The organism is Stenotrophomonas sp. CFBP 13724, from assembly GCF_014841975.1.
Classification (GTDB): Bacteria; Pseudomonadota; Gammaproteobacteria; order Xanthomonadales; family Xanthomonadaceae; genus Stenotrophomonas; species Stenotrophomonas lacuserhaii.
Map to the genome: position 1 here is coordinate 2348063 of NZ_JACYUW010000001.1, position 114723 is coordinate 2462785.

At 66.8% G+C, this 114723-nt stretch carries 100 protein-coding genes and 1 tRNA gene (2 of these 101 only partly in view); 44 read left to right on the forward strand and 57 right to left on the reverse strand.

The annotated features are described in order from the left end of the window. From IFT63_RS10365 to IFT63_RS10390, 6 genes are all read right to left on the reverse strand, one after another. Nucleotides 1-541: the start of an ATP-dependent DNA helicase gene (locus tag IFT63_RS10365; RefSeq protein ID WP_192084021.1), read on the reverse strand. The gene continues 1496 nt to the left of window position 1, outside the view; 541 of the gene's 2037 nt are visible here — the first part of the coding sequence; its start codon is at nucleotides 539-541; its stop codon lies beyond the left edge, outside the window. A 518-nt stretch (nucleotides 542-1059) separates the two neighbouring features. Continuing rightward, complete coding sequence (locus IFT63_RS10370; RefSeq protein WP_042615217.1) at nucleotides 1060-1587, reverse strand: hypothetical protein; 528 nt, start codon at nucleotides 1585-1587, stop codon at nucleotides 1060-1062. 4 nt (nucleotides 1588-1591) lie between these two features. After that, entirely contained in the window at nucleotides 1592-4018 is a 2427-nt protein-coding gene (gene mrcB, locus IFT63_RS10375) for a penicillin-binding protein 1B (protein WP_042615216.1), read from the reverse strand. A 112-nt stretch (nucleotides 4019-4130) separates the two neighbouring features. After that, nucleotides 4131-5102 (reverse strand): glycosyltransferase family 2 protein, encoded by a 972-nt coding sequence (locus IFT63_RS10380; protein ID WP_192084022.1) that lies wholly within the window; start codon nucleotides 5100-5102, stop codon nucleotides 4131-4133. A 71-nt stretch (nucleotides 5103-5173) separates the two neighbouring features. Further along, complete coding sequence (locus IFT63_RS10385; protein ID WP_042615214.1) at nucleotides 5174-6736, reverse strand: membrane protein; 1563 nt, start codon at nucleotides 6734-6736, stop codon at nucleotides 5174-5176. Between the two features lie 30 nt (nucleotides 6737-6766). Beyond that, nucleotides 6767-8923: a RelA/SpoT family protein gene (locus IFT63_RS10390; RefSeq protein ID WP_192084023.1), complete on the reverse strand. Its 2157-nt coding sequence runs from the start codon at nucleotides 8921-8923 to the stop codon at nucleotides 6767-6769. A 142-nt stretch (nucleotides 8924-9065) separates the two neighbouring features. On the opposite strand from IFT63_RS10390, the gene IFT63_RS10395 reads away from it, so the two are divergent. Next, nucleotides 9066-9578: a hypothetical protein gene (locus IFT63_RS10395; protein WP_042615213.1), complete on the forward strand. Its 513-nt coding sequence runs from the start codon at nucleotides 9066-9068 to the stop codon at nucleotides 9576-9578. Nucleotides 9579-9631: 53 nt separating this feature from the next. Here the strand turns inward: IFT63_RS10395 and IFT63_RS10400 are convergent, their stop codons facing one another. Then, nucleotides 9632-10528, reverse strand: a complete 897-nt coding sequence (locus IFT63_RS10400; RefSeq protein WP_192084024.1) for a serine protease — start codon at nucleotides 10526-10528, stop codon at nucleotides 9632-9634. 137 nt (nucleotides 10529-10665) lie between these two features. Beyond that, on the reverse strand, nucleotides 10666-14757 hold the full coding sequence (gene hrpA / locus IFT63_RS10405; protein WP_192084025.1) for an ATP-dependent RNA helicase HrpA: 4092 nt from the start codon (nucleotides 14755-14757) through the stop codon (nucleotides 10666-10668). A gap of 89 nt (nucleotides 14758-14846) precedes the next feature. Between hrpA and IFT63_RS10410 the strand changes: the two genes are divergently transcribed. The 6 genes from IFT63_RS10410 to IFT63_RS10435 all read left to right on the forward strand — a co-directional run bounded on the left by IFT63_RS10410 (nucleotide 14847) and on the right by IFT63_RS10435 (nucleotide 21630). Then, nucleotides 14847-15422 (forward strand): Dps family protein, encoded by a 576-nt coding sequence (locus tag IFT63_RS10410; protein WP_192084026.1) that lies wholly within the window; start codon nucleotides 14847-14849, stop codon nucleotides 15420-15422. A gap of 484 nt (nucleotides 15423-15906) precedes the next feature. Beyond that, nucleotides 15907-17715 (forward strand): DNA helicase RecQ, encoded by a 1809-nt coding sequence (recQ, locus tag IFT63_RS10415; RefSeq protein ID WP_191771820.1) that lies wholly within the window; start codon nucleotides 15907-15909, stop codon nucleotides 17713-17715. 85 nt (nucleotides 17716-17800) lie between these two features. After that, nucleotides 17801-18184, forward strand: coding sequence for a CopL family metal-binding regulatory protein (locus IFT63_RS10420; RefSeq protein ID WP_042615483.1), 384 nt, complete (start codon nucleotides 17801-17803; stop codon nucleotides 18182-18184). 90 nt (nucleotides 18185-18274) lie between these two features. Beyond that, the gene (locus tag IFT63_RS10425) at nucleotides 18275-20089 is read left to right on the forward strand and encodes a copper resistance system multicopper oxidase (RefSeq protein ID WP_192084027.1); all 1815 of its coding nucleotides are present in this window, start codon (nucleotides 18275-18277) and stop codon (nucleotides 20087-20089) included. Next, the gene (locus IFT63_RS10430; protein WP_192084028.1) at nucleotides 20086-21057 is read left to right on the forward strand and encodes a copper resistance protein B; all 972 of its coding nucleotides are present in this window, start codon (nucleotides 20086-20088) and stop codon (nucleotides 21055-21057) included. The genes IFT63_RS10425 and IFT63_RS10430 overlap by 4 nt, the downstream gene beginning before the upstream one ends. A 57-nt stretch (nucleotides 21058-21114) precedes the next feature. Next, complete coding sequence (locus IFT63_RS10435; RefSeq protein WP_042613810.1) at nucleotides 21115-21630, forward strand: GNAT family N-acetyltransferase; 516 nt, start codon at nucleotides 21115-21117, stop codon at nucleotides 21628-21630. A gap of 5 nt (nucleotides 21631-21635) precedes the next feature. Here the strand turns inward: IFT63_RS10435 and IFT63_RS10440 are convergent, their stop codons facing one another. Then, complete coding sequence (locus IFT63_RS10440; RefSeq protein ID WP_042613811.1) at nucleotides 21636-21983, reverse strand: zf-TFIIB domain-containing protein; 348 nt, start codon at nucleotides 21981-21983, stop codon at nucleotides 21636-21638. Nucleotides 21984-22137: 154 nt separating this feature from the next. Here IFT63_RS10440 and IFT63_RS10445 point away from each other — a divergent pair, with 154 nt between their 5' ends. The 3 genes from IFT63_RS10445 (at nucleotide 22138) to yghX (ending at nucleotide 24408) form a co-directional block, all read left to right on the forward strand. Continuing rightward, nucleotides 22138-22911 carry a CPBP family glutamic-type intramembrane protease gene (locus tag IFT63_RS10445; RefSeq protein WP_249404366.1) on the forward strand — a complete coding sequence of 258 codons (774 nt, stop codon included), beginning with the start codon at nucleotides 22138-22140 and terminating at the stop codon, nucleotides 22909-22911. 118 nt (nucleotides 22912-23029) lie between these two features. Next, nucleotides 23030-23449 (forward strand): response regulator, encoded by a 420-nt coding sequence (locus IFT63_RS10450; RefSeq protein WP_192084030.1) that lies wholly within the window; start codon nucleotides 23030-23032, stop codon nucleotides 23447-23449. A 71-nt stretch (nucleotides 23450-23520) separates the two neighbouring features. Further along, nucleotides 23521-24408, forward strand: coding sequence for a YghX family hydrolase (gene yghX, locus IFT63_RS10455; RefSeq protein WP_192084031.1), 888 nt, complete (start codon nucleotides 23521-23523; stop codon nucleotides 24406-24408). Between the two features lie 43 nt (nucleotides 24409-24451). Here the strand turns inward: yghX and IFT63_RS10460 are convergent, their stop codons facing one another. Further along, nucleotides 24452-24751, reverse strand: a complete 300-nt coding sequence (locus IFT63_RS10460; protein ID WP_042613814.1) for a hypothetical protein — start codon at nucleotides 24749-24751, stop codon at nucleotides 24452-24454. A 127-nt stretch (nucleotides 24752-24878) separates the two neighbouring features. Here IFT63_RS10460 and IFT63_RS10465 point away from each other — a divergent pair, with 127 nt between their 5' ends. Next, nucleotides 24879-25277 (forward strand): hypothetical protein, encoded by a 399-nt coding sequence (locus IFT63_RS10465; protein ID WP_192084032.1) that lies wholly within the window; start codon nucleotides 24879-24881, stop codon nucleotides 25275-25277. Between the two features lie 48 nt (nucleotides 25278-25325). On the opposite strand, the gene IFT63_RS10470 is transcribed toward IFT63_RS10465, so the two are convergent. From IFT63_RS10470 to aspS, 18 genes are all read right to left on the reverse strand, one after another. After that, a tRNA-Lys gene (locus IFT63_RS10470) sits at nucleotides 25326-25401 on the reverse strand. Nucleotides 25402-25477: 76 nt separating this feature from the next. Then, entirely contained in the window at nucleotides 25478-26143 is a 666-nt protein-coding gene (gene queC, locus IFT63_RS10475) for a 7-cyano-7-deazaguanine synthase QueC (RefSeq protein WP_042613816.1), read from the reverse strand. 75 nt (nucleotides 26144-26218) lie between these two features. Then, nucleotides 26219-26917, reverse strand: a complete 699-nt coding sequence (gene queE, locus IFT63_RS10480; protein WP_192084033.1) for a 7-carboxy-7-deazaguanine synthase QueE — start codon at nucleotides 26915-26917, stop codon at nucleotides 26219-26221. A 76-nt stretch (nucleotides 26918-26993) separates the two neighbouring features. Next, nucleotides 26994-27812 carry a tol-pal system protein YbgF gene (gene ybgF / locus IFT63_RS10485; RefSeq protein ID WP_042613818.1) on the reverse strand — a complete coding sequence of 273 codons (819 nt, stop codon included), beginning with the start codon at nucleotides 27810-27812 and terminating at the stop codon, nucleotides 26994-26996. Nucleotides 27813-27815: 3 nt separating this feature from the next. After that, entirely contained in the window at nucleotides 27816-28331 is a 516-nt protein-coding gene (gene pal, locus IFT63_RS10490) for a peptidoglycan-associated lipoprotein Pal (RefSeq protein ID WP_042613819.1), read from the reverse strand. Between the two features lie 64 nt (nucleotides 28332-28395). Beyond that, nucleotides 28396-29715 (reverse strand): Tol-Pal system beta propeller repeat protein TolB, encoded by a 1320-nt coding sequence (gene tolB, locus IFT63_RS10495; RefSeq protein WP_042613820.1) that lies wholly within the window; start codon nucleotides 29713-29715, stop codon nucleotides 28396-28398. Between the two features lie 207 nt (nucleotides 29716-29922). After that, nucleotides 29923-30993, reverse strand: coding sequence for a cell envelope integrity protein TolA (tolA, locus tag IFT63_RS10500; protein ID WP_042613821.1), 1071 nt, complete (start codon nucleotides 30991-30993; stop codon nucleotides 29923-29925). Continuing rightward, nucleotides 30983-31408, reverse strand: coding sequence for a protein TolR (gene tolR / locus IFT63_RS10505; RefSeq protein ID WP_192084034.1), 426 nt, complete (start codon nucleotides 31406-31408; stop codon nucleotides 30983-30985). The genes tolA and tolR overlap by 11 nt, the downstream gene beginning before the upstream one ends. A 20-nt stretch (nucleotides 31409-31428) precedes the next feature. Continuing rightward, nucleotides 31429-32205, reverse strand: a complete 777-nt coding sequence (gene tolQ / locus IFT63_RS10510; protein ID WP_042613823.1) for a protein TolQ — start codon at nucleotides 32203-32205, stop codon at nucleotides 31429-31431. Further along, complete coding sequence (gene ybgC, locus IFT63_RS10515) at nucleotides 32202-32660, reverse strand: tol-pal system-associated acyl-CoA thioesterase (protein WP_192084035.1); 459 nt, start codon at nucleotides 32658-32660, stop codon at nucleotides 32202-32204. The genes tolQ and ybgC overlap by 4 nt, the downstream gene beginning before the upstream one ends. Then, nucleotides 32653-33693 (reverse strand): Holliday junction branch migration DNA helicase RuvB, encoded by a 1041-nt coding sequence (gene ruvB / locus IFT63_RS10520; protein ID WP_042613825.1) that lies wholly within the window; start codon nucleotides 33691-33693, stop codon nucleotides 32653-32655. The genes ybgC and ruvB overlap by 8 nt, the downstream gene beginning before the upstream one ends. Nucleotides 33694-34293: 600 nt before the next feature. After that, nucleotides 34294-36144, reverse strand: coding sequence for a potassium transporter Kup (locus tag IFT63_RS10525; protein ID WP_192084206.1), 1851 nt, complete (start codon nucleotides 36142-36144; stop codon nucleotides 34294-34296). 99 nt (nucleotides 36145-36243) lie between these two features. After that, a complete protein-coding gene (gene ruvA / locus IFT63_RS10530; protein WP_042613465.1) occupies nucleotides 36244-36837 on the reverse strand; it encodes a Holliday junction branch migration protein RuvA in 594 nt (197 codons plus the stop codon). Between the two features lie 13 nt (nucleotides 36838-36850). After that, complete coding sequence (ruvC, locus tag IFT63_RS10535; protein ID WP_042613464.1) at nucleotides 36851-37372, reverse strand: crossover junction endodeoxyribonuclease RuvC; 522 nt, start codon at nucleotides 37370-37372, stop codon at nucleotides 36851-36853. Between the two features lie 8 nt (nucleotides 37373-37380). Then, complete coding sequence (locus IFT63_RS10540) at nucleotides 37381-38106, reverse strand: YebC/PmpR family DNA-binding transcriptional regulator (protein ID WP_042613463.1); 726 nt, start codon at nucleotides 38104-38106, stop codon at nucleotides 37381-37383. A gap of 94 nt (nucleotides 38107-38200) precedes the next feature. Next, complete coding sequence (locus IFT63_RS10545; protein ID WP_042613462.1) at nucleotides 38201-38833, reverse strand: alpha/beta fold hydrolase; 633 nt, start codon at nucleotides 38831-38833, stop codon at nucleotides 38201-38203. A 90-nt stretch (nucleotides 38834-38923) separates the two neighbouring features. Further along, nucleotides 38924-39457, reverse strand: coding sequence for a GNAT family N-acetyltransferase (locus IFT63_RS10550; protein WP_042613461.1), 534 nt, complete (start codon nucleotides 39455-39457; stop codon nucleotides 38924-38926). An 82-nt stretch (nucleotides 39458-39539) separates the two neighbouring features. Continuing rightward, on the reverse strand, nucleotides 39540-41291 hold the full coding sequence (aspS, locus tag IFT63_RS10555) for an aspartate--tRNA ligase (protein WP_192084036.1): 1752 nt from the start codon (nucleotides 41289-41291) through the stop codon (nucleotides 39540-39542). Between the two features lie 159 nt (nucleotides 41292-41450). Here aspS and IFT63_RS10560 point away from each other — a divergent pair, with 159 nt between their 5' ends. After that, entirely contained in the window at nucleotides 41451-42194 is a 744-nt protein-coding gene (locus tag IFT63_RS10560; protein WP_042613459.1) for a DUF3011 domain-containing protein, read from the forward strand. Nucleotides 42195-42310: 116 nt separating this feature from the next. Here the strand turns inward: IFT63_RS10560 and IFT63_RS10565 are convergent, their stop codons facing one another. Both IFT63_RS10565 and IFT63_RS10570 read right to left on the reverse strand, forming a co-directional pair. Next, nucleotides 42311-42967, reverse strand: a complete 657-nt coding sequence (locus IFT63_RS10565; protein WP_192084037.1) for a hypothetical protein — start codon at nucleotides 42965-42967, stop codon at nucleotides 42311-42313. A 46-nt stretch (nucleotides 42968-43013) separates the two neighbouring features. Next, entirely contained in the window at nucleotides 43014-43250 is a 237-nt protein-coding gene (locus IFT63_RS10570) for a zinc ribbon domain-containing protein (RefSeq protein WP_042613457.1), read from the reverse strand. 118 nt (nucleotides 43251-43368) lie between these two features. On the opposite strand from IFT63_RS10570, the gene IFT63_RS10575 reads away from it, so the two are divergent. Continuing rightward, nucleotides 43369-44610: an MFS transporter gene (locus IFT63_RS10575; RefSeq protein WP_192084038.1), complete on the forward strand. Its 1242-nt coding sequence runs from the start codon at nucleotides 43369-43371 to the stop codon at nucleotides 44608-44610. Nucleotides 44611-44678: 68 nt separating this feature from the next. Then, nucleotides 44679-46925, forward strand: coding sequence for a glucosylglycerol-phosphate synthase (ggpS, locus tag IFT63_RS10580; protein WP_042613475.1), 2247 nt, complete (start codon nucleotides 44679-44681; stop codon nucleotides 46923-46925). A gap of 38 nt (nucleotides 46926-46963) precedes the next feature. Here ggpS and blaL2 read toward each other — a convergent pair whose 3' ends face one another. Then, nucleotides 46964-47860 (reverse strand): L2 family extended-spectrum class A beta-lactamase, encoded by an 897-nt coding sequence (gene blaL2, locus IFT63_RS10585; RefSeq protein WP_192084039.1) that lies wholly within the window; start codon nucleotides 47858-47860, stop codon nucleotides 46964-46966. A 178-nt stretch (nucleotides 47861-48038) separates the two neighbouring features. On the opposite strand from blaL2, the gene IFT63_RS10590 reads away from it, so the two are divergent. After that, on the forward strand, nucleotides 48039-48902 hold the full coding sequence (locus IFT63_RS10590; RefSeq protein WP_042613454.1) for a LysR family transcriptional regulator: 864 nt from the start codon (nucleotides 48039-48041) through the stop codon (nucleotides 48900-48902). Between the two features lie 86 nt (nucleotides 48903-48988). Here the strand turns inward: IFT63_RS10590 and IFT63_RS10595 are convergent, their stop codons facing one another. Then, complete coding sequence (locus tag IFT63_RS10595; RefSeq protein WP_192084040.1) at nucleotides 48989-50854, reverse strand: ABC-F family ATP-binding cassette domain-containing protein; 1866 nt, start codon at nucleotides 50852-50854, stop codon at nucleotides 48989-48991. A gap of 326 nt (nucleotides 50855-51180) precedes the next feature. Here IFT63_RS10595 and IFT63_RS10600 point away from each other — a divergent pair, with 326 nt between their 5' ends. The 4 genes from IFT63_RS10600 (at nucleotide 51181) to IFT63_RS10615 (ending at nucleotide 60278) form a co-directional block, all read left to right on the forward strand. After that, nucleotides 51181-53562, forward strand: a complete 2382-nt coding sequence (locus IFT63_RS10600) for a TonB-dependent receptor (RefSeq protein ID WP_192084041.1) — start codon at nucleotides 51181-51183, stop codon at nucleotides 53560-53562. A gap of 127 nt (nucleotides 53563-53689) precedes the next feature. Further along, nucleotides 53690-55393, forward strand: coding sequence for a YbaL family putative K(+) efflux transporter (ybaL, locus tag IFT63_RS10605; protein WP_192084042.1), 1704 nt, complete (start codon nucleotides 53690-53692; stop codon nucleotides 55391-55393). 323 nt (nucleotides 55394-55716) lie between these two features. Next, entirely contained in the window at nucleotides 55717-57729 is a 2013-nt protein-coding gene (locus IFT63_RS10610; protein WP_192084043.1) for a M28 family peptidase, read from the forward strand. A gap of 317 nt (nucleotides 57730-58046) precedes the next feature. Continuing rightward, entirely contained in the window at nucleotides 58047-60278 is a 2232-nt protein-coding gene (locus tag IFT63_RS10615) for a M13 family metallopeptidase (RefSeq protein ID WP_192084044.1), read from the forward strand. Nucleotides 60279-60316: 38 nt separating this feature from the next. Here IFT63_RS10615 and clpB read toward each other — a convergent pair whose 3' ends face one another. After that, nucleotides 60317-62902, reverse strand: coding sequence for an ATP-dependent chaperone ClpB (gene clpB / locus IFT63_RS10620; protein WP_192084045.1), 2586 nt, complete (start codon nucleotides 62900-62902; stop codon nucleotides 60317-60319). A gap of 185 nt (nucleotides 62903-63087) precedes the next feature. Between clpB and IFT63_RS10625 the strand changes: the two genes are divergently transcribed. Continuing rightward, entirely contained in the window at nucleotides 63088-63798 is a 711-nt protein-coding gene (locus tag IFT63_RS10625) for a glutathione S-transferase (protein ID WP_042613448.1), read from the forward strand. Between the two features lie 154 nt (nucleotides 63799-63952). Here IFT63_RS10625 and IFT63_RS10630 read toward each other — a convergent pair whose 3' ends face one another. From IFT63_RS10630 to IFT63_RS10645, 4 genes are all read right to left on the reverse strand, one after another. Beyond that, nucleotides 63953-65548: a membrane protein gene (locus IFT63_RS10630; RefSeq protein ID WP_042613447.1), complete on the reverse strand. Its 1596-nt coding sequence runs from the start codon at nucleotides 65546-65548 to the stop codon at nucleotides 63953-63955. Nucleotides 65549-65677: 129 nt separating this feature from the next. Continuing rightward, complete coding sequence (locus IFT63_RS10635; RefSeq protein ID WP_192084046.1) at nucleotides 65678-67396, reverse strand: thiamine pyrophosphate-dependent enzyme; 1719 nt, start codon at nucleotides 67394-67396, stop codon at nucleotides 65678-65680. Between the two features lie 66 nt (nucleotides 67397-67462). Beyond that, nucleotides 67463-68332, reverse strand: a complete 870-nt coding sequence (locus tag IFT63_RS10640) for an SH3 domain-containing protein (protein ID WP_192084047.1) — start codon at nucleotides 68330-68332, stop codon at nucleotides 67463-67465. A gap of 5 nt (nucleotides 68333-68337) precedes the next feature. After that, a complete protein-coding gene (locus IFT63_RS10645) occupies nucleotides 68338-68814 on the reverse strand; it encodes a DUF3574 domain-containing protein (RefSeq protein ID WP_192084048.1) in 477 nt (158 codons plus the stop codon). Between the two features lie 251 nt (nucleotides 68815-69065). Here IFT63_RS10645 and IFT63_RS10650 point away from each other — a divergent pair, with 251 nt between their 5' ends. The 4 genes from IFT63_RS10650 (at nucleotide 69066) to otsA (ending at nucleotide 75559) form a co-directional block, all read left to right on the forward strand. After that, the gene (locus IFT63_RS10650; protein WP_192084049.1) at nucleotides 69066-71495 is read left to right on the forward strand and encodes a TonB-dependent receptor; all 2430 of its coding nucleotides are present in this window, start codon (nucleotides 69066-69068) and stop codon (nucleotides 71493-71495) included. Nucleotides 71496-71621: 126 nt separating this feature from the next. After that, entirely contained in the window at nucleotides 71622-72380 is a 759-nt protein-coding gene (gene otsB, locus IFT63_RS10655) for a trehalose-phosphatase (protein WP_192084050.1), read from the forward strand. Between the two features lie 36 nt (nucleotides 72381-72416). Then, nucleotides 72417-74198, forward strand: a complete 1782-nt coding sequence (locus IFT63_RS10660; protein WP_042613441.1) for a glycoside hydrolase family 15 protein — start codon at nucleotides 72417-72419, stop codon at nucleotides 74196-74198. Beyond that, complete coding sequence (otsA, locus tag IFT63_RS10665) at nucleotides 74195-75559, forward strand: alpha,alpha-trehalose-phosphate synthase (UDP-forming) (RefSeq protein WP_042613440.1); 1365 nt, start codon at nucleotides 74195-74197, stop codon at nucleotides 75557-75559. The genes IFT63_RS10660 and otsA overlap by 4 nt, the downstream gene beginning before the upstream one ends. A 132-nt stretch (nucleotides 75560-75691) precedes the next feature. Here the strand turns inward: otsA and pgeF are convergent, their stop codons facing one another. Next, nucleotides 75692-76459 carry a peptidoglycan editing factor PgeF gene (pgeF, locus tag IFT63_RS10670; protein ID WP_192084051.1) on the reverse strand — a complete coding sequence of 256 codons (768 nt, stop codon included), beginning with the start codon at nucleotides 76457-76459 and terminating at the stop codon, nucleotides 75692-75694. After that, nucleotides 76459-77454, reverse strand: coding sequence for a 23S rRNA pseudouridine(1911/1915/1917) synthase RluD (gene rluD / locus IFT63_RS10675; protein ID WP_042613438.1), 996 nt, complete (start codon nucleotides 77452-77454; stop codon nucleotides 76459-76461). Before rluD ends, pgeF begins: the two co-directional genes overlap by 1 nt. A 114-nt stretch (nucleotides 77455-77568) precedes the next feature. Between rluD and IFT63_RS10680 the strand changes: the two genes are divergently transcribed. Next, the gene (locus IFT63_RS10680) at nucleotides 77569-78453 is read left to right on the forward strand and encodes an outer membrane protein assembly factor BamD (protein ID WP_042613437.1); all 885 of its coding nucleotides are present in this window, start codon (nucleotides 77569-77571) and stop codon (nucleotides 78451-78453) included. Between the two features lie 75 nt (nucleotides 78454-78528). Here IFT63_RS10680 and IFT63_RS10685 read toward each other — a convergent pair whose 3' ends face one another. The 5 genes from IFT63_RS10685 to sucC all read right to left on the reverse strand — a co-directional run bounded on the left by IFT63_RS10685 (nucleotide 78529) and on the right by sucC (nucleotide 84507). Further along, nucleotides 78529-79431 (reverse strand): hypothetical protein, encoded by a 903-nt coding sequence (locus IFT63_RS10685; protein ID WP_192084052.1) that lies wholly within the window; start codon nucleotides 79429-79431, stop codon nucleotides 78529-78531. A gap of 167 nt (nucleotides 79432-79598) precedes the next feature. Next, a complete protein-coding gene (locus IFT63_RS10690; protein WP_192084053.1) occupies nucleotides 79599-80570 on the reverse strand; it encodes a hypothetical protein in 972 nt (323 codons plus the stop codon). An 85-nt stretch (nucleotides 80571-80655) separates the two neighbouring features. Next, a complete protein-coding gene (locus tag IFT63_RS10695) occupies nucleotides 80656-82290 on the reverse strand; it encodes an NAD+ synthase (protein WP_192084054.1) in 1635 nt (544 codons plus the stop codon). 150 nt (nucleotides 82291-82440) lie between these two features. Then, the gene (sucD, locus tag IFT63_RS10700; protein WP_042613433.1) at nucleotides 82441-83316 is read right to left on the reverse strand and encodes a succinate--CoA ligase subunit alpha; all 876 of its coding nucleotides are present in this window, start codon (nucleotides 83314-83316) and stop codon (nucleotides 82441-82443) included. A 21-nt stretch (nucleotides 83317-83337) separates the two neighbouring features. Beyond that, the gene (sucC, locus tag IFT63_RS10705) at nucleotides 83338-84507 is read right to left on the reverse strand and encodes an ADP-forming succinate--CoA ligase subunit beta (RefSeq protein WP_042613432.1); all 1170 of its coding nucleotides are present in this window, start codon (nucleotides 84505-84507) and stop codon (nucleotides 83338-83340) included. 296 nt (nucleotides 84508-84803) lie between these two features. Here sucC and IFT63_RS10710 point away from each other — a divergent pair, with 296 nt between their 5' ends. Further along, nucleotides 84804-86420, forward strand: coding sequence for an ATP-binding protein (locus IFT63_RS10710; protein WP_080335116.1), 1617 nt, complete (start codon nucleotides 84804-84806; stop codon nucleotides 86418-86420). 60 nt (nucleotides 86421-86480) lie between these two features. Then, a complete protein-coding gene (locus tag IFT63_RS10715; RefSeq protein WP_192084055.1) occupies nucleotides 86481-87860 on the forward strand; it encodes a sigma-54 dependent transcriptional regulator in 1380 nt (459 codons plus the stop codon). Between the two features lie 177 nt (nucleotides 87861-88037). Here IFT63_RS10715 and IFT63_RS10720 read toward each other — a convergent pair whose 3' ends face one another. Together IFT63_RS10720 and IFT63_RS10725 are read right to left on the reverse strand one after the other, a co-directional pair. Further along, nucleotides 88038-89183, reverse strand: a complete 1146-nt coding sequence (locus IFT63_RS10720) for a PilT/PilU family type 4a pilus ATPase (protein ID WP_080335115.1) — start codon at nucleotides 89181-89183, stop codon at nucleotides 88038-88040. Nucleotides 89184-89270: 87 nt separating this feature from the next. Continuing rightward, nucleotides 89271-90308 (reverse strand): type IV pilus twitching motility protein PilT, encoded by a 1038-nt coding sequence (locus IFT63_RS10725; RefSeq protein ID WP_042613426.1) that lies wholly within the window; start codon nucleotides 90306-90308, stop codon nucleotides 89271-89273. Nucleotides 90309-90416: 108 nt separating this feature from the next. On the opposite strand from IFT63_RS10725, the gene IFT63_RS10730 reads away from it, so the two are divergent. Beyond that, the gene (locus IFT63_RS10730) at nucleotides 90417-91073 is read left to right on the forward strand and encodes a YggS family pyridoxal phosphate-dependent enzyme (RefSeq protein ID WP_342450491.1); all 657 of its coding nucleotides are present in this window, start codon (nucleotides 90417-90419) and stop codon (nucleotides 91071-91073) included. An 18-nt stretch (nucleotides 91074-91091) separates the two neighbouring features. After that, nucleotides 91092-91913 carry a pyrroline-5-carboxylate reductase gene (proC, locus tag IFT63_RS10735; RefSeq protein ID WP_192084057.1) on the forward strand — a complete coding sequence of 274 codons (822 nt, stop codon included), beginning with the start codon at nucleotides 91092-91094 and terminating at the stop codon, nucleotides 91911-91913. A gap of 467 nt (nucleotides 91914-92380) precedes the next feature. Here the strand turns inward: proC and IFT63_RS10740 are convergent, their stop codons facing one another. Continuing rightward, the gene (locus IFT63_RS10740) at nucleotides 92381-93274 is read right to left on the reverse strand and encodes a LysR family transcriptional regulator (protein ID WP_192084058.1); all 894 of its coding nucleotides are present in this window, start codon (nucleotides 93272-93274) and stop codon (nucleotides 92381-92383) included. A 94-nt stretch (nucleotides 93275-93368) separates the two neighbouring features. Here IFT63_RS10740 and IFT63_RS10745 point away from each other — a divergent pair, with 94 nt between their 5' ends. Beyond that, nucleotides 93369-93971, forward strand: coding sequence for a short chain dehydrogenase (locus tag IFT63_RS10745; protein WP_192084059.1), 603 nt, complete (start codon nucleotides 93369-93371; stop codon nucleotides 93969-93971). A 37-nt stretch (nucleotides 93972-94008) separates the two neighbouring features. Here the strand turns inward: IFT63_RS10745 and soxR are convergent, their stop codons facing one another. Continuing rightward, complete coding sequence (gene soxR / locus IFT63_RS10750; RefSeq protein WP_042613421.1) at nucleotides 94009-94443, reverse strand: redox-sensitive transcriptional activator SoxR; 435 nt, start codon at nucleotides 94441-94443, stop codon at nucleotides 94009-94011. Nucleotides 94444-94509: 66 nt separating this feature from the next. Here soxR and IFT63_RS10755 point away from each other — a divergent pair, with 66 nt between their 5' ends. Beyond that, a complete protein-coding gene (locus IFT63_RS10755) occupies nucleotides 94510-95868 on the forward strand; it encodes an MFS transporter (protein ID WP_192084060.1) in 1359 nt (452 codons plus the stop codon). 122 nt (nucleotides 95869-95990) lie between these two features. Here IFT63_RS10755 and IFT63_RS10760 read toward each other — a convergent pair whose 3' ends face one another. Together IFT63_RS10760 and IFT63_RS10765 are read right to left on the reverse strand one after the other, a co-directional pair. Then, nucleotides 95991-97976, reverse strand: coding sequence for an alpha/beta hydrolase (locus tag IFT63_RS10760; RefSeq protein WP_042613419.1), 1986 nt, complete (start codon nucleotides 97974-97976; stop codon nucleotides 95991-95993). Further along, nucleotides 97973-98950, reverse strand: a complete 978-nt coding sequence (locus IFT63_RS10765; RefSeq protein ID WP_192084061.1) for a DUF4105 domain-containing protein — start codon at nucleotides 98948-98950, stop codon at nucleotides 97973-97975. Before IFT63_RS10765 ends, IFT63_RS10760 begins: the two co-directional genes overlap by 4 nt. A gap of 219 nt (nucleotides 98951-99169) precedes the next feature. On the opposite strand from IFT63_RS10765, the gene IFT63_RS10770 reads away from it, so the two are divergent. Next, the gene (locus IFT63_RS10770; protein ID WP_042613418.1) at nucleotides 99170-99571 is read left to right on the forward strand and encodes a GFA family protein; all 402 of its coding nucleotides are present in this window, start codon (nucleotides 99170-99172) and stop codon (nucleotides 99569-99571) included. Between the two features lie 4 nt (nucleotides 99572-99575). Here IFT63_RS10770 and IFT63_RS10775 read toward each other — a convergent pair whose 3' ends face one another. Next, nucleotides 99576-99755, reverse strand: coding sequence for a hypothetical protein (locus tag IFT63_RS10775; protein WP_192084062.1), 180 nt, complete (start codon nucleotides 99753-99755; stop codon nucleotides 99576-99578). 266 nt (nucleotides 99756-100021) lie between these two features. After that, a complete protein-coding gene (locus IFT63_RS10780; protein ID WP_192084063.1) occupies nucleotides 100022-100792 on the reverse strand; it encodes a class I SAM-dependent methyltransferase in 771 nt (256 codons plus the stop codon). A gap of 190 nt (nucleotides 100793-100982) precedes the next feature. On the opposite strand from IFT63_RS10780, the gene IFT63_RS10785 reads away from it, so the two are divergent. Both IFT63_RS10785 and IFT63_RS10790 read left to right on the forward strand, forming a co-directional pair. After that, on the forward strand, nucleotides 100983-102122 hold the full coding sequence (locus IFT63_RS10785) for a PepSY-associated TM helix domain-containing protein (RefSeq protein WP_192084064.1): 1140 nt from the start codon (nucleotides 100983-100985) through the stop codon (nucleotides 102120-102122). Continuing rightward, entirely contained in the window at nucleotides 102119-102283 is a 165-nt protein-coding gene (locus IFT63_RS10790) for a hypothetical protein (RefSeq protein WP_192084065.1), read from the forward strand. Before IFT63_RS10785 ends, IFT63_RS10790 begins: the two co-directional genes overlap by 4 nt. 130 nt (nucleotides 102284-102413) lie before the next feature. Here IFT63_RS10790 and IFT63_RS10795 read toward each other — a convergent pair whose 3' ends face one another. From IFT63_RS10795 to IFT63_RS10810, 4 genes are all read right to left on the reverse strand, one after another. Continuing rightward, nucleotides 102414-103148, reverse strand: a complete 735-nt coding sequence (locus tag IFT63_RS10795) for a class I SAM-dependent methyltransferase (protein ID WP_192084066.1) — start codon at nucleotides 103146-103148, stop codon at nucleotides 102414-102416. A gap of 88 nt (nucleotides 103149-103236) precedes the next feature. Next, the gene (locus tag IFT63_RS10800; protein ID WP_192084067.1) at nucleotides 103237-103968 is read right to left on the reverse strand and encodes a class I SAM-dependent methyltransferase; all 732 of its coding nucleotides are present in this window, start codon (nucleotides 103966-103968) and stop codon (nucleotides 103237-103239) included. Nucleotides 103969-104071: 103 nt separating this feature from the next. Next, nucleotides 104072-104953, reverse strand: coding sequence for a LysR substrate-binding domain-containing protein (locus IFT63_RS10805; protein ID WP_192084068.1), 882 nt, complete (start codon nucleotides 104951-104953; stop codon nucleotides 104072-104074). Nucleotides 104954-104983: 30 nt separating this feature from the next. Beyond that, entirely contained in the window at nucleotides 104984-105877 is an 894-nt protein-coding gene (locus IFT63_RS10810) for an SDR family oxidoreductase (RefSeq protein ID WP_042613412.1), read from the reverse strand. A gap of 265 nt (nucleotides 105878-106142) precedes the next feature. Here IFT63_RS10810 and IFT63_RS10815 point away from each other — a divergent pair, with 265 nt between their 5' ends. The 5 genes from IFT63_RS10815 to IFT63_RS10835 all read left to right on the forward strand — a co-directional run bounded on the left by IFT63_RS10815 (nucleotide 106143) and on the right by IFT63_RS10835 (nucleotide 108704). Continuing rightward, nucleotides 106143-106883 (forward strand): alpha/beta hydrolase, encoded by a 741-nt coding sequence (locus tag IFT63_RS10815; protein WP_192084069.1) that lies wholly within the window; start codon nucleotides 106143-106145, stop codon nucleotides 106881-106883. Between the two features lie 3 nt (nucleotides 106884-106886). Continuing rightward, nucleotides 106887-107264: a hypothetical protein gene (locus IFT63_RS10820; protein ID WP_042613410.1), complete on the forward strand. Its 378-nt coding sequence runs from the start codon at nucleotides 106887-106889 to the stop codon at nucleotides 107262-107264. 46 nt (nucleotides 107265-107310) lie between these two features. Further along, entirely contained in the window at nucleotides 107311-107643 is a 333-nt protein-coding gene (locus IFT63_RS10825; RefSeq protein ID WP_042613409.1) for a hypothetical protein, read from the forward strand. A 67-nt stretch (nucleotides 107644-107710) separates the two neighbouring features. Beyond that, nucleotides 107711-108094, forward strand: a complete 384-nt coding sequence (locus IFT63_RS10830; RefSeq protein ID WP_042613408.1) for a YbjQ family protein — start codon at nucleotides 107711-107713, stop codon at nucleotides 108092-108094. A gap of 292 nt (nucleotides 108095-108386) precedes the next feature. Continuing rightward, complete coding sequence (locus IFT63_RS10835; protein ID WP_192084070.1) at nucleotides 108387-108704, forward strand: YcxB family protein; 318 nt, start codon at nucleotides 108387-108389, stop codon at nucleotides 108702-108704. A gap of 14 nt (nucleotides 108705-108718) precedes the next feature. On the opposite strand, the gene IFT63_RS10840 is transcribed toward IFT63_RS10835, so the two are convergent. Further along, entirely contained in the window at nucleotides 108719-109660 is a 942-nt protein-coding gene (locus tag IFT63_RS10840) for a LysR family transcriptional regulator (protein ID WP_192084071.1), read from the reverse strand. Between the two features lie 98 nt (nucleotides 109661-109758). Here IFT63_RS10840 and IFT63_RS10845 point away from each other — a divergent pair, with 98 nt between their 5' ends. From IFT63_RS10845 to IFT63_RS10865, 5 genes are all read left to right on the forward strand, one after another. Next, complete coding sequence (locus tag IFT63_RS10845; RefSeq protein ID WP_192084072.1) at nucleotides 109759-110088, forward strand: nuclear transport factor 2 family protein; 330 nt, start codon at nucleotides 109759-109761, stop codon at nucleotides 110086-110088. Beyond that, the gene (locus tag IFT63_RS10850) at nucleotides 110085-110867 is read left to right on the forward strand and encodes an SDR family oxidoreductase (RefSeq protein ID WP_192084073.1); all 783 of its coding nucleotides are present in this window, start codon (nucleotides 110085-110087) and stop codon (nucleotides 110865-110867) included. Before IFT63_RS10845 ends, IFT63_RS10850 begins: the two co-directional genes overlap by 4 nt. 94 nt (nucleotides 110868-110961) lie before the next feature. After that, complete coding sequence (locus tag IFT63_RS10855; RefSeq protein ID WP_192084074.1) at nucleotides 110962-111906, forward strand: hypothetical protein; 945 nt, start codon at nucleotides 110962-110964, stop codon at nucleotides 111904-111906. Nucleotides 111907-111959: 53 nt separating this feature from the next. Then, nucleotides 111960-113627 (forward strand): hypothetical protein, encoded by a 1668-nt coding sequence (locus IFT63_RS10860; protein WP_192084075.1) that lies wholly within the window; start codon nucleotides 111960-111962, stop codon nucleotides 113625-113627. Between the two features lie 154 nt (nucleotides 113628-113781). Then, nucleotides 113782-114723, forward strand: the 5' portion of a protein-coding gene (locus IFT63_RS10865) for a DUF5694 domain-containing protein (RefSeq protein ID WP_192084076.1). It continues 147 nt past the right edge of the window; the window shows 942 of its 1089 coding nt (coding positions 1-942); it begins with the start codon at nucleotides 113782-113784; its stop codon lies beyond the right edge, outside the window.

The window sequence follows — 114723 nt, forward strand, 5'->3', positions numbered from 1 at the left end:
AGTCAGGGCCAAGGCAGTTGTCCACCGTGGAGGTGACCATCGGCAGCAGCGGAGAGTCGTCGGCCAATGCATCCAGTTCGGCCATGTCGCCATGCCGGGTACGCCCGGACCAGGCCAGGATGCGCTGGAACTCGGCCGCCTGCTGGGGCGAGCTGAAACGCGGCTCGCCGCGCGCCTGCTGCAGCCGGTAACGGCACAGGTAATTGGCGCGCCCCTTGAGCAACGCACTGCGGTGGCCGACGCCGAGCGCCTGCCGCACGCGCGGCAGGTCACGATGGTAAAGCTGGTCCTGCAGCGCGCGGGTACCAGTGGAGATGATGGTTTTCATCCCCGACAGCAGAACCGGCACCAGGTAGGCGTAGGTCTTGCCGGTGCCGGTGCCCGCCTCGGCCAGCAGCAGGTCGCGCTGCTGCAACGTTTCTGCAATCGCTTCGGTCAGGCACAGTTGCGCCGGGCGTGGCACGAACGCGTCCAGGTGGGAGGCGAGCGCCCCGCCCTGGCTCAGCGCCTCGCGGCTGGCATGGACAAGATCAGGCTTCATCAACGCTGACAGGATACCGGGTGGGGAGGGTTTTCGCCGGGCCGCGCCCGGCAGCGCAGAAGCCGAAGCGAACAGCTGGGGGTCTGTGTGTTGGCGGGACGGGGTGGGTTGGCGGGGGACGGCAAGGACTGCATCCATGCGGGCCTCGTTTCGCGCCATCCATGGCGCTCAACGCCCCCGCCAACCCACCCCGCCCCGCCTTCGGCAGGTCCATGGACGCCCTGGTAGCGCCGACCCATGGTCGGCGGCATGTTCCCGCCAACGGCCCGCTGCGCTCGCCGACCATGGGTCGGCGCTACCGCTTTTTCTCGCTTTCTTGCGCGGATGGCGGCACCCGGAAACTGTCAGGGGCCGGGTGGTGGGGCTGGGCGGGGGCGTTGAGCGCCATGGATGGCGCGAAACGAGGCCCGCAGGATGCGGCTTTTGCCGTCCCCCGACCAGCCCCACCGCCCGGCCCACTCCCAGCTGTGGCTTCAAATAACAGCCACCCGCGAGGGGGCCTAACCCGTTCGCCGACCTCAGTAGCGCATGATCGGCGGCACGGTGCAGCTGGCAATCTGCGCGTGCGCCGACACGGCGTTCTCTTTCTCGCCTCGCGCCAGGCGCGCCTGCTCGATCGTCGCCCAGTGACGACGGCACAGCGGACCGGTTTTCGATCCAAGCTGCAGGGCCTGGTGCGCGAACTGTTCGGCCGGGGCCCACTGGCCCTGCAGCAGCGCGATCTCGGCGCGCTCCTGTAGTACCGCCGGATCTTCAGCCACCAGGCCCAAGGCCTGGTCCAGGTGACCTGCGGCGGCATCCAGATCACCGCCCTGGCGCTGTGCCAGCGCAGACTGGCGCAGATCATCCACCTGCGGATCGCGCAGCGGCGCCACCGATACTTCCTTGTCATCGGGGCCTGCGGCGGCCTCGACGGCGGCCATGCGCTGGGCCGGCGTCGTGGTATCCACCGGTGCCACCACCGGCGGCGGCGCGCTGACACAGGCCGCCAGCGAGGCACTCAGTGCCAGCGCAACCAGGGACACACGCAGGGTACGGAATGTCATGGGGTCACCTCGGGGACGTCGAAGGCGCTGGCTGCGCCGAAGGTTCTGCGGGAGCATCCGGCTTGGGATCCAGGCCGAACCAGCTGCGCCAGCCGCCGCCCTGCTCGCCGCCTTCTTCCGGCAACGCGGCAGGCGGGGCACAGGACGCGTACGCCGGCGCGTAGCCGACCACGAACGGGAAGCGACGTGCGCCGGGACAGCCCTCATCGGTGGCGCCGGTTCCGGTGGCTTCAACGTACTGGTAGTCCAGACCCTTGTCACTGACCCGCAGCGGCGCGGTCGGCAGGCGCGAGAAGATGCCCGACCAGACCCGCATCGCGCCGGTGGCGCCGAACAGGCCGGTCTGCTCGTTCTGGTCGTTGCCCATCCACACCACCGCCAAGTGGTCACCGGTGTAGCCGGCATACCAGCTGTCACGGCCGTCATTGGAGGTGCCGGTCTTGCCGGCCGCCTGCAGGCGCGCCAGGCCATCGGCGTTCAGGCGCTGGGCAGTGCCGCTGGACACCACCTGCTGCAGGCCGATGCTGATCAGGTTGGCAGCAATCGAATCACCTTCCTGGGCAGGCGCCGGGGTCTTGTCGTAGCGCTTGAGCAGTTTGCCCTGCGGGTCCAGCACGCCGCGCACCGCATGCAGCGGCTGGATCTCACCACCGGATGCCAGGAACTGGTACAGCTGGGCCATCGCATACGGGCTCTGGTCGGTCGCGCCCAGGATCACCGCGGGATTCGGATCGGCCTTTATTCCGGCCAGCACGTGGATGAGCTGGGTAACCCGCTCCGGACCCACCTGCATGCCGACCCGCACGGTGGCCTGGTTGTACGAATGGGCCAGCGCATCGACCAGCCGGACCGTGCCATGGCTGCGGTTGTCCGCGTTGCCCGGCGACCAGTTGCGGTTGCGCCCGAGGTTCACGGTGACTGGTGAATCATCCACCCAGCTGGCCAGCGAGTAGCGATCCGGCTGGGCAAGCGCCAGCAGGTACACGAACGGCTTGAGCAGCGAGCCGACCTGGCGCTGCGCCTCGATGGCCCGGTTGAAGCCCGGCGCGGAAACATCACGGTTACCCACAACGGCCAACACGTCCCCGTTGTGCACGTCGGTCAATACAAGGCCGGCCTGGATCTCCGGCCTTTTCTTGTTCTCCAGCGATTTCACCGTGCGGGTGACCGCACCCTCGGCGTAAGCCTGTGCGGACGGCGCCATGCCACTCATCACGCTCATCCCTGCGCCCTGCAGCACCGACTCAGGATAATCGTGGCCGAGCTGGCGACGCACCAGGTCGATATAAGCCGGGAACCGGTTGGCCGCCACGATGCCGGGATTCTTTGGCACGCCCAGTGGCGCCTTCACCGCGCGCTGGTACTCCGCATCGTCGATCAGCGTGGCTTCGTGCAGCTTGCCCAGTACGAAATTGCGCCGGTCCAGCGCGCGCTCCGGATTGCGTCGCGGGTCGTAATAGGACGGCCCCTTGACCAGGCCGATCAGCAGCGCGATGTGTTCACTTTCCAGCGATGAAAGGTCGCGCCCGAACCAGAATTCGGCGCCCGAGGACATGCCATGGATGGCCTGGCTGCCGCGCTGCCCCAGATACACCTGGTTGAGGTAGGCCTCGAAAATGGTGCGCTTGTCATACCGCGCTTCCATGATCAGCGCGAACAGCACTTCGTTGAACTTGCGGGTGAGGGTCTGTTCCTTGCCGATGCCGAGCAGGCCGCTGCGTGCCAGCTGCTGGGTCAGCGTGGAAGCACCCTGCCGGCTCTGCCCACCGGACCGCACCGTCACCCACACCGCGCGGGCGATGCCGGACAGATCGATGCCATGGTGGCGGTTGAAGTCCTTGTCTTCCACCGCCTGCAGGCCGGTGACCAACAGGTCCGGCGCTTCTTCCATGCGGATCAGGCGGCGCTCTTCCTGCTTCTGCCCGTACAGCGTGGCGATGCGGGCCGGATCCAGGCGCGCGGCCTTCAGCGCCTTGCGCCCGTCGGCATCACGCAGCGAGGCGATGCTGCCGCCAGACAGCGTCAGCTCCACCCGTCGCGGCGCCACGCGCCCGTCCACATCGTTGTAACCACGACTGGAAATGATGAAGCGCGAGCCTTTCACCGCGTAGGTCGCCGGCGCCTCGCCGACGCCGTCATCGCGGTACGCCGATGCGGCCAGTTCGGTCTTCAGCGTGGCCGCGTCCATCGCCTTGCCCGGCAGCAGCACCAGCGGGCGGGCGTACACCCGCGTGGGGATCTGCCAGCGCAACTCCCCGAAGCGCTGGGTGACCTGATGGTTCAGGTACACCGTATACGGAATCAGGAAGCCCAGCCCCAGCGCAACGGCGGCCATGCCCCAGGTGATCAACCGGCGGCGCCAGGGCGAAGGGCCGGTGTCGTTGTGGTCGTCGAGATCGTCGATGTCGTCGGAATCGTAGCGTCGGGGCACAGGCAGGGCGCGATATTTGAATGCGCCGAGTCTACCCCAGCCCCCGCGAACGCTGCCTGTTCCCGTCCGCGCGGTTGGGTTCAGTTCAAGCTGGCGGCGGCGTCGGGCAGCCTCAGCCCGGCAGCCCGCCGCTGCGGCCCACCACGCCGTCGCGCAGTCCCTTGCACATGAACACCAGTCGCTGCCAACGCGCCGGAAGGAACAAGGCGTTGCCGATGAACTTGAGCACCAGTCGCGGCACATCCTGGGCGATCCATACCCGCGGGGTATAACCGCGGCGATACAGCAGCACCCGGTTGCGCATGATGAAGTACAGGCGGAACGGTTTGTGTACGATCACCCCGTCCTGCTTCACCCGTGAAGCGAGCAGCTGCTCACCGATGCTGTGCGCCATCTGCGCATCGCAGATGCCGTGCAGGGACAGCCCCGCACGCTTGGCACGAAAGCACCAGTCCATGTCGATGTTGTCGATGAACAGCGCTTCGTCCATCGGTCCGATCCGCACCAGTGATTCCACCGGAACCAGCGAACCGGAGGTGATCAGGAAATCGCAGGACACCCGCTGGCCTGGCCCGCCGCGCAGTTTGCGGTTGAACGGAAATCCAAAGCGCACGAACGGCGCCAGCTCGCCGCTGCGCGCATCGCGGAACTGCGGCCCCACCGCCGCCACGTCACCGCCCTGCTGCAGCTCCACCAGCGCCGCACCCAAGGTGCGCACCATGCCTTCGGCCAGCACGCTGTCCTGGTCCATCAACAGCACATGCAGGAAACCCAGTTCGCGCGCGCGTTCGCAGGCCCGGTTCAACGCAGCGCCCAGGCCGACGTTGAGCGCTGATGGCATCACACTCACGCGGCGATGCCCTGCCAGCAGGCCGGCCACGTCCACCCCGCCGCTGCCGTTGTCGAACACCACCACGTGGCCCACCTGCGGGACAACGCTTGCCACTACCTGCTGCAGCAGCGCGGGATCCGGTCCATAGGTCACGATCACCGCGCACGTAGACTGTGCGTTGAAACGCGCGGCATGTCCCTGTCCGTCCGCATTGCGGACCGCGTTTTCGGCAAGAGGGACAGCAGCAGGCATGGAAGACCGTGGCAGGTGGGTGCAGCGGCAGGACTATAGCGGACACGGCCAGCGGCCGACAGCGCAAGGGCTCAATGCGGAAGGCCGCCTGCCTGCAGGACCCGCGCTTCGAACGCAGGAAGTTCAGCAAGCGTGGGCTGCAGTTGCCGGGCCTGAAGGGCGGCACGCGCTGCGAATCGGACATCTCCACTGCCGAGCCGTTCACTGCCGATTGCAACCCAGCGCAGGGCAAGGCGGTTGCGCGCCACCCCCAACCCAGGATCGGTCGGCGCCAGGGTCTGCCATGCCTGCAGGCAGGCGCCGGCGGCCTCCACCCGGTTCTGCCTCAGCGCATCTTCGAAGCAATGGCGGCTGGCCGGCAGCAGGCGCTTGGCCGCCGCAACCACGCGCCGGTCGTCCGGCGCGAGCGACTGCGCTTCGCGCAGCGCGTCGTAGGCGCTGGCACCGGGCGGGGCGATCAACTGTCCGCGCGCCTCGGCTTCGCCCAACTGTTCCAGCAGGCGCCCGAGCTGCTTCGTGCTGGCACCGGGACGCACACCGCTGCCGCGCTGTGACTGCCTTGCCAGGCGGGCACGCTCCACCTGCTGGCGGGCCGCCGTGAGTTCGCGCGAAGCTCCCTGCAGGCGTTGCGCATCGTCCAGTCGCGCCGCTGCCTCATCGAAGCGGTAATCCGCCGCCAGACGCTGGCCTTGCTTCAGCAACGCGGCCGCGAGGCGCCCGCGCTGGAGGGCAACGGCCGGATCTTCCCCCGCAGCGTCCAGCGCAGGTTGCAGCTGGGCCAGAGCAGCATCCAGCCGGCCACGCTGCAACTCACGGCCGGCCTGTCGCGCACGTGATTCCAGCGCGCGCGACAGCGCCTCCTGGCTGGCCGGAAGGTCGGCATGGCCCGGATCATAATCACGTGCCCGCCGTACCAGCCGGGCGGCCTGTTGCACATCGCCGCGCTCGCTGGCCGTGCGTGCACGCAGCAGTAGATCGCTGAGCGCGTCTTCACGCGCCTCCAGCGCCGCCACGTCCAGAGGACGCAGTTCGAGCACGCGCTGGAGCAGCGGCAGCGCATCCTCCGGGGTGTCGTCCAGCCGTCCGGCAGCCAGTGCCTGGCGCGCCTGGCCCAGCAGCACGTCAAGCCCGGCGCCCGCTGCCTGCCGGTCGCGAAGCTGGCGCGCAAGGGCCTCGCTGGCCGGCTGTGGCACCTGCAGCTGCCGCGCCAACGCGAGCGCTTCGGCGGCCGAACCCAGGTCATCCCGGGCCAGCGCCTCCGCGCCCAACCGCAGCGCCGCCTTGCCGGTCCGCGCCAAGCCCTCGCGTGCCTGGCTGCGGTCGCCATCCAGCGCGAGCGCAGCCTGGAAATACTCACGCGCGCCGCTGCCATCGTCTGCGCTCAGCCGACCGGCCAGCAACGCGTGATCTCCCTGCTCCAGCAACTGCTGGATGCGCGGCTCATCCCAGAACCAATCGGCCAGCGGCTTGCGCAGCAGGATCAGGGTGAGGAACAGCACGACGGCAGCCAGCAGCGCCCAACGCCAGATCCTGCGCGTGTGCCGTGCCTGCAGCCACCACCAGCGCCCTTCCTGGCGTACGCGCTGCAGCGCATCGTGTCCCTGCCCGCCTGCGCGACGCGAATTCCTTTCCATGTGCGAAGACTAGCCCGGATGACGTGAAGTTCAGCCCAGCCTGCGGACCTGGCTGACGCCAGGCAGCGCATCCATCTTGCCCAGGAGCGCGGAGAGCTGGTCGAAGTCGCTGACTTTCAGCCGCAGGCGCAGGTGGGCCTGGCCACTGTTGCGGACGTTGTCGCTGTGGATGTCCAGCACATAGGCCTCTTCCTGCGCGATCAGGTTGGTGATGTCCTTCAGCAGCCAACGCCGGTCCACTGCATCGATCACCACATCCACCTCATAGCCGCTGCCCGCCTGGCCCCATTCCACCGGCAGGATGCGCTGCGGACTGGCTGCCGACAGGCGTGCCAGCGATGGGCAATCGGCGCGGTGCACGGTCACCCCGCGGGTACGCGTGAGGTAACCCACGATGGGTTCGCCGGACACCGGCTGGCAGCAACGCGCCAACTGAACCAGCAGGTTGCCCACGCCCTGCACGGTGAACTTGCTTTTGCCCAGGGCCTCGCGGCGTGCCGTCGGACGTGGCAGGGCCGGCGGCGCAGGGGGCTGGCTGGCGGCACGTTCAGCCTCCAGGAGTGCCCGGCTGACCTGGTTGGGGCCGGTGTCGCCCAGAGCCACCTGGATGTACAGGTCGTCCGCACTGTCGGCATGGAATTTCTTCAGCACCGTGGAAAGATCAGCCTGCGCCAGGCCCAGGCGTTTCAGCTCCCTGTCCAGCAGCTCGCGGCCGGCCTGCACGTTGCGCGCGCGATCCAGCTTGTGGAACCAGTTGCGCACCTTCTCGCGTGATCGATTGCTGGCGAGGTAACCGTTGGCCGGCAACAGCCAGTCGCGCCGCGGGTCGGCCTCCTTGGCAGTCAGGATCTCCACCCGATCACCGCTGCGCAGCCGATAGGTCAGCGGCACGATGCGGCCGTTGATCTTCGCTCCACGGCACCGATGCCCGACCATGGTGTGCACGTGGTAGGCGAAATCCAGCGGCGTGGCGCCCTGTGGCAGGTCCATCACCTCGCCCTTGGGACTGAGCGCATACACCCGGTCCTCGGTGAGCTCGGCATCCAGCGCACCGGCCAGTCCACTCGCCGAAGCTTCCTGTGCCTGCTCCAGCAGCTGCCGCATCCAGGTGATCTTGCGGTCGAACGCCTTCTCGCCGCCCTTGCCGCCTTCCTTGTACTTCCAGTGGGCGGCCACGCCGAGTTCGGCCTGCGCATGCATTTCATGGGTGCGGATCTGCACCTCGATCGTGCGCCCTTCCGGCCCGACCACGGCGGTATGCAACGATCGGTAGTCGTTGGCCTTGGGGCGGGCGATGTAATCGTCGAATTCGCTTGGCACCGGCGCCCACAGTGCATGCACCACACCCAGCGCGGCATAGCAGGCGCCCACATCGTCGACCATCACCCGCACCGCGCGGATATCGTACAGCTGGTCGAAAGACAGGCGCTTCTTCTGCATCTTCCGCCAGATGCTGTAGATGTGTTTCGGTCGGCCACTGACTTCGGCGTTGATGCCATTGGCCGCCAGGTCGCGTGACAGCAGTTTCTTGACGTTCTCCACGTAGCGTTCGCGCGCAACGCGGGTCTCATCCACTTCGCGTGCGATGCGCCGGTAGGTATCCGGCTCCAGATGCCGGAACGCCAGGTCTTCCAGCTCCCATTTCAGCTGCCAGATACCCAGCCGGTTGGCCAGCGGCGCATGGATGTCACGGGTCAGCTGGGCCAGCGCGCGGCGCTGCTCTTCGTCGTCCAGCTTGTCCGCCGCGCGCATCCTCGCCAGCTGCCGGGCCAACAGCAGGGGCACCACGCGCAGGTCCTGGATGATCGCCAGCAGCAGCCGACGCAGGCCTTCGCTGTTGCGGCCCGCTTCGCGCCCGGCATGCAACGCCCATACCTGGTCTGCAGCATCCAGGCCGTCCAGCAGGCCGGTGACGGCGGCCGGGTTGGCCAGCGGCAGGCCGGCAACGCGGCCGCGCAATGCGGGTAGATCGAACAGCAGCGCGGCCACCAGCGAGCTTTCGTCGGCCGAGAGCAATGCCAAAGCGTCGAACGTATCGCCCAGTATCGACCAGTTGGCGTCGACCGTCTCGCCGTGGCCGACCTGGGTCCACGCTCCGAGCAATGCCTCGCGCAACGGTTCGTGGACCGCCGAGGCGGATGGGCGGTTCAACAGGGCATCCAGGCCAGGTACGGAAGCGCGGTTCACGACGATCACAGATAAGACGGGTACGACCTACACTAGCGCCGCACCCGTTCAGGAACAATCGTTGCGGGGACATCCGCGCCCCCATGTTCATTCCCGGCGCGGCTGCCCTACACTCGGCCCAGATCCCCATGGAAACCACCCGATGACCTTGCCCTCGCCCCGCCTGCTTGCCTGCTCGCTGGCCCTGCTGGCCGTTTCGTTCTCGGCCTGGGCCCAGCGCACCGTGGAAGGTGACCTGCAGCAGCAGATGAGCCCGGCCGAATTCAAGGCCGCTGGACTGGAAAAACTGCAGCCGGCCGAGCTGGCCTCCCTGAATCGCTGGCTGCAGGGCAAGGTGGAAGCCGCGTCGGCCGCCGCCGTGCAGGTCGCGCGCGAAGAGGGCCGCAGGGCCGTCGTCGAAGAACACCGCGGCTTCTTCGACTTCGGCAGCCGCGAACCGATCACCAGCGTGCTGCCGGGCGAGTTCCGCGGCTTCTCCCAGGGCCGGGTGTATGTGTTGGCCAACGGCCAGCATTGGGAGCAGACCGACAGTGCCAATGTCGGCGGCGTGCGTCGGCAGGACCCGCAGGTCAGCATCGCCCCGTCGGTCAGCGGCGCCTGGTATCTGCAGATTCCCGGCGTGAACACCCGTGCCAAGGTGAAGCGGGTGAAGTGACGCCGCGCCGGGCCAGCGGGGTCCAGCAGGATCGGCTCACTATCGGCGGCCACTCAGTAGCGGACGAAGCGCGACAGGAAGAGATGGGTTTCCGGGTTGGACAGCCGGGTGTACACGCCGGGGTAACCTGTCATTGCGCAGCCGATTCCCCAGCTCACGATCCCGACCTGGACCGCCGGCCCGCCGTTCGGCGTGGTGGCGAACAGCGGTCCGCCGGAGTCACCCTGGCACGAATCACGCCCGGTCACACCGGCGCACACCTGGCGCTGGGGATCGAACATGTCCTCCGGCTCCGGGCCCGGGTAGGCGAACGAACACTCCCAAGGCGCCAATATCGGCACCTGCACCCACTGCAACTGCGTGGCGGGTTCGAAGTCATCACTGGACATGTTGCCCCAGCCGGCGGTCGTCAGCTGCGTGCCGGACCGTTCAAACACATCACTCCCCGGGCTGGGCAGTCGGATGATCGGTACGCCCGGAACGGATTCATCCAACAGGACGACGGCCGCATCGGTGCCGGAGCCGCCCTTGGGTGGCCAGTCGGGATGGACATATATCTGGAAATTGCCGCCCCCACGCGACACACGCCGTACAACGCCGCTGGTTGCGGCACCGAGATGGGCGCGGTTGATCACCAACACCAGGTCGGCCGGGTCGCGGTCCGGCTCGCCACGCGCGTACCCGTAAACGCAGTGCGCTGCAGTCAGCACGACCGAGGGGCTGATCAGGGTGCCTCCGCAGAAGTGCTCGACTCCATCCAGTCCTGGCCGCTGAATCGACACCATGAAAGGAAACTGGCCCTGCCGTGCATCCTGCCCGCCAATGATGGAAGGCTGCGCCAGCCGGTCGTCATCCGGTGCAGGCGCAGCCGCCGATGCGGACTCGAGGATCCCGCTCGCGCAGAACAGGCTGGCCAATGCGACGGGGAGGATGGATGGATGCGACTTCATGACAATCCCGGGTGAGCGTCGGCGGTTGTCCGACGCGTCCATGGGAAAGCAAAACACACCCTTCGTGCCTTGATCATCTGCACGGAATCGAGGTTATCAACGAAGATCACCTACTCAATAGGCATGAGCGCTGCGAGTCAGCGGCGGATGCCCCCCAGTTCGGCAGCGCGCTGGGCAACCTTCTTGGCCGAAATGCCACCGCGCCCGATCAGTTCCTGCGCGAACAGTGAGACACGTAGTTCCTCCACGTCCCAACGCAGCGCCTGCCACTGTGGCCGATCCTGCATCCCCTGCTCACGACCCTTCTGCAGCGCCTCCAGGAACGGATGCAGTTCCAGCATGCGGGCCTGGTCTCGTGGCGGATCGCGCTTGGCGCGCTCGGTCCGCAGCAGCATGGCCTTGAGATAGCGCGGGTACTGCGACAGCGCCTCGGCAGGCGTATCACGCAGGAAACCGGCATGTACCAACCCCGCCAGCTGCCGTTCCATGTCATCCAGGTTGCCGCGTGCCCAGCCCATCAGCGGTGCCTCCAGCGCGGGTTTGATCTCGGCCACCAGGCCGAGGATCGATTCTGCGAGCTTCAGGCGCTCCATCGCCTCGCCGAACAGTGCCTTGCCCGCACTGTCACGCCGCTGCGCGAACGCCTGCGGGTCACGGATCGCGTCCAGGCCTTCGGCCAGCACGGCATTCATCGCCGCGTCGACGATGTCACCGCGCAACCGTTCCTGCGACTCGATGGCCGCGTACAACAGGCCGGTTTTCGGTGACACCGGCAACTGCTTGCGCGCCTGCTTGGCCTTCTCGGCCAAGCCGATCTCCAACAGTCGGCGTACGCCGCGTGGATGCGCCTCAGCGGCCTGCTGCGGATCGGCAAAGATGCGCAGCGCCGCCGAATCCACTTCGTCCACCAGTGCCGGGTAAGCCGGCACACCGGCTTCGCCGGGCACCTGCGACGGGATCGGTGCAGACGGGAAATCGCGCAGCCCTTCTGCGGCCATGTCACGCCCTGCACGCGCAGCGAAGGCATGGCCGGCCTTGTCACCAAAGCGTGCGCGCAGTCCCTCCAGGTCACGCGAGGTTGCCAGTACTCTGCCCTGCTCGTCGCGCAGGCGCAGGTTCATGTGCAGGTGGGTATCGACCGCTTCCAGGTCGAAGTCGAGCGCGGCCACCGGCGCGCCCGTCGCACGCGACAGGAACCGTGCCAGCTCGCCGCGGATGTCATCGGCACTGGGCTGCGGGAACGCTTCGGCGAAGGCCCGTGCGAAGTCCGGTGCGGGCACATAGTTGCGCCGCATCGCCTTGGGCAGGCTGCGGATCAACGCCGTGGCCTTGTCCGCCACGAAGCCCGGCGCCAGCCAGCCCAGTTGCACCGGATCCAGTGCATTGAGCAGGTGCAGCGGCACGTCCAGCGTTACGCCATCGTCGTCCGCGCCCGGCTCGAAGCGGTAATTCAGCGGCAGCCGGGCATCGCCCAGCGCGAAATACTTCGGGAACCGGTCTTCTTCGCTGCCTTCGCCCGGCAGCAGATCGACGAGTGACCAGGACAAGCCATGCCGCTGCGCAGGCGGCAGGCTCTTCCACCAGGTATCCAGTCCGGCCGCGGAGTGGATCTCCGATGGAATCCGGTCCAGGTACCAGCGTGCCTGCCAGCCTTCGTCGGCGACGATACCGGCGCGCCGCAGCTTGGCTTCCTCTTCGCGCGCCTGTTCCAGCACTTTCTGGTTGTCGGCGACGAAGCTGGCGCGGGTAGTGATCTCACCGGTCACCAGCGCCTGGCGCACGAAGATGTCGTGCGCTTCGGCCGGCTCGATGCGGCCGTAGTGCACGGGCTTTTTCGGCGCCAGCACCAACCCGAACAGGCTGATCTGTTCCGAGGCCAGCACCTGTCCCTGCGCACGCGACCAGTGCGGATCGAAGTGCTTGCGCAGCAGCAGGTGCGGCAGCTCGGCGATCACCCAGTCCGGCTCGATCGCCGCATTGGTCAGGCCCCAGATCTTCTGCGTATCCAGCAGGGTGGCGGCGAGCAGCCACGGCGGCGGCCGCTTGGCCAGCGTAGAGCCCGGGAACGGCTGGAAACGGCGCTGGCGCGGCGCCTGGAAATCGCCCTTTTCGGTACGGTGGCCGATCTGCGTGGGCAACCCGGCAATCAGCGCGCGATGCAGCGTCTGGTAGGCAGCGGACCGGGCGCGCTCGCTGAAGCCACCGCCTTCCGGTGCCTGCTCCTTCTGCGCGCGTACCGCCACCGGCGCAGGCGCCTGCTCGGCCGGCTTGCCTTCGCGCGCCAGTCGCGCAGCGCGGTGCAGCTGGCCACGCGTGGCCTTGATCGCGGTGGCGTCATCGCTGGCCGCGGCCGGTGCCTTGCTGCCCGCCAGCAGCGGTGCCAGCGAGGCCTCGACAGCCTCTTCGGTCCAGCCCAGTTCCTCGCACAGCAGGCGCAGCTGTCGATGCAGCTCGCGCCACTCGCGCATGCGCAGGAAACCGAGGAAATTGCGCCCGCACCAGTCACGCAGCTTGGACTGGGTCAGGTCTTCATGGGCCTGGCGGTAAGCATCCCACAGCCGTAGCACGCCGACGAACTCCGAACGTCCATCGGCGAACTGGGCATGCGCGGCATCGGCCGCGCCACGGGCTTCGGGCGGACGCTCACGCGGATCCTGGATGCCCAGGAACGAAGCGATCACCAGCATCGGCTTCAGGCAGCCGGCTGCCTGCGCGGCCACCAGCATGCGCGCCAGTTTGACGTCCACCGGCAGTCGCGCCATCTGCTTGCCCACGGCCGTCAGGCGGCGCTCGCCATCCACGGCACCCAGTTCCGCCAACTGCTGCCAGCCATCGGCAACCGCGCGCTCGTCCGGCGCTTCAAGGAACGGGAAATCCTCGATCCGGCCCAGGCCCAGCTGCAGCATGCGCAGGATCACCCCGGACAGGCTGGAGCGCCGGATTTCCGGATCGGTGAAGTCCGGCCGGGCCTGGAAATCTGCTTCGGCGTACAGCCGGTAGCAGATGCCCTCGGCCACGCGTCCGCAGCGTCCCTTGCGCTGGTTGGCGCTGGCCTGGGAGATCGGCTCGATATGCAGGCGATCCAGCTTCTGCCGTGGGCTGTAGCGCTTGACGCGGGCGAAGCCAGGATCGACCACGTAACGGATGCGCGGCACCGTCAGCGAGGTCTCGGCCACGTTGGTGGCCAGCACGATGCGCCGGTTCGGGCCCGGGTTGAACACCCGGTCCTGGTCCTGGTTGGACAGCCGGGCATACAGCGGCAGCACCTCGGTCTGGCGGTACTTGCGCCGTTCCAGCGACTGGTGGGCATCGCGGATCTCGCGCTCGCCCGGCAGGAAGATCAACACATCCCCGCGCGCGTCGATCCGGGTGATCTCATCGATCGCACTGACGATGGCATCGTTGACCGTGCGCTCGCCCTGCGCTGCGCCCTCGCCTTCCAGCGCGCGGTAGCGCACCTCCACCGGGTAGGTGCGCCCTTCCACGCTGATCACCGGCGCATCGTCGAAATGTTCGGCGAAACGTCCGGTATCGATGGTCGCCGAGGTGACGATCAACTTCAGGTCCGGTCGCTTTTTCAGCAGTTGCTTCAGGTAGCCGAGCAGGAAATCGATGTTGAGGCTGCGCTCGTGCGCCTCGTCGACGATGATCGTGTCATAGCGTGACAACCAGCGATCACTGGCGATTTCCGCAAGCAGGATGCCGTCGGTCATGAACTTGATGCGGCTGTCTTCGCTGACTTTGTCGTTGAAGCGCACCTGGAAACCCACCAGCTGGCCCAGTTCGCTGTTCAGTTCCTGCGCCACGCGGCTGGCCACGGCACGCGCCGCGATGCGCCGCGGCTGGGTGCAGCCGATCATCCCGGCTTCGCCTCGGCCGGCAGCCAGGCACAGCTTGGGCAGCTGGGTGGTCTTGCCCGAGCCGGTTTCACCGGCGATCACCACCACCTGATGGTCACGGATCAGCGCGATGATCGACTCGGCTTCACGCGCGATCGGCAGCTGCGGGTCCAGAGTAATGGCCGGTTTCTGGCTGGCCCTTGCCTGGCGGCGCTGTACCGACGCCTGCAGTGCCTGCTCGAAGGCTTGTGCCAGGCCAGCATCCTGCGGTTTGGATTGCCAGCGCGCGAGCATGCCGAGCAGGCGCCCCCGGTCGCGGGTCATCGCGCCGTCGAGGGCGGTCCGCTGCTGGGGCAGGCGGGAGGCCGGGTTTTTTTCAATAGAGTTCATCAATCGATTCGTTTAAAAACTTGATAGCGACCAGACATTAGTTCTGGTCTATCGTGAAGATCATCTCATCCACAAGGAGAAACGTCCCCATGGCAAAGACCAAGAGCATCACCAAGGCCCCGGCACTGGCCAACGCGAAGGCCACCCAGACCGGCAAGCAGAAGCTCGCTTCGGCAGCACCTTCGGCACCTGGCATTGATATCGGGATCAAGGAAGGCGAGCGCAAGAAGATCGCCGACGGTCTGTCGCGCTACCAGGCTGACGCGTTCACTTTGTACCTGAAAACCCACAACTTCCATTGGAACGTGACCGGGTCGATGTTCAACTCGCTGCACGCCATGTTCGAGACCCAGTACACCGAACAGTGGGCCGCACTGGACGAAGTGGCCGAGCGCATCCGCGCACTGGGCTTCAACGCACCGGGCTCCTACCGCGAGTTCGCCGCGCTGACCTCCATCCCAGAAGAGCCCGGCCTGACCAACAGCGCTGACTGGCGTGAAATGGTACGCCAGCTGGTGGTCGCCAACGAAGCGGTCTGCCGCACCGCCCGCCAGGTACTGGACGTGGCCGACGACGCCGACGACGCCCCCACTGAAGACCTGATGACCCAGCGCCTGCAGACCCATGAGAAGTACGCCTGGATGCTGCGCTCCCTGCTGCAGTAAGGCAGCGGGGCGAAGCCCCACTGCGTTCCTGCCCCCGCATCCCTCCTATCCCCCCGCCTATCGGCGCGCCCCCCTTAGCAGGAGCCATGCGGCTGCGCCGCACGGCTCCTGCCCCCGCATCCCTCCTATCCCCCCGCCTGTCGGCGCACCCCCCTTAACAAAGGGGGGTTTGCACGCGGCCAGATGGCGTGGATGCGTGGATGGCTGGATGGCGCAGCGGCATGGTGTTTGGTGGTTCCCGCCGAGCGTGGCTCGGCGCTACCAGAGCCTGCCTCACCGCATGCCCGTGGCCACCGGGAAGCTGTCGGAGATGGGGCGGGGAGGCTGTGCAGGACCGTCTGTTGCCATGGATGGCAACAGCGAGCCCCCATGGACGGGTTCACGGCGTGTCCTGCACAGCCTCCCCGCCCCGCCCTCCACACAGCCCTGCCGCTTTTGACGTTCGCGCAGAACAGCACCCCGCGCGAACGGGTAAACTAGCGGGATGCCTTCCAGTCCCGCGCACGAGCTGCTCCGCCGCGTCTTTGGTTACGACGACTTCCGCGGCCCGCAACGGGACATCGTCGAGCACGTCGCTGCCGGCCATGATGCCCTTGTCCTGATGCCCACCGGCGGCGGCAAGTCGCTCTGCTACCAGGTCCCGGCCCTGCTGCGCGATGGCTGCGGCATCATCATTTCCCCATTGATCGCGCTGATGCAGGACCAGGTCGAAGCCCTGCGCCAGCTCGGCGTGCGCGCCGAATTCCTGAACTCCACCCTGGATGGCGAAACCGCCGCGCGCGTCGAACGCGACCTGCTGGCCGGCGAGCTCGACATGCTGTACGTCGCTCCCGAGCGCCTGCTGACCGGACGGTTCCTGTCGTTGCTCTCGCGCAGCCGGATCGCCCTGTTCGCCATCGACGAAGCGCACTGCGTGTCGCAGTGGGGCCACGACTTCCGCCCGGAATACCGCCAGCTCACCGTCCTGCACGAGCGCTGGCCGGATATCCCGCGGCTGGCCCTGACCGCCACTGCCGACCCGCCCACCCAGCGCGAAATCGCCGAACGCCTCGACCTGGCCCAGGCGCGGCACTTCGTCAGCTCCTTCGATCGCCCCAACATCCGCTACACCGTGGTGCAGAAGGACAACGCGCGCCAGCAGCTGACCGGCTTCCTGCGCAGCCACCGCGACCAGGCCGGCATCGTCTACTGCATGTCGCGGCGCAAGGTCGAGGAAACCGCCGAGTTCCTGTGCAGCCAAGGCTTTACCGCCCTGCCCTACCACGCCGGCCTGCCGGCCGAAGTGCGCGCCAACAACCAGCGCCGCTTCCTGCGCGAGGACGGCATCGTGATGTGCGCCACCATCGCCTTCGGCATGGGCATCGACAAGCCGGACGTACGCTTCGTCGCCCATACCGACCTGCCCAAATCCATGGAGGGCTACTACCAGGAAACCGGCCGCGCCGGCCGCGACGGCGAGCCCGCCGAAGCCTGGCTGTGCTATGGCCTGGGCGATGTGGTGCTGCTCAAGCAGATGATCGAACAGTCCGAGGCCGGGGAAGAGCGCAAGCAACTGGAACGCTCCAAGCTGGACCACCTGCTGGGCTACTGCGAGTCCATGCAATGCCGGCGCCAGGTGCTGCTGGCCGGCTTCGGCGAGACCTATCCGCAGGCCTGCGGCAACTGTGACAACTGCCTTACCCCACCGGCGGCCTGGGATGCCACCATCCCGGCGCAGAAGGCGCTGAGCTGCGTGTACCGCAGTGGCCAGCGCTATGGCGTGGGCCACCTGATCGACATCCTGCGCGGCAGCGAGAACGACAAGGTGCGCCAGAGCGGCCATGAAAAGCTGAGTACCTATGGCATCGGCAAGGACCTCGACGCGCGGACCTGGCGCAGCGTTTTCCGCCAGCTGGTGGCCACCAGCGTGCTGGAAGTGGACACCGCCGGCCATGGCGGCCTGCGCCTGACCGACGCCAGCCGCGAGGTGCTCAAGGGCCAGCGGCAGATCAGCATGCGCCGCGACAGCGCCCCGAGCAGCAGCCGCGAACGCAGCACCCAGCGCAGCGGCAGCGGCCTGTCGGTGCTGCCGCAGGACCTGGCGCTGTTCAACGCGCTGCGGGGGCTGCGCGCCGAACTGGCCCGCGAGCAGAACGTGCCGGCTTTCGTGATCTTCCATGACAGCACCCTGCGCAACATCGCCGAACAGCGCCCGACCTCGCTGGATGAACTGGCCCGGGTCGGCGGTATCGGCGGCACCAAGCTGTCGCGCTACGGTCCGCAGCTGATCGAGGTGGTGCGTGAACAAGGCTGACGGCAGATGCCTCGCGCTGCTCCAGGATTGAACCAGCGGTTCAGGCGGGGCTGCATCTACGCGACGATCCGGCTAAGGTAGCGCCATGTCCGTGGCCTCCCTCCTGCTGCGCGTGGTGCTGATGATCAGTCTGTTGCTCAACGGACTGAACGCGGCCATGGCCGGAGAACACCGCCTGGATGCGCCTGAAACGGCCCCCGCTGCAGCGCCTCCATGCCACGGGCACGCCCCGGCACAGGCCGGCATGCAACCGCCGCACGCCAGCGATCACCAGACCCAGGCAGCGCCGGACGATGCCCACTGCAAGCTGAAGGACTGCGTGCGTACCTGTGCGCAGCAACCGGCGCTGGCCGCCGAGGGACTTGCCCTGTTGGCCGCCGACTACGCCGGCACACAGCCGCCGCAACAGCATGCACCGGGCCATCCCATGCCCGCGCTGCCACGGATCCAACGCCCTCCCATCGGCTGATTCCAACGCCCACGCCCGTGGCGTGACTCGATGCTGGCCCGCGCGCCGCTGCGCCGGACCGGTGATGTCCTGCGTCTGGAGTTTCCTACAATGCGTTTTTCTTCTTCCAATGGTCCGGGCCACCCGGCCCAACCGTCACGCCGCCTGTTCGTGCAGGGCCTGGCCGCCGGTGGCGTGGTCGCCGGGGCCGCCGCCACCGGTCTTCCCTCGCGCGCGCTCGCTGCCGCCGGTCCTGCCCTGGCTACCGCGCCGCAGGTCCTCGGCCACTCCCACATCGAACTGGCCATCGGCGAATCGGCGGCCAATTTCACCGGCCGCACCCGTCCGGCCATCACCGTCAACGGCAGCCTGCCCGCGCCGATCCTGCGCTGGCGCGAAGGCCAGACCGTGGACATCCACGTGCGCAACACGCTGGCCCACCACCCCACGTCGATCCACTGGCACGGCATCCTGCTACCGGCCAACATGGACGGCGTGCCGGGCCTCAGCTTCAACGGCATCGCCCCGGGCGAGGCCTACCACTACCGCTTCACCCTGAAGCAGTCCGGTACCTACTGGTATCACAGCCATTCCATGTTCCAGGAGCAGGCCGGGCTGTACGGCGCGCTGATCATCGACCCGGCGCAGCCGCCGCCGTATGCCTTTGATCGCGAACACGTGATCCTTCTTTCGGACTGGACCGACCTGGATCCCGGCGCGCTGTTCCGGCGCATGAAGAAACTCGCCGAGCACGACAACTACTACAAGCGCACCCTGCCCGACTTCCTGCGCGATGCGCGCCGCGACGGCTGGGGCGCGGCGCTGTCCGACCGCGGCATGTGGGGCCGGATGCGGATGACCCCGACCGACATCTCCGATGTCAACGCGCATACCTACACCTACCTGATGAACGGCACGGCGCCGGCGGGCAACTGGACCGGCCTGTTCCGCAGCGGCGAGAAAGTGCTGCTGCGCTTCATCAACGGCGGCTCGATGACCTACTTCGACGTGCGCATCCCCGGCCTGAAGTTGACCGTGGTCGCCGCCGATGGGCAGTACATCCACCCGGTCAGCGTCGATGAGTTCCGCATCGCCCCGGCCGAAACCTTCGATGTGCTGGTGGAACCCAGCGGGCAGGATGCGTACACCGTCTTCTGCCAGGACATGGGCCGCACCGGCTTCGCCGCCGGCACCCTGGCGGTTCGCCACGGGCTGCAGGCACCGGTTCCCGCGCGCGACCCGCGCCCACTGCTGACCATGTCCGACATGGGCCACGACATGGGCCATGCGATGGACCACGGCGGCATGTCCGGACACAGCATGGACCACGCCATGCCCGCCATGGATCACGGCGCACACGCCGGCCATGCTGCGCACGGTGCAGGCGCCGCCATGCCCACGAAGGTCACCCATCCACGCAGCGAGCGCGGCAATCCGCTGGTGGACATGCAGAGCAGCGCCACCGACCCGAAGCTGGACGATCCGGGCATCGGCCTGCGCGACAACGGCCGCCAGGTACTGACCTACGGCGCGATGCGCAGCCTGTTCGACGATCCCGATGGGCGCGAGCCCGGCCGCGAGGTGGAACTGCACCTCACCGGCAACATGGAGAAGTTCGCCTGGTCCTTCGATGGCATCCCCTTCGCCGGGGCCGAGCCGCTGCGGCTGAACTACGGCGAGCGCATGCGCATCGTGCTGGTCAACGACACCATGATGCAGCACCCCATCCACCTGCATGGCGTGTGGAGCGACCTGGAAGATGCGCAGGGCGATTTCCAACTGCGCAAGCACACGGTGGACATGCCGCCGGGCACCCGCCGCAGCTATCGCGTACGCGCCGATGCACTGGGCCGGTGGGCATTCCACTGCCACCTGCTGTACCACATGGAAGCGGGCATGATGCGCGAAGTGAGGATCGAAGAATGAGCGTCTCCTTGAACCTTGCACGCAGTGCCATCGGCCTGACGATGCTGGCGGCGTTACCCGCGCTGGCGCAGTCGCACGATCACCACGCCGCCCCGGCAGCGTCGGTGGTGGACCACTCGAAGATGGACCACTCCACGATGGACCATTCGCAGATGGACCACTCCACGATGGACCATTCGCAGATGGACCATTCGAAGATGGATCATTCCGGCATGGATCACTCGCAGATGGGCCATGCGCAGCATGATGCTGCAGCGTTGCCGCGCGAGCCGATTCCCGCGGTCACCGCCGCCGACCGTGCAGCGGCTTTCCCCGCCATCGACCACGCCGCCATGCAGCACGCCCCCTCCATCAACAGCCTGCTGCTGGTGGATCGGTTGGAACACTGGGACGGGCGCCATGGCACCGGACAGGCCTGGGAAGCCACCGGCTGGGTCGGCGGTGACATCAACCGCGTGTGGCTGCGCAGCGAAGGCGAACGCAGCGGCGGCCGCACCGATGCGGCGGACCTGGAAGTGCTGTACGGCCGCAGCATTTCCCCGTGGTGGGACGTGCTGGCCGGTGTGAAGCAGGACTTCCGGCCGGCGGACTCGCGCACCTGGGCCGCGCTGGGCATCCAGGGCCTGGCGCCGTACAAGTTCGAAACCTCGGCCACGCTGTACGCCGGCTCCGGCGGCCAGCTGATGGCCACCGCGGAAGTGGAATACGAGGTGCTGCTGAGCAACCGGCTGATCCTGCAGCCGATGGTCGAAGCCACGCTGGCCGCACGTGATGAGCCGGCCCAGCGCATCGGCCGCGGACTCAACAAGGTCGAAGCCGGCCTGCGCCTGCGCTATGAGTTCAGTCGCCGCTTCGCGCCGTACATCGGCATCAGCCATGAGCGCCTGTTCGGCGATACCGCCGACCGGGCCGACGCGGATCATGTCCGTGATACGCGCTGGGTAGCCGGCGTCAGGATGTGGTTCTAGGAGGCGGTGCCGCAGGCCCCGGTGCACCCTGTGTGCCGGGGCCTTCTACAATGGGCCATGCCCACCACCCTGCGCCGCGCCTGCGTGGACGATGCCGCTGCACTGTCCGACATCGCCATTGCCACCTATACCGAAACCTTCGGCGATTCGTATCCGCCGCAGGACCTGCACGCCTTCCTGCACGCGCACTACAGCCTGGAACCGCAACGCGCCGAACTGGCAGACCCGCACGCTGCAGCGTGGCTGCTGGAAGCCGATGGACGCGCCGTGGGCTATCTGGCCGCCGGCCCGAACAGCCTGCCGCATACCCTGGCCGCGGCCGGGGACATCGAACTCAAGCGGCTGTATGTGTTGGCCAGCCACCAGAATGCGGGGCACGGCGAGCGCCTGATGGGCGCGTTCCTGGAATGGCTGGACAGCCCCTCACGGCGCACCCTGTGGGTGGGAGTGTGGTCGGAAAACCACGGCGCGCAGCGCTTCTACGCGCGCCATGGCTGCCACAAGGTGGGCGAGTACGATTTCGTCGTCGGCGACTCGCGTGACCGCGAGTACATCCTGCACCGCCCCGCCTAGCCTGCTCAGAAATCGAACAGGTCCGACAGGAAGCTTTCCTTCTTCTTTTTCTTGTAGCCGTGCTGGTTGTACTGGCCCTGCTGCGCGTAGCCATCGTGGTGGCGCTGGCCCAGGTGGCGCGTATCGCGGTGCTGCACGGCCACCGGCGGCGGCGGCGGCTGGCTGTAAGCCGGGGCTGCGGCCTGCACCGGTGCGGGCGGGGACACGGCCGGCGTCGATGCCGAACGCTCGATGATCTTGTCCAGTTCGCCACGGTCCAGCCACACGCCACGGCACTGCGGGCAGTAATCGATCTCGATGCCCTGGCGTTCGGACATGGTCAGCGCCTGGGTCTTGCAAACGGGGCACAGCATCGCTGGCGCTCCTGCTAGGGGGGAGACCTGCACTGTAACCGCCCGCCGATGACTGCATGGCAACAGCCCTGACGATCGGCACATGGACCTCCGGCGCATGCCCGTGCGCTGCTGCGGCGGCATAGTGCCGCATGATCCGCGCAAGGATGCCCCGTTGACTACGAACTCCCGACTCCCCCGCCTGCCCGCCTCGCTGGTACTGCTGCTCGCCGTCGCGCTCGGGCTGTGGGTGCGCGATATCGCCAAGGCCATCGGCACGCCGATCCCCGCCCTGCCGATGCCCTTCGGTGGCAGCCTGCTGGACAACCTGCTGGCGACCGCCCTCGCCCTGCTGACCGCGATCGTGCTGCTGGCACCCGGCCGCTCGCTGGCACGCAGCCTCGGCCTGCAGTGGAACGGCGCGCGAGGACCGCTGCTGGTACTGCTGGCCACCGTGCCGTGCTGGCTTGGCCTGTGGTGGCTGGGCGCGCTGGCTACCGACATCGACCCGCTTTCGCTGTTGATGTTGGCCCTGCTGTTTCCGCTCGCCGAAGAAATCCTGTACCGCGGCCTCGGCTTCGTGTTCGCCCAGCGCGTACTGGGGTGGTCCTGGTGGCTGGCCGCAAGCGTGCAGGCGGTGCTGTTCGGCGCCGTCCATTGGTTGGGGTTCGGTGGCCCGGAAGGCGGGCCAATGGCCGTCCTGGTATTCGCCGTGACCGGCCTCGGCGGCTTCGTGTTCGCGGTGTTGAACCGCCTGGACGGCTACACCCTGTGGAGTGGCTTGGCCCTGCACGTATCGCTGAACCTGGCCTGGAACGTGTTCACCGTGCCAGACGCCATCGCCATGGGCTGGCAGGGCATCGGCCTGCGCCTTGGCGCGGCCGCGTTGGCCGTGCTGGTGCTGTGGGCGCTGCTGCCGCCCCGTGCACGCCGCGCCACGGCGTTGTAACCGGAACTTACCGATTCCTGCACGCCGGACTCACCCATCGCCCGCGCATACTTGCGCGCCGCTGGGGCCTGGAGCCTCCGCTGCCCTTGTTCCAATCGTGTCACGGAGCCCGTGCGTCATGTTGTTGTCAAAGCAGAATGTGCAGCCGCGAGTGCTGCTGATCGAAGATTCCGAGGAAACCCTCGAGCTGAGCCGCCTCACCCTGGAAAGCCAGGCCTGCGAGGTAGTGGGCGTCAGTTCCGCCGAGGCCGCGCTGGGCCTGCTGAACGCCGGCGAGCGCTTCGACATGCTGTTCACCGATGTCTGCCTGGGCGGCATCAGTGGCATCGAGGCCGCCAACCGCGTGCGTGCGGCCTTCCCGCGCCTGCCGATCCTGGTCACCTCCGGCATGTGCCAGCACGATGTGCTGCCGCTGCTGCACCAGGGCATCCATTTCCTGCCCAAGCCGTACAACATGAGCGAACTGCTCGATGCCATCCGCATCTGCTTCCGCCATTCCGGTGAAGGCCTGCCGCACGACGCCCCGCGCGCCGCCTGAGCGGCCTGCCACGGGCGTATCCGCCGAAGCGATGCTAGATTCAGCGCACCGCTTTCGCAGAGGCTGCGCCCGTGACCCGACTGACCGCCAAGGATTTCCATCCGGACCTGCTGGAACTGTATGACGGCTATGTACATGGCCGCCTGAGCCGTCGCGACTTCCTCGACCGCGCTGCCGCCTTTGCGATGGCCGGCGTGGCCGCCACCACCCTGCTGGCGGCGATGAGCCCGGATTACGCGCTGGCCCAGCAGGTGCAGTTCACCGATCCGGACATCGTCGCCGAGTACATCACCTATCCCTCGCCCAATGGCCATGGCCAGGTGCGTGGCTATCTGGTCAAGCCGGCCAAGGTCGCCGGCAAGCTGCCCGCCATCGTGGTGGTGCACGAAAACCGTGGCCTCAATCCCTACATCGAGGACGTAGCCCGACGCGTGGCGAAAGCCGGCTTCATCGCGTTGGCGCCGGATGGCCTGAGTTCGGTCGGCGGCTATCCAGGCAACGACGTACGCGGCCGCGAACTGCAGGCGCAGGTCGACCCGGAAAAGCTGATGAACGATTTCTTCGCCGCCATCGAGTACCTGCGCGCCTCGCCGCTGGGAACCGGCAAGGTCGGCATCACCGGTTTCTGCTACGGCGGCGGGGTGTCCAACGCGGCAGCCGTCGCGTATCCGGAACTGGATGCCGCGGTGCCGTTCTATGGCCGCCAGGCCAAGCCGGAAGATGTCGTCAAGATCAAGGCGCCATTGCTGCTGCATTTCGCCGAGAAGGACGACAACGTCAATGCCACCTGGCCGGCCTACGAGGCGGCCCTGAAGAAGGCCGGCACAACGTACGAGGCCTATGTCTACCCCGGTACGAACCACGGCTTCCACAACGATTCAACGCCGCGTTACGACGAAGCGGCCGCCGCGCTGGCGTGGGAGCGCACGCTGGCGTGGTTCCGCAGATACCTGGGGTAACGACGCAAGGTGCCGGGGCTTGCCCGGCATCGCTGTTCGGCGATCAGAGCCGGATGCCCGGCCGTGCGCCGAGGGTCCCCATGGTGAAGGTGTAGCCTTCATCCATCAGGAACTGTCGCATGCGCATTTCCGCGAGCTGCGGAGCGCCCAGGCTGCTGGGGCCGTACAAAGCGTAGACCACCGTCCCGCTTTCAATATCTTCCCGGCGTACCGAGATACCGGGGACCGCCGCAGCGGCTGCCCAACCGGCGCGCAGCTTGGCCGGCGCGATCGACTGCCCGTTGCGCAGCCTGAAACTCAACCAGCGTGTTTCAGAGTTGTCCTGCCGTTCGTACTTCGCCATCTGTGCGCTGTCCTCCCGAACCAACCTTGACCATACTCGCCTGCCATGTCAGCTCTGAATGAGACGGACAAGTGGGCTGTCGGCGGGGTCAGCCGCAGCTTGGCGGCATGCGGCGTTCGCTGCATCGATGCACGATTTCTTGCAGCAGGTTCGACGGATTTCATGCCAGCCTGCAGCTACACGCATCCGGAGGATCACGGTGGAGGCAGCAGGTCCGCATTACATCGAGCAGCGCGTCGCCCTGCGGCGTCCATCGATCGCACTCAGCCTGCCCAACGGCATGCCGCTGCTCGAAGTGCGCGATAGCGTGGTCGTGGAGATGGTGCAGAACCGCGAGCTGCCGCCGAACTGGAGGGACACGCCGTTATCGTGCACGAAACGCACCCTGCAGGCCGGCAGCAAGGTGCTGGGTGCGGCGACCCTGGTTTATGCCCTGTGGTCGGTCATCAACTACATCGCCCCGCGTGGTGACTCCAATACCTCGGGGCTGCCTCTGCAGAAGCCTTTCGATTTTGACCATTTGTAGCCCACAAAAAAAAGCGCCTCTGGGGCGCTTTTTTGGTGCTTCCTGCAATGGTGGGCCGTGATGGATTCGAACCATCGACCAAAAGATTAAAAGTCTTCTGCTCTACCAACTGAGCTAACGGCCCATTGCTGCCCCCGGCTTTGCACCGGGGGCGTGCATTCTACCCTGATTCGGGCGCCGAGGTGAAGCACTCGCGCATGTCAGGCGTAATGCGTCGGATCAGCGACGCCGGCCTCGTCGAAGCCCTGTGCGCGCAGCCGGCAGGCATCGCAGTGGCCGCAGGCGGCGCCTTCGGCGTTGGCGTTGTAGCACGACACCGTAAGCCCGAAGTCCACGCCCAGCCGCACGCCTTCGCTGACGATCTGCGCCTTGCTGAGGAACTGCAGCGGAGCGTGCACGGTGATGCCCGCCCCTTCCACTCCCGCCTTGGTGGCCAGGTTGGCCAGCGCCTGGAACGCGGCGATGAACTCCGGACGGCAATCGGGATAGCCGGAGTAGTCCACCGCGTTGACGCCACAGAAAATGTCGTTGGCACCGAGCACTTCGGCCCAGCCCAGCGCCAGTGACAGCATGATCGTGTTGCGCGCCGGCACATAGGTGACCGGGATGCCCTCGCCGCCCGCTTCGGGTACGTCGATGTCATCGGTCAATGCCGAACCCCCGATGCTGCGCAGGTCCACGTCGACGGTCTTGTGCAGGACCACGCCCTGGGCGGCGGCCACGCGGGCGGCGGCCTCCAGTTCGGAGGTGTGGCGTTGCCCGTAGCGCACGCTGAGCGCATGCACGGCGAAGCCCTGTTCCTGGGCAAGGGCAATAACGGCGGCCGAATCCATGCCGCCGGAGAGAAGCACGACTGCCTTCTTCATGGGTGAATCATCCGGTTTGGGGAGGGGAGCCAGCACGCTGTCCCGCGCCGGGGTGAAACGGGAAGACGGGCCAGCTTACCTGCCGGGTTCGTCATTCCACAGGAGTTTGTGCAGCTGCATCTGGAAGCGCACCGGCAGCCGGTCGGCGACGATCCAGTCGGCCAGCTCGCGGGCGGTGATTTCGCCCTTGCTGGGCGAGAACAGCACCATCGTGCGTTCGGAGAGCGCGTGCTCGACGACCATGGCCTTGGCCCAGTCGTAGTCCTGGCGGCTGCAGATCACGAACTTGACCTGGTCACGCGCGGTCAGCAGGGGCAGGTTTTCCAGTTTGTTGCGCGCCATCTCGGCAGAACCCGGCGTCTTCAGGTCGACCACGCGCGATACGCGCGGATCGACCTCGGACACATCCAGCGCACCGGAGGTTTCCAGCGAAACGTCCATGCCGGCGTCGCACAGCTTCTGCAGCAGGATCAGGCAGCGCTTCTGTGCCAACGGCTCGCCGCCGGTCACGCAGACGTGGCGCACGCCCTGGGCCAGCACCTCGGCCACGATATCGTCGATATCCCACCAGGTACCGCCATGGAAGGCATAGGCCGTATCGCAGTACTGGCAGCGCAGCGGGCAGCCGGTCAGGCGCACGAACACGGTGGGCCAGCCCGCGGTATCCGCCTCGCCCTGCAGCGAGGTGAATATCTCGGTGATTTTCAGCCGCGGCAGCGGCGACTGGACGATCTCACTGGGCGTGGCAACGGCGTTGGCGGGTGCTGCGTTCATGCGGAATTCCGGGGACCTGAAACGAAAGCAGCCGAGCATGGCTCGGCTCTACAAAAAGCGGCTACCCGCGCGGGGTTCAGCGGATCTGCTGGCCCAGGCGGATCGACTGCAGGCGGTCCTGCGCGGTGCGCGCGGCGTCCGAGCCGGGGTACTGCGCCACGACCGATTCCAGAGTCTGCTGGGCCTGCTCCACCTGGCCTGCGCCAAACTGGGAAAGGCCGACTTTCAGCAGGCCACCGGAGGCCTTGTCGTGGGTCGGATAGCGCGAGATGAGCTCACGGAAACGCTGCTCGGCCATCGGGAAATTGCGGGTGGCGTAATAACTTTCGCCCAGCCAGTACAGCGCGTTGGGGGCGTAGACACCGCTGGGGTACAACTCCAGGAAACTCAGGAACAGCTGCGCGGAGTCATCGTACTTGCCGGCCTTCAGTGCATCGAAGGCGACGTTGTAGGTGGTGCGCTCATCGCCGCTGACCGCCAGGCTGCCTGCATCGCCATGTACCGAAGGCGGCCGCTCTGAAGTGGCCGCTGCGGGAGGCTGGACGGCCGGAACCGGGGGAAGCGGTGCATTGCCACCGGGAGCCGGGGGGACGACCGGCGCTGCACCACCTTCAAGGCGGTTCAGGCGTTCGTCCAGGTCCAGGAATGCGTCCTGGTTGCCCTGCTTGAGCTGGGCGTTTTCGTGCTGCAACTGTTCGATCGTGCCCTGCATCTGCCCGACCTGCTGGCGGAGCTGGGTGATCTGGTTCAACAGGTCCGTGTTGGCACTGTTGTTGTACAGCTGCTGCTCGATCGCGCCGACGCGGTCGGCAAGGCTCTGCCGCTGCGCGTACGCCGGGGCGGCAGCCATGAAGGCTGCCGCCACGACCAGCATCAGATTGATGCCGATGCGCATGGATTACTGCGCGGTGTAGACGATTTCGACGCGACGGTTCTGCGACCAGCAGGACTCGCTCGAATCGGTGCAGACCGGACGCTCTTCACCGTAGGACACGACGGTCAGCTGCGAAGCCGAACCACCGTTGGCCTGCAGCGCGGAGCTGACGCCGTTGCCACGACGCTCGCCCAGGGCCTGGTTGTACGCGCGCGAACCGCGCTCGTCGGTGTGGCCCTGCAGGGTGATGCGCGAGGACGGACGGTCACGCAGGTACTTGGCGTGGCAGGCCATGATCGCCTGGAACTCGGCCTTGACCGAATCCTGGTCCAGGTCGAAGTACACAACGCGCTGGCGCAGGCAGGCATCGGTGTCCAGGTCGCCCGGGCCGTACAGGCCGGAGGTCGACGGGCCGGTCGGCTGGGTGGTGGTCGGCGTGGTGGCCGGCTCGGCCGGCACTTCCTTCACTTTCTTCGAGCAACCGGCCAGGGCGGCCACGGACAACAGGGAAACAAGCAGAACTTTGGTGGTCTTGTTCATGGCGATACCTTTGAGGCTCCTAAGCCGGTGAATGGGGTAAATCTCGGAAAATATTAACACTCTTTTAGCGCTTGGTACGGTATGGCGACCATGCAGGTTCGCGAACATCGCCATCGGCCAGCACCAGGCGCTGGCGCACACGGGCATCGGCCGACACCGCGTACAGCACGCCGCGGCCACCTTCGCGCGCGGCGTAGAGCACCATGCTGGCGTTCGGCGCGAAGCTGGGCGACTCATCCAGCGAACCGGTGGAGAGCGTGCTCCAGCGCGGCGAACCCAGCGAGCTGTCCATCATCGCGACCTTGTAGCTGTTGCCGGAGCCCTGCGCCACGGCGATCTTCTTGCCATCCCAGGAAACCGACGGCTTGGCGTTGTAGTTGCCCTGGAAGGTAACGCGCTCGGCGCTGCCGCCGCTTGCAGAAACCTTGTAAACCTGCGGCCGGCCACCGCGATCGGAGGTGAAATACACCGCGCTACCATCCGGGGCCCAGGTCGGCTCGGTGTCGATGGCCAGGTGGTTGGTCAGCTGGGTCAGCTGCTTGCTGCCCAGGTCCATCGAGTAGACCTCCGGGTTGCCCGAACGCGACAGCGTCAGGGCCAGCTTGCGGCCGTCCGGGGAGAACGCCGGGGCACTGTTGATGCCGCGGAAGCTGGTCACCAGCTCACGTGCGCCGGTGGCGATGTTCTGGATGTAGATGGCCGAATTGCCGCGCTCGAAGCTGACGTAGGCCAGCTTGCCGCCATCCGGGCTCCACGAAGGCGACAGCAGCGGTTCGGCCGAACGCACGATGGTCTGCGGGTTGTAGCCATCCGAATCGGCCACCATCAGCGCGTAGCGCATGGCATCGCCGCGGCCACTGGCGGTGATGTAGGCGATCCGGGTCCAGAACGCGCCACGCACGCCGGTGATCTTTTCGTAGATCGCATCGGCCATCTGGTGGGCGACATCGCGCATGGCGTTGCCGCGTGCGGTCATCGCCAGGCCCAGCAGGCGCTCGCCCTTGGGCACGTCATACAGCTCGTACTCCACGCGGTACGCGCCGGCCCCGGCGTCCTGCACGCGCCCGACCACGATGTAGTTCTGCTTCAGCGCGCGCCAGGTGGGGAACTGGATGTCACCGCCGCGGGTGGGCTTTTCCACGATCTGCGCTTCGGGAAGCGTGCGGAACTGGCCCGAACGGTCCAGGTCGGCGCGGATCACCGCGGCCACGTCGGTCTGCGGCGCAGCGGCCGAACCCTCGTAAGGCATCGGTACGACGGTGATCGGCGTGGCCGAGGCACTGCCGCCCACGATGTCGATCTCAAGGCCCTTCTGCTGCGCGAGCGCGGCAAAGGGAAGCAACAGGGCCGCGAACGCGACCATCCAGCGGGGCATCTTTTTCATGGAATGCTCAGTCAAGGAACCACAGCGAGGGATAGCAGGAACGGGGTGAACGGTTTCGCAATCATGAACCAGACCGGTGTGAAAGCAAGGTCGGTACGAGGTCACGGGGCTTCGGTGGGTGCCGGGGGCTTCGGTGGGTGACGACCGTTGGTCGTCACGCTCCTTCTGTCCACGGCGTGACGACCAACGGTCGTCACCCACCGGCACTCAATCCGGGCGGAAGTTGAGGATCAGCTCGCGGTTGAACACCTGCTCGAAGCCCGCGTATGGCAGCGGCTGGGCATTCAGCACCGCCGCTTCGATCGAGCGCTTGCCGGCCTCGTCGTAGGGACAGCTGGCGCCGACCTTGGCCGACAGCACGCGGCCACCGCGCAGCTGGGTGATCACGATCTGGCAGCGCTGGCCGGAGGCGATGTTGTCCGGACGGATCCACGCGTCCTGCACCTTGGCCTGGATCGCCGCGGCGTACTTGGCGGTCAGGTCGTCACTGGTGCCGCCTGCCCCACCCGCCGGCTGCGAGGCCGCACTGCTGCTGGCACTGGCATTGGACGCGGCCGCCGCGTTGCGCGCGGCCGCCACCTGGCGCAGCCGCTGCTCGGCCAGCTTGGCTTCCTTCTCGGCCTGCTCACGGCGCGAACGCAGCTCGGCGATCTTCTTCTGCTTGTCCGCCTCGGCCTTGGTTTCGTTGGCCTTGCGCTCGTCCTCGGCGATCTTCTTCTGGCGGTCCGCTTCCTGCTGCTTGGCCAGTCGTGCGCGTTGTTCGGCCTCTTCCTGGCGCTTGCGCTCGGTCAGGTCGATCTGCTCCTGGCGACGCTTCGCCTCCTGTTCCTGCTTGGCCTTTTCCTGCGAAATGGCCAGCGCGCTGACCGCGTCCTGATCGACCTTGTCCGGCTGCGCCACGCGCTCCTGCGCCTGCGACTGCTGCGGCGTGGGCGCGTCCATCGGGCGCGGTTCGGGGGTCGGCTGCGGCGGCGGGATGGTGTCTTCCGGGATCGGTTCGGGCTCTGCGATGGGCTCGGGGATCGGCTCGGGCAGGGTTTCCAGGCGCTCGGACTGGCGCAGGGCCTGCCGTGCCGCCGACGCCTCGGCGCTGGACAGGGCCATGTCGGCCTGCACCGCCGGGTCCCCGGCAGCGGCTTCGGTGTTGCGCTCGGGCGACCACAGCCAGGCCACGATGAAGACCAGCGCAAGCAGCAGGTGGACCAGCGCGGCCAGGCTTACCGGCCAGGCCCAGCCCTGTTCTTCGTCGCGCGGCGGCGGCAAGGCGTCACTGTGCATCGGTGGCCAGGCCAACCTTTTCCACGTTCGCGCGCTTCAGCACGTCCATTGCCGCCACGACCTTTTCATAGGCCACGGCACGGTCGGCGGCGACGATCACGCGGACCGACTTGTCCTGCGCCACGATGCCGCCCAGCCGGGCCTGCATCTCCTCGGCGGACATCGCCGTGGGCTGCTTTTCGTCGGACAGCTTCAGGCTCAGCTGGCCGTCCGCGCGCACGGAAACGACGATCGGATCCTGCTTGCTCTCCAGCGCCTTCGCGTTGGAACGGGGCAGTTCAACCTCGAAGCTCAGCGTCAGCAGCGGCGCGGTGACCATGAAGATGATCAACAGCACGAGCATGACGTCGATGTACGGCACGACGTTGATTTCGGATTTGAGCTTGCGCCGCTTGCGGCGACCGATGGCACTCATGGTGGGCTCCTCGCCTGGGCTCAGTCGTCTGCGCCGGTCTGGCGCTGCAGGATGGAGCTGAACTCATCGGCGAAGGTTTCGAACCGCACCGCCATGCGCTCCACGCGCGTGGTGAAACGGTTGTACGCCCACACTGCGGGGATGGCCACGAACAGGCCGATGGCAGTAGCGAACAGGGCTTCGGAGATGCCCGGCGCCACCGACGCGATGCCGGCCTGCTCACCGCTGTTGATCATGTCGTGCATGGTCACCATGATGCCGAACACGGTGCCGACCAGGCCCACGTAGGGGGCGGTGGAGCCGATGTTGGCCAGCAGCTCCAGGTTGCGCTCCAGGCGGTCCACTTCGCGGGTGTAGGTGGTCCGCATGGCGCGCTGCGCGCCTTCCAGCAGTGCACGGCCGTCCAGCCCGCGACGGTCGCGCAGACGGTTGTACTCGCGGAAACCGGCTTCGAAGATGGCTTCCAGGCCGCCCACGCTGCGGTTGCGGTCGGTGGCGGAGGAGTACAGCTTGCCGAGGTCGGCGCCGGACCAGAAGCGGTTCTCGAACTCATCCGCTTCCCGGGTGGCCTGCGAGAACACGCGGGCCTTGCGGAAGATGATCACCCAGCTGATGAACGAACCGGCCAGCAGCAGCAGCACGATGATGATCACCGGAATGCTGGCCTTGGTCATCAGCTCCCAGTAATTGATGCCGCTGCGCGAGGCCTGTACGGCGGTTTCGGCGGCGGCGCTGGTGACGTCCTCCGGCAGCGCCTCGACCACCGTGGCCTGCAGGCCCAGAAGCATTGCGATCATCGTTGTTCCTCAGTCTGCAAATCAGGATTGTGTGGAGTAAGGGGGTGTTCGTGCGACTTCAGGACCGCCAGCAGCGCATCGTCCATGCCGCGCGGGCGGAAGGATTCCGCATCCAGTGCGGCAATCCTGACCTGCGCGTCCAGCAGCACCTGGCCATCGCGCAGCACCTGCTGGGCAAAGACCATGCTGGCGCGCCGGCACTGCACCAGCGTGGCGCTCACCTGCAGCGCATCGTCCAGTCGCGCCGGCTTGATGAAGTCCATCTCCATGGAGCGGACCGCGAACACCATGCCGTGTTCGCTGCGCATGCGCTCCTGGCCGAAGCCCAGCGCCCGCATCCATTCGGTGCGTGCCCGTTCCATGAAAGCCACGTAGCGGGCGTGGTAGACCACCCCACCTGCGTCGGTATCTTCCCAGTAAATGCGTGTCGGCCAACTGAACCGCGGCTCACTCATTGTCGGATTGCTCGGCGAAAAGGTCTACCGGGGGGGCCTTCGGCTTCAGGCCGAGATGGCGATACGCGCGATGCGTGGCCATCCGGCCACGTGCGGTGCGCACCAGGAAGCCCTGCTGGATCAGGTAGGGTTCGACCACGTCTTCCAGCGTACCGCGTTCTTCGGACAGCGCCGCAGCCATCGATTCCACGCCCACCGGGCCGCCATCGAAGTAGTCGACCAGGGTGCGCAGGAAGCGCCGGTCGAGCTCGTCGAAGCCCTCCGGATCGACCTTCAGCATCACCATTGCAGCCTGCGCCACGTCCTGGTCGATGTGCCCGTTGGCCTTGACCTGGGCGTAGTCACGCACGCGCCGCAGCAGCCGGTTGGCGATGCGCGGGGTGCCGCGCGAACGCCGTGCGATCTCCCCTGCCCCGTCGGCGGTGCAGTCGATGCCGAGGATCTTCGCCGAGCGGCGCACGATGCGCGTCAGTTCTTCGGCGGTATAGAACTCCAGCCGCTGGACGATGCCAAAGCGGTCGCGCAACGGCGCGGTGAGCAGGCCGGCGCGGGTGGTCGCCCCGACCAGGGTGAACGGCGGCAGGTCGAGCTTGATCGAGCGCGCTGCGGGCCCCTCGCCGATCATGATGTCGATCTGGAAGTCTTCCATCGCCGGGTACAGCACTTCCTCGACCACCGGCGACAGGCGGTGGATTTCATCGATGAACAGCACATCGTGCGGCTGCAGGTTGGTCAGCAGCGCGGCCAGGTCACCGGCCTTTTCGATCACCGGCCCGGAGGTCACCCGCAGCGCCACGCCCAGTTCATTGGCGATGACATGGCTCAGGGTGGTCTTGCCCAGTCCCGGCGGCCCGAAGATGAGCACGTGGTCCAGCGCATCGCCGCGTGCCTTGGCGGCCTGGATGTAGATATCCATCTGCTCGCGCACCGGCACCTGGCCGAGGTAATCGGCCATGCGTTTGGGGCGGATGCTGGCATCGACGGCGTCATCCTCGCGGGTGGCGTCGGCGCCAATGATGCGGTGTTCGGTCATCTGCCGATTATGCGGCAAATCGGGCGCGCGCCGTGCGATTGGGGGGTGATCGAACGGGTGATGCCCCCTCGCGGGTGGCTTTCAGAGCTGCATCTGGGGGCGGGCCGGGCGGGGAGGCTATGCGGGGCACGCGCAAGTACGTCCATGTAGCTCTTCGCGGCTCCTGCCGCTCAAGGCCCCGCACACCCTCCCCGCCCGACCCATGACAGGTTCCGGTGGCCGCCACCCGCGTATGAAAAAAGAAGAAAAGCGGTAGCGCCGAAGGCAGCGGCAGGAGCCGCTGCCAACGTCGCCTGCGACGGCCCGTAGGGTGCCGGTCAGGACGACCGGCATAGCCATGCTCGGCGAGCGCAGCGGGCCGTTGGCGGAAACATCCGCCGACCATGGGTCGGCGCTACCAAGGGACCACCATGGACCTGTCGAAGGTGGGGCGGGGAGGCTGTGCAGGACCGTCTGTTGCCATGGATGGCAACAGCGAGCCCCCAGGGACGGGTTCACGGCGTGTCCTGCACAGCCTCCCCGCCCCGCCAACAAGCAGCCCCGCAGCTGTTGCTGTTGCCGTTGCTCACGCTGAAGCCGCGCGCAACGCAGAAAACTCCTTTAGATCTCGACCTGCGCGCCCAGTTCCACCAGCCGGTTGCCGGGAATCCGGAAGAACCCCGTCGCCGGCGCGGCGTTGCGATGCATCAGCGCGAACAGCTTGTCGCGCCAGATCGGCATGCCACGGTTGGCGGTGGCCACGATGGTCTCGCGGCTGGCGAAGAACGTGGTGTCCATCGGATCGAAGTAGATCCCGCCGTGGTCGCACGAACGCATCAGCGCCAGCGGCACGTCCGGGGTCTCCATGAAACCGAACTTGACGTAGACCCGGTGGAAATCATCGCCGACCGATTCAATCTTCAACCGATGCCCCTCCGGCGCGTACGGCACCGGCAGGGTCACCACATGCAGGAACACATTGCGCTCGTGCAGCACCTTGTTGTGCTTCAGGTTGTGCATCAGCGCATGCGGCGCCACGGTCGGATCGGCGGTCAGGAACACCGCCGTGCCCGGCACCCGGACCGGCGGCGCCAGCATCAGCCCCGGCAGGAAGGTATCCAGGCGGATGCCGTCCTTGCGGATCTCATCGCGCAGCAGCTCGCGGCCGCGGCGCCAGGTGCGCATCAGGGTGAACAGCAGGATGCCCAGCACCACCGGGAACCACGCGCCCTGCATCAGCTTGGCGCCGTTGGCGATCACGAAGCCCAGGTCGATGATGAAGAACACCACGCACAGCGCGACGATCCAGTGCCGTGATTTCGGCCACAGGCTGCGCGCCACCAGGGCCAGCAACAGGGTATCGATCAGCATCGTGCCGGACACCGAAATACCGTAGGCCACCGCCAGGTTGGACGAGCTCTGGAATGCCAGCACCAGCCCGATCACCATCACCGCCAGGCCCCAGTTGATACCCGGTATGTAGATCTGGCCGATGGTGTCATGCGAGGTGTGCTTGATCCGCATGCGCGGGATGTAGCCCAGCTGCATCGCCTGGCGCGATACCGAAAACGCCCCGGTGATCACCGACTGCGAGGCGATCACCGCCGCCATCGTGGCCAGGATGATCATCGGGTACAGCGCCCAATCCGGCACAGCTTCGAAGAACGGGTTTTTCACCGCTTCGGGATGCTCCAGCACCAGCGCGCCCTGGCCCAGGTAGTTCATCACCAGGCATGGCAGCACGAAGAAGTACCAGGCGTGGCGGATCGGCTTGGCACCGAAGTGGCCCATGTCCGCGTACAGCGCCTCACCACCGGTGACCGCCAGCACCACTGCGCCGAGGATGAACACCCCGTGCCAGCCATGGTCCATGAAGAACCGGATCGCCCACCACGGGTTGAAGGCTTTCAGCACTTCAGGAGCGTCGATGATGTTGTACAGGCCGATCGCCGCCAGCGAAATGAACCAGATGCTGGTGATCGGCCCGAACGCCTTGCCGATTTTTTCCGTGCCGAAACGCTGCGCGGCAAACACCGCCAGCAGCACCACGATGGTGATCGGCAGGATGAAGCGATGCAGGCCGGGCGCGGCGATTTCCAGGCCTTCCACGGCACCCAGCACCGAAATGGCCGGCGTGATCACGCCGTCGCCGAAGAACAGCGAAGCGCCGAAGATGCCGAGGATGCCAACCACGTAGGCCGAGCGCGAGCCCTTGCTCAGCGTGCGCTGGGTCAGCGCCATCAGCGCCATGATGCCGCCCTCGCCTTCGTTGTCGGCGCGCATGATGATGGTGACGTACTTCAAGGTCACCACCAGGATCAGCGCCCAGAACGACAGCGACAGCACGCCCAGCACGGTGTCATGGTCGCTGGTCAGCCCGTAGTGGCCGGAGAATGCTTCCTTCAGGGTGTACAGCGGGCTGGTGCCGATGTCACCGAACACCACGCCGATCGCACCGACGACCAAGGCCATGCTGCTCCCGGTGGGGGCATGGCCGTGGCTGCCATCTTGCGGGTTGCTGGGGGTGGACATGGCGGGACTCGGTGGGGGTATCGAAAGGTAAGGGCAGGCTCAGCGCAGCGCCGACTGCAGGGCCTTGCGGATGACCATGGCGACGTCGTCGCCCTCGGCATTGGCATCGCGCGCCATGCGCGCCGCCTCGGCCGGCTTGTAGCCCAGCTGCTGCAGCGCGACGGTGGCTTCGGACACCGGATCGGCCGCGGCCGGCCCACTGCTGGAGGGCAGCGCGCCGCCGGCGCCCAGCTGGGCAGCACGGTCGCGCAGTTCCAGCACCATGCGCTCGGCGGTCTTCTTGCCGATGCCCGGGATGCGGGTCAGCGCGGTGACGTCCCCGGACTGCACCATCCGCACGAACTCCTCCACGCTGGCCGCCGACAGCACCGCCAGCGCGATCTTCGCGCCGATGCCGCTGACCTTCTGCACGTCGCGGAACAGGCGGCGCTCGCCATCGCGCAGGAAGCCGTACAGCGACACGCTGTCTTCCTTCTGCGCGTAGTGCGTGTACAGGATCACCTCGCGGCCGATGTCGGGCAGGTCGTAGAACGTGCTCATCGGGGCTTCCAGCTCGTAGCCGACCCCGTTGACGTCCACCACCAGCCACGGCGGCGCCTTGTAGGCGACGATTCCACGCAGGCGACCGATCATGCAGCAGTGCTCCTCATTTCCGGCCCCACGCCTGGCGGGCGCTGAGCCCCAGGCGGTTGGCCGTGGCCCGTACGTGGGCATGGGTGATGGCCACGGCCAACGCATCAGCGGCGTCGGCCTGCAGCTTCGTCTTCAGGCCGAGCATGAGCCCGACCATGTGTTGGACCTGTTGTTTTTCCGCTCCGCCGCGCCCCACCACCGCCAGCTTGATCTCGCTGGCCGCGTACTCGCTGACCGGCAGGTCACGCAGCACCACGGCCGAAATCGCCGCCCCGCGGGCCTGGCCGAGTTTCAGCGCCGAATCCGGGTTGCGCGCCATGAACACCTTTTCGATGGCCACTTCCTGCGGCTGGTACTCGATGATCAGATCGGCCAGTCCCAGCACCAGGATCTTCATCCGCTGCGGGAAATCGTCAGCGCCCAGCAACACCAGCGGCTGGTGGTGGACATGGCTGACACGGCCGGCCGCATCGACGTCGATGATGCCGACCCCGGTACGTTGCGAACCGGGGTCGATGCCGAGGATGCGGGTCATCGACGGGCTTAGGCGTGCGCGCCGAGATCGGCGTTGGAGTAGACATCCTGCACGTCGTCGAGGTCTTCCAGCATGTCCAGCAGCTTCTTCACCTGCAGGGCGGTGTCGCCCTCCACGGCAATGTCGTTGTCGGCGCGGAAGGTGATCTCCGCGTGGTCGCTCGGCAGCCCCGCGGCCGCCATCGCATCGCGCACGGCGTGGAAGGCATCCGGGGCGGTAACCACGTCGATGGAGGCGTCATCGGGGTACACCACGATGTCGTCCGCACCGGCCTCGATGGCGGCTTCGGTGATGCGGTCTTCATCGGCACCCGGCGCATAGCTGATCACGCCCAGGCGCTTGAACATGAACGCCACCGAGCCTTCGGTGCCCATGTTGCCGCCGCACTTGCTGAACGCATGGCGGACATCGGCGACGGTACGCACCTTGTTGTCGGTCAGGCAGTCGACGATCACGGCCACGCCGCCGGGCGCATAACCCTCGTAGCGGATCTCTTCGTACTCCACGCCTTCCAGCTCGCCGGTGGCCTTCTTGATCGCCCGCTCGATCACGTCCTTGGACATGTTCGAGGACAGCGCCTTGTCCATGGCCACGCGCAGGCGCGGGTTGTTGTTGGGGTCGCCTCCGCCACCGCGCGCGGCAACGCCGATCTCGCGGATGATCTTGGTGAAAATCTTGCCGCGCTTCGCGTCAGACGCGTTTTTGCGGCCTTCGATGGAGGGGCCTCTACCCATGGGGGCTTCCGTTTGGCAGCTTCAGGAACAGGGCGCGGATTCTACCTGATCGGGCGCCACAACCGTGTCCACCCTGCCGCAGGACCTGGCGCGGTCAGGCCGCCGCGGAGGCCTGGCCCGGATGAAAGCGTCCGTGGCGCAGGAACTGCGCGGTCTGCCGCGCTGCCTCCAACGAGAACACCAGCCCGCTGTGGGAACAGCGCACGACACAATGGTCGGCCAGTCCCGGCAAGCGGGTTTCAGCCAACGCCACGGTGCCGTCGGAGTCACCTTCCAGCGCGCCCAGCAGGCTGCCGAGGCCGTGCGGCACGCAACCGGCGACCAGTCCCACCCTCGCCTCGCCCTGCCAGTCCGGCAGCCCGTCCAGCAGCAGTCCGCTGCTGCGCCCGAGCGCTGCGGACCAGCCGTGTTCGGCCAGGATGCGCGCGGTGCCACTGCCGCGCAGCGGCGAGCCCAGGCAGACGACGCGCTGCACCTGCAGGTCCGGCGCCTGACGCAACGCCTCCAGCGCCACCAGCCCGCCCAGGCTGTGGCCCACCAGCGAGACCGGCCCGCGCTGTTGCAGACGCTCCAGCAATTGCGGGACGGCCACTTCGGGGCCGCCCAGCACGCTTGAATAGCCGAAAGTCTCGACCTGGAAGCCGCGCGCGCGCAGGCGCCAGGCGAGTGGACCGACCCAGGCGCGGGCGTTCCAGATGCCATGCAGGAGCAGGACGGAAGCAGTCATCGATGTAGGCTGGCTGTGTAGCGTGGCATGCAGGCGCATGGTGCCACGATTGAGCGCCAGCACGCAGAAAGCGTCAGTGAAAATACGCCCTCAGCCGGACGACGGTTCACGCCGCAGGATGAACTCCAGATCCTGGGTCTCACCGACCGGGAACAGGTATTCGCCCACCTTGTGGAAGCCGTAACGGGCATAGAAGCGCTGCGCGCCGAAGTTTTCCGACCATACCCCCAGCCACAGCGGACGTGGGCCGTCGCGCTCCAGCCAGGCCAGCGCGGTCTCCAACAGTCGGCTGCCCCAGCCGCAGCTCTGCTCGGCCTTGATCAGGTACAGCCGCTTCAATTCACCGTCGCCGGGCTGCACGTCCGGGTGCGGCAGGCCGCACGGACCGGCCGCCGCATGGCCGATCGCCACGCCTTCGTGCTCCAGCAGCCAGACCGCGTAATCCGGGTGCGCCAGGATGATGCGCTGGCGCTCCACCGCGTAGTTTTCGTCGAGGAAATCCTGCAGGTGCCGGGGCGGATACAGATGGCCGAAAGTCTCGGTGAAAGTGCGCGCGGCCAGCACCGACAGGATTGCCGCGTCGTCCACGCTGGCACGGCGGATCGCATAGGAACCCAGGACCATGTGCTTGCCTCATAGCGTCGAGCCGTCGCGACGGCGTGGTGGGAAAGGCTGCCGGCCCGTGCACGGCAGCCCTGGAGCGACCTCAGTCCTTCTTTGGACGCACCTGGATGTGCACTTCAGCCAGCTGCGCATCGGCGATCGGCGACGGCGCATCGGTCATCAGGCACTGCGCACCGGTCGTCTTCGGGAAGGGGATGACGTCGCGGATCGACTCGGTACCGGCCATCAGCGCGGCGATGCGGTCGATGCCGAAGGCGATGCCCCCGTGCGGCGGCGCGCCGTAGTTCAGCGCATCCAGCAGGAAGCCGAACTTGGCACGGGCTTCTTCGGCGTCGATGCCGAGCAGCTCGAACACCGCGCTCTGCATGTCCGGACGGTGGATACGGATCGAACCGCCGCCGATCTCGTTGCCGTTGAGCACCATGTCATAGCCACGCGACACCGCGGTCTTGGCATGCGCGCGCAGGTCGGCGATGTCATCCACCGCCGGTGCGGTGAAGGGGTGGTGCAGGGCGACGTAGCGCTGCGCTTCCTCGTCCCATTCGAACATCGGGAAGTCGGTCACCCACAGCGGTGCCCAGCCATCGGCGACCAGGCCGAAGTCCTTGCCGGCCTTCAGACGCAGCGCGCCCATGAAATCGGACACCTTGTTGTAGCCGCCCGCGCCGAAGAACACGATGTCTCCATCGCCGGCGCCGACGTGGGCCAGCAGTGCGGCGAAGCCGTCTTCGGTGAAGAATTTCTGGATCGGCGAGCTGACCTCGCCGGTGTCGCTGATCTTGATGTAGGCCAGGCCCTTGGCGCCGTATTTGGCGGCGTGGGCGGCGTATTCGTCGATCTGCTTTCGGCTCAGGCTGCCACCGCCCGGGATGCGCAGCGCGGCCACGCGGCCATCGGCATCGCTGGCGGCCGCGCTGAACACCGGGAACTCACTGGACTTGACCAGCTCGGCCACGTCCACCAGTTCCAGCGCGATGCGCAGGTCCGGCTTGTCCGAGCCATAGCGACGCATCGCCTCGGCCCAGGTCATGCGCGGGAAGCGTGCAGCCAGCTCCACCTGGACCACTTCCTTGAAGATGTCGCGGATCATGTCCTCGACGAAATCCTGCACGTCCTGCTCGCGCACGAAGGCGAATTCCATGTCGAGCTGGGTGAACTCCAGCTGGCGGTCGGCACGCAGGGCCTCGTCGCGGAAGCAGCGCGCGATCTGGTAGTAGCGGTCGAAGCCGGCGACCATCAGGATCTGCTTGAACAACTGGGGGCTCTGCGGCAGGGCGTAGAACTCGCCCGGGTGCATGCGCGCCGGCACCAGGAAGTCGCGCGCGCCTTCCGGGGTGGCCTTGGTCAGGATCGGGGTTTCGATGTCCTGGAAGCCACGCTCGTCCAGGTGGCGGCGCAGCGCCTGCACCAGCTTGATGCGGGTGCGCTGCATGCGCTGCATTTCCGGGCGGCGAAGGTCCAGGTAACGGTACTTCAGGCGGGTTTCTTCGCCCGGATTCTCGTGCGCGTGGAACGGCAACGGCGCGGCCTTGTTGAGCACGGTGATGGCGGTGGCGATCACTTCCACCTTGCCGGTGGCCATTTTGTCGTTGACCGCGTGGCGGGCACGCACCACGCCTTCCACCTGCAGCACGTCCTCGTAACCGAGCGAGGCGGCCACGGCGAACACTTCGGCGTTGTCGACCTCCACCGTCACCTGCACGATGCCTTCATGATCGCGAAGATCGATGAAGCACACGCCGCCCTGGTTACGGGCCACGTCGGTCCAGCCGGCGAGGGTGACAGTCTGGCCGATCAGGGTCTCGTCGACCAGGCCGCAGAAGTGGGTACGCATGGGGGAAAGCTCCGCTGTTGTACGCCGGCGCCAGGAAGGACCGGAAAGCCCGTTATTCTGGGGCCGAGCCCCCACCGGGGGCAAATCCTTGGCAGTCACGCCGATTTAATCCAGTTCGTACCTATATTCGCGGACCATCGACCGCTCGGGGATGTCGCCATGAACCGCTGGACCCTGGCCTGCCTGGCCACCGCGCTTGCCTGCTCTGCCCCGCTGTTTCCCGCCCATGCCCAGATCGGCACCCGTGCCTATGCGCCGGAGAACCTGGCCCAGCTTTCCAGCAACGACCGGACCCGGGTGATCAGCCAGGAGTACGCCGAACAGTCCAACGGACGCCGCATTCCCGACGACCAGCTGCAGTTCTACCTGGCACAGGTCAACTCCGGCTGGGGCTTTTCGCGCATCAAGCAGGACATCGCCACCTCGCTGCGCGGAGGCGGCAATGGCGGTAGCGGCGGGAACTGGGGCGGCGGCGGGCAGCACAGCGGCAGCATCCGCTGCGAGAGCCAGAACAACCGCGAGCGGGTGTGCAATACAGGCTGGCGCAATGCCCGGCTGGTCCGGCAGATCTCCGGCACGGCCTGCGTGGAAGGCCGCACCTGGGGCACCCGTGATGGCGCGGTCTGGGTCAATGGCGGCTGCCGCGGCGAGTTCGCCCAAGCCCGCGGCTCCAGCGGGGGCAACTGGGGCGGCGGCTGGGGCGGGGCCAACAACAACTACAGCGTCACCTGCAGCAGCAACGACAAGCGCCGCTCCACCTGCGCGTGGGAAGCACGCCGCGGCCGGCCGGTGCTGATCGAACAGCTGTCCGGCAGCGCCTGCCGTGAGAACCAGACCTGGGGCTACAACAATGACAGCCTGTGGGTCAGCAACGGCTGCCGCGCGCGTTTCGGCGTGCGCTGACCCAGCCACGCCGCTTCCGGTAATGACGGCCGCTGGCCGTCCGCTCCCCGTCCTGGTGGGTGACGACCGTTGGTCGTCACGCTCTCGCCGCTGCGCTGGCCGAGCATGGCTCGGCGCTACCCGCCGTTACCCACCCGGCCGGCGGGCTTGTCGGCGCCCCAGGGTGCCGGCGGCAATGCCACCGGCCGGGACAGGTCGAACACCACGCGGAAGCGTCGCCCATCGGGCCGGGTCAGTTCGTAGACGAACTGCCGATCCGGATCGATCTCCATCGCCCAGATGTTGTGCGTGGACGCCAGCATGTCCGCCTTGCGGAACATCGCCACCGAATCGGTATCGGCCGGGAACTCCTGGCGCTGCGCCGTGCCCGGACGCCTGCTGTCGCCGCCATACAGGCTGATCGCATCCGGGCTGCCGTCGGCATGCCGATGGTCGTGCTTCAGGCGCAGCCCACTTTCGGTTCGGCTCAACACCCAGGTGCGCGAGTGGTCATCGCCGACATGGAACGGGATCCGCAGCTGATGGGCCGGGTCTTGGCAACCACGCACGTGCATCACCAACCGTTTGCCCGCGAACGGGTCCGGCCCGGTGCTGGCCGGGTTGTCTTCCACCACCTGTCCAGCAAAGGCCTTGCCACAATAGGCGGCCACGCTGGCAAGGAAGGCATCGGCCGGCGCGTTGGACACCTCGTGCGCCACCGGATCAGGGGAAGGGTTGCTGCACCCTGCAAGGGCCAGCAGCATAGCGAGGGAAGACGTCCGGAGCAGGTTCATCGCTCCACCCTACCCAGCCACGCGGCATGGCGCAAACCCTCTGTGCTTACTCGCTCTTCGCAGGTGCCGCGGCTGCGGGTTTTTCCGCCAGGTTTTTCTTGTTGGAACCAAAATCGGTCTCATACCAGCCTCCGCCAGCCAGCCGGAACGAGGGCGCGGTGATCTGCCGCTTCACCGTTTCCTGGCCACAGGACGGGCACTGCGTCGGGTCTGCATCAGCAATCTTCTGCAGGCGGTCAAAGGTGTGGCCGCAGTCGGCGCAGGCGAATCCGTAGATCGGCATCGTAGTCGTCAGGTAGGAAATCAGGCGCGCATGTTAAGGCATTGCAAGCGGCCCGGCAGACCCCCTGTGTTAAGGTCGGTGACGTGTTTGCCAAACCTTCCCCACGAAGGTCGCACCCATGTTGCGGCTGACTTCACTGCTGCTTGGCGTGGCTTTGCTGCTCACCGGCGGCGGCCTGCTGGGCACCCTGCTGGCCGTGCGCGGCGGGCAGGAAGGCTTCAGCGCCAACGCGCTCGGCTGGGTGATGTCCGGTTATTTCGCCGGCTTCTTCGTCGGCACCTTCACCGCCCCGCCGTTGATCCGGCGCATGGGCCATAGCCGCGCCTTCGCCTTCCACGCCGCCCTCGCCACCATGGCCGTGCTGCTGCATCCGCTGTGGGTGGACCCGTGGGGCTGGGGCCTGCTGCGGGTGGTCACCGGCATCGCGCTGGTCGGCCTGTATACCGTCATCGAAAGCTGGCTCAACGCCGAGCCCGATCCGCAGCGGCGCAGCCGGGTGTTTTCGCTGTACATGATGATCAACCTGTCCGCGCTGGCGCTGGGGCAGGTGCTGCTGATGCTCGGCGATGCCGGCGCGGCGGCGATGTTCACCGTCACCGCGCTGCTGGTGTGCGCGGCGATGCTGCCGGTCACCGCCACCCGCCTGCAGCAGCCGGACGTGCCCAACGTGCCGCGCCTGAAACTTGGCAACCTGTACGCCCTGGCACCGGTGGCCACCGTGGCCGCCGGCCTGTCCGGGCTGGCGATGGGCCCGTTCTGGGGCCTGCTGCCGGTATTTGCCGGGGACATCGGCCTCAGCGGCGATGGCGTGCCGTTGTTCATGCTGGCCGCCATCGCCGGCGGTGCCCTGCTGCAATGGCCGCTCGGCCGCATCAGCGATGGCCACGACCGGCGCATCGGCCTGATGGCGGTCAGCCTGGCCGCCGCCGGACTGGCGGTGCTGGCGGCCATGCCGCTGATCCAGCAGCAACTGCACGTGATGTTCCTGCTGGTGTTCTGCTACGGCGGGCTGGTGTTCGCGCTGTACCCCTTCGCGGTGGCGCACATGCTCGATTACCTGGCCAGCGAAGACCTGCTGTCCGGCTGCAGCAGCCTGCTGCTGGTGCATGGCGTCGGCGCGGCGGTCGGCCCGGCCATCGCCGGCGCGCTGATGAGCCGCTTCGGAGCCCCCGCGCTGCCGCTGTACTTCGCGGCCGTGTTGACCTGCCTGGCCGTCTTCACCGGCATGCGGCTGCTCTCGCATGCCCGCCTGCGCACCCATCCGGCACCGTTCCGCGCGATGCTGCGCACCACGCCGTCGGCACTGGAACTGATGCCCGAAACCGAAACTCCCCTCCACCCTGAAAAGGAAACGCATTGACTGTTGGAAGCCCTCCCTCTGCTACCGAACCCGTAATCCCCGCTGTTGAAACCGCAGCACCGCCGCAACTGATATTGGCCACCGACCTGGATGGCACCTTCCTGGCAGGCAGCGCCGAACAGCGCCACCGCCTGTACCGGCTGATCGACCAGCATCCCGGCATCAAGCTCATCTTCATCACCGGCCGCGGCCTGGAAGCGGTGATGCCCCTGCTATCCGACCCCTCGATCCCGCGCCCGGACTACATCGTCTGCGATGTCGGCGCCACCGTGGTCGATGGCCACACCCTGCAACCCCTGCAGCCGCTGCAGTCGATGATCGAAGCGCACTGGCCCGGCGAGCACGTAGTGGCTGCCGCTATGCGCCCCTACACCGCGCTGCAGCGCCAGGACGTGCCACAGGAACGCCGCTGCTCGTACTTCTGCGACCCGAAGACGCTCGCCCCGCTGCGCGCGCAGATCGAACAGACCGCACGCTCGCTGGGCTGCGATGTGCTGTATTCGGCCGACCGTTATCTCGACATCCTGCCGCCGGGCACCGACAAGGGCCGCACGCTGGCCGCACTGGCGCGCACGCTGGGCCTGCCGGTCGAACGCATCCTGGTCGCCGGCGATACGCTCAATGATCTGTCCATGTACGTCGCCGGCTTCCGCGGCGTGTGCGTCGGCCAGTCCGAACCGGCCCTGCTGGAGGCCACCGCCGGCCAGCAGCGCACGCTGCACGCGCAGGCGCCCGGCTGCGGCGGCATCCTCGAAGCGATCACCCATTTCAACCTGCTGGACGCGCGCGATCCGCACCTGGCCGCCCCCGCGCCGGTGTCGCACGAAGGCGCCCAGTTGCTGATGGTCTACCACCGCCTGCCCTTCGATGAAGCGATCGAGGACGGCAAGCTGGTGCAGCGTCCGCCGCGTTCGCCGAACGGCATCATTCCCTCGCTGCTGAGCTTCTTCAAGGGCGGGCAGAAAGGCAGCTGGATCGCCTGGGGCATCGATGATCCCAAGCACCGGCCGTTCCAGCGCCACGTGCAGGTGGACGAAACCCAGTACCCCACCCTGCGCGCCACCCGCGTACCGCTGAGCCGGCAGGAAGTGGACATCTTCTACAAGCGTTTTTCCAAGGAAGCGTTCTGGCCGATGCTGCATGTGTTCTGGGAACGCGCGCGCTTCCGCGAAGACGACTGGCAGGTGTTCCTGAAGGTCAACCGCAAGTTCGCCGAGGCCACCGCGGCCGAAGCGGCGCACGGGGCAACGGTATGGATCCACGACTACAACCTGTGGATGGTGCCGGCCTACCTGCGCGAGCTGCGCCCGGACGTCAAGATTGCCTTCTTCCACCACACCTATTTCCCTTCGGCGGATGTGTTCAACGTGGTGCCGTGGCGCCGCGAGATCATCGGCAGCCTGCTGTCCTGCGACTACATCGGCTTCCACATCCCGCGCCAGGTGGAGAACTTCGTGGACGTGGTCCGTGGTGCCGCACCGGTGGAGCGCCTGGCCTGGGAAAACTGCGCCCCGCGCTTCCTTACCTACGGCTGCGCGGTGGGGCTGGACACCATGACCACCCGCCTGCGCGTGGGCGACCGTGACGTCGCCTTGGGTGCCCACCCGGTCGGCACCGACCTTCGCCGCATCCATGACACGCTGGCGCGAAGCGACGTGCGCAACGACATTTTCAAGCTCCGCCGCGAAATCGGCGCGCGCAAGCTGGTACTGTCGGTGGAACGGCTGGACTACACCAAAGGCACGCTGGCCAAGCTGGAAGCCTTTGAACGGGTGCTGGAGCAGCATCCGGAGCAGTGCGGCCAGGTCACCCTGCTGATGGTCTGCGTGCCGGCCGCACGCGAAATGACCGTGTACCGCACCCTGCAGAACCAGATCGAGCAGGCGGTGGGCCGCATCAACGGCCGCTTCGCACGGCTGGACTGGACGCCAGTGCGCTTCTTCGCCAAGGCCCTGCCGTTCGAGCAGGTGGTGGCGCACTACGCCGCTGCGCAGGTGATGTGGATCACCCCGCTGCGCGATGGCCTGAACCTGGTGGCCAAGGAGTTCATCGCCACCCACGGCATCGAAGGCAGCAACGGGGTTCTGGTGCTGAGCGAGTTCGCCGGCGCGGCCGCTGAGCTGAAAGGCGCGGTGCTGACCAATCCGCATGATCCGGCCGATCTGGCCGCCGGCCTGATGCAGGCGCTGCTGATGCCCGAAGAAGAGGCCGAAGCACGCCAGCGCCAGTTGCACGGCATCGTGGAGTACTACGACGTGGACCGCTGGGGACGCGAGTTCCTGGAAGCAGTGGAAGGCAGCAGCAGGGCCGCCTAGCGGCGGCACCCGTAGCGGGCGAGCTTGCTCGCCCTGCGTCAGCCGATCATCCCGTCGGCCAACGCGGCCACCCGGGCCAGCACCGCGTCGCGCTGGCCGCTGTCCACGCTGGCGCCCTGCAGGTAAGCGGTGAGTACCCACGCGGTGCCACCGCCCAGTGGCCACAGCACGCCGATGTCGTTGCGCGTGTCCTTGCCGTTGCTGCCGGTCTTGTCACCGACCCGCCATCGCTTGCCCAGCCCGGCCCGCAGCGTCGCATCGCCGGTCTCGTTGTCGATCAGCCAGTCGGCCAGCTGCTGCCGCGATGCCGGCCGCAGCGCATCGCCGAGCACGAACCGCCGCAGGCTGACCGCGCTGGCGGCGGGACTGGTGGTGTCGCGCGGGTCGCCCGGCGTGAACCGGTTGAGTTCCGGCTCGTACCGATCACTGCGGGTCACCGCGTCACCGTGGGAACGCATGAAGGCCGTCAGCGCCGGCGGCCCGCCCAGGTGCCGCAGCAGCAGGTTCGCCGCCGGATTGTCGCTGGTCACCATCGCAGTGCGGCAAAGGTCGCGCACGCTCAGGTCCTTGCCCACGTGCCGGCGGGTCGTCGGCGCATGGTCGATCAGGTCCTCCGCGCGCATCGGCAGGCGCTCGTCGAGGAAGCCCGGCTGGCCATCGGCCCGATGCAGTGCCGCTGCCGCGAGCATCCACTTGATCGTGCTGCACATCGGGAAGCGTTCGTCCTGGCGGTGCCCCACCCGCTTGCCGGTGCGGGTGTCCAGCAGGGTCACCCCGAGCCGCCCGCGGCTGGCCTTTTCCAGCGCAGCGAAGTCCGCAGCCGTGGCGATGCTGGCCGCGGCCGGGCCGGGCGCGCTGCGTGCCAGGGCCGGAACCGCGAGTGATGACGCCAGCGCGACGGCACTGGTCTGCAGGAAATGGCGGCGCGACAGCATGGGCATTCTCCGGATGGTGAGACCCCATGGTGGTCGCTGGCAGACCTTCCGACCAGCACGACGTTTCAGGGGGAGCCCCTTGAAATTCTCATGGCAGTTCCCTCAGGGCCCACGCCCAGCGACCAGATGATCGCAGCGCGCTACCATCCGACATCAATCCAGCTCATTACGACATGGCATGTTGTCACCTTCGCTTCCGCTCAACGCCCTGCGCGCCTTCGAGGCCGCCGCGCGCCACCAGAACCTGACCCGCGCCGCGCTGGAGCTGTGCGTCAGCCAGGCCGCGCTCAGCCACCAGATACGCGGCCTGGAAGAACGCCTGGGTGTTCGCCTGTTCCATCGCCTGCCCCGTGGCGTGGCGCTCACCGATGAGGGAGCGGCGCTGTATCCGGTGATGAACGAGGCCTTCCAGCGGATCACCCTGGCGCTGGCCCGCTTCACCGGCAGTGGGGAGAAAGAAGTGCTGACGCTGGGCGTGGTCGGCACCTTCGCCACCGGCTGGCTGCTGCCGCGGCTTGCCGGGTTTGAAGCCACCCATCCGGACATCGAGCTGCGCCTGCAGACGCACAACAACCGCATCGACCTGGCCGGCGAGGGCCTGGACCTGGCCATCCGCTTTGGTGAGGGCGACTGGCAGGGTCAGGTCTGCACCCGCGTGCTGGCCGCGCCATTCGCGCCATTGTGCGCACCCGGTCTGGCGCGCCGCCTGCGCGTGCCCGCCGACCTTGCCGGTCTGCCGTTGCTGCGTTCCTACCGCGCTGATGAATGGCCGCGCTGGCTGCAGGCCGCAGGCGTCACGGGGCTGGAAGCGCGCGGGCCGGTATTCGACTCTTCATTGACCCTGGCCGCCGCCGCGACCAGCGGCGCGGGCATCGCGCTGCTGCCGCTGTGCATGTTCGAACAGGAACTGGCCGAGGGCCGGCTGCAGCAACCGTTCGCGCAGACTGTCGAACTGGGCAGCTACTGGCTGACGCGGCTGCGTTCGCGCAGTGAGCGCGAACCCGCGCGGCGGTTCGCCGCGTGGCTGCAGGGCGCGGCCTGACACACGGTGCGTGCGGACCAAGGTCCGCACCTACCAGGCCCGGCGCATCTGTAGGTGCGGACCTTGGTCCGCACGCGCATCGACGATCAACCTTCCAGCAGCGCCAGCCAGGCCGCTTCGGCCTTCTCCAGCAGCGCTGCGGTGGCTTCGCGGTCGCGTCCCAGCACTGCCATGCGCGTGGCATCGGCGTAGTTGGACGGATCGGCCAGCTGCCGGTCCAGCTCGGCGAGGCTGGCTTCCAGCTCGGCCACCTTGCCCTCCGCGGCCGCCAGCTTGTGCGGGTTGGGCGCCTTCTTCTGCACCACCTGCACCACCGGCTCGGTCTTCACAGCCACCGGTGCAACGGTCTCGGCCAACTTGGCCTTGGTGCCCTGTGCCTGCGGGCGCGTACGCAGCCATGCCGCGTATTCGTCCAGGTCGCCATCGAACGGTTCCACCACGCCATCGGCCACGCGCCAGAACGTATCGCAGACCAGCCCGATCAGGTGGCGGTCATGCGACACCATCACGATGGCGCCCTCGAAATCACTCAGTGCTTCGGCCAGCGCCTCGCGCATTTCCAGATCAAGATGGTTGGTCGGCTCATCGAGCAGCAGCACGTTCGGCTGCTGGTAGGCGATCAACGCCAGCGCCAGCCGTGCACGTTCGCCACCGGAGAAGCCATCCACCGACTCGAACGCGCGGTCACCGGCGAAATTCCACTTGCCGAGGAAATCGCGGAACGACTGGTTCGGCGCGTCCGGGGCGATGTCGCGGAAGTGCTCCATCGGCGACTGGCCCTCGTGCAATGACTCCACCGTATGCTGGGCGAAGTAACCGATCTTCAGGTCCGGATGCGCGGCACGATCACCGCTGATCGGATCCAGTTCGCCGACCAGGGTCTTCACCAGGGTCGTCTTGCCGGCGCCGTTCGGGCCCAGCAGGCCGATGCGCTGGCCCGCTTCCAGGCCGAAGCCGACATTGTGCAGGATCACCGAATCGGCGCCGTAACCGGCCTCCACATGGTTCAGGCGGATCAGCGAGAACGGCAGCTTGGCTGGCGGCGCGAACTCGATGCGGAACTCGCGCTCGGCCCGCACCGCTTCGGTGCCGGCCATCTTCGCCAGGCGCTTCATGCGGCTCTGCGCCTGCGCGGCCTTGGACGCGGTCGCCTTGAAGCGGTCGATGAAGCTCTGCAGGTGGGCGCGCTCGTTCTGTTCTTTCTCGTGCGCGATCTGCTGCTGGCGCAGCTGCTCCGAACGCTGGCGTTCGAAATCGGTGTAGCCGCCGGTGTACAGCTTGGCGCCGCCGTTATGCAGGTGCAGCGTGTGGGTGGCCACGTTGTCCAGGAACTCGCGGTCATGCGAGATCAGCAGCAGCGTGCCGGGGTATTTCAGAAGCCACTGTTCCAGCCAGTACACCGCATCCAGGTCCAGATGGTTGGTCGGCTCATCGAGCAGCAGCAGGTCGCTGGGCATCATCAGCGCGCGTGCCAGGTTCAGGCGCACGCGCCAGCCGCCGGAGAACGAGGATACCGCGCGGTGATGCGTATCAGCCGGGAAACCCAGGCCGTGCAGCAGCTTGCCGGCACGCGCTTCGGCATCGTAGGCACCGACTTCGGCCATCTTCGTATGCGCTTCGGCCACTGCTTCCCAGTCCTCGCGGGCGGTCGCGGCGGCTTCTTCGGCCAGCACTGCGGCCACCACCACGTCGCCGCCCAGCACGAAGCTCAACGCCGGATCCGGCAGTGAAGGCGTTTCCTGGGCCACGCTGGCAATACGCACCTTGCCGGGCAGGTCGACATCGCCCTTGTCGGCTTCCAGCTCACCCTGCACGGCGGCGAACAGACTGGACTTGCCGGCACCGTTGCGGCCGACCACGCCCACCCGGTAACCGGCATGCAGGGTCAGGTCGACGTTGGACAACAGCAGCCGCTCGCCGCGGCGCAAGGCGAAATTACGGAGGGAGATCATCGGGGGGGTCCATATAACGGAATGGAATGTGCTGGTGAGCACCTTTCCTGCGACGCAATTCTAACGTTAACGAATACTTGACGTATCCCGGGGCGCGCCCGGGTCCATCCTCTCTCTCCCACGGAGGTCGGCCAGCGCCTCCCGGGCTCCTTCCCCCAAGACCCTGTCATTGCGGCTAAATGGTTGCTTCTGCAATGGTTTTTGACATTACCGTCATTTGACAGGGAATTAAATTGTCGTTAATTGCTGTATTGCGCACCGCAACAACGCCGTCCCGTTCCCCGAGATGTCGCCCCGGTGCCTTCCCCAACCGGAGCTACGTCCCGATGACCCGCAAGACCAGCCAACTCACCGCCGCCGTCGCCCTGGTGCTCAGCGCGTCCGCCTTCTCCGCCGCGGCACAGACCGCCAACACGCTCGACACGGTGATCGTCACCGGCACCCGCGTGGCCGACCGTACGGTCGCCGAATCGCAGTCGCCGATCGACATCATCACCCCCGAGGCGCTGCGGTCCACCGGCACCTCCGAACTGGCCACCGCGCTGTCGCGCGCCCTGCCCTCGCTGAACTTCCCGCGCCCGGCGCTGACCGATGGCACCAGCGGCATCCGCCCGGCGCAGCTGCGCGGGCTGTCCCCGGACCAGGTGCTGGTGCTGGTGGATGGCAAGCGCCGCCATACCTCGGCGATGATCAACGTCAACGGCAGCATCGGCCGTGGCTCCTCGGCAGTGGACATCAACGCGATCCCGATCGGCGCCATCGAACGCGTGGAAGTGCTGCGCGACGGTGCGTCGGCCCAGTACGGTTCGGACGCCATCGCCGGTGTCATCAACATCGTGCTCAAGGGCAGCGGCAGCGGCGGCAGCCTTGCCATCGACCACGGCCAGTACGCGGCCGGTGACGGCAACAAGAACCAGCTCTCCGGCGACGCCGGTTTCACCTTCGGCGATGGCCGCGGCCAAGTCCACCTGGCCGGCCAGTACAGCCAGCAGGACGAAAGCAACCGCGCCGGCCCCTACCTGGGCACGACCCCGAACACCGGCAACTTCCCCGACATCGGCGAAAAGACCTTCGTGGTCGGTGATCCACAGGTGGATGCATCGGCGGTCTCTGCCAACGCCAGTTTCGCCTTCAGCGACAACGTCACCGGTTACGCCAACGCACTGCTCAGCAACCGTGACATCACCTCGTTCGCGTTCTACCGTTCGCCCAACCACAGCGGCCAGACCGCATTGCTGGCCCAGGTCTACCCGGACGGCTACGTGCCGCAGATCAACCAGTACTCCAAGGACCGTTCGGTCGTAGCCGGCATCAAGGGCAGCACCGAAAGTGGCTGGACCTGGGACCTGAGCGCCAACCACGGCGAGAACACGCTCGACTTCCACACCCGCAACAGCATCAATTACAGCCTCGGCGCCACCAGCCCGAGCGACTTCTACGACGGCACGCTGAAGTACACCCAGGACATCTTCAACGCCGACTTCACCAAGTCGCTGGACTGGGGCCTGGCCTATCCGGTCACCCTGTCCTTCGGTGGCGAATACCGCCGCGAGACCTGGGAGCAGCGTCCGGGTGAATCGGACTCCTACACCGGCAGCGGTGCGCAGGGCTTCGCCGGCTTCACCCCGATCAATGCCGTCGACGAGGACCGCAACAACTACGCGGTGTACGCCGGGCTGGAAGCGGACCTGACCGACAAGTTCTCCGCCGGTGTCACCGGTCGCTACGAGGATTACTCGGACTTCGGCGACAAGTTCTCCGGCAAGCTCTCGGCGCGCTACGCCTTCACCGACAAGGTCGCCCTGCGCGCCACCGCCTCCAGCGGCTTCCGTGCGCCTTCGCTGGCCCAGCAGAGCTACCAGGCGGTCACCAGCACCATCGTCAATGGCAGCTTCGTCGAGCGCGGCACCTTCCCGGCCGCCAGCGCGGCTGCGCAGGCCCTTGGTTCGGCACCGCTGAAGGCGGAAACCTCCACCTCCTACAGCGTCGGCCTGGTGCTGCAGCCGCTCGACCGCCTGTACCTGACCGTGGATGCGTACCAGATCGAAATCGACGACCGCATCGCGCTGTCGTCCAACATCACCACCACCGGCAACACCGCCGTGGCCGACCTGCTGACCGGCCTGGGCCTGCCGCAGGTCACCGCGTTCTCCTACTTCACCAACGGCTTGGACACCCGCACCCGCGGCGTCGATGCCGTGGCCAGCTACACGGTGCCGTTCAGCGCCAGCAGCCTGGAACTGACTGCCGCCTACAGCTACAACGACACCGAAGTGCAGAAGTTCGACGCCTCGCCGGCGGCCTTCCAGGCCCTCGGCATCACCCAGGCGCTGATCGGTCGCGATGAGATCGGCCGCATCGAAGACAGCTTCCCGCGCGACAAGGCCATCGTCAGTGGCACGTGGCGTTCGGATCATTGGGAACTCGGCCTGGCCGCCACCCGCTACGGCAGCTTCACCGTGCGCAACTCGGCCACCGCCACCCGCGACCAGACCTACGATGCGAAGTGGGTGCTGGATGCTTCGGCCAGCTACAAGCCCAGCGAGAACTGGACCCTCACCCTGGGTGCGGACAACCTGCTGGACGAGTACCCGGACCTCACCACCGACCTGCAGAACTCCACCTGGGGCATGCTGCCGTACAGCAACTACTCGCCGTTCGGCTTCAACGGTGCGTACGTGTACGGGCGTATCCGCTACACCTGGTAACGGCGCCCGGGCCCGGCTCGGCGCCGTCGCATGGAACTGCAACAGACGCCGGGCAATGCCCGGCGTTTGCTGTATCCGGGCCCATCGGTGAAAATCGGGACATCCCCCGATTTACCTGCGAGACCTGATGCACCATGACACCGACCTGATCAACATCGTTGCCGTTGGCCTCGGGCTCGCCTTCATCTTCGGCGCGCTGGCCAACAAGCTGCGTTTGTCTCCGTTGGTGGGGTATCTGGTTGCTGGGATCTGCGTGGGGCCATTCACTCCCGGCTTCGTCGCCGACCAGGCGCTGGCCAACCAGCTGGCCGAGCTGGGCGTGATGCTGCTGATGTTCGGCGTTGGCCTGCATTTTTCGCTGAAGGACCTGATGGCGGTGAAGGCCATCGCCATCCCCGGGGCGATCGGCCAGATCCTGGTCGCCACCCTGCTCGGCTGGGGCGTGGCCAGCCTGATGGGCTGGCCGGCCATCCATGGCATCGTGTTCGGGTTCTCGCTGGCCACTGCCAGTACCGTGGTGCTGCTGCGGGCGATGGAAGAACGCCGCCTGCTGGAAAGCCTGCGCGGCAAGATCGCGGTGGGCTGGCTGATCGTCGAGGACCTGGCCTGCGTGCTGGCCCTGGTGATGATGCCGGTGCTGGCCGGCGTGTTCGGTCCCGATGCCGCCAAACAGAACCACAGCATTGGCAGCGTGCTGGCCGACATCGGCTGGACCTTCGTGCAGCTCGGCCTTTTCGTGGCGGTGATGCTGGTGGTCGGTCGCCGGGTCATTCCATGGATCCTGGAGCGCATCGCCGGCACCGGCTCGCGCGAACTGTTCACCCTGGCCGTGCTGGCGATCGCGCTGGGCGTGGCGTTCGGCTCGGCGATGCTGTTCGGCGTGTCCTTCGCGCTGGGCGCGTTCTTCGCCGGCATGCTGCTCAACGAATCCGAACTCAGCCACAAGGCGGCCACCGATTCACTGCCGCTGCGCGATGCGTTCGCCGTGCTGTTCTTCGTCTCGGTCGGCATGTTGTTCAACCCGATGATCATCGTCGAGCACCCGTGGCAGGTGCTGGCGACGGTGTTGATCATCATGTTCGGCAAATCCGCCGCGGCGTTCTTCATCGTGCGCGCGTTCGGCCACCCGACCAGCACCGCGCTGACCATCTCGGCCAGCCTGGCGCAGATCGGCGAGTTCGCCTTCATCATCGCCGGCCTCGGCGTGGCGCTGCAGATCCTTCCGCCCACCGGGCAGTCGCTGGTGCTGGCCGGCGCGCTGGTGTCGATCATGCTGAACCCGCTGGTGTTCGGCCTGCTGGATCGCTGGCAGGCCCGCCAACTGGCCCTGCAACCGGCCGTGCCGGAGCCGGAAGAAGCCGACGGCCCTTCGCGCGACCTGCATGACCATGCCATCGTCATCGGCTACGGCCGGGTCGGCAGCGAACTGGCCCAGGTTCTGCGCGACAAAGGTGTGCCGGTGCTGGTCATCGATGACAACAAGGAACACGTGGAAAGCGCGCACGCCGCCGGCATCGCGGCCATCCGCGGCAGTGCCGCCGCTGATCGGGTGCTCGCCGAAGCACACCCGGAACGCGCCAAGATCGCGGTGTTGGCCATTCCGCAGCCGCTGGAAGCCGGCGAGGCACTGGCGAAATTGCGCGCGATCAATCCGGGTCTGACCCTGCTGGCGCGTGCGCACAGCGACGCCGAAGTGCGTCACCTGCTGGAACATGGGGCCGATGGCACGGTGATGGCCGAACGCGAGCTGGCGTACTCGCTGGCCGAGATGATCATGTCCACCCCGCCGTATCGCACGATGGGCCAGCAGCACAGCATTCCGGTGGTGTGAACGCCGGACCAGCACGGCCCAGCTGCCCCGCTGCAAAATGTCCCCGGCCGACCCGCATCGGCCGGGGATCGCCTTGCCACGCCCTTGGAGAGGCAGCTCCAGCGTAGCGCAGCGCACCGCCGATGGTGATGGCGCGCGGCGATGAGGACCAAGCCGGAAATCATCAGCACTCCGCTTGCAGGCCGCGAGGCGCGAAGCCTGCTGCCCGCTGGACAGGAGCCCTGTCAGAAAAGCCGCATCTGCAGCAGTGGGTCGCTTTCGCCCCTTCCTGAGTCGCTCGCTCCGCCGCCACGCTGCAGGCTGATTCCTGAGGAGCGCGCGCAATGCCAATTGACGATGTCAGCCGTGCAAGAATAGTCAGCGGCAAGTTCCTGAACGCTGGCGGGGCGCCGCCCTCGCGTGCCACGCGCCAACGCGCCGCATGGGGAGCACGTGTGGCGCCCCTGCGGCTTCTCGACGGGCCAGCCAACCTGTTCGTCGGCACCTTGCTTGCAACCACCCTGGCCGCGCCGCGCGCGCCGCGCCCGGGCGGTCTGCCGGTGGCTGGATCCAGCGGTACCGGCGTACCTGGTGGGGGTCCTGCAGTGGCGCTGCTGCCGGCCGCCGGCGCCCACTCGGAGTATCGCCCACTGACGACTGGACACCGCACAGCGCCCTGCACCGCGCTGACCGGCATCGCCAACAGTGCGGCCGCCGCCTGCATCGCTTCTCCCCGCCTGTGCGGAACCGCATTGGGCGTCGGCGCCGCGACCGCGATCGCGGCAACCATGTACTGCGCGGCACGCGATGCCCTGGGTGGCCCGGTACCGGTCGACCCGGGCAGGCCGGCGTTCCCGGACGCTGCGAGCCAGGAGCGCCAGGCGCTGCGGGAAGCCGCGCAACAGATCAGCGTAGTGGATGCCAAAGGCGAGGAAGAGCCACTGGAGGCCGCGCTGCTGCGGATCTACCGCGACTGCGACGGCAACCGGACGTGTCGCGCCGAGGGCATCAACCCGCTGTTGGAGCGCTTGCCCGCCAGCGACGTGGCGCGGCTGGTTCGCATCCTGGTACCGGCTGCCCCCGTGAGCCCCAGGCCCGCGCAGGGGACCTGGCCCCCCATGGCCGATGCGGCAGCGTTCGATGCCAGCGGCGATCTGCTGGCGCTGGTGGATGCACTGAGCAATCTGTACTCGCCGGAACAGGCCGCCTTCCAGTATTACCTCGAGCGCATCGTCGCCAGCACGGTGAGCGGCGGCGGCGGGCGCGAGGGCAGTCCGGCCGAGATCCAACAACGCTGGATCGATGCCAACCTGCGCCGGCAGGAGACCATGGTTGAACTGCTCGAGCGCGACGTCGGCCCGGTAGCCCGCCTTCCCTACACCCTGTCCGGGCTGGCCCATCTGGGCATCGCCGAAGGCACTACCGGCATCAATCTGCATGTCACCCTTCCCCCCGTCGGCGGACAGCCGCCCGTGCACCGCGTGCTGCTGGTCGCCCATGGCGACATGATCGGTCGTTCCTTAGGGTCCGAAGGCGCCCTGGACAATGGTTCCGGGCTGGCCACGCTCCTGCTCATGGGCACCCGGTTCCGGGACAACCCGGCCCCGGATGGCACCCAGATAGAGCTGCTGGTGACTTCCTACGAGGAGCTGGGCTTCATCGGCGCGCGTGCATACGTCAACCAATGCCTGGATCGACAGGATTGTCCTGCGTTCGTGATCAACATCGACATGACCGGGCGCGGTGGCCACGGCTACGCAATGTCAGGCACCGACGCATTGGCCGGCTCGCTGCACCTGGGCCAGCCTACGCTGTACCTGCAGGCACCGCCGGTCACGCCCATCGAGCAACACGCACGCCAGCAGCTGGAGCGGCGCCTCGCCGCGCATGGCTTCACACCGGCCCCAGCGCAGGACACGCCATGGCTCACCTCGGACAACATCCCGTTCCAGAACGCCTCCATTCCCTGCGTAGGCATCAGCCAGATGAGCGCAGACGATGCCCGGCTATGGAAACAAGTGGAAGACGCGCGCAAGGCATGGAACCTGCGTGATGCGCAGGTGGACTGGACACTCTGGCAGGCGCAACGCAATGGCACGGTCGAGCTGTCGCCCGACAAGGCCCGGGCGCTGAAGGAAACCTACCGGGCTGCAAGCGATGCGTACCATGCGTACCGGCAGCTGCGCGATGCACACCCGAACGCGCTGCCCGTCATGATCCACAGCCAACGTGATCGCCTGCACCGGGTCAATCCGGCGATGGGGGCGGCCCTGGCAGAGGCACTGGAGGATGGAATCCGCAACCTGCAATGGGACGCGCAGGGCAGCCGCGCCGCCCCCCTCCCGCCGACCCACTGAGCGACGCCATGCCCATCGACTCCATCCAGGCCCGTCAGAAGAACGAGGCCCACCATGCCAGGTACGGCGGCGTGGCAGCGCCATCGCATCTGGCGGCGTGCCAGCGCCGCTTTGGCCGCCCGGCTGCCCGGCTGAATGTAGACGGGATCAGCAACCTGTTCACGTTCGCCCTCGCGATGAGCACCGCCCTGCCCGCACATGCAGGGCTCCCAACGGTGCCACGCCGGTTGCCCGCGACGCCGCCCCCCGCACCGGCCGCTGGCGGGTGGCCGCCCGGCGCCCACGCGCTGCAGGTTCCGCTGAAAATGGGGACCCTCATGGCCGCGCCCGTCCCCGCTGCGGCGCAGGCGCCGCTGCTCGCCCCGCCTCCGTCGGCCATCGTCAATGCCGTTTCGGACGCGGCGTTGGCCGGTTGCCTGCGCAGCCCCCGCCACTGCGGCACCGCGTTGTGGACAGCTGCCGGCGTCACCGCGTTCTGGGCGGGTGCTGCGGCGGCGGGTTACCTGCTGCATCGTCCTGCCGTGCCCGCTGCAGGTCCCGGACCGCTGCCCACCGACCCGGCGGTAACCGCGCACTACACGTTGGATCCAGACCGCCTGCTTCCGCCCATCCGCTTCAAGGCCAGTGAACTGGACAGGGCCGTTTCGCCGTGCGATTCGCTCGGTGCGCACGTCAACGGGCGATGGGAAGCGTCCAGCTCGCTGCAACCCAGCCGCACCCAGTTCGGGACACTGGACCATCTACGCAGTATTGCGTTGCTGCAGTGCCAGCAACTGGCCGAGCAGATGGCGGCGCAAGCCGATCCGGTTGCGCCGGCGAAAGTGATAGGAGATCTGTGGGCGACGGGCATGGACGAGGCCGGCATCGAGGTCGCCGGCCGGGGCCCGCTGCAGCCGCTGCTGGACGAGATCGACGCCATCGACGACCTGCAGGGCCTGGTCGCCCATCTGTTCCATTCCAGCGCCCGCGGTTCCAACCCCCTGTTTGAGTTCAGCGTATTGCCCGACCAGCTCGATCCCTCGATGAACACCGCCTACCTGGCGCAGTCGGGCCTTGGCCTGCCTGACAGCACCTGGTACGGCAACCCGGATAAACACGAAGTCCTGGAGGCCTACCGTGCCCATGTCTCCGCCACCCTCGTGCTGTCCGGCATGCCGCCCGATGCAGCAGCACGTTCATCCCACGACATCGTCTCGCTTGAACGTGCACTGGCCGCCGCGTCCCTCCCCTTTGCCGCGTACGCGACCGATCCCGGTGCATACCACAACCCAGTAAGCCCCGCAGAGGCCCACACGCAGACGCCGACCATCGACTGGCAGCAGTTTTTCCGGGCACAGGGCGTCGAACCACCCGCCACGTTTTCGCTGGGCATGCCGGGCTTCTTTCGAGGTATGGACGCATTGCTGGGTGGCGTGCCGCTGGACACCTGGAAGGCCTACCTGCGCTTCCACGCCACCGACAACGCCGCTCCCTGCCTGGCCAGTGCCTTTGTCGACCAGCACGACGCCTACCATGGGGGTGTCCTGAAGGGCCGCCGATCGCGGGTGCCGCGTTTTGCCCGCGTCATGGGCATCATCCAGCAGCACGCCGGCGATGCGCTCGGTCCTGCCTACGCCGAGGTCGCCTTCCCGGCAAGCACGCGCCGCGCTGCCGAAGACATAACCGCGCAGATGACCGCCGCACTCAGGCGCCGGTTGCAGCAGTGTGAGTGGATGGACGACAGCAGCCGCGCAAGGGCATTGGGCAAGGCCGCCACGCTGCAGATCGACCTCGGCCATCCGCGGAAATGGCCCATCTGGGACCACGTCGGCACCAGCCGTTCAAGCTTCCTGGCCAATGTCCAGGCGGTCCGAGCGCATGCGCAGCGCCGCAATGTGGCCCAGCTCGGCAAGCCAGTGGATGCCACCCACTGGAAGCTGACCCCACAGACCGTCGACGCCTACCAGGACGTCTCGCTCAACCGGATCGTGATTCCCGCCGCGTTGCTGCAGCCGCCCCTGCTGGATCCCGCCGCCGATGCCCCGCTCAACTATGGGGCGATCGGGGCCATCATCGGGCACGAAATGGGCCACGCATTCGATTCCGTCGGCACCCATTTCGATGCCGAAGGCCAGGAGAACGATTGGCTTTCGCCGCAGAGCCGGCAGCAACTCGGCGCGCTCGCAGCCAGGATGAAGGCGCAGTACGCAGCCTATGTGCGTGACGGACGGGCGCTCGACGGCGAGTTGACCCTCGACGAGAACCTGGCGGATCTGGGCGGGTTGAGCCTTGCGATGGATGCGATGCTGCATGCCACGGCGGGTTCTCCTGATCCGATGATCGACGGCCTGACGCGCCAGCAGCGCCTGCTCGTCAGTTACGCGCTGATGTGCCGCACGATCACCACGAAGGAGCGCGCCGAAGCACAGCGCGCGACCGACAGCCATGCCCCCGGGCAGGTGCGTGCGGATATGGCACCGTCCAATCTTCGCGATTTCGCCCGCGTGTTCAACTGCACCGAGGGAGCGCCGATGGCGCGCCCTGCGAGTGAACAGGTACGGTTTCTGTAGGTGATGGCGCCGGGACCTGCCCGGCGCCCCTGCCATGTTCACTGCCTGCTGAAGACCAGCTGGCCGCTGCCCGCATCCACGCCGATGGTGTCGCCGCTGCTGAACTCACCGGACAGGATCTTCTGCGCCAGCGGATTCTCCAGCTGCGCCTGGATCGCCCGCTTGAGCGGACGCGCGCCGTAGATCGGGTCGAAGCCCACAGTGCCCAACTGTTCAAACGCCGCATCGCTTACCTGCAGCTTGAGACCGCGTTCGGCCAGCCGCGATTCCAGGCCACGCATCTGGATCCTCGCGATCTGTTTGATCTGCTGCTTGTCCAGCGGGTGGAACACCACGATGTCGTCCAGGCGGTTGATGAACTCCGGACGGAAGTGCGCCTGCACCACGCCCATCACCGCGGCCTTCATCTGCGTGTAGGCCTCCGGCGAATCGTCCCCGCTCATGTCCTGGATCTGGTGCGAGCCCAGGTTGGAGGTCATCACGATCACCGTGTTGCGGAAGTCGACCGTACGTCCCTGGCCATCGGTCAGGCGGCCATCATCGAGCACCTGCAGCAGGATGTTGAACACATCCGGGTGCGCCTTCTCCACCTCGTCGAGCAGGATGATCGAATACGGGCGACGACGCACCGCTTCGGTCAGGTAGCCGCCTTCTTCATAGCCGACATACCCCGGGGGCGCACCGACCAGCCGCGCCACGCTGTGCTTCTCCATGAACTCGCTCATGTCGATGCGGATCATCGCGTCGGTGCTGTCGAACAGGAATTCGGCCAGCGCCTTGCACAGCTCGGTCTTGCCCACGCCGGTCGGTCCCAGGAACAGGAACGAGCCACTGGGGCGATCCGGATCGGACAGCCCGGCACGCGAGCGACGCACCGCATCGGACACCACCTTGATCGCTTCTTCCTGGCCCACCACGCGCCGGTGCAGCTCGTCTTCCATGCGCAGCAGCTTCTCGCGTTCGCCTTCCAGCATCCGGTTCACCGGAATACCGGTCCAGCGCGAGACCACTTCGGCGATCTCCTCGGCGGTTACCCGGTCCTGGACCAGCTTGAACTCGGTGTTCTCCGCCTCCTGCGCGACCGCCAGCTGTTTCTCCAGCTGCGGCAACTGGCCATACTGGATCTCGCTCATGCGGCCGAAATCCTGTCGGCGCTGTGCCGATTCCAGGTCCAGCTTCGCCTGCTCGATCTGTTCCTTGATCTTCGTTGCGCCCTGCAATGCGGCTTTCTCGGATTTCCAGATTTCGTTGAGATCGGAGAACTCCCGTTCCAGCGCATCGATATCGTTTTCCAGGTCCGCCAGACGCTGTCGCGATGCCTCATCCTTCTCTTTCTTCAGCATTTCGCGCTGGATCTTCAGCTGGATCAGACGGCGCTCCAGCCTGTCCAGTTCTTCCGGCTTGGAATCGATCTCCATGCGGATGCGCGAGGCGGCTTCGTCCATCAGGTCGATGGCCTTGTCCGGCAACTGGCGGTCGCTGATGTAGCGATGAGACAGGGTGGCGGCCGCCACGATCGCCGGATCGGTGATCTCCACGCCATGGTGCACGGCATACTTTTCCTTCAGCCCGCGCAGGATGGCGATGGTGTCCTCCACCGTGGGCTCGCCGACCAGCACCTTCTGGAAACGACGCTCCAGCGCGGCGTCCTTTTCGATGTACTTGCGGTACTCATCCAGCGTAGTGGCACCCACACAATGCAGCTCGCCACGTGCAAGCGCCGGCTTGAGCATGTTGCCTGCATCCATCGCGCCGTCGGCCTTGCCGGCACCGACCATGGTGTGCAGCTCGTCGATGAACAGGATGACCTGTCCTTCGTTCTTGGCCAGGTCGTTGAGCACACCCTTCAGCCGTTCTTCGAACTCGCCGCGGAACTTCGCGCCGGCGATCAGCGCGCCCATGTCCAACGACAGCACACGCTTGCCACGCAGGCCTTCGGGAACTTCGTCGTTGATGATGCGCTGGGCCAGGCCTTCGACGATCGCGGTCTTGCCCACGCCGGGCTCGCCGATCAGCACCGGGTTGTTCTTGGTGCGTCGCTGCAGCACCTGGATGGTCCGGCGGATCTCTTCATCGCGGCCGATCACCGGATCCAGCTTGCCGCTCTCGGCGCGCGCGGTCAGGTCGATGGTGTACTTCTCCAGCGCCTGGCGCTGTTCTTCGGCACTCTCGGACTGCACTTTCTCGCCGCCGCGCAGCTTGTCGATGGCGACCTGCAGCCGTGCCTTGTCCGCACCGGCCGCACGCAGCGCCATGCCCAGGCTGCCGCCCTCTTCCAGCGCCGCAAGCACGAACCACTCGCTGGCGATGAAGGCATCGCCCTGCTGCTGGGCCAGCTTGTCGGTGTGGTTGAGCAGGCGGTTCAGGTCATTGCCGATGGACAGGTTGCCGGCCTGCCCGGACACCTTCGGCAACGCCGCCAACGCCTCGTCCAGCCGCTCGCGCAGCACCGTCACGTTGACACCTGCCTGCGAAAGCAGCGGCCGGGTACTGCCGCCGGGCTGGTCGAACAGTGCACTGAACACGTGCACCGGTTCGACGATGGAATTGTCGCGGCCCACGGCCAGCGACTGCGCGTCGGCCAGCGCCTGCTGGAAACGCGAGGTGAGCTTGTCCATCCGCATGTCGAATCCTCGATCAGAGAAGCCGGCCACGCCGGCACTACCCATCAGATGCGGCTGCCGCCGCGCGTTTCAAGGGTCCCTGAGATCATCGTCCCCGATAAGGAAACATCGCGTGTAGGGCATGCTCACCGGGCCCTGCCATTGCGCGCGGGATACTGCCCGGGCCTTCACCTCACGGGACCGACATGCATTACGAGCTCTATTACTGGACCGGCATCCAAGGACGCGGCGAGTTCGTGCGCCTGGCCCTGGAAGACGCCGGTGCCGACTACACCGACATGGCGCGGGTCCACGGCGATGCCGTCATGGATCCGTTCCTGGCCGGCACCTCCGAGGGCGGTCGCCCGTTCGCTCCGCCCTTCCTGAAGGCAGGCCGCCAGGTGGTGGCCCAGGTGGCTGCGATCCTGGACTTCCTCGGGCCGACCCTGGACCTGGTGCCACATGCGGCCTCGCGCCGGGTGCAGGCCATCCAGCTGCAGCTGACCATCGCCGATCTGGTGGCCGAAGTGCACGACACCCACCACCCGATCGCGGCCTCGCAGTACTACGAAGACCAGAAAAGCGAAGCCATCGCACGAGCGGCCTCGATGCGCGGCGAACGCCTGCCGAAGTTCCTTGATTACTTCGAAGACATGGTCAAGGACAACGGTGGCCGCCACCCGCTGCGCGAGCACTCCTACGTCGATCTTTCCCTGTTCCAGCTGCTGGCCGGGCTGGACTACATGTTCCCGCAGCGGATGCGGGCGCTGTGGCCCAGGCTGCCGCTGCTGGCCGCGTTGAAGGAACGGGTGGAAAAACGCCCGGGCGTCGCCGCCTATCTGGCATCCGATCGCCGGCTGGCGTTCAACGCCAACGGCATCTTCCGCCATTACCCGGAGCTGGACGGCCCGGCCTGACCCTGCCGCTGCGCTCGCGAGCATGGCTCGGCGCTACCCCTGCCTGACCCGGTAGTGACGGCCGCTGGCCGTCATGCCCCTGCCGTGGTGGGTAACCACCGTTGGTCGTCACGCCCCTGCCGCTGCGCTCGCCGAGCATGGCTCGGCGCTACCGCTACCTCTGCATGGCAACCGGCTGCTTCTGCAATGACAGCAGTCCCAGCAGCACCGCAAGCGCCACGTAAGCCCCGGCGAACTGCCAGCTGATGATCCGCGCCAGGCCCTGCAGGTCCCAGGGCAGGTAGATCCCCCCGCGCGGGTCCACCGAGTGGATCAGCCCGAACACCGTCAGTCCGGCAGCCACCAGCAGGAAGCCACAGGCGCGGCGCAGGCGCCCGTCCACCATCGCCGCCACCGTGGCGATCCACAGCATCGAGGTGATGATGAAGCCATTGCCCAGCGCGAAGATCACGGCCAGCTCCGGCAGGCCATGGCCGTCCACCTTGGTCAGCATGGCGACCATCTGGTCCGGCGCTATCCAGCCCGGTGCCTTGATCGCCAGCAGGTAGGCCGCGGAGGGTAGGAAGCCCAGCACCATCGCGCCGGCATGCTGTTTCGGCGTGGCCTGGAAGGCCTGGGTGGTGATGTCGATGCCCACGTACACGATGATCGGCGCGAGTACCGCCAGCGGCAGCCACTGCACCAGCCCGGACACAATGCCGAGCATGCCGCCGATGCCGATGAACAAGCCGGTCAGCAGCGTGTAACCGCTGCGTGCGCCCATGTGCTTGTACGCCGGCTGGCCGATGTAGGGCGTGGTCTGTGCCACGCCGCCGCAGACGCCAGCCACCAGCGTGGCGATGGCCTCCACCAGCAGGATGTCGCGGGTACGGTAGTCATCGCCGGCCGCGCGTGCGCTTTCGGAAACATTGATGCCACCGACCACCATCAGCAGGCCGAACGGAAGCAGCAGCGGCAGGTAGGTCATCGCCGTCGGCATGCCTGCAAGGAAGCCAAGCGAAGGCAACGGCAGCACGATCTGCGGGGCGTTCCACACGGGCACTTCAAAGCCCGGCGCACCCAGCCCGGCCAATCCCAGCCCGTAATACAGCACGGTGCCGAACACGAAGGCCAGCAGTACCGCCGGACCCCGCACCGGCAGCTTGCCCTTGGCGATCAGCACGTACAGCAGCAGGCCCAGGGTGACGAAGCCGACCAGCGGGGAACGCAGCGTTTCCAGCAGCGGCAGCAGGCCCATCAGCACCAGCGCGATGCCGGCGATGGAACCCAGCAGCGCCGCCCGCGGCAGCGCGCGGGTCACCGCTTCACCGAAGAAGGACAGCACCAGCTTCAGCAGACCCATGATCACCAGCGAAGCCATGCCGAGCTGCCAGGTGGCGATCGCCGCCGCGTCCGGGTCCAGGCCCTGCGCCTTGAACGCCACGAACGCCGGGCCGAGCACCAGCAGCGCCATGCCGATGCTGGTCGGCGCGTCCAGGCCCAGCGGCATCGCGGTGACGTCGTCGCGACCGGTGCGCGCAGCCAACCGGCGCGCCATCACCGTGTACAGCAGGTTGCCGACCAGCACGCCGAAGGCGGTGCCGGGGAACATGCGGGTGAACACCACCTCGGCCGGGAACTGGAACATTCCCACCAGCGCCATGGCGATGAAACCGAGGATGGAGAGATTGTCGACCACCAGGCCGAAGAAACCATTGAGATCGCCGGCGACGAACCAGCGCCGCGGAGCGGCAGGAGCAGGAACGGACATGTGGGGGCAGGAAGGGGTGTGGGGACCGCCGATGGTAGGCCCCGCAGCACGTGGATGCCAATGAGGGTTGGCAGGGGTCAGGTTCCTTTTCCTGCTGACCCCTTCTGCGACCCCTTCTGCATTCGATATTCAGCGCTTGAGGAAGTTGTCCGCCAGCAGCTCCTTGACCTCGCCGATGCGCCCGGCCAGCACCGCCTTGGCCATGTAACGCGCGGTCCCGATCACCTGCCCCGCCTCCACCTGCGGCGGCATCACCAGCTCGGTCGGGGCGGTATGCACGTCCAGCAGGGCCGGCCCCGGCTGGGCCAGCAGGTCCTGCACGGCCAACGCCAGGTCCTGGCTGCGGGTGACCGTACGGCCATGGAAGCCGATCACTTCGGCCAGCTTGCCAAAGTCCGGATTCTTAAGCTCAGTGTAGTAGTCCAGCAGCCCTTCGACCTTCTGTTCCAACTCCACGAAGTTCAGCGAACCGTTGTTGAACACCACGATCTTGATCGGCAGATTCTCCTGCACGGCAGTAAGCAGGTCGCCCATCAGCATGCTCAGGCCGCCGTCGCCGCACAGCGCCACCACCTGGCGGCCGGGGAAGGCCTTCTGCAGGCCCAGCGCCTGCGGCATCGCGTTGGCCATCGTGCCGTGCAGCAGGCTGGTCAACGTACGGCGGCGTCCGTTGACACGGATATGCCGCAGCACCCACACCATCGGCGAACCGCAGTCGGCGGTGAACAGCGCATCGTCTGCGGCGTGCTGGTCCAGCAGGGCGGTGAGGTACTGCGGATGGATCAGCTCGCCCTCGCCGGGGGACTCTTCGTCGGCACGCCTGGCCAGGGCCTTTTCGCGGTGCCCGATGCACTCGTCCAGGAAGCCGGTGTCTTCGCGCGGCGGCAGCATCGGCAGCAGCGCCTCCAACGTCGGCCCGATATCACCGACCACGCCGAGGGTCACCGGGTGGCGCCTGCCCAGGTGGCTGCCGTCGTGGTCGACCTGGATGATGGTGGCTTTGTCCGGGTAGTACTGGCCCCAGGCAAAGTCGGCGCCGAGCAGCAGCAGGGTGTCGCACTCCATCACTGCATGGAAGCCGGATTCGATGCCGAAAATACCGGTCATGCCCATGTTGAAGGGGTTGTCTGGTTCAACGAAATCCTTGGCCCGCGAGGTATGTGCGATCGGGGCCTGCAGCCTGCGCGCCAGTTCCAGCAGCGGCGCGTGGGCGCCCTGGCAGCCCGCACCGGCGTAGATGCCGATCCGTTTGCCTTGGCCCAGCAGTTCGGCGATCCGCAGCAGTTCGGCATCACCTGGCCGAAGTACCGGCTGGGTGTAATGCACCGCGAACGGCGGATCGTGCTTGACCACCTGTTCGCTGATGTCCGACGGCAGGATCACCACCGCCACGCCCCGCCGGCTGATCGCCGCCTGGCAGGCCAGGGTCACCACGCGGCGCGCCTGTTCGGCGCTGTACACCTGTTCGCAGAACACGCTGCACGTGGAATAGACCGCCTTTAAGTCCACTTCCTGCGGAAACTCCATGCCCAGTTCACTGGTGACCACCTGGCTGGCGATCAGCACCATCGGTGCCTTGTTGCGGTTGTTTTCGAACACCCCGTTGATGAAGTGCAGGCTGCCCGGCCCGCAGGAGCCCGCGCAGGCCGTCAGCTGCCCGCTGATCAACGAATCGGCGCCGGCAGCAAAGGCGGCCACCTCTTCATGGCGCACATGCACCCAGTCGATCTCACTGCCGTGGATGGCCGTGGTCACATGGTTGAGGGTGTCACCGACAATGCCGTAACAGCGCCGCACGCCGGCCTGCTGCAGAGTCTCGACGACGATATCGGCAACGCGCTTGCTCATGGCCTGGGCTTCCTGGGACGGGGGAAGCCTCAGCCTAGACCGCGGCAGGTGACACCGCCGTGGGGATCACCCCTGTTCCGGCAAAGTGAGCTGTATCCAGCCGATCACCGGCCCGCGCATGGGGTTGCGGTAGCGCACCTGCATCCAGCCATCGCGCTCGTCCAGCAGCTCCACGCGGTCACCGGCAACCAGGTAACGGCGGGTGTCGGCATCGCCAACGGCGCGGTACAGCGCAAGGCGCGCCGGCACCACGCGCGCTTCCCTGGCACGCAAAGGCACGCCGCTGACCGGCGGTGACAAGCCATCGCCGATGGCATGCTCCAACACGCGGCCTGCCGCATCAAAGGTGGTCCACACCGCCAGCGGGCCGGCGTCCTCTCCGCCCGCGTCCATCGCCAGCACCGCAGCCAGCGCCTGCGGGTCGAGCATGAGCAGCTGCTCGGCGCGGTAGAGGTAGAGCTTTTCGCCTTGGTATCGGTAGAAATCGGTGTACCACATCGGCCCACCGCGGCAGGTGCTGACCAGGGTGCGGGTGGGCACATCCACGCGCAGAGACCAGAACCCATCGCAGTTGGCCGGGGTGCCGGTGGGCGGCGCAAGCGGCTGCAGCCGCGCCGTCCGGGCATCGAATCGATACACCGCCACCGCTTCGTTGACCTGGCCGACGCTGGCACGCACCAGCAGGTCCTGCACGCCGTCGAAGTCGACGTCCTCATGGTCCAGCCGCGAGCGGCCTTCTTCGTCGGCCACCCCATCCAGCAGCTGCAGCGCGGCTTCCTTGCCGATGCGCGCCTCCACGCGACCGCCGTCCAGCATGCGCACCCGCACCGGCACGCCCGGTGCAGCGTCGAACGCCACGCCGTGTGCTTCCTGCGCGTGCGCCTGCATCGCAATGCCGGCGCTGCACAGCGTCATCGTCAGCAGGGTTGCGCGCATCCGGTTCAGAACGACACTTCCACCGGCTGGCGCGACCACAGCACCGACTGGTGCTTGGTGGCGGTCTTCCAGGCCAAGCGGATGGCTTCGATGTCGGCCCGGCGCTGCGGACTGTCTTCGTGCAGCACCACCAGCACCTTGGTGCGCAGGCGGTTGGGTTCTGGATCACCGCGGAACAGCCACTGGCCGTAGGCATCGAACACCGTCAGCCCATCCGGGAAGCGCGGAGTCACTTCCTTGTCCAGGAAGGCACGCCATTGCGCGTCGCTGATGGTAGTGGCCTGTTCGCGCTCACCGGCGCCGCGCTCTTCGCCCACGCCGAAGTACAGCTCACTGCGCACCCAGCCCGCAGCCTGCGCCGGCCGTGCCGCATCGCCCTGCATCGTGGCCGTCGTCGCTGACGTGCCCGGCCCGCTGGCGGGCAGGCTGGCGCAAGCGCTGGTGGCCAGCAACACGGCAAAAACAAGGGACAAACGCTTCATATCGATCACTCTCCAAGGGCAGGTGTGCCCATCGCGGCGTGCACGACAGGCAAAACAGCGCAGCAGCGTACACGGCCCAGCCAGTTGCATCTGCAACCACCTACATGCCGTGCGGTCATCTGCTGATGCCTAAAAAAGCGGGACTTGCGTCCCACAACCCATCACGCCAAGATAATATATCGCTATATCCGGATGGATGTAATTGAAACCATCCCCTCCCCCTTCCCCACGTTGTCACTCCCGGAGCCCGCATGTCCCACCGCCTGTCCGCGTCGCCGCTTGGCCTGTCCATCGCGCTCGCGCTTTCCTCGTTCGCCGCATCGGCGCAGGACGCCACCAACCTGGACACGGTGATCGTCACCGGTACCCGCGCCTCTGACCGCACCGTGCTCGAATCGACATCGCCGGTGGACGTGCTGACTGCCGAAGACATCCGCAAGGCCGGCGTCATCAACGGTGAGCTGGGCAGCGCGCTGCAGTCGCTGCTGCCTTCGTTCAATTTCCCGCGACAGTCCAACTCCGGCGGCGCCGACCACGTGCGCGCTGCACAGTTGCGCGGTCTGTCGCCGGACCAGGTGCTGGTGCTGGTCAACGGCAAGCGCCGCCACCACAGCGCCCTGGTCAGCACCGGCAGCAAGATCGGCCGCGGCACCACGCCGGTGGACTTCAACGCCATCCCGGTCAGCGCGATCAAGCGCATCGAAGTGCTGCGCGACGGTGCTGGTGCGCTGTACGGTTCGGACGCGGTGGCCGGCGTGATCAACGTCATCCTGGACAACACCCCGGAAGGCGGCGCCATCGAGGCCAGCTTCGGTGCCCACCACACAGACCTCAAGCCGATCGGCCGCACCCTCACCGACGGCCAGACCGGCAACTTCAGCGCCAACGTCGGCACAGCGCTGAGCGATGACGGCGGCTTCCTGCGCGTCGGCGTGGAATACAAGAACCGCGAAGCCACCAACCGCGCCGGCTTCGACCAGATTCCGCCGTGGGACCAGACCGATGCCAACCTGGCCCTGCAGGGCCAGCGCAACTACGTGCTCGGCGATGGCGCCAGCAAGGACCTCAATGCCTGGTTGAACACCGAGATTCCGTTCGGCGAAACCAGCACGTTCTACGCCTTCGGCACCTACAACCAGCGTGACAGCGAAGGCGCGAATTACTTCCGCTATCCGGATGGCGAAGCGAACTGGAAGGAGATCTACCCGAACGGTTACCGCCCGGTTTCCGAAGGCGAAAACCGCGATGTGCAGGCCGTGGCCGGTGCGCGTGGCCAGTGGGGTGAGTGGACCTACGATGCCAGCCTGGACTTCGGCCAGAACGACTTCACCTACCGCATGCGCAACACCTTGAACGCCTCGCTGGGCCCGACCAGCCCGACGCACTTCAAGACTGCCGATTACCAGTACGCGCAGTCGGTGGCGAACCTGGACCTGGGCCGGGTGTTCGAGCAGGGCGAGAGCATCACCCACACCCTGGGCCTGGGCGCGGAAGCCCGGCATGAGCGCTACGAAACCCGTCCCGGCAATCCGGCCAGCTACGCTGCAGGTCCGTTCACTGATCGTCCCACCGGCTCGCAGGCCGGCGGTGGCCTGACCCCGCAGGACGCGGCGGACCTGGCGCGCGACGTGGCCAGCGTGTACGCAAGCGTGTCCAGCCAGATTGGCGACCACTTCTCCAGCGATATCGCCGCGCGCTACGAGCACCACGATGATTTCGGCGGCGAACTGACCGGCAAGCTGGGCCTGCGTTATGCGTTCTCCCCGGCCTTCGCGCTGCGTGGCTCGGTCTCGAACAACTACCGCGCCCCGTCGCTGGCGCAGATCGGTTACGAGTCCACCTCCACCGGCTACAACGCGGCCGGCCAGCTGGTGCAGGGCCGCCTGCTGTCGGTGAACAATCCGATCGCCCGCGGGCTCGGCGCCACCGACCTGAAGCCAGAAAAGTCGCTCAACACCAGCCTCGGCTTCACCAGCCGCATCGGTGACAACTTCGACGTCTCGCTGGACCTGTTCCAGATCGACATCGATGACCGCATCGCGCTGTCCGAAGCGATCACCGGCGATGCCCTGACCGATTTCGTCCAGCAGCAGTACGGCGTGACCGGCTTGGAGAGCGCCAGCTTCTTCGTCAACGCCGCCGACACCCGCACCCGTGGTGCCGAACTGGTGGCCAACTGGCGGCATGCGCTGGGCGACGGCCAGCTGCAGCTGACCGGCACCTGGGCCTACGCCAAGACCGAGCTGAAGAACGTACTGCCGACCCCGGCCGCGTTGCAGGCGCTGGACCCGGCGTATGTGCTGTTCGGCGTGGAAGAAAGCAACACGCTGACCGATGCCACGCCGCGTACGCGCGCGCAGTTCTCTGCTTCATGGAGCAACGACCGCTGGTCGCTGACCAGCCGGGTCAGCCGCCACGGCAGTGCCACGCGCGTGTTCAACTTCGGCGGTGGGTTCGAACCGACCCAGACCTACCAGGCCGAGTGGCAGCTGGATGCGGAAGCCGAATACCGCATCACCCCGCAGTGGAGCGTGGCCATCGGTGGGCAGAACCTGACCGACAACTACCCGGACCTGTCCAACGAAGACATCTACTACTACGGCAACCTGCCGTACGACGTGCTGTCGCCGATCGGCAGCAATGGCGGGTATTTCTACGGCCGCGTGCGCTACACCTTCTGACCGCGGGCAGACGACCTGGTGGTGACGACCGGGTGGGTGACGACCAACGGTCGTCACCCACCAATAGCGTCGTCACTCGCCCTGCGATGACCCCATGCTCACGCCTGCGCTGGCATCGTGCCCGGCATGGCAAACGACCTCCCCCTTCGTCCGCCACCGCCGTTGCTGGACGATGCCTGCGCATTGTTCCTCGACGTGGATGGCACCCTGATCGAGTTCGCCGACCGCCCCGATGCGGTCACCCTGCTGCCGGAAGTGCGCGAGGCCATCGGTCGCATCAGTGACCGCCTGGAAGGTGCCGTGGCGCTGGTCAGCGGCCGTCCGCTGGAACAGCTCGATGCCCTGTTCGCTCCCCTTCACCTGCCCGCCGCCGGCCTGCATGGCCACCAACTGCGCGACGCAGGCGGCACGGTGCATGACAACGCGGAAGATGAAAGCACCACCGATTGGCTGCGTGCACTGCACCAGCAGGCGATGCACTTCGCCCACGGCCATCCTGGCGTGCTGGTCGAAGACAAAGGCCCCAGCATGGCCCTGCACTGGCGCGGTGCCCCGCACGCCGCCAACGACGTCCGCGCCTTCGCCAACCGCCACATCCGCGGCAATGCCGGCTATCGACTGCAGCCGGGCGACCACGTCGTCGAATTCGTCCCGGTCGGCAGCGACAAGGGACGCGCGGTCCGCCGGATGATGCAGTACCTGCCCTTCCGCGGTCGCCTGCCGGTGTTCATCGGCGATGATCTGACCGACGAACACGGCTTCGAAGCCTCCAACGGGCTGCATGGCTGGAGCGTCCTGGTCGGTGAACGCGAGCCCAGCGTGGCGGTCTTCCAGTTATCGGACATACGCAGCGTGCACGCATGGTTGCGTGAGAATGCGTGGTAGGCCGGCCCCCACGGCCGCAGACGAGAAGCTTCGCCCATGTCCCAACCTGATCTGAACCTCGGTGTCGTCGGCAACGGTAGTTTCGGCGCGTTGATCGACCGCCAGGCGCGTGTTGTATGGAGCTGCCTGCCCACCTTCGACGGCGACCCCACCTTCTGCGCGCTGCTAAGTCCCAACCAGCAGGAAGGCGGCGATTTCGCCATCGAACTGGAAGACCTGGCCAGCACCGAGCAGGAATATCTCAGCAACACCGCGATCCTGCGCACCGTGCTGCGCGACAGCCACGGCGGCGCGCTGGAAATCATCGATTTCGCGCCACGCTGGCGCCAGAACGACCGCTTCTACCGCCCAGTCAGCCTGATCCGCCAGGTGCGCCCGATTGCCGGCAGCCCGCGCATCCGCGTGCTGGCGCGTCCGCTGGCCGACTGGGGCCAGCGCGTGCCCGACTCGACCTGGGGTAGCAACCACGTGCGCTGGGTACTGCCCGACCACGTGCTGCGACTGACCACCGACGTGCCGATCCGCTTCGTGCGCGACGGCCTGCCGTTCGTGCTCAACCACCCGGTACACCTGGTGCTGGGCGTGGATGAATCACTCAACCGCTCGCTGAGCGGCTATGTGCAGGAATCCTTCCAGCGCACGCGCGATTACTGGCGCGAGTGGGTGCGCTACCTGTCCATCCCGCTGGAATGGCAGGAGGCGGTGATCCGCAGTGCGATCACCCTGAAGCTGTGCCAGTACGAAGACAGCGGCGCGATCATCGCGGCGATGACCACCTCCATCCCGGAGGCGCCGGGCAGCATCCGCAACTGGGATTACCGCTACTGCTGGCTGCGTGACGCAGCCTTTGTGGTGCGCTCGCTCAACCGCCTCGGCGCCACCCGCACCATGGAGCAGTTCCTCGGCTACATCTTCAACCTGGCCACCGCCGACGGCACCCTGCAGCCGCTGTATGGCATCGGCTTCGAGGCCACCCTGGACGAGCACGAGGTGCCTTCATTGTCCGGCTATCGTGGCATGGGACCGGTGCGCCGCGGCAACCTGGCTTGGGTGCAGCGCCAGCACGATGTCTACGGTAGCGTGGTGCTGGCCTCCACCCAGCTGTTCTTCGACCGCCGCCTGCAGGACCCCGGTGACGCACACGCGTTCGCGCGGCTGGAACCGCTGGGCGAGCAGGCCTTCCTGCTGCACGACGTTCCCGATGCCGGCCTGTGGGAATTCCGCGGCCGCACCGAAGTGCACACCTACACCGCCGCGATGTGCTGGGCCGCCTGTGACCGCCTGTGCAAGATCGCCGTGCGCCTGAAGCTGGACGACCGCGCGTTCTACTGGCGCGAGCGCGCCGACACCATCCACCGGCGCATCATGAAGGAGTCGTGGAACGAGGAGCTTGGCCATTTCACCGATGCCTTCGGTGGGCACCGCCTGGATGCTTCGCTGCTGCTGCTGGCCGACATCGGGTTCATCGAACCCATGGATGCACGCTTCATCACCACGGTGGAGGCCATCGGCCGCGACCTCAAGCATGGCGACGCGCTGTACCGCTACGTCGCACCCGACGACTTCGGCGAACCGGAAACCAGCTTCACCATCTGCACCTTCTGGTACATCGATGCGCTGGCGGCGATCGGTCGCATGGAAGAAGCCCGCGCGATGTTCGAGGTGCTGCTGTCGCGGCGCAACCACCTGGGCCTGCTCTCGGAAGACCTTTCCTTCGAGAACGGCGAGGCTTGGGGCAACTTCCCGCAGACCTATTCGCACGTCGGCCTGATCACCGCCGCGATGCGGCTTTCGCGTTCCTGGCAGGAGGCTTCATGAGTCGTCTGGTCGTCGTTTCCAACCGCGTCGCCATTCCCGGCGATACCCGTCCGGGAGGTCTGGCAGTGGGCCTGCTGGCCGCGCTGAAGGAGCGCGGCGGCCTGTGGTTCGGCTGGAGCGGCAAGTCGGTGAAGGACAACAGCGGCGCGCTGCATGAGCAGGTCGACGGCGATATCCGCTACGTCACCATGGACCTCAACAAGCGTGACGTGGACGGGTATTACAACGGCTTCGCCAATCGCACGCTGTGGCCGCTGCTGCACTTCCGCCTGGACCTGGTGGACTACGATCGCGGTACCCGCGAAACCTACCACCGGGTCAACGAGCTGTTCGCCAGCAAGCTGGCGCCGCTGCTGCGCGAAGACGACATCGTCTGGATCCACGACTACCACCTGATCCCGCTGGCGGCGATGCTGCGCGCACGCGGCATCGGCTGCCGGATCGGCTTCTTCCTGCACGTCCCGCTGCCCTCGGCCGATCTGCTGCAGGCGATGCCCGACCATCTGCGGCTGTTCTCCGCGCTGTACGCCTGCGATCTGGTCGGCTTCCAGACCCAGCGCGATGCAGACCGCTTCCAGACCTACCTGCGCTTGTTCGGCGGTGGCCGCGTGCTGGGTGATGGCAAGCTGGAGGCTCCGGACGGCCGCACTTTCCGCGCGGCCGCCTTCCCCATCGGCATCGACACCGAACGCATTGCCCAGCAGGCCAAGGCCGCGGCCAACAAGCCGGCGGTGAAGGATCTGCGCAACAGCCTGCGCGACCGCCAGTTGGCGATCGGCGTGGACCGGCTGGATTACTCCAAGGGCCTGCCGGAGCGCTTCAAGGGTTTCGAGCGCTACCTGGAACGGCATGCCGACCAGCATGGCAGTCTGACTTACCTGCAGATCGCCCCGGTATCACGCGGCGACGTCACCGAGTACCGCGACCTGCGCAGCCAGCTGGAGCAGATCGCCGGGCACATCAACGGCGGCCACGCGGCGCCGGACTGGACACCGCTGCGTTACGTCAACCAGAACTTCACCCACGCCACGCTGACCGGCTTCTACCGTGCCGCCGCGGTGGGCCTGGTGACACCGCTGCGCGACGGCATGAACCTGGTCGCCAAGGAATACGTGGCCTCGCAGGACCCGGACAACCCCGGCGTGCTGGTGCTGTCACTGCTGGCCGGTGCGGCCGATGAAATGAAGCAGGCGCTGCTGGTCAATCCGCACGACCTGGACGGCGTGGCCGATGCCATCGCCACCGCCGCCACCATGCCGCTCAAGCGCCGCCAGGAGCGCTGGAACGCGATGATGGACCACCTGCGCCGCTACGACATCAACCATTGGCGGCAGACCTTCCTGCAGGCCCTGGAGGCCTGACATCCCGGTAGCGCCGACCCATGGTCGGCGAGCGCAGCGGGCCGTTGGCGGACACATCACGGTAGCGCCGACCCATGGTCGGCGAGCACAGCGGCCGACTGGCGGACACATCCCGCCGAGCGTGGCTCGGCGCTACGTGATCCAGGCCAAGGTCGCCATGCGCCCCGTGCGGCGGTCGCGGCGGTGCGAGAACAGGTCCGGGTCAGCCATGGTCGAGTACGTGCCGCCATGGATGTCAGCGGCCCCTACCCCCGCCGCCTGCAGGCGCATCCTCGCCAACGCGTACAGGTCCACTTTCCAGTGTCCCGGACGCGTCGCCACGAAGGCGGCCGCTGCGGCAGGGTCATGGCCCACGAACGCATGGTGGACCTCTTCGCCGATCTCATAATCGGCCGGTCCGGCCGCCGGCCCCAGCCAGGCCAACAGCCCGGACGGCGGTGTCTGCATTGCCGCCACGGTCGCTTCCAGCATGCCATCTGCCAGCCCCCGCCAGCCTGCATGCGCGGCCCCCACCTCGCTGCCATCGCGTGCGGCCAGCACCACCGGCAGGCAGTCTGCGGTCAGGATCGCCAGCACCACGCCGGGCACCGAGGTCACCGCCGCATCGGCCACCGGCTCACTCGCACCGGCCACCGGCGCCGCGTCGAACCGCAGCACGGTGGTGCCATGTACCTGGCGCAGCCAGTGCGCCGGCGAAGGCAAGGCCAGGCCGGCGTGCAGCAGCGCGCGGTTGCACTCCACGTGCGCCGGCTGGTCGCCATCGGCGGCATGCCGGTTGCCCAGGTTGAACTGGTCGAATGGCGGCAACGACACCCCCGCCCCATGCCGCCGCGTGGTCAGCGCGCGCACTCCGGCCGGGGCAGGCCACTGCGGCATCAGCAGGGGCAGCGCGCCGTCCATCAGCGGCGGTCGCGACCGCGCTCGCGCTCGGCGAACAGCTCGCTGTCTTCGCGCAGGGCTTTCAACAGCTGCAGCATGTCGGCCGGCGCCGGCGCGGTGTTGCGCACCGTCTCGCCGGTGATCGGGTGCACGAACTCCAGCGTTTCGGCATGCAGGGCCTGGCGCTTGAAGCCACGCAGCGCGGCGACCAGTTCATCGCTGGCGCCCTTCGGCAGTTTCAGCGCCCCGCCGTACAACTGATCCCCGACGATCGCGTGGCGCAGGTGCGCCATGTGCACGCGGATCTGGTGGGTACGGCCGGTTTCCAGCCGGCATTCCAGCGCGGTGTGCGCGCGGAAGCGCTCGCGCAGGCGGTAGTGGGTGATCGCTTCCTTGCCGTCTTCGCGCACGCCCATCTTCAGACGGTCGCGCGGATGCCGGTCGATCGGCGCATCGGCGGTGCCACCCGCTACCAGCGCACCCACCACCACGGCCAGGTACTGGCGATGCACCTGGCGTGCGGACAACTGCTCCACCAGCGCAGTCTGCGCCTGGATGGTGCGGGCGATCACCATGACACCGCTGGTGTCCTTGTCCAGCCGGTGCACGATGCCCGCGCGCGGCAATGCTGAAACCGATGGATCGCGGAACAGCAGCGCGTTGACCAGGGTGCCGCTGGAATTGCCGGCGCCCGGGTGCACCACCAGGCCCACCGGCTTGTTGATCACCAGCAGGTGTTCGTCTTCGAACAGCACGTCCAGCGGGATGTCCTCCGGCTCGGCATGGGTCTGGGTTTCCAGCACCGCATTGAGCGTGGCGACCTCGCCCCCGCGCACCGGGTCACGGCCGCGCACGGTCACCCCGTCCAGCAGCACGTCGCCGGATTTGATCCACTCGGTCAGCTTGGAACGGGAGTATTCGGGGAACAGTTCGGCCAGCACCGCGTCGAAACGACGGCCGGCGGCGGTATCGGGGACAACGGCCTGGCGGGCCTGTTCAGCAGCAGATTCGGACATGGCGGCAACTTTTGGACACGAAATTGGGGGCCCCGTGGACAGGTTTCAGTCGCGGGACAGGACACTAGGCTATCATCGACCCTTCGTATTCCAGCCGCGTCCCGCCTTGACACCATGATCCGACGCTCTTCCCCGCTCTTTGCGCCCGTCCGCCTGACCGCCCTGCTGCTGGTCCTGGTGATCGCCGCCACTGGTTGCAACCGTGGCACCAAGGGGGACAACCCCGATGAAGGCCAGCCGGTCGAGACGTTGTACCAGAAGGCCCACGGCCTGATGGAAGGCGGCAACTGGAGCGGCGCGGAAACCAGCTTCCGCCGTCTGGTGGCCCAGTATCCGTACGGCCCCTACACCGAACAGGCGATGATCGAAACGGCCTACGCCCAGTTCAAGGCCGGCAAGCACGACGATGCGGTCTCCAGCATCGACCGCTTCATCCGGACCTACCCGACCCATCGCAACGTGGCCTACCTGTACTACCTGCGCGGCTTGTCCAACAGCAACCGCGATACGGTTTTCCTGCGTCGCGTATGGTCGCTGGACGCCAGCCGCCGCGACCTGTCCACGCCGCGCCAGGCCTATGCCGATTTCAACATCGTCATCGACCGCTACCCGAACAGCCGCTACGCCGAAGACGCGCGCCGCCGCATGACCGAGCTGCGTGACGTGTTCGCCCAGCATGAGCTGGACAACGCGCTGTATTACCTGCGCCGTGAAGCATGGCTGTCGGCCGCTGGCCGCGCCAACTATCTGCTGGAAACCTACCCGCAGAGTGCCTATCAGTACGATGCGGTGGCGGTGCTGGCCGAGGCCTACACCCGCGCCGGCAATGAAACCCTGGCCGGCGATGCCCGTCGTGTGCTGGAGCTCAACGCCCCGGACCACCCGTGGCTGCAGAACGACTGGCCGAATTATCCGTGGATGATCCGCAAGCTGAACCCGTTCGCGGGTGAGAAGTCGGCCACGACCGGCATGCGCAATGCGACGATGAACCGCAAGTAATTCCACGCAGCATCTGGTTCACACATGAAAGCCCCGCAGTCGCACTGCGGGGCTTTTTTGTGGGTAAAAGGGCGATCAGTCGGTCGCGCGGCTGCCTTCGCGTGGCGGGATGCGCGCATTGATGTGCTCCACCATCAGACCGATGACATGCCGACGCTGGTGCGCCGTGATCGGCAGGTCGGGATCATGCGGGAAGTTACGGCCCCGCCATTGGTCAAGCTCTGCATCGAGATCCATCGGGTAGTGCTCGGGCTTGGCGTTTATCACCTCCTGCCCGATCTTCCCCAGCAACGCACCCAGCTGAAGCCCGGCGGCCTTGGCCTGCCAGTCGAATCGCTCCATCGTGCTGGCCCCCACCACTTCGCCGCTGTCACTGTCGCGCAGCACCTGCAGCACGCTGGCCACGGTCAGCGGGACAGTGATTGCCTTCATGTCCAGCCCGGTGCGATCGGTGAACTCGATTTCCAGGCCCTGCATCGCCTCCTGGTAGACCAGCGCATGGGTGAACTCGGGATGGATATCCTTACGCAGCTGATCCAGCGAACGATAGCTCGCCGTAGGCAGGGGCCCGGGCTCAAACGAAGCGGCCAGTCTCCTGCCTGCCTTCGGGATCACATCGGTCGCAGAGCGCAGCAACGCATCGATGCACCAGGCATCGTCACCCTCGGTGCAGGTATCGGCGGCCAGCTCCAACAGGCACAGCGCCGTACTCCGCTCATTCGGCAGGCCGCGCGAGGAAACACGGTGCAGGCAGTTCTCGAACCCGATTTCCAACTCCGCGAAGCCGATCGGGGCATCACGCAACTGAGGTTCCACGCCGAAGGGCGCCATCCAGTGCCCGCCCTGGTTGCAGATATCGGATATAGGCAGATCCATCAATCTGTGGGTATCAGAAGCCAGGCTGGCGCGCTGCTTAGGGGAGTGCTGCAGTCCAGCCACGGCGCCCAGGCCGGCCACGATCATCTCGGCAAGTCTCATTCCTGACGCTCCTTACGGGGAAGAGATCCCAAGATAGTCAGCGTTGATCCGACTTGGGCGATGGCAGTCACAACTCTGATCCCGTCGCGATGCGGATGCAGCAAATCTGCAAGCCTCGTCGTATCGACCGGGACCGGCAGTGACGGCCGCTAATCGGCGCGTGGTTCCTACACGCCGACACGCGCCTGGATTTCATCGACAACCGCTTCTTCGAACGCTGCGTCCGCCGCTTCGGAACCGTCGCCCGCATGGATCCGATGCTGGCCCTGCACGAACGTCTGCAGATTCTTGACCCGGCCTGATTGGTATAACTGAGCGGCATTCGCGCGCCGCAGGTCCACGGGCAACGGAGGGTGGAGCATGCCGCTGCTGCAGGCTTCATCGCGCAGCACGGCCTGCAGGTCCGCGCGGATGAACACGCCCGGCTCGCCGACGCCATTGTTGTCCACGCGTTCACGCAGGTTGCAGCGGCCGATGATGCCTGCGGCATCTTCTGCGACGCGCCGTCGGACGGGATGCAGGTGCATCGCCAGCTGCGCGGCGTCGTGGACATTGACTGCTGCGGTGTTCGCGGTCGGCAACGTGACGGCCCGGTGCATGCCTCGCTCGACCAGCGACAGGTACCGGGCAGTTTCCGAACCTACATCCGGCTCCTCGCGGGCCATCTCACGGAAGACGCCGGATTGGAACCCCTCGCCTGTTGCCTGGTTGAATGCCACCTGGCCAAGGCAATGCGCTTCGGTGTCCCGGACATCAAGCCCGATTACATGGCGTGCACGACCGCACTCGGCGATCATGTTGCCGATCTGCCGGCCGGCGTACTCCCAATCATTGTCCGCCCCGGCAGTGAGTCCTGCGCTGGGCAAGGCCTCTTGGCCGGGACGGGCAGCTGCATAGGGAGCGGCGGCGACCGAGCGCAGGCAGGCCAGCACCCCTGCCACCCGCGTGAGTGTGGCGCCCGGCTGGCGCAGCACCGCTTTCAATCCGCACGTGGTTGCCCCAATGGCGCTGTTGGCAAGCTGCAGCACGCGCCCTGCAATCGTCGTGGGGCCGATCAGCGGCGCTGCAGTGGGAGGGGCGCGTGTGGACTGCGGCGTGCACACTGCACCGCGTGAAGGCAGGGTCGGTTCCAGCGCCATCGTGATGCCCTCCTCGAGATTGGAGCCCCCACGCTATCGGCTCCCCTCCGTCCCCTCCATGCAGGTTCCGCTCAGATGGCCAGGGTCAGCACTGGTATCCGTTGGTGATCGGATAGCGTCGCTCCCGCCCGAATGCACGGCGCGAGACCTTCGGACCTGGTGCGGCCTGGTGGCGCTTCCATTCGCTGATGCGCACCAGCCGCAGCACACGCTCCACCACCTCGGTGGCGTAACCGGCGGCGATGATTTCCTCGCGCGATTGTTCCTGGTCCACGAAGCGGTACAGGATGCCGTCCAGCACGTCGTAGGCCGGCAGCGAATCCTGGTCGGTCTGGTTCTCACGCAGTTCGGCCGACGGCGGCCGGCTGATCACCGCCGGCGGGATGACCGGTGCGCCGCCCACGGTATTGCGCCACTTGGCCAGCCCGAACACCTCGGTCTTGTACAGGTCCTTCAGCGGTGCGTATCCGCCGCACATGTCACCGTAGATGGTCGCGTAACCCACCGCATACTCGCTCTTGTTGCCCGTGGTCAGCAGCAGGCCACCGAACTTGTTGGCCAGCGCCATCAGGATCACCCCGCGGCTGCGGCTCTGCAGGTTTTCTTCGGTGATGTCCGGCGTGGTGCCTTCGAACATCGGCCCGAGCGCCTCCATCAGGCCCTTGAACGCGGGCTCGATGGAGATTTCTTCCAGCTTCACGCCGAGCGCCTCGCACTGTTCGCTGGCCAGGTCGTTGGACAGTCCGGCGGTGTAACGCGACGGCAGCCGCACGGCGGTCACGTTCTCCGCGCCCAGTGCATCCACGGCCATCGCCAGCACCAGCGCCGAATCGATGCCACCGGACAAGCCCAGCCAGACTTTCTGGAACCCGTTCTTGCTGCAGTAATCCTGCAGGCCGCGGGTGACCGCGCGCCATGCCAGCGCGTCCATGCTCTCATCGCCGTCGTCCATCCACTGCAGCGGCATGAAGCGCCGGGCTTGGCTTTCGTACTCCACCACCAGCCACTGTTCGGTGAAAGCCGCTGCGGCCGGGTGCACGGTGCCGTCGGCGTCGGCCACCACCGATGCGCCATCGAACACCAGCGCGTCCTGGCCGCCGACCACGTTGAGGTAGGCGATGGCGGCCCCGCTTTCGCGCGTCCGCGCGGCCAGCACGGCATCGCGCTGCGCATGCTTGCCACGCTCGTAGGGCGATGCATTGGGGACCACGACCAGCTGCGCGCCACTGCGCACGGTATCGGCCAGCGGCTCGGCGAACCACAGGTCCTCGCAGATCAGTACGCCAACCGGCACACCGTTGACCTCGAACACGCAGCTCGGGCCGTCCGGGTCGATATCGAAGTAACGGCGCTCGTCGAACACCGCATAGTTGGGCAGTTCACGCTTGCGGTAGGTCTTTTCCACGATGCCATCGCGCAGCACGCTGGCCGCGTTGTAGACCACCGCCCCGGCCGGTTCGGGCCAGCCGACCACGGCGGTGATGCCGATACACGCCCGGGCGATGCGCTGCATTGCCTGTTCGCAATGCTGCAGGAAACCCGGCCGCAGCAGCAGGTCTTCCGGCGGATAGCCGCTGACGGCCAGTTCCGGGAACAGCACCAGGTCGGCGCCGTGGTCCTCGCGCGCCTGCTCGATCATCTCGATGATCCGGTCGGTATTGGCGGCGACTGCGCCGACCGGGAAATCAAACTGCGCCATCGCGATGCGGATCGAAGCCATTAGGGATTCCAGCCTGTGGTTGCCATGCCGCCATTGTAGCGCCGCGCCCAAACGCAGAAAGCCGCCCGGAGGCGGCTTTCTGTTTGCTCCTGCAGCCGCCGCGCATGGCGCGGCGCTGCAGAACCGCATCGGCCGGGGCCGGCTGCGGTCTTATTTCACCAGCTTGGCGATGGCAGCGCCGAGGTCGCCCGGCGAACGGACGGTGACAACACCGGCCGCTTCCATGGCGGCGAACTTGCCTTCCGCGGTGCCCTTGCCGCCCGATGCGATCGCACCGGCATGGCCCATGCGCTTGCCGGCCGGAGCCGAAGCACCGGCGATGAAACCGACGACCGGCTTCTTCACGAACTGCTTGATGTATTCGGCACCGGCTTCTTCGGCGTCGCCGCCGATTTCGCCGACCATGATGATGCCTTCAGTCTGCGGATCTTCGTTGAACAGCTTCAGGCAGTCGACGAAGTTCAGGCCGTTGATCGGGTCACCACCGATGCCGATGCAGGTCGACTGGCCCAGGCCCACTTCCGTGGTCTGCTTGACCGCTTCATAGGTCAGCGTGCCCGAACGGGACACGATGCCGATCTTGCCCGGCTTGTGGATGTGGCCCGGCATGATGCCGATCTTGCATTCGCCCGGAGTGATGACGCCCGGGCAGTTCGGCCCGATCAGCACGGTGTCCGCATGGGCGCGGGTCAGCACGTTCTTCACGCGCAGCATGTCCAGCACCGGGATGCCTTCGGTGATGCACACAATGACCTTGATGCCGGCAGCAGCGGCTTCAAGGATCGCATCAGCGGCATACGGCGGCGGCACGTAGATGACCGAGGCATTGGCGCCGGTGCTCTGCACGGCGTCGGCCACGGTATTGAAGACCGGCAGGTCGATGTGGGTGGTGCCGCCCTTGCCGGGGGTCACGCCGCCAACAACCTGGGTGCCGTACTCGATCATCTGAGTGGCGTGGAAGGTGCCCTGCTGGCCGGTGAAGCCCTGCACGATCACCTTGGTGTTCTTGTTGATCAAAACTGACATTGGATTTCCTTCGGTGTCGGATCAGGCGGCGTTCTTGACAGCTTCAACGACCTTCTTGGCGCCGTCGTTGATGTTGTCAGCCGGGATGATGGCCATGCCGCTGTCACGCAGCAGCTGCTTGCCTTCTTCCACGTTGGTGCCTTCCAGGCGCACCACGACCGGAACCTTGACGCCCACTTCCTTGACCGCGGCGATGATGCCCTCGGCGATCATGTCGCAGCGGACGATGCCGCCGAAGATGTTGACGAAGATGCCTTCGACCTTGTCCGAGGACAGGATCAGCTTGAACGCTTCGATGACGCGCTGCTTGTTGGCACCGCCGCCCACGTCCAGGAAGTTCGCCGGCTCGCCGCCGTTGAGCTTGATCACGTCCATGGTGGCCATGGCCAGGCCTGCGCCGTTGACCATGCAACCGATGTTGCCGTCCATGGTGACGTAGTTGATGTCCAGCTCCGAAGCGGTCACTTCGGTTTCGTCTTCCTGGGTCTTGTCGCGCATCGCAACCAGGGCCTTCTGACGGAACGCGGCGTTGTCATCGCTGTCGAACTTGCCGTCCAGCGCGTACAGGTTGCCATCGTCCAGGATCGCCAGCGGGTTGATTTCAACCAGCGCCAGGTCCTTTTCGTTGAACAGCTTGTACAGGTTGACCATGATGCTGGCGAACTGGCCAGCCTGCTTGGCGGTCAGGCCGAGCTTGAAGCCGAAATCACGACCGTGGTAACCCTGCACGCCTTCGACGAAGTCAACGTTGAGCGAATGGATCAGCTCCGGGGTTTCAGCAGCGACCTGCTCGATTTCCACGCCGCCTTCCGAAGAAGCAATGTAGGTGATGGTCTTGGTGCCGCGGTCGACGAGGACCGACAGGTACAGTTCCTTGACGATCTCACCGGCGGTGGTCACCAGCACCAGGTTGACCGGCAGCTCGACGCCGGCGGTCTGGTAGGTGGCCATCTTGGTGCCAAGCATCTTGGCCGCAGCGGCCTTCACCTCGTCGGTGGTCTTGCAGAACTTGACGCCGCCTGCCTTGCCGCGACCGCCAGCATGGATCTGCGCCTTGACCATCCAGGGGCCCTGGCCCAGCGAGGTCGCTGCTGCGACTGCTTCGTCCGGGGTAGCCGCGACCTTGCCGGCCGGGACGGGAATGCCGTACTCGGCAAGCAGCTGTTTTGACTGGTATTCGTGGAAATTCATGCGTCACCGTGGGAATAGGAACGACCGCACGCATCTCCTCCAAGGCTCCCTCACGGGCACCGGCACGGACCGCGGCGGGCCCGCTATTGTGGCTGACCCCGGCGCGTGGCGCAAAGACAGCGGGATGACACGCCGCCTGGCGCCGGATTTTTCTGGTTTTTCAGTTATTTGTGGCTGGCCTCCTGGATTGCCCTGACGCCATCCAGGCCACGGGCGGGCGTTCGTTGCGCAGTGATCGGCCGGCCGGGCCCCCATCCATGCCTATACTGCACGCAAGCCAGAAGGGGAGTTTTGGCGTGGCACCGACCACATCCTTGATCGACCGCATCGAGTCCATTCCTCGACGCGAACTGTATTTCTTTGCCCTGTACCGGCTGCTGATCGCCACCGCGATCGCCGGGCTGATGTTCAGCCCGATGGCCGACCTGCTGGGGCAGGCCGAGCACCCCGAACTGGCCGCTTACGTGTCCGGCGGCTACTGGCTTTTTTCGGTGCTGATGCTGCTGCTGGGGCGCAGCGAACGCTGGCTGCGGCAGTTCGTGCTGGTCGGCGTCAGCCTGGACATCGTCGCCGCTTCGCTGCTGGCCCATGCCCTGCCCGGGGCCAGCGCCGGCATCTCGATGTCGCTGCTGTTCAACATCGCCGCCGCCGCGACGATGCTGCCGTTTCCGATGGCCCTCGGGCTGGCAGTGGGGGCCAGCGTCGCCACCGTCGCCGAGTACCTGTGGAAGCTGCTGGAAGGCGGCGCCCCCACCCGTACGCTGGCCGAACTGGCGATGTTCACCACCAGCTACCTGGCGCTGGCGTTCATCAGCTCGCAGGTCGCCCACCGTGCCCGCCGCAGCCAGCAGCTGGCCAACCAGCGCGGCGACGAAGTGGCCAACCTGTACCAGATCAATGAACTGATCATCCGCCGCATGCGCACCGGGGTGATGGTGGTGGACGGCCAGAACCGCATCACGCTGGTCAACGAAGCCGCATCGGCGCTGCTCGGCGATCACGAAGGCGGCAGCGGCGGTGAGCGGCCGGGCCTGACCCGCACAGCGCCTGAACTGGCACGCAGGCTGCATCGCTGGCGCACCGGCGGTAACCAGGAAGAGACCCCGCTGATGCTGTCCCCGGACCAGCCCGAAGTCCAGCCGCGGTTCGCCCGCCTGTTGGCCGGCAGCGATCTCACTCTGGTGTTCCTGGATGACTCTACCGTGGTATCCAAGCGGGCCGAATCGCTGACGCTGTCCGCGCTGGGCCGGTTCTCGGCCAGCCTGGCGCATGAAATCCGCAATCCGCTGGCGGCGATCAACTACGCGGTGCAGCTGCTGGAAGAAGAAGACGGCAATTTCAGCGAAGGCGACCGCCGCCTGCTGCAGATCATCCACCAGCAGTGCCAGCGCACCAACGGCATCGTCGAAAGCGTGCTGGGACTTGCCCGCCGCGAGCGTGCCAATCCGGAGAACGTGGACCTGGCCGCGCTGATCCGGCGCTTCGTGCTGGAGTACAAGCAGGGCCTGTCGCTGGAAACGGACAGCGTGGAATCGATCATCTCCGAAACCTCGGTCGCCGCGATGGTCGATCCGCGCCACCTGCACCAGGTGCTGACCGCCCTGGTCCACAACGCGTTGAAGTATGGCCGCATCGGCGAACAACCGGCGCGCGTACGGCTGCGCCTGGCACGGCTGGAAGGCAGCCCGGTGATCGACGTGATGGACCGCGGCCCCGGCATTCCCGACGCTGTCGCCGCGCAGTTGTTCAATCCCTTCTTCACCACGTCCGAGCACGGCACCGGGCTGGGTTTGTACATCGCCCGCGAGCTGTGCCGCGCCAACCAGGCACGTCTGGAATACGTGCCCGTGCCCGCAGGCGGCGCCTGTTTCCGCATCATCCTGTCCGCCCCGCATACCTTGGCGTCAGGATGACGGCCTGCACCATGCGTCAAACATTTGTCGGTATCGCCCCCCTCCGCTATCTTCTCAACCATGAACGAAACCCGTAGCGCACTGGTCGTCGATGACGAGCGCGACATCCGCGAACTGCTGGTGCTGACCCTGGGCCGGATGGGCCTGCGCATCAACACCGCCGCCAATCTCGCCGAAGCACGCGAGCTGCTGGCCAGCAATCCGTACGATCTCTGCATCACCGACATGCGGCTGCCCGATGGCAACGGCATCGAACTGGTCACCGAGATCGCCCAGCACTATCCGCGCACCCCGGTGGCGATGATCACCGCCTTCGGCAGCATGGACCTGGCCGTGGAAGCGCTGAAGGCCGGCGCGTTCGATTTCGTCAGCAAGCCGGTGGACATTTCGGTGCTGCGCGGACTGGTCAAGCACGCGCTGGAACTCAACAACACCGAACGCCCACCCGCGGTCGCCCCGGCCGAACAGCAAGGACGCCTGCTCGGCGGCTCACCGGCGATGGACGCCCTGCGCAGCACGCTGGGCAAGGTCGCGCGCAGCCAGGCACCGGTGTACATCCTGGGCGAATCCGGGGTGGGCAAGGAACTGGTCGCGCGCACCATCCACGAGCAGGGCGCGCGCGCGGCCGGCCCGTTCATCCCGGTCAACTGCGGTGCCATTCCGTCGGAGCTGATGGAAAGCGAGTTCTTCGGCCACAAGAAGGGCAGCTTCACCGGCGCCCACGCCGACAAACCCGGCCTGTTCCAGGCCGCGCACGGCGGCACCCTGTTCCTCGATGAAGTGGCCGAACTGCCGCTGCAGATGCAGGTGAAACTGCTGCGCGCCATCCAGGAAAAATCGGTGCGTCCGGTGGGTGCTTCCGCGGAAATCGCGGTGGACGTGCGCATCCTGTCGGCAACCCACAAGGACTTGTCCGAGCTGGTGGACGAAGGCCGCTTCCGGCACGACCTGTACTACCGCATCAACGTGATCGAACTGCGCGTTCCGCCGCTGCGCGAGCGCCATGAAGACCTGCCCGAACTGGCCGCTGCGATCCTGGCACGCCTGGCACGCACCCACGGCTGCGCGGTGCCGCTGCTGGCGCCGTCGGCACTGGAAGCGCTCGCCGTGTATGGCTTCCCCGGCAACGTGCGCGAACTTGAAAACATCCTGGAGCGGGCATTGGCGCTGGCCGAAGGAGACACCATCGGCGCAGCTGACCTGCGCCTGCCGCAGCCGAATGGCCGCTCCGGTGGCAGCGCCGCCGCGCCGCCGGTGGAAGCGGTGGTCGACCTGCCGGCCGGTAATGCCGCCCTGCCCTCCTACATCGAACAGATGGAGCGCACCGCGATCCAGCGCGCGCTGGAAGAGAACCGCTGGAACAAGACCCGCACCGCCGCGCAGTTGGGCATCACCTTCCGCGCGCTGCGCTACAAGCTGAAGAAGCTCGGGATGGAATGAGTGTAGTGACGACCGCTGGTCGTCAGCATGGCGCCATGACGGCCGGCGGCCGTCACTACCGGGCTGAGCCCGGCGGCCCGGTATCGCCGAGCCATGCTCGGCGGGCGCGGGAAGCCGCGCTGCGCGCGTGTGCGGACCGAGGTCCGCACCTACCCATCCGCATCCACCCGTCCGGCCTCAGCGGACCTCGGAAATCTCCACACCGTCCAGGCCCTGCGCCAGCGTGCGCGCATCGCCCCCCTGGCTCAGCTTGATCTTCAGGCGCACTTCGTTCTGCGAATCCGCATAGCGCAGCGCATCTTCGTAGCTGATCTCGCCCGCCTGGTACAGCTCGAACAGGCTCTGGTCGAAGGTCTTCATGCCAAGCTGGGTGGACTCCTTCATCACTTCCTTCAGCTTGTGGATTTCACCTTCGCGGATGTAATCCTGCACCAGCGGGGTGCCCAGCATGATTTCCATCGCCACCTTGCGCGAACGGCCATCGGGCGAAGGAATCAGCTGCTGCGCGACCACGCCCTTGATGTTCAGCGACAGATCCATCAGCAGCTGGTTGCGCCGGTCTTCCGGGAAGAAGTTGATGATGCGGTCCATCGCCTGGTTGGCGTTGTTCGCATGCAGCGTGCACAGCACCAGGTGGCCGGTTTCAGCGAAGGCGATGGCATGGTCCATGCCTTCGCGGGTACGCACCTCGCCGATCATGATCACGTCCGGCGCCTGGCGCAGGGTGTTCTTCAGCGCCGCTTCCCAGCTGTCGGTATCGATGCCGACTTCGCGCTGGGTGATGATGCAGCCTTCGTGGCGGTGCACGAACTCGATCGGATCTTCGATGGTGATGATGTGGCCGGTCGAATTGTGGTTGCGGTAGCCGATCATCGCGGCAAGCGAAGTCGACTTGCCGGTACCGGTCGCGCCGACGAACAGGATGATGCCGCGCTTGGTCATCGCCAGCGTCTTGATGATCGGCGGCAGCGCCAGCTCATCCACGGTGGGAATGCGCGTTTCGATCCGGCGCAGCACCATGCCGACCTGGTTGCGCTGGTAGAAGCAGCTGACACGGAAGCGACCGACACCGGACAGGCCAATGGCGAAGTTGCACTCGTGGGTCTTTTCGAATTCCTCGCGCTGCGCCGGCGTCATCACGTTCAGCACCAGGTCGCGGCTCTGCTGCGGCGTCAGCGGGGTCTGGGTGATCGGCGAGATCTTGCCGTTGACCTTGATCGCCGGCGGCATGCCCGCGGTGATGAACAGGTCCGAGGCGCGCTGGTGCGCCATCAGCTTGAGGAAGGAAGTGAAATCGATGGTGTTGGTGGCGGCACTGTTCACGGCAGACTCCAGGAAACGGGACGGGGGCTCGGCACGGCGGCCCGCGGTGCGCGCCGAGCCGACGCACGCCGCCCGCCGTCGCCTGCCTTACTCGAACAGGCGCTTGTCCTTGGCGTACTCTTTTGCCTGGTTGCGCGTTATCAGGCTGCGCTTGACCAGGTCTTGCAGGTGCTGGTCCAGGGTCATCATGCCGTGCTGTTGGCCGGTCTGGATGGCCGAATACATCTGCGCCACCTTGTCCTCGCGGATCAGGTTGCGGATGGCCGGAGTGCCGACCATGATTTCCCAGGCCGCCGTACGTCCGCCGCCCACCTTCTTCAACAGGGCCTGCGAGATAACCGCACGCAGCGATTCGGACAGCATCGAGCGCACCATCGGCTTTTCGCCGGCCGGGAACACGTCGATGATGCGGTCGATGGTCTTGGCCGCCGAACTGGTGTGCAGCGTGCCGAACACCAGGTGGCCGGTTTCCGCCGCGGTCAGGGCCAGGCGGATGGTTTCAAGATCGCGCAGTTCGCCGACCAGGATGATGTCCGGATCTTCACGCAGGGCCGAACGCAGCGCTTCGTTGAAGCCGTGCGTGTCACGGTGTACTTCGCGCTGGTTGATCAAGCACTTCTGCGAGGTGTGCACGAACTCGATCGGGTCCTCGACGGTGAGGATGTGCCCGTACTCGTTCTTGTTGATGTAATCGATCATCGCCGCCAGCGTGGTCGACTTGCCCGAACCGGTCGGGCCGGTCACCAGGATCAGGCCCTGCGGCTGCTGGATCACCTCGCGGAACAGCGGCGGGCAGGCCAGGTCTTCAAGCGTCAGCACTTCGGAGGGAATGGTACGGAACACCGCACCGGCGCCACGGTTCTGGTTGAAGGCGTTGACACGGAAGCGCGCCAGCGAGGGGATCTCGAACGAGAAATCGACCTCGAGGAACTCTTCGTAATCGCGACGCTGCTTGTCCGACATGATGTCGTAGACAAGCGCATGCACCTGCTTGTGGTCCAGCGCCGGGATGTTGATGCGGCGGACGTCACCGTCCACGCGGATCATCGGCGGCAGGCCTGCGGACAGGTGCAGGTCGGATGCTTTGTTTTTTACGGAAAACGCCAACAGCTCGGCGATATCCATGAGCGGCTACTCCCCAATAACGGCTACGACTGGAAGGATCTTTCCCCGGGCGTCAGTATAGCGTCCTGTCAGACCGGAACGCGTCACGTGCAAAGTCCCCTGCCCGGAATACTGAGCAACCTGCAGAACGCGGCGCAGGCCGCCGGGCGGCCAGTGCCCACCCTGCTGGCCGTGTCAAAGACCCAGCCGGCGTCGGCGATTGCTGCCTTGGCCGCTGAAGGCCAGCGCGCCTTCGGCGAGAATTACGTGCAGGAGGCGCTGGCGAAGATCGAGGCGCTGCAAGGGCTTGGGCTGGAATGGCACCTGATCGGTCACCTGCAGTCGAACAAGGCAGAGCCCGTGGCGCGCCACTTCCAGTGGGTGCAGAGCGTGGACCGGGGCAAGCTGGTCACCGCCCTGGCACGCCATCGGCCGGCTGATCTGCCGCCTTTGAGCGTGCTGATCCAGGTCAACATCGACGACGAAAGCAGCAAGCACGGCTGCCAGCCTGCGCAGGTCCACGCGCTGGCGGCGGCCATCGCCGCCGAGCCCACCCTGCAGCTGCGCGGGCTGATGGCCATCCCGGCGCCGTGGCCCGATCCTGCGCAACGCCACGCGGCCTTCAGCCGCATGCAGGCGCTGCAGCACGCGTTGCAGAGCCGATACCCGCAGGCGGACACGCTGTCGATGGGCATGAGCAGCGACTACGCCGAGGCCATCGCCGATGGCGCCACCATGGTCCGCATCGGCACCGCGCTGTTCGGCGCGCGCGTCCGTCCGGCCTGAACTGAAAGGAGCATCCGCATGACCGATTCCTCCATCGCTTTCATCGGCGGCGGCAACATGGCCCGCAGCCTGATCGCCGGCCTGGTCCGACAGGGCATCCCGGCCGCCGACATCCATGTCGCCGAGCCGGTGGACGCCCTGCGCGATGCGCTGGCTGCTGACTTCGGGGTCACCACGTACGCCACCGCGGGTGAGGCCGCTGCCCAGGCCCGTGCCTGGGTGCTGGCGGTGAAGCCGCAGGTGCTGCGTGAGGTGTGTGCCTCGCTGCAGCCCGTGGCGGCCGCACAGCGGCCGCTGCTGGTCTCCATCGCCGCCGGCATCACCAGCGGCCAGCTGGATCGCTGGCTGGGCGGCGGCATCGCCGTGGTGCGCGCGATGCCCAACACCCCTGCCCTGCTGGGCGCGGGAGTCACCGGCCTGTTCGCCACCGCCGAGGTCAGCGACGGTCAACGCGCGCAGGCCGACCGGGTGCTGTCCAGCGCCGGACGCACGGTGTGGGTGAACGACGAAACGCTGATGGATTCGGTCACTGCGGTGTCCGGCAGCGGCCCGGCGTATGTGTTCCTGCTGGCCGAGGCAATGGAAGCGGCCGGCATCGCGCAGGGATTGCCGGCCGAGGCGGCGCGCACGCTGGTGCAGCAGACCCTGCTGGGCGCATCGCGGATGCTCGCTGAAGCCGGCGAAGCGCCGGCCGAATTGCGCCGCCGGGTAACCTCACCGGGCGGCACCACGCAGGCGGCGATCGAGGCCTTCCAGGCCGGCGGCTTCGAGGCGCTGGTCGCGAAGGCGCTGGCCGCCGCCCAGGCACGTGGCCGCGAACTGTCCGCCGCCAACGATTGAACCCCGACGGCACTGACGGCCGCTGGCCGTCATGCCGCGCCGCGCTACGCGCTCGCCGAGCGTGGCTCGGCGCTACCGGTCTGCGTGTGCTCAGGCTTGGATGTACCTTGGTAGTGCCGAGCCGTGCTCGGCGGCTTTCCGTTCGCGCATCGCGATGCCTGGCGCAGGCCGCGCTACGCGCTCGCCGAGCGTGGCTCGGCGCTACCGGTCTGCGTGTGCTCAGGCTTGGACGTGCCCTGGTAGCGCCGAGCCGTGCTCGGCGGCTTTCCGTTCGCGCATCGCGATGCCTGGCGCAGGCCGCGCTACGCGCTCGCCGAGCGTGGCTCGGCGCTACCGGTCTGCGTGTGCTCAGGCTTGGACGTGCCCTGGTAGCGCCGAGCCGTGCTCGGCGGCTTTCCGTTCGCGCATCGCGATGCCTGGCGCAGGCCGCGCTACGCGCTCGCCGAGCGTGGCTCGGCGCTACCGGTTTACCTTTCAGGCGCCATCGGAAACCGCTCAACCAGGAAATCCACGAAACACTGCAGCCGCGGACGCGGCCGGCGGTCCGGCAGGTAGATCAGGTGCATCGGGCGTGGCACCGGCAGATACGCGTCCAACACGCTGACCAGCCGCCCTGCGGCGATGTCTTCACCCAGCAACGCCGTCGGTTGCAGCACCAACCCAGCACCGGCCAGTGCCGCTTGGCGCAACGCCTGCCCGTCATTGCTGCTCAGCCGCGCCCGCGGCTCCCAGTCCACCGGCTCACCGCTGGCCAGCTGCCAGCCATGGCCACCGCGCCAAGCCAGATGGCCCAGGCAATCATGCGCGGCCAGGTCGGATGGCAACTGCGGCGTGCCCCTGCGGTGCAGGTAGGCCGGCGATGCACACAGGCTCATCGCATAGGGCGGCAGCGGCCGCGCCACCAGTTCCCGCGACGGCAGCGGACCCACCCGGATGGCGGCGTCGAAGCCGTCCTCGATCAGGTCCACGGGCCGGTTGCTCAGGTCCAGCTCGATGTTCAACAGCGGCTGCGCCTGCAGCAACGACGCCAGCGCCGGTGCCATCACGCAGCTTCCCCACGTACTCGGCGCGCTCACCCGCAGCAGCCCGCGCGGCTGCAGTTGCAGGCCGGCCACGCTCGCTTCGGCCTGCTGCACCTGCTCCAGCACCTGCCGGCAGCCGGCCAGGTAGGCCGCGCCGGCCTCGGTCAGCCGTTGCCGGCGCGTATTCCGCTGCAGCAGCGCCGTGCCCAGGTGCGTCTCCAACTGCTGGATGTACTTGCCGACCATTACCGCCGATACCTGCAGCTGTTCGGCGGCGCGCGCGAAGCTGCCGTGATCAGCCACCGCCGCGAAGGCCTGCATGCAGCGAAAGGTGTCCATTGCAAACCCCGGGTTCGGAATGAGCAAATCATACGCCGCTTACCGAAACCTCTATGAGGTAGCAGACTGAGCGTGTTCCCAACGGAGAAGCAGCATGAAGATCCTGATCGTCGGCGCGTCCGGCACCCTCGGCCAAGCCGTCGCCACCCATCTGGGGCAGCAGCATGAAATCCTGGCGGCCGGTCGCCACAGTGGCCAGCACCAAGTCGACCTCACCGACGACCGCAGCGTGCAGGCACTGTTCGAAGCCACCGGCCCGCTGGACGCGGTGATCGCCACCACCGGCCAGGTCCACTTCGGCCCTCTGCAGGACATGACCGCGGCACAGTTCGACAGCGGCCTGCAGGACAAGCTGCTCGGCCAGGTGCGGCTGGCACTGGCCGCCCAGCACCACCTGCGCGCGGGCGGCTCCATCACCCTCACCAGCGGCATCATCAGCGCCGAGCCGATCCGCGACGGCAGCAACGCCACCGCAGTCAACGCCGGGTTGGAAGGCTTCGTGCGCGCTGCAGCGTTCGAACTGGCCGCGCGCGGGCTGCGCATCAACATCGTCAGCCCGACCGTGCTGGAAGAATCGGCCGCCGCCTATGCGCCGTATTTCCCGGGCTTCGAACCGGCACCTGCGCGCCGCGTCGCACTGGCGTACCAGCGCGCGGTGGAAGGCATCCAGAGTGGGCAGACACTCACCGTGTGGTGAAGCAAGCGGCGCCGACCGGGGGCGGCGCGACGCAGCGCTACTCCCAGCGCTGCGGGCCGTCGCCCTGCTCACCCAGCATGTCATCCGGATTGGCCAGGCGGCAGCGCTTCAACGACAGGCAACCGCAGCCGATGCAGCCGGTCAGCTGGTCGCGCAGGAACTGCAGCAGGTGGATACGCTCATCCAGCTCGGTACGCCAGCGCGCGGACATGCGCGCCCATTCGGCCTTGGTCGGCGTGCGGCCTTCGGGCAGCTCGGCCAACGCCGCACCCACCGCTTCCAGCGGCATGCCCACGCGTTGGGCCACGCGGATCACCGCCAGCCGCCGCAGCACATCGCGCGGGAAGCGGCGCTGGTTGCCGGCGTTGCGCAGGCTGCGGATCAGCCCTTTGCGCTCATAGAAATGCAATGCGGACACGGCGACGCCGCTGCGCTTGGCCACCTCGCCTACACTAAGCTCCTGCGTCGCCATCACTTGACCTCAACCTTGGTTGAGGCGCGATGCTGCCGCCTCCGCTTCGCCAATACAAGTGCCTGCATGAACGCCCCCGCCGCCTCGATCGCCCCACCGGCTGACACCTCCATCCTTTCGCCGCGCTACCGCGCCACCACCCTCGGCATGGTCGCGCTGGTCGCACTGGTCGCGTTCGAGGCCCTGGCCGTGGCGGCCGCCATGCCTACCGTGGCGCAGGCACTGGATGGCCTGCGGCTGTACGCAGTGGCCTTCGGCGGTGCGCTGGCGACCAGCGTGATCGGCATGAGCGTAGCCGGGCGCCTTTGCGACCAGCAGGGCCCGGCGCGTCCGCTGTGGTTCGGACTGGGCTTCTTCCTGGCCGGCCTGATCGTGGCCGGACTGGCCCCGCGCATGGGCGTGCTGGTGGCTGGGCGCCTGCTGCAGGGCGTGGGCATCGGTGCGGTATCGGTGTCGTTGTACGTGCTGGTGGCGCGCACCTTCCCGGAAGTGCTGCGGCCGAGGGTTTTCGCTGCGTTCTCCGCGGGCTGGGTGCTGCCTTCGCTGATCGGGCCGTCGATCAGCGGGCTGATCGTGCAGTACGTCGGCTGGCGCTGGGTCTTCCTGGCGGTACCGGTGTTGGCCCTGCCCGCCGCCCTGCTGCTGGTGCCGGCACTGCGCGCCAGTGCGCAGCATCCGCGCACCGAGGTCGCATCACGGCCGGTGGTGCGCTGGGCGATCGGCACCGCACTTGCCGCGCTGCTGCTGTACCTGGGCGGCCAGCAGCAGGGCATCGTCGCTGTCGCGCTGATGGCTGCGGCATTGGTCCTGCTGGTGGCCTGCGCACGCCACCTGCTGCCCACCGGTACGCTGCGCCTCGGCCGCGGCCTGCCCAGCGTGATCGCGATGCGGGGCATCGCCGCATCGGCCTTCTTTGCGGCCGAAGCATTCCTGCCGCTGCTGCTGCAGCGCGAACGTGACCTGTCGCCGCTGTGGGCCGGCGCCGCGTTGAGCATGGGCGCGCTGGGCTGGTTCGCCGGCTCGTGGATGCAGGGACACCAGCGCCGCGGCTGGACCCGCGCCCACCTGTTGCAGGCCGGTGCGTGGATGATGTGTGGTGGTCTGCTGCTGACCTCGCTGACCCTGCAGCAGGGCGTGCCGCTGTTGCTTGCCCTGGCAGGCTGGTCACTGACCGGGCTGGGCATGGGCCTGATCTACCCCAGCCTGTCGGTGCTGACGTTGTCGCTGTCGGCACCGCACGAACAGGGCGCGAACAGTTCAGCCCTGCAGCTCAGCGAAGGGGTCGGCGTGGCGACCACGCTGGCGCTGTCGGGCTCGTTGTTTGCAGCCTTCATCGACGGCCGCGAGACGCTGGGCTACCTGCTCTGCTTTGCCGTGACGCTGTTGCTGGCGCTGCTGGCCACGGTGGTCGCGCGCCGTATCTGATCGCCGCCGCTGCTGGTGGGTGACGGGTGGGTGTGGGTGACGACCGTTGGCCGTCACGCCGTTGATCGAGGGCGGCCCTGTGACGACCAACGGTCGTCACCTACCGATTTCCGGATTCCAGCTCAGGGCCGCGCGCCCACCTCGTCCACGTCCTCGCGCAGGATGCGGCGGATTTCCAACACCGCCTGCGGGGTTTCCTGCACGCTGTGGCCGGAGATGATCACCTTCTCCGACACCGCGCCGTCCAGGTGCGCGCTCCAGTACGGCACCAGTCCATCATCGGACTGCAGCAGCGGCACGTCCGGCTTGCGATGGGCGATGATCGAGTGGTATTTCAAGCCCGGCTGGATCGGCAGCGAGGCCGCCGCCATCACGAACGGATCGCTGGATTTGAGGTTGTCGATGCTGTTAGGCACGCGCAGCTTCTCGCTGCCGCTGCGCTGCGCATCGGCCTGCTGCAGCGTATTGAAGGCATCCTCGAACGAACCCAGGATCGTCAGGGGCAGACGCACCAGGCGCCCGATCAGGCGCCCCACCCGGTTACCGGCGATGTCCGTACCCTTGTGCGGAGCGGCAATGAAGATTGCCCGTTCCACGTTCGGCTGCGGCTGGAACTGCAGCAACGGCCCCAACTTGGTCCTTACCCGCTGCAGGCGCTCGCCCTTCAGGTCATAGCGCGCCATCAGGTCATTCCACAGCACATCGCCTGAGGAACTGAGCAGCAAGCGCCCGAGCACGCCGCCCATGCTGTGACCGATGAACACCTGCTCCTTGGACGCGCGCGACTGCCCGCCCGGATCGAAGTGCTTCAGCGTGCTGTTGAACGCACGCGATATCTCATAGCGGTTCAGGGCGATCGGGGCGTTGGTGGGGTAATACACCTGCCACACCTGGAACTCACGGCGCAGTTCCTCTTCACCCATGATCTCGTTGGCCACGTTCACCCACGCTTCGGGGCTGCTGCCCAGGCCGTGCAGCATGAAGATGATGCGGCGGTCCGGGTCCCACGGCTGCATCAGGTAGATGTGCGGTTCCTTGATACCTTCGGCCATGCCGAACAGGGTGCGCAGCGCCTGCGTGGCGAAGCCGCTCTGCGCCAGCCACAGTCCATACGCTGCGGTGAAATTGCCGGCCAGCGGTACCTGCTGACCGTGCAGGTCCACGCGCTCGGTGGCCTCCGGCGAATACACGTCCAGCAGCACCTGGCGGGTCTGCAGTACCTCGTCCAACGAATTGCCCTTGAAGCGCAGCAGCGCGGTGGCATTGATCGAGGACATCTCGCTGTACTGCGGCACCTCATGCCTGCGCTTGGGTGCTGCGCCATCTACCGGCGCATCAGCATCCGGCAATGGCGTGCTCAACTTCGGTGGATCCATCACCACCACCAGCTCCGCGCCGAAGCCATCGCGACGGTACGTGCTGCGCAGGCCGACGAAACTGATCGTGGCCGCCGACACCAACCGGGTCGGGATGCTGGGCATCGACAGGCGATCGTAGTCGGAGGTGATGGTCCAGCGCTCACCTGCCACCGGGGCGTTGTAATCCTCCCCTTCCAGCGCGGAGGCGCGCGCCCGCCGGAACACCACCGAAGCGGTCTGTTCGGCAGCGTAGTTGTAATAGTCGCGCACCTGGGTCTGGCGGTCTTCAAAGGCACGGTCCGACGGCGCGCGCCCGCTGAAGAACAGGTACGCATACGCAAAGCGCGCCGCTTCCAGCCAGGCATCCACCGCCGCATCGCTCATCGGCTCCTTGTCGGCGTGCTTCGGCTTGGGGCTGAGGGCAAGCGCGGTCTGCACCCACAGCTCGGACAACGCGGACATGCGCTGTTCGGCGCTGATGCCATCGGTGTCCAGCAGCGTCTTCCGGCAAGCCACCACGTCCTTGTCGCACTGGCTTGCATCCAACCCAACCACGCTCAGCGTCTCCTGCGAGGCCGCGCTCAACTTGCCCGTGGTCAGCACGTCGGAACGCTTGGTGGTCAGGTAATCAGTGTTGGCGACCTGCTTGACCGTCACCATCGCGCAGCCACTGCCGAACAGCAGCACGGTGGCCGCCAGCAGCAGGCGCACGCTGCGCTGCCAGTTGAAGGGATGTGCCACGGCCGTCATGGTTGCGCTTCCTGTGCGGTACCGGGAACGCCGCGGCGTATCCAGCGGGAGAAATCACTCCGGGCCTGCGGTTGCAGCGCGCGTTCGGTGATCCGCGCACGCGCCTTCAGCGTGGCAAACGGATACCCGGGCGCCAGCGCGCCCTGCTCGAAGGCGTACTCGTCCAGATAGCCCGATGCCAGCAGGCGGTAGTCCAGCGGCAGCCCGGGCGCGATGTGGCGCGCCAGGTCGAACACGATGGTGGTGCAGTTGCTGGTCAACGTGTTGTAGAACGCAGGAGCGGCATCCAGGCTGCGCGCCTGCTTGATATAGCCGGCGAACAGGGTGCGCAGCTGTGCCTGCGTCAGCCCGTGCAGGCGGTACAGATAGACATCCTCCCCACGTGCATTGGTACGCGTGCGGATGATGTCGGTTTCCTCAGACGCCACCAGGGTCATCTCGAACTTGCGGAAGAAGCCGCCCAGTGCGGAGAACGACTCGCCACGCTCTTTACGGATTTCCAGCGAGAACACCAGGTGGCGGCCATCGGCAAACCCGAACGACACCAGCGTGTGGGCGATGGCCGGACCCATCCAGTACGACATCACCAGGTCGGCAGAGTGCAGCTGCTGCAGGTCGTACTCCCGCCGCACCCAGCGCGCGTCGTAGTCCTGCTCGGTGCGCCAGGTGAAATCGCGCACGTTGTCCAGCACCACGTGGCGCCCGTCGAAGGACACCACGTGCAGGCGCTCGGCCACGTCGTCAGCCCATGTACGGTCCTGGCTGGGGCTCAGCGCCGTCCACCACAGGGCCGCACAGGCCATCCCCAGCACGTACCCGGATCCGATCCGCTGGCCGGCGCGTCCGCGGGCCACGCGCAGCGCCATCCAGCCCGCAGCCAGCACCCAGGCCAGCGCCAGCAGCGCGCCCAGCCACACCGGCCCGGGCATCTGGTAGAACAGCAGTCCGCCGGGCCACAGGGCCCCAAGGAGCATGATGATCGCGATCGTCCGACGTGCTGCTGCCTTCACTATGGTGCTGTCACTTCATCCGCGGGGCGCCTAGTTAGCCACAGCCGGCGCGTTGGCGGAATGGGCGCCTGTTCAGGTTGCGCGCGGAGGAGCGTGACGACCAGCGGTCGTCACCCACCGCAGCCAGCGGTCGTCACCCGCTACGAGGTGATAGACAATGGCTGCAACCCCTCGGAGCACGCCATGGGCATCACATTGGTTGCTGGAATCCCCGTAAACGAGCATCACACCGCCACCTGCCACTGCGGGGCGGTGGAGCTGCGGCTGCATCTGCCGAACGGCATCGTCGAGCCGCGTCGCTGCGATTGTTCGATGTGCCGAAGGCGCGGCGCCATCGCCGCCAGCGTTGCCGAAGAAGGCCTGCAGGTGGTGCGCGGAGGCGAGCAGCTGCGGCTGTACCAGTTCAACACCCACGTGGCCGAGCACTGGTTCTGCAGCGTCTGCGGCATCTACACGCACCACCGGCGACGCTCGAACCCACGCGAATTCGGCTACAACGTGGCCTGCCTGGAGGGGATCAATCCCTTCGCGCTCGGCCAGGTGCCCACCAACGATGGGGTGCACCACCCGGCGGACCGCGAATAGGCCGTCAGTGGCGGCTGCGGCGGGTCGGCGCGGCGACTTTCTGCCACGGTGAAATCGCCATGCGCCCGGCACGCGCGGGGCGCTTGAGGGTCAGTCGGCGCGCGTGCGCTTCCGGCAATGCTTCCGGTGCGGGGGCAACCGGCACCGAGGCGGGAACGGCAAGTAGACGGTCGATGAGCCACATGGCAGGTCTCCGTGGGGGGCGGGTGTGTCCACCCTATTCCCGCCCCGGCGACCGCCATGTGATCCGGCAATGACACCGCGATGACCGCGCTGAACGGCACCGCGCACCCGATTCAGGCTGGCGTTTTCCGGCGCGTAGCCCGCATACCAGCACGAAGAACACCGGACACAGCCAAGCGGACCACGATGATGTCGGCCGGGTCACCTTCCAGATCGTCCCGGACGCCGTAACCCGCCATCAGCGCGCGAGGTCCCTGGAAGGTGCTGTCAGCCTGCTTCCGTGACACCACGTGTCTTCACGCAACGTAGCGCCGTTGAGGCCGGATTTCGTTCGTACTCATCCCAGAAGCCTGGGGGAAATGCAGCTCTATCAGATGGATCCGGCGTGGGGCAGTGCCATGACAGCGCACCGAAACCCGCCGCGGTAGCCGCGGCCTGATGGCAACCAGTGCCCCACTGGTAGTCCACTACCCTGATCGGTGGCTCGCCCGCGAATTCGACTGTCAGGCGGTCTGCGTCGGGGTGTGGCTCCTGCGCTATCGCCTTGGCGCCGTAGGCTGACCCGTCGCCGTCCTGCTGCCGATACGCAGGGTTGTTGACCACTGCGACAAGGGTTCCTCCGGGACGAAGCACGGAAGCGGCAGCGCAGTACATCTGCGCCAACTCAAGCGCAGTGGTGGCATGGCAGAAGACCCATGAACCGATGGCGATGTCGAACTCTTCGCGCAACCGCAGGTCACGCAAGTCACGCAGGTCACCCTGCACGAAGGTCATGGCGTCACCGCCTTCCCGCGACAGCTGGCGGGCCTGCGCCAGCATGTCGGGGGTGCAATCAACGCCCAAGGCGCGCCGCGCGCCGCCCGCCAGCATCTGCCTGCCGTACCAGCCGGTCCCGCAGCCCAGGTCGATGCCATCCAACCCGGTCAGCGGGCCTGCGACGTGAAGCACGCAGCGCGCTTCCACGGGGCGGCAAGCGGAAACCTCTACGCAGTCCTGGTACTGCAAGACGCTCCCGTCGTACATCCTGCCTGTGCTCATGTCATCTGCCTCGGTTGGGACGTTCCAGTTTTCGCTGGATAGCACACGGGCAACAGAGGGAGTGCCGACAATCCCTGCGCTTGCGAATCATTTGTATTCACCCATCCTCATCCGGATAATCCGCTGCGTCAGTCCTCGCCGGTTCTGATCCCCGATTCACTTCCAGCCGTCGCCCGAGGATTCCTGCTGCATGCAACGCTCTGCCATCAAAGCCTGGTTCGTGGTCCACAAATGGACCAGTCTGGTCTGCACCCTGTTCCTGCTGCTGCTGTGCCTGACCGGCCTGCCGCTGGTGTTCGGCCACGAAATCGCCCACCTCACCGGCGCCGACCCCGACGTGCCGGCCGCACCCGCTGACGCCACGCTGCGCGACCTGGATGCGCAGGTACAGACCGCGCTGCAGCACTTCCCCGGCAACGTCCCGCTGTTCGTCGGCTGGGACCCGGACGCCCCGCTGATGTACGTCAACACCGGCGCGCGCACCGATACGCCGCCGGCGCAGATGCAGACCGTGCTGCTCAATTCCGTCAGCGGTGAGCAGGTGCCCGCACCGCAGTTCAACGAAGGCGTGATGTACTTCCTGTACCGCCTGCATACCGACCTGTTCCTCGGCCTGCCCGGCCTGTTGTTCATGGGCGCGATGGGGCTGCTGTTCGTGGTGGCGATCGTCTCGGGTCTGGTGCTGTACGGCCCGTTCATGCGCAAGCAGCGCTTCGGCACGCTGCGCACCGGTCGCAGCCGGCGTCTGGCCTGGCTGGACCTGCACAACGTGATCGGCATCGTCACCCTTGGCTGGGCGTTGGTCGTCGGCCTGACCGGTGCCATCAACACGCTCGCCAAGCCGCTGGAACAGGCCTGGCAGACCCAGCAGCTCGGTGAGTTCGCCGCGCAGTATGCCGGCCAGCCCAAGCCCACCCAGTTGGCTTCTCTGCAGGCGGCAGTGGATACCGCGCGCGCCGCCGAGCCGGACATGCGCCCGGCCTTCGTCAGCTTCCCCGGTACCGGCTACAGCGGCGACCATCATTTCGGGGTGTTCATGCAGGGCAACTCGCCACTGACCGAACGTCTGTATCGCCCGGTATTGATCGATGCCAGCACCGGCGCGCTGACCGCGCAGCCGCAGTTGCCGACCTACATGACCGTGCTGCTGCTGAGCCAGCCGCTGCATTTTGGTGACTACGGCAAGCTGCCGTTGAAGATCCTGTGGGCGCTGCTGGACCTGTTGACCATCGCGGTGCTGGTCAGCGGCCTGTACCTGTGGTTCAAGCGCGGCAGCACCGCCACCCGCGTGGCCGAGATCGAACGCGCGCAGACGCAGGAGGTGGCATGAAGAGCCCCTTCGTCGCCCCGGCATGGATCACGCTGGCGAGCCTGGTGGGGCTGGTCAGTGCACTGATCGGCGATGGGCTGTTCGATGTTGTTTCGTGGGTGATTTTCAGCGGCCTGATCGCGCTGTTCGTCCGCGCATGGGTGACGCGCGACCGGCGTTGATGCGCTGATGCCTGATACCGCAGGGCGCGGCCCGCCCTGGTAGCGCCGAGCCATGCTCGGCGCCTTTCCGTTCCGGCATCGTGATGCCTGATACACGCCGCGCTGCGCGCTCGCCGAGCATGGCTCGGCGCTACGGCTTGGTGCAGGAAAACCACGCGGCCAATCCGTTGCGCAGCAGGTCATCCCAGTACCCCGGCGGCTGGGCCAGCCGGTCCTGCTCCAGCAGGCAGGGAGCCTGCCACACCAGGTCGGTGAAACCCGCCTGTGCGAACGCCTGTTCATAATGGGCGCGTGCCCAGCGGAACACGGTGATCCGCGCCGGCGGATCGCCCGGAAACTCCATCTCCATCTTCGCGCCCTGCTGCCACGGCACATCATCCAGCACCCGCACACCGTACTTCGAACAATCACCGTCTGCCAGGCAGTAAGCTGGATTCATCGTCTCCACGGCGATCCTGCCGCCCGCGCGCACGTGCTTGAACGCCGCCGCGGCCATCCGTGCGAGCTCGTCCAGCGACTGCGCGTAGTTGAACAGGAAGGCGGCCACCGCCAGATCGTACTCGCGCACCGGTGCCAACTGCAGGAAGTCACTTGCCTGGAAGGTCATCGCATCGCCGGCACCCGCCGATATCCGCCTTCCCAGTGCCACCATCTCCGGCGACTGGTCCACACCGTGCGCGCTGGCGGCGCCGGCCAGTAGCATCGCCCTGCCATAAAAGCCGAAACCGCAGGCCAGATCCAGCACGCTGCGGCCCGTCACATCGCCGGCCATGTGCTGCATGGTCCGCAGTTCGACCACGCGCGTGGGCGATGCGTTGGCATACGCCGCGTACTGGCCTGCGATGTCATCGTAGTGCGCTTTCATCGTGCAAACCCTCTTCTACAGAGATATCCACGCTACGCAACGTCGCCTGCGCGTTGAAGAGGCGAAAGCGAACCCCACCCCTTCCGTCTCAGCGTTCGCACACCAGGTTGACCGACATGCAGTTGTGCACGTAGCCCTCCCAGTAGCCTTCAGCGCGCGCATCGATATCGGCCTGCTCCAGCACCGGTTCATGCCAGCTGACCGCACAAAAGCCCGCCGCACGGATGGCCTGCTCGTAATGTGCCCGTTCCCAGCGGTAGTTGGTGATCAACGCCGGCGGCGTGCCGGGAAACTCCAGCCGCAGCCGCGCGCCCTGCTTCCACGGCGTTTCCTCCACCACCTTCACCCCGTATGCCGCATAGTCCCCCAAGCCCAGCCGATAGTCCGGATTCAAGGTCTGCACCACCAGTTTGCCGCCGTGCTTCACATGCGGAATCACCGCGGCGAACATCCGGCGCAGCTCCTCCAGTGAAGCGGCGTAGTTGAACAGATACGCAGCCAGCACAATGTCATGCTCGCTGCCTGATGGCATATCCATCACATCATGGGTCTGGAAGGTCATGCCATCGCCGCGATAGGTGGACAGTGCGCGGGCGAAATCGATCATGCCCTGCGACTGGTCCACGCCATGCGCACTGCGCGCGCCATGACGCAGGAATTCGCGTCCGTAGTAGCCCGAACCGCAAGCCAGGTCCAGCACGCTTTTTCCTTCCACCTCGCCGGACAACCGCAGCATCGTGCGCACTTCGATGGGCCGGGTCGGCGAGGCATTGGCGTAGGCCATGTACTGGTCGACGATACTGTCATAGCTTGCGCTCATCACATCCTCCTTGGATTCCAGAATCGTGATCTGAGACGCTATCGGGTGGCACCGCGCAGTTGAAGAGGCAAAAGCGACGCAGCGCATCGCTACATGCACCTGATCACGCGCCGCGCGCGGTCCCCACAAAGGCATGCACGGCCGGATTATCGACGTCGGTGCGCAGGCAGAAGCTCAGGCTGAAGCGCGCATCCTCCGACTGCACGGGGCGGTAGCAGACTTCCGTATCGCGGAAGCCAGCCATGCTGGCCGGCACGATGGCAATACCCGTCTCCACCGCCACCAATGACAGCACCGCATGCATCCCGTGTGCTTCCTGCACCACCTTGGGCATGAATCCCGCGGCCACGCATTGGCGCTTCACGTGCGAATGAAACCCCTCCCCTTCCATGGCGGGCCAGCTTACAAATTCCTCAGCGGCAAGATCCTCCATCCGCAAGGAAACGATGGACGCCAGCGGATGTGCGTGCGGCAACGCAATAGCCAGTGCATCCACATCGAAGTCCTGCAGCTGCATTGCAGGTGAAGTGGGAATGGGAGGTATGAGCACGCCCAGGTCGACATCGCCTTTGGCCAGCATGTGCTGCTGCTGGCGCGAGGTCGCCTCACGCAACTCCAGCCGTACTTGAGGGTGGCTGCGCCTGAACGCACGGATCACCTGCGGCAGGCGGCCATACAGCGCGCTGCCGACATAGGCCACGCGCACCCGGCCACTGCGCCCGGCCGCGGCCTCGCGCGTGGCATCCAACGCGTTTTCCGCTTGCTGCAGGGTACGTCGCGCCTCCACGAGCAGCACTTGGCCAGCGGCGGTCAGCCCGACGGTCCGATGCCCGCGCATCACCAGCAGCGCCCCGACCTGCTCTTCCAGCCGGCGGATCGCCGCAGTCAGCGGGGGCTGTGACATATGCAGCCGCGCGGCGGCGCGGTGGAAATGTTGTTCTTCCGCAACAGCGACGAACTGGCGCAGCAAACGAAGATCAATCATGGCAACCGCGCGTGGAATGGCCGGCTCAGGTTAGCAGTCCCGGTGCCTGCTACGCGGCTCGATCGCCGACAGCGCGATCTCCGGCCACGCCGCATCGAAAGCCTCCACGCTGGCGGCAGCCACACCCTGCAGATCGCGCGGGTAGCTCACGCCGGCGGGCTCCTGCGTGCGGGTCGCGTGGAACTGGCCATTGCTGGCGCGCAGTACCCAGCCACCCTGCCTGCAGCGCGAGGAGGCCAGCCAGGCTACACCGGGCGCCACCGCATCGGGATGCAGCTCATCGGGCTCACCGTGCACCCCCCACATGCGCGTCTTGGCCACCGGCGATACCGCATTGACGATGATGTTGTGCGCCTCGCCCTCTGCGGCCAGCACGTTCATCAGACCCACCGCCCCACTCTTGGCCATCGCGTAGCTGGCCAGCCCATGCTGCACGTACTGCGGGTACAACGCCCGGTCGGACGTGGTCAGCACGATGCGGCCGCCCCCTGCCGCACGCATCGCCGGCCACGCCGCCTGGGCCAGCCATAAAGGCGCTTTGGTGGCGATGTCCAGCATGCGCTCCAGCTGCACCTCGCTGATGTCCTCGATGGGCTGGTAATGCACCCAACCGGCGTTGTGGATGATGAAGTCCAGCCGCCCGTGCTGGCCCAGCACTTCATCCACCAGCGCATGGCACTGGGCGCGCGTATCGATGGAAAGCGCACGACTGGTGGCATCCAGGCCGTGCACACGCAACCGTGCGGCGGCACTGGCCACCCGGTCCGGGTCACGTCCTTCGCCATCGCGGTCGGCGCCGACGTCCTGCATCACCACTTTGGCACCAAGGCGTGCCAGCAGGCGCGTATAGGCCAGGCCCAGGCCACCCGCCGCGCCGGTGACCAGGCCAACCTGTCCGTTGAAATCAAGGGGGGTATCCGTCATCCACACAGCGTGGACTGGCAGGGACAACCGCGCCAATACCATTCACAGGCAGGGGTGATCCGTTATGGGTATCAAAGGGCGTCGAGCCAATGCTGGCAAGGCCGTGAGCCGAACAGGCGGTCTATTCGGCTCACAGGATGAGCCGAATAAACGTCGCATTCGGCACAGTGAGCTCGCCAGCTCCCTTCGTACTATCATCGAATACTGCCAAACCATTCAGGCCAGAATGGCACGCTACAGGCCCACCTAACCCTTCATATCGACAATGACGAACGGCTCCGCCCCCCTGCTGATCATCCTGCCAGGGCTCGATGGAAGCGGCCGCCTGTCCGTCCCTTTCATGGAGGCGCTGGGCACGTATGGAATCCGGTCCGAGGTCATCGCCTATCCGAACGACCGGGCGATGGGATATGACGCACTGCGGGATTGGCTTCGGCCTCAGCTGCTCGAGCGACCTCCTTTCGTATTGCTCGGTGAGTCGTTTGCGGGTCCCTTGGCGGTAATGCTCGGGGCGACCGGCCTGAGCTCGCTTCGCGGCATCATCCTCTCCACCACGTTTGCACATGCCCCTGTGCCCGCCCCGTCTGCCTTGGCCCGCGTGCTGCAGCTGCCGCTCCCGTTGCCCCCTGTCGCGTTGCTGGCCAGGCTTCTGGTTGGACGCTGGCGAACGCCATCACTGGAAAGCGCGCTGCGAGAAGCGCTGGCCGGAACGTCGTCGTCCGTGCTGCGTGCACGCGCAATGGCAACGCTTCGGATCGATGTTCGAGCGTTGCTCCCCAAGGTCTCCACGCCCGTCCTTTGCCTGCATGCAAACGAGGATCGACTGTTGCAGGCCAGCGCCTTGCGATCAATCGAGCGTGCACAGCGGCAGCCCGCCGAGTCGCAACTTCTGGACGGGCCCCACCTGTTGCTCCAGGCCCAGCCCGTGGAAGCGGCAGCCCGCGTGGCAAGTTGGTTGCGCACACTGGACCGTGGCACCCTCCCGCATGCACCCCCAAAGGCGTAGAACATGATCGACCTTCAGGCCACCGACGTCCGGACGTTCCTTCCTTCGCAGGATTTCGCCCTCTCGCAAGCCTTCTATGAAGCGCTGGGCTGCGAGCGTGAATGGTCGGACGACAATCTGGCGCTGTTCAAGCTGGGCCCATCGCGCTTCTACCTGCAACGCGGCTACGCGAAGGAATGGGCGGAAAACACCATGCTGCACGTTTCCGTGCAGGACGCTGCCGCGTGCTTCAGCGCCATCCGCGCATTGCTGGACACCGGCAGCTACCCCGGCGCGCGCGTGGCGCCCCCACGGGCTGAGCCTTATGGTGCGCGGGTAACCTATGTCTGGGATCCCGCGGGCGTGCTGTTGCACCTCGCGCAATGGGATGCAAAGGACTGAGCGTGGCGGGGTCTCCTGCCGCGGTCTTGCCAGTATAGTCAGCCGCATGGAAGACAGAGCCGCGCAACTGGACGAGCTGATCAAGGAACTGAGTGCGCTCTGCGACCTGCTCGCACGCGACAGCGAGTGCGAATGGCGGCGCCACTTCGTTTCCTGCCTCCGGCAGGCCGAGGCACTGTCCGGAACGCCGCACGACCAGCCTTCCCTCAACATGCTCTCGGGCTCGGTCATGTCCGTGTTCGGCGGCATGGGCAGCTTCAACGACTATGTGCCCTTCAAACACGGCCGCCTGATTGCCGGCATGGAAGCGCTGGACGACACTTCCGGGCGGGTCTATCAGGCCGCCCTGGCGCTGCGGGTGATCACAGCGCGCGATTGACGCCGACCGGTTGCGGCGCCTGTCGCACGATCAACCATTCCCCTCACCCACACCACTTCGAGACACCATGGCTGACCCTTACAACACGGCTCAACGTCCTGCTGGCGAAGCGCGCCTGGACGATTCGATGGTCACTACCGCACTGGAGTTACCCGGCTTCCGTGTGGTGCAGAACATGGGCGTGGTCCGCGGCATCACCGTGCGCTCGCGCTCGATCGTCGGCAACTTCCTCGGCGGCATCCAGACCCTGTTCGGCGGTAATATCACCATCTACACCAACCTGTGCGAGCAGGCGCGCGAAGAAACCTACCGGGACATGGTGAAGCACGCGCGGATGCTGGGCGCCAACGCGATCATCGCCATGCGCTACGACGCCACCGACATCATGACCGGGCTGACCGAGGTGCTGTGCTATGGCACGGCGGTGATCGTTGAACCTACGCGCAGCTGAGCGCCCTGGCCTGTCTGCAGGCCGGAAAACGCTGAGCGTGAAGCAGGGCCAACGCACAGCGCGGAGCGAAGCATGACGACCACCTTCCCTGGAGAGAAGCGCGACAATGCGCCATCGCCGGTATGCAGGCGAATGCCCTAAGTAACGGCTGGACGCCTGCCGCTGCCGCATTGAAGATGGGCTACCCCAAATGGAGCTTGGCATGGATCCGCCAGCACCTTTCCAGTTCGAGGTTCGGTACCGCCCCGGCGAGTACCTTGCTCTACTGCGCGAGCATATCCATACCACGATCATGCCGACGAACCGCCGCTGGTGGAACCTGCTGTTCGTGAACCTGATGCTGGGCACCTTCGCCCTCGGGCTGTTCGCCTGGAAGTCCTTCCGCGTGGGCCGCTGCCGGTTTGAAATGGACGCGCAAGGCTTCACCCGCCACAGCCGGGGTGGACCGCAGTCGGTTTCGTGGGCACAGGTGAAAAAGCTGCACTGGTACCAGCACGCGGTGCTGATGGAACTCAGCGAATCGGAGGTACCGATCCCGTACCGCGTGCTGGAGCCAGGCCAACGTGCGCGGATCGCTGCCTGGGTCGCCACCAGCAGCCGTGAGCCGTAGCACTGCGCGTCCTGTCAGTTGACGGCCCCCGCCGCTGAGCGCAACGCCGGGTCCTGTCCCAGGTCACGATCAAGCAGACAATCGATGAACGCACGTAGCGCCGGCAGCAGGTAACGGCGGCTGGAGTAGTACAGGAACAGGCCCGGCACGGTGGGTGACCAGTCGGCGAGCACGCGCTTCAATCGACCATCCCGCAGTGCTTCGGCAATGCCGTCGTCGTTGTAGGCGTAAAGGATCCCCAAGCCCTGCAGTGCGGCGGGCACCACGATGTCCTGGTGGTTGGACAGCACCCTGCCCTCGGGAACGAACTCCACGCTTTTCCCCTTCCTGCGGAACTCCCAACTGGCGATCTTGCCACTGCCCGGGAAGCGCCAGCCGATGCACGCGTGCTGCTGCAGATCGGCCGGCACCTTGGGCTCGCCATGTAGCGCCAGGTAGCCGGGGGACGCAACCGCCAGCAACTCCACATCCGGTGTCAGGCGCACCGCGATCATGTCTTTCTGCAGCCGCCCGCCCACCCGGATGCCGGCATCAAAGCCCTCGCCGGCAATATCGCTCAGGCCATCGTCGATCACGACGTCGAGCACTACATCCGGATGGGCCTGCGCGAAGCGTCCCAGCCGCGGGGCGATGATTTTCTGCGCTGCCATGCTGAGCGTGTTGATCCGCAGCGTTCCTGCGGTGCGCGCGGTGGTACCTACCGCCTGCGCAACAGCGTCATCCATCTCGCGCAGCATCGGGGCGATCCGCTCATGCAGCCGGCGTCCGGGCTCGGTGGGCGAGACACTGCGCGTGGTGCGGTTCAACAACCGCACGCCCAGGCGCGCCTCCAGCTGCCGCACGATCTGGCTGAGCGCAGAACGGGACAGCCCTAGATGGTCGGCGGCGCGGGCGAAGCTGGCCCGGTCGACCACCGCAGCGAATGCTTTGAGTTCTGCAAATTCGGAGCCGCGCATTGTGCCCTGATTCCTACATAGCCTGATGAGATAGTAGGCGATTCCATTGACGGCAGGAACGGGCCATCCTGAGCCTGTACCCCAACCGGAGCCTGCCCATGATTCACCTGAACCTGCCAGAGCCGATCAGCGCCTACTTCAACGCCGACGCGAACGATGGACGCGCCGTCGCCCGCTGCTTCAACCCGGATGGACGCGTGCGGGACGAGGGCCAGACCCACACTGGCCTGGCCGCCATCGAGGCCTGGAAAGCGCACACCGCCGACCGCTATCGCTACACCGCCACACCCTTCAAGGTGGAGAAGGAGGAGCGTACCTACCTCGTCACCAGCCACGTGGTGGGCGACTTCCCCGGCAGCCCGATCGACCTGCGTTACGCCTTCACCCTGGAACGCGGCAAGATCGCCACGCTGGAGATCCCGGCATGAACTTCGACCTGCAACTGGCCGGCAAGCGCGTGCTGGTCACCGGCGGTACGCGCGGCGTCGGCGCGGCCGTGGTGGACGTCCTGCGGCAGGCCGACGCCCGCGTTGTGGCGGCCTCGCTTTCACTGCCGGCGCAACCCAGGGACGGTGTGCACTACCTTGCCGCCAACGTAGCAACCGCCGCAGGGGCGAGTGCGTTGGCGATGGACGCGGTCCGCCATCTGGGCGGCATCGACATCCTGGTCAACGTCGTTGGCGGATCTTCCGCGCCTGCCGGTGGCTTCGCTGCGCTGGACGATGCCCAATGGAGCAAGGAGCTGGAGCTCAACCTGATGTCGGCCGTGCGCCTGGACCGCGCCCTGCTTCCCGGCATGCTGGCGCAGGGCTGCGGCGTGATCATCCATGTCACCTCCATCCAGCGCGCCCTGCCGCTGCCGGAAGCTACCATGGCCTACGCCGCCGCCAAGGCCGCACTGTCCACCTACAGCAAAGCATTGTCCAAAGAGGTCACGCCGAAAGGCGTACGCGTGGTACGCGTGGCACCGGGCTGGATCGAAACCGAGGCATCCGTTGCGCTGGTCGAACGGGTCTCCGCGCAGGCCGGCATAGACTACGCTGGCGGGCAGAAGATGATCATGGACCAGCTCGGCGGCATTCCGCTGGGGCGTCCGGCCAAGCCGCATGAAGTGGCCGACCTGATCGCCTTCCTGGCCTCCCCGCGCGCGGCCTCGATATCCGGCAGCGAGCATGTCATCGACGGGGGCACCATTCCGACAGCGTGAGGTGTAGATCGCGCGGCCCAATACCCGCAACCAGAACCGCTATCCTTGGGCCCCCAGGACACCCGCTTTCCACACCCAGGCAGGACGCAGCACCATGAAGGTAAAGAAAGCTTCCTTGCTGTGTTCAGCGGCGCTGGCGATGTCTGCTGCGCTGCTCACTGTTGGATGCGGGGGAACGACGCGGAAGACGGTTCTCTCATCCGACAGCCTGAAGGTGGTGGCGGTCACGGAGTCGACGTTGGATATCAACGTCAGCGAGTACCGGCATTACACGACGTACGCGCTGTACGTCGATGGCACGAAGCTTTCAGACAAGGCATTCGCCGACCTGCTGCAGGATGCAGATGCCAGCGACGACCAGATCGTCCACACCGATGCCATCGTGGTCGCCGACGACGCCGTCCTGCTGGCTTCGCGCACCCGCGATGGGTCTACCTGCTGGACAACCCACCTGTCTGCACAGGACGGCAAAGCGAAGCTGGTAAAGATCATCACGAGCACGACTGATTGCTCCCCACGGCCCGCGCCGTCAGGGTGGAGTGCGCTTTACGATGAAGCCAGCAACCTGGTCCTCGTGCGTACACATCCCTTCGCGCTGCATCCGATCTCCGGCTACTGGCAGGTGCTCTGGATCGAGGGCGACGTCGTGGCCCTGTACGCCGACGAGCGCGCGAAGGAGCGACTCATCGTCAGGCTCGTACGGATATCCGCAGACGCAACGCTTGCCGAGCAGCACCTGCCGATGAACACCTATGCGGAGCCCGATCTTCTTCATGCCTCGCCGGACGCACGCAGGCAATGGCTGTTCGACAACTTCTCCGTCAGCCTGGGCGTTCCTGCCTCCATCCAGCTTCGTCCTGACAACGCGCTCAAGACGATCACCCCGGCGGTGTGGGCGCAGTACCAGGAAATGGACCGCCAGAACAACGAGGCCGATGCCCGCGCCCGTGCAGAAGGCCAGGCCCGCACCGACGCACTGTACCGGGAAGTAAGGGAAGCGGAGTCGGCCAAGGGCAACCCCGCGAGCCGGATCCAGTAGACGGCGGCATTGCTACACTCCCCCGCTTTCGATGGATATGGAGCGCAGGGCAAATGGATTTCATCCGACGGCTGTACATGATCACGTTGGCGGCGATGGCGATGGCGATGGCTGCCAGCGCCGCATCGGTCGCCACCGTGGATTCCCGCCCCGCTGTGTCGTCTGTTTATTACGTGCGCCACGCAGTAAGCAGCGGACCGGATGCAGGCGAGGAGACGACGCTTTCCGGCTACTACGAAGCGGCATTGCAACCGGCGTCACGCGCAGGCAGCCAGCTTCGAATCCTGCCCATCTGGTCGCAACGCAGGGACGCGGCGGGTCACGCAAGCTACCTGATGGACCTGGACCCGCTCGACGCTGCCGACGCGGCACAGCTGGCCGTGCTTGAAAAAGGCTTCAGTGCCGAGGCAACGCGGTCTGGCGAGTTCGGCGCGCTGCGTGCGGCGGACCAGAGTGCATGGTCTGCACTGTCCCGAAAATCACCCGGCGCGGCTGAGGCACTGCTCTCCCGGCAGCAGGCAGCGGGACTGCGGCCGGTGCGATTGCCCGCCGCGGTGGCGGTGGGGGACGTGGTGGCAGGAACGCTGCGGATCGAACCCCATGGCAACGTCGAGACGGCCCTTCGGGTTATCGAAGTCACCCCGGAGGCGGTGCTGATGGAGCTGTCCGTTGCAGGCCCCGGCGCGCAGGGCGATGGCCGGCTGGTGGTAGCGCGTGGCGATGGCATGCCGATCGAGCTGCGGATGGAAGTGCGCTACGCGGCCAGCAAGGGCCTGCCCGCTTCCCTCCACCGCGTGCACCTGGCAGACACCGGGCACGACCCGATGCTGCAGATGAGCGAGGATGTCGAGAGCTACGTCAGCTATGTCGAGCAGGTGAACCACACGCTGCAGCGCCCGCCGTTCAGCGGCGCCGCGCCGGATCCTTCAGCCTACACGCACCGCGCGGCAGTGCTCGGCGAGCTGGAGGACTACATGGTGGGCGCGGCCTCGCTGCCCACGTTGATGCCGTACATGGGCTCGTTCTGGATTCCCGCGGAGGGCGGCGCAGGGCGCTGGCTGGCGATAGGCGCGCGCTCCAGCCTGGAACGCGACCCAGCGGCCGGCCAAGGACAGCACGAGCGCATCCTGATGTCCCGCCTGCATCGCGTGGTGATGCTGGATGCGGATGGCGCGGAGATCGCCGGACTGCCGACGAAACGGGTCACGCCGACGCTGTTCTTCCCGGAGAAATACGTGGCCACGCAGAACGAGGTCAGCTTCCCCTTCCACCTGCCACTGGGCGCGCCGCGTGATGTGTTGGGCCGCATCGAGGCGGTGCGCATGTCTGTCGATGCCGAAATCTATGCATTCGAGACGACCGAGATCCTGCAGCCCGGTGAGCGTTCCGCGCTCAATCCTGACATCACCTTGTTGCGCCCCGCTGCCCATCGCGCGACGCTGCTGCAGGGCAGGCAGTCGTGGAAGGCGAAGACCGGCCTGTACAGCGTGGTCGTGCCGCTGGACGAGGAAGGAAACGTGCTGCCCTCCGAACAGATGATCATTGCCCCGCTGAAGCCCGCAGAGCCCACGCGGCTGGCGCAGGTGCCACTGGCCTGGGAGAACGGCAGCCTGCCGATGCGAACCGAGATCGCCACCGCCCGACCCATCGCTAAACTGCAGGTGCGCCACTATCGCTGGAGCTCGGTGCCCACGACATGGACCTTCCCGATGCGGGAGTGATGAGGGGGCGTGCGCGACGCGTGCGGGCGGTGGATGGAGAGGCCGATGCAGCAGCCGGCGTAAAGGTTGCAATGACCAACGGGGCTTTCCCCTGCCCCGCACGTGCGCCACCATCGACTGCAGGCAAGGCCCCCGTCCTTGCGGGGACGGCAACATGATCAAGCGAATCGGCAGTATGTTGATTCTTGGGCTGTGCAGCGCCACCGCGCTGGCCGCCACCCCCGGCTATCAGCCCGGCTTCCACCCGGACCAGCTGAAGGGCCCGCCCGCCGGCCGCCCCAACGAGGTGCTGGTGCTGGGTTCGCCGCACCTTTCCGCCCTGCCTGACACCTTCGCGCCGGCCCAATTGGAGCCGTTGCTGGAGCGCCTTCAAGCTTGGAAACCGGACGCAATCGCCGTTGAAGCGATATCCGGCATGCAATGCGATTACATGCGTCGGTTCCCTACCCGTTACGTGGACAGCATCGACAGCTACTGCCCGGACCTTGCCCCGGCGCAGGCCGCCACCGGACTGGATGTGCCGGCGGCCAACGCGGAAGCAGAGCGCCTGCTGGCCAGCTGGCCCACCGAGCCGACTGCAGCGCAGCGGCGCCACCTGGCCGCCGTGTTTCTGGCGGCGGGTGAGCGCAATTCGGCCCTGGTGCAATGGCTGCGGCTACCGCCGGCGCAGCGCAAGGCAGCCGATGGCTTGAACGATGAGTTGGTGGCGTACCTGGACAAGCGCCTGCAACGTCGCGACGAGTCCCTGCTGGTGGCGGCCACGCTCGCCGCGCGGCTTGGCCTGGAACGGGTATGGGCGGTGGATGACCATACTGCCGATTCGGCCACGCCCAAGGAACTGGAAAAGGCCTCCGGCGAGGCGATCATGAAGGCGTGGGACAACCCGTATACCAAGGCGCGCGCCGAGGCAGACGTGGCGCTGCACGCCAACCTGGGCAAGCCCGAGGGCCTGCTGGCGATCTACCGCACGTACAACGCACCGGAGGCCGCGATGCAGGCGTTCCACAGCGACTTCGGCGCCGCTCTGGTGGAGCCTTCGCCGCAGGCATTCGGACGCAACTACGTGGGCTACTGGGAAACCCGCAACCTGCGCATG

Excerpts from the sequence above, each read along its gene's own strand:
- rluD (WP_042613438.1), bottom strand. The coding sequence starts at position 77,454 with ATGTCCGAATCTGCTGCTGAACAGGCCCGCCAGGCCGTTGTCCCCGAT.
- IFT63_RS10625 (WP_042613448.1), top strand. The coding sequence starts at position 63,088 with ATGCATTACGAGCTCTATTACTGGACCGGCATCCAAGGACGCGGCGAG.
- IFT63_RS10545 (WP_042613462.1), bottom strand. The coding sequence starts at position 38,833 with ATGACTGCTTCCGTCCTGCTCCTGCATGGCATCTGGAACGCCCGCGCC.
- IFT63_RS10430 (WP_192084028.1), top strand. The coding sequence starts at position 20,086 with ATGAGCGTCTCCTTGAACCTTGCACGCAGTGCCATCGGCCTGACGATG.
- IFT63_RS10525 (WP_192084206.1), bottom strand. The coding sequence starts at position 36,144 with ATGGCCTTGGTCGTCGGTGCGATCGGCGTGGTGTTCGGTGACATCGGC.
- IFT63_RS10825 (WP_042613409.1), top strand. The coding sequence starts at position 107,311 with ATGGAAGACAGAGCCGCGCAACTGGACGAGCTGATCAAGGAACTGAGT.
- IFT63_RS10850 (WP_192084073.1), top strand. The coding sequence starts at position 110,085 with ATGAACTTCGACCTGCAACTGGCCGGCAAGCGCGTGCTGGTCACCGGC.
- IFT63_RS10435 (WP_042613810.1), top strand. The coding sequence starts at position 21,115 with ATGCCCACCACCCTGCGCCGCGCCTGCGTGGACGATGCCGCTGCACTG.
- IFT63_RS10790 (WP_192084065.1), top strand. The coding sequence starts at position 102,119 with ATGAAGAGCCCCTTCGTCGCCCCGGCATGGATCACGCTGGCGAGCCTG.
- IFT63_RS10715 (WP_192084055.1), top strand. The coding sequence starts at position 86,481 with ATGAACGAAACCCGTAGCGCACTGGTCGTCGATGACGAGCGCGACATC.
- IFT63_RS10635 (WP_192084046.1), bottom strand. The coding sequence starts at position 67,396 with ATGAGCAAGCGCGTTGCCGATATCGTCGTCGAGACTCTGCAGCAGGCC.
- queC (WP_042613816.1), bottom strand. The coding sequence starts at position 26,143 with ATGAAGAAGGCAGTCGTGCTTCTCTCCGGCGGCATGGATTCGGCCGCC.
- IFT63_RS10780 (WP_192084063.1), bottom strand. The coding sequence starts at position 100,792 with ATGAGCACAGGCAGGATGTACGACGGGAGCGTCTTGCAGTACCAGGAC.
- clpB (WP_192084045.1), bottom strand. The coding sequence starts at position 62,902 with ATGCGGATGGACAAGCTCACCTCGCGTTTCCAGCAGGCGCTGGCCGAC.
- IFT63_RS10760 (WP_042613419.1), bottom strand. The coding sequence starts at position 97,976 with ATGACGGCCGTGGCACATCCCTTCAACTGGCAGCGCAGCGTGCGCCTG.
- IFT63_RS10830 (WP_042613408.1), top strand. The coding sequence starts at position 107,711 with ATGGCTGACCCTTACAACACGGCTCAACGTCCTGCTGGCGAAGCGCGC.
- IFT63_RS10835 (WP_192084070.1), top strand. The coding sequence starts at position 108,387 with ATGCCGACGAACCGCCGCTGGTGGAACCTGCTGTTCGTGAACCTGATG.
- IFT63_RS10820 (WP_042613410.1), top strand. The coding sequence starts at position 106,887 with ATGATCGACCTTCAGGCCACCGACGTCCGGACGTTCCTTCCTTCGCAG.
- IFT63_RS10725 (WP_042613426.1), bottom strand. The coding sequence starts at position 90,308 with ATGGATATCGCCGAGCTGTTGGCGTTTTCCGTAAAAAACAAAGCATCC.
- IFT63_RS10805 (WP_192084068.1), bottom strand. The coding sequence starts at position 104,953 with ATGATTGATCTTCGTTTGCTGCGCCAGTTCGTCGCTGTTGCGGAAGAA.
- IFT63_RS10550 (WP_042613461.1), bottom strand. The coding sequence starts at position 39,457 with ATGGTCCTGGGTTCCTATGCGATCCGCCGTGCCAGCGTGGACGACGCG.
- IFT63_RS10565 (WP_192084037.1), bottom strand. The coding sequence starts at position 42,967 with ATGAACCTGCTCCGGACGTCTTCCCTCGCTATGCTGCTGGCCCTTGCA.
- soxR (WP_042613421.1), bottom strand. The coding sequence starts at position 94,443 with ATGGCGACGCAGGAGCTTAGTGTAGGCGAGGTGGCCAAGCGCAGCGGC.
- IFT63_RS10615 (WP_192084044.1), top strand. The coding sequence starts at position 58,047 with ATGGCCGCGCCCGTCCCCGCTGCGGCGCAGGCGCCGCTGCTCGCCCCG.
- IFT63_RS10540 (WP_042613463.1), bottom strand. The coding sequence starts at position 38,106 with ATGGGTAGAGGCCCCTCCATCGAAGGCCGCAAAAACGCGTCTGACGCG.
- ybgC (WP_192084035.1), bottom strand. The coding sequence starts at position 32,660 with ATGAGTGAGCCGCGGTTCAGTTGGCCGACACGCATTTACTGGGAAGAT.
- IFT63_RS10645 (WP_192084048.1), bottom strand. The coding sequence starts at position 68,814 with ATGAAGCGTTTGTCCCTTGTTTTTGCCGTGTTGCTGGCCACCAGCGCT.
- IFT63_RS10560 (WP_042613459.1), top strand. The coding sequence starts at position 41,451 with ATGAACCGCTGGACCCTGGCCTGCCTGGCCACCGCGCTTGCCTGCTCT.
- IFT63_RS10385 (WP_042615214.1), bottom strand. The coding sequence starts at position 6,736 with ATGGAAAGGAATTCGCGTCGCGCAGGCGGGCAGGGACACGATGCGCTG.
- IFT63_RS10795 (WP_192084066.1), bottom strand. The coding sequence starts at position 103,148 with ATGAAAGCGCACTACGATGACATCGCAGGCCAGTACGCGGCGTATGCC.
- IFT63_RS10740 (WP_192084058.1), bottom strand. The coding sequence starts at position 93,274 with ATGGACACCTTTCGCTGCATGCAGGCCTTCGCGGCGGTGGCTGATCAC.
- otsA (WP_042613440.1), top strand. The coding sequence starts at position 74,195 with ATGAGTCGTCTGGTCGTCGTTTCCAACCGCGTCGCCATTCCCGGCGAT.
- IFT63_RS10450 (WP_192084030.1), top strand. The coding sequence starts at position 23,030 with ATGTTGTTGTCAAAGCAGAATGTGCAGCCGCGAGTGCTGCTGATCGAA.
- IFT63_RS10570 (WP_042613457.1), bottom strand. The coding sequence starts at position 43,250 with ATGCCGATCTACGGATTCGCCTGCGCCGACTGCGGCCACACCTTTGAC.
- IFT63_RS10815 (WP_192084069.1), top strand. The coding sequence starts at position 106,143 with ATGACGAACGGCTCCGCCCCCCTGCTGATCATCCTGCCAGGGCTCGAT.
- IFT63_RS10370 (WP_042615217.1), bottom strand. The coding sequence starts at position 1,587 with ATGACATTCCGTACCCTGCGTGTGTCCCTGGTTGCGCTGGCACTGAGT.
- IFT63_RS10595 (WP_192084040.1), bottom strand. The coding sequence starts at position 50,854 with ATGATCTCCCTCCGTAATTTCGCCTTGCGCCGCGGCGAGCGGCTGCTG.
- aspS (WP_192084036.1), bottom strand. The coding sequence starts at position 41,291 with ATGCGTACCCACTTCTGCGGCCTGGTCGACGAGACCCTGATCGGCCAG.
- IFT63_RS10400 (WP_192084024.1), bottom strand. The coding sequence starts at position 10,528 with ATGAAGTCGCATCCATCCATCCTCCCCGTCGCATTGGCCAGCCTGTTC.
- ruvB (WP_042613825.1), bottom strand. The coding sequence starts at position 33,693 with ATGACCGAACACCGCATCATTGGCGCCGACGCCACCCGCGAGGATGAC.
- IFT63_RS10460 (WP_042613814.1), bottom strand. The coding sequence starts at position 24,751 with ATGGCGAAGTACGAACGGCAGGACAACTCTGAAACACGCTGGTTGAGT.
- tolA (WP_042613821.1), bottom strand. The coding sequence starts at position 30,993 with ATGCACAGTGACGCCTTGCCGCCGCCGCGCGACGAAGAACAGGGCTGG.
- IFT63_RS10785 (WP_192084064.1), top strand. The coding sequence starts at position 100,983 with ATGCAACGCTCTGCCATCAAAGCCTGGTTCGTGGTCCACAAATGGACC.
- ybaL (WP_192084042.1), top strand. The coding sequence starts at position 53,690 with ATGCACCATGACACCGACCTGATCAACATCGTTGCCGTTGGCCTCGGG.
- sucC (WP_042613432.1), bottom strand. The coding sequence starts at position 84,507 with ATGAATTTCCACGAATACCAGTCAAAACAGCTGCTTGCCGAGTACGGC.
- pgeF (WP_192084051.1), bottom strand. The coding sequence starts at position 76,459 with ATGGACGGCGCGCTGCCCCTGCTGATGCCGCAGTGGCCTGCCCCGGCC.
- IFT63_RS10690 (WP_192084053.1), bottom strand. The coding sequence starts at position 80,570 with ATGGCGCTGGAACCGACCCTGCCTTCACGCGGTGCAGTGTGCACGCCG.
- recQ (WP_191771820.1), top strand. The coding sequence starts at position 15,907 with ATGCCTTCCAGTCCCGCGCACGAGCTGCTCCGCCGCGTCTTTGGTTAC.
- blaL2 (WP_192084039.1), bottom strand. The coding sequence starts at position 47,860 with ATGCTGTCGCGCCGCCATTTCCTGCAGACCAGTGCCGTCGCGCTGGCG.
- IFT63_RS10465 (WP_192084032.1), top strand. The coding sequence starts at position 24,879 with ATGCACGATTTCTTGCAGCAGGTTCGACGGATTTCATGCCAGCCTGCA.
- IFT63_RS10810 (WP_042613412.1), bottom strand. The coding sequence starts at position 105,877 with ATGACGGATACCCCCCTTGATTTCAACGGACAGGTTGGCCTGGTCACC.
- pal (WP_042613819.1), bottom strand. The coding sequence starts at position 28,331 with ATGAACAAGACCACCAAAGTTCTGCTTGTTTCCCTGTTGTCCGTGGCC.
- ruvA (WP_042613465.1), bottom strand. The coding sequence starts at position 36,837 with ATGATCGGTCGCCTGCGTGGAATCGTCGCCTACAAGGCGCCGCCGTGG.
- IFT63_RS10395 (WP_042615213.1), top strand. The coding sequence starts at position 9,066 with ATGACCTTGCCCTCGCCCCGCCTGCTTGCCTGCTCGCTGGCCCTGCTG.
- IFT63_RS10860 (WP_192084075.1), top strand. The coding sequence starts at position 111,960 with ATGGATTTCATCCGACGGCTGTACATGATCACGTTGGCGGCGATGGCG.
- tolB (WP_042613820.1), bottom strand. The coding sequence starts at position 29,715 with ATGAAAAAGATGCCCCGCTGGATGGTCGCGTTCGCGGCCCTGTTGCTT.
- proC (WP_192084057.1), top strand. The coding sequence starts at position 91,092 with ATGACCGATTCCTCCATCGCTTTCATCGGCGGCGGCAACATGGCCCGC.
- IFT63_RS10600 (WP_192084041.1), top strand. The coding sequence starts at position 51,181 with ATGACCCGCAAGACCAGCCAACTCACCGCCGCCGTCGCCCTGGTGCTC.
- IFT63_RS10440 (WP_042613811.1), bottom strand. The coding sequence starts at position 21,983 with ATGCTGTGCCCCGTTTGCAAGACCCAGGCGCTGACCATGTCCGAACGC.
- ruvC (WP_042613464.1), bottom strand. The coding sequence starts at position 37,372 with ATGACCCGCATCCTCGGCATCGACCCCGGTTCGCAACGTACCGGGGTC.
- IFT63_RS10745 (WP_192084059.1), top strand. The coding sequence starts at position 93,369 with ATGAAGATCCTGATCGTCGGCGCGTCCGGCACCCTCGGCCAAGCCGTC.
- IFT63_RS10420 (WP_042615483.1), top strand. The coding sequence starts at position 17,801 with ATGTCCGTGGCCTCCCTCCTGCTGCGCGTGGTGCTGATGATCAGTCTG.
- IFT63_RS10770 (WP_042613418.1), top strand. The coding sequence starts at position 99,170 with ATGGGCATCACATTGGTTGCTGGAATCCCCGTAAACGAGCATCACACC.
- IFT63_RS10765 (WP_192084061.1), bottom strand. The coding sequence starts at position 98,950 with ATGCTCCTTGGGGCCCTGTGGCCCGGCGGACTGCTGTTCTACCAGATG.
- IFT63_RS10650 (WP_192084049.1), top strand. The coding sequence starts at position 69,066 with ATGTCCCACCGCCTGTCCGCGTCGCCGCTTGGCCTGTCCATCGCGCTC.
- tolR (WP_192084034.1), bottom strand. The coding sequence starts at position 31,408 with ATGAGTGCCATCGGTCGCCGCAAGCGGCGCAAGCTCAAATCCGAAATC.
- IFT63_RS10575 (WP_192084038.1), top strand. The coding sequence starts at position 43,369 with ATGTTGCGGCTGACTTCACTGCTGCTTGGCGTGGCTTTGCTGCTCACC.
- IFT63_RS10845 (WP_192084072.1), top strand. The coding sequence starts at position 109,759 with ATGATTCACCTGAACCTGCCAGAGCCGATCAGCGCCTACTTCAACGCC.
- IFT63_RS10660 (WP_042613441.1), top strand. The coding sequence starts at position 72,417 with ATGTCCCAACCTGATCTGAACCTCGGTGTCGTCGGCAACGGTAGTTTC.
- otsB (WP_192084050.1), top strand. The coding sequence starts at position 71,622 with ATGGCAAACGACCTCCCCCTTCGTCCGCCACCGCCGTTGCTGGACGAT.
- IFT63_RS10410 (WP_192084026.1), top strand. The coding sequence starts at position 14,847 with ATGGCAAAGACCAAGAGCATCACCAAGGCCCCGGCACTGGCCAACGCG.
- tolQ (WP_042613823.1), bottom strand. The coding sequence starts at position 32,205 with ATGATCGCAATGCTTCTGGGCCTGCAGGCCACGGTGGTCGAGGCGCTG.
- IFT63_RS10425 (WP_192084027.1), top strand. The coding sequence starts at position 18,275 with ATGCGTTTTTCTTCTTCCAATGGTCCGGGCCACCCGGCCCAACCGTCA.
- IFT63_RS10695 (WP_192084054.1), bottom strand. The coding sequence starts at position 82,290 with ATGGCTTCGATCCGCATCGCGATGGCGCAGTTTGATTTCCCGGTCGGC.
- IFT63_RS10775 (WP_192084062.1), bottom strand. The coding sequence starts at position 99,755 with ATGTGGCTCATCGACCGTCTACTTGCCGTTCCCGCCTCGGTGCCGGTT.
- IFT63_RS10680 (WP_042613437.1), top strand. The coding sequence starts at position 77,569 with ATGATCCGACGCTCTTCCCCGCTCTTTGCGCCCGTCCGCCTGACCGCC.
- queE (WP_192084033.1), bottom strand. The coding sequence starts at position 26,917 with ATGAACGCAGCACCCGCCAACGCCGTTGCCACGCCCAGTGAGATCGTC.
- IFT63_RS10590 (WP_042613454.1), top strand. The coding sequence starts at position 48,039 with ATGTTGTCACCTTCGCTTCCGCTCAACGCCCTGCGCGCCTTCGAGGCC.
- ybgF (WP_042613818.1), bottom strand. The coding sequence starts at position 27,812 with ATGCGCATCGGCATCAATCTGATGCTGGTCGTGGCGGCAGCCTTCATG.
- IFT63_RS10755 (WP_192084060.1), top strand. The coding sequence starts at position 94,510 with ATGAACGCCCCCGCCGCCTCGATCGCCCCACCGGCTGACACCTCCATC.
- IFT63_RS10840 (WP_192084071.1), bottom strand. The coding sequence starts at position 109,660 with ATGCGCGGCTCCGAATTTGCAGAACTCAAAGCATTCGCTGCGGTGGTC.
- hrpA (WP_192084025.1), bottom strand. The coding sequence starts at position 14,757 with ATGAACTCTATTGAAAAAAACCCGGCCTCCCGCCTGCCCCAGCAGCGG.
- sucD (WP_042613433.1), bottom strand. The coding sequence starts at position 83,316 with ATGTCAGTTTTGATCAACAAGAACACCAAGGTGATCGTGCAGGGCTTC.
- IFT63_RS10855 (WP_192084074.1), top strand. The coding sequence starts at position 110,962 with ATGAAGGTAAAGAAAGCTTCCTTGCTGTGTTCAGCGGCGCTGGCGATG.
- IFT63_RS10800 (WP_192084067.1), bottom strand. The coding sequence starts at position 103,968 with ATGAGCGCAAGCTATGACAGTATCGTCGACCAGTACATGGCCTACGCC.
- IFT63_RS10380 (WP_192084022.1), bottom strand. The coding sequence starts at position 5,102 with ATGCCTGCTGCTGTCCCTCTTGCCGAAAACGCGGTCCGCAATGCGGAC.
- IFT63_RS10640 (WP_192084047.1), bottom strand. The coding sequence starts at position 68,332 with ATGCGCGCAACCCTGCTGACGATGACGCTGTGCAGCGCCGGCATTGCG.
- IFT63_RS10685 (WP_192084052.1), bottom strand. The coding sequence starts at position 79,431 with ATGAGACTTGCCGAGATGATCGTGGCCGGCCTGGGCGCCGTGGCTGGA.
- IFT63_RS10630 (WP_042613447.1), bottom strand. The coding sequence starts at position 65,548 with ATGTCCGTTCCTGCTCCTGCCGCTCCGCGGCGCTGGTTCGTCGCCGGC.
- IFT63_RS10610 (WP_192084043.1), top strand. The coding sequence starts at position 55,717 with ATGCCAATTGACGATGTCAGCCGTGCAAGAATAGTCAGCGGCAAGTTC.